At 71.5% G+C, this 101,601-nt stretch carries 97 protein-coding genes; 57 read left to right on the top strand and 40 right to left on the bottom strand.

Translation table 11 applies throughout. The annotated features are described in order from the left end of the window. Positions 1-51: 51 nt before the first annotated feature. Complete coding sequence (locus ACFWGP_RS09400; RefSeq protein ID WP_376930748.1) at positions 52-969, bottom strand: DMT family transporter; 918 nt, start codon at positions 967-969, stop codon at positions 52-54. Between ACFWGP_RS09400 and ACFWGP_RS09395 the strand changes: the two genes are divergently transcribed. After that, a complete protein-coding gene (locus tag ACFWGP_RS09395; RefSeq protein WP_376930747.1) occupies positions 968-2,383 on the top strand; it encodes a PLP-dependent aminotransferase family protein in 1,416 nt (471 codons plus the stop codon). The two genes, ACFWGP_RS09400 and ACFWGP_RS09395, sit on opposite strands and share 2 nt — an antisense overlap. Before the next feature lie 50 nt (positions 2,384-2,433). Here ACFWGP_RS09395 and ACFWGP_RS09390 read toward each other — a convergent pair whose 3' ends face one another. Next, entirely contained in the window at positions 2,434-3,141 is a 708-nt protein-coding gene (locus ACFWGP_RS09390; protein ID WP_376930746.1) for a YceI family protein, read from the bottom strand. A 118-nt stretch (positions 3,142-3,259) separates the two neighbouring features. Between ACFWGP_RS09390 and ACFWGP_RS09385 the strand changes: the two genes are divergently transcribed. Next, complete coding sequence (locus ACFWGP_RS09385; protein ID WP_231429509.1) at positions 3,260-3,793, top strand: hypothetical protein; 534 nt, start codon at positions 3,260-3,262, stop codon at positions 3,791-3,793. 2 nt (positions 3,794-3,795) lie between these two features. Here ACFWGP_RS09385 and ACFWGP_RS09380 read toward each other — a convergent pair whose 3' ends face one another. Then, positions 3,796-4,839, bottom strand: a complete 1,044-nt coding sequence (locus ACFWGP_RS09380; RefSeq protein ID WP_376930745.1) for an LLM class flavin-dependent oxidoreductase — start codon at positions 4,837-4,839, stop codon at positions 3,796-3,798. A gap of 161 nt (positions 4,840-5,000) precedes the next feature. Here ACFWGP_RS09380 and ACFWGP_RS09375 point away from each other — a divergent pair, with 161 nt between their 5' ends. The 5 genes from ACFWGP_RS09375 to ACFWGP_RS09355 all read left to right on the top strand — a co-directional run bounded on the left by ACFWGP_RS09375 (position 5,001) and on the right by ACFWGP_RS09355 (position 14,388). Beyond that, complete coding sequence (locus tag ACFWGP_RS09375; protein WP_231429511.1) at positions 5,001-7,127, top strand: M64 family metallopeptidase; 2,127 nt, start codon at positions 5,001-5,003, stop codon at positions 7,125-7,127. Positions 7,128-7,152: 25 nt separating this feature from the next. Beyond that, positions 7,153-7,878: a hypothetical protein gene (locus tag ACFWGP_RS09370; RefSeq protein ID WP_231429513.1), complete on the top strand. Its 726-nt coding sequence runs from the start codon at positions 7,153-7,155 to the stop codon at positions 7,876-7,878. A gap of 176 nt (positions 7,879-8,054) precedes the next feature. Beyond that, a complete protein-coding gene (locus ACFWGP_RS09365) occupies positions 8,055-10,271 on the top strand; it encodes an ATP-dependent Clp protease ATP-binding subunit (RefSeq protein WP_275505561.1) in 2,217 nt (738 codons plus the stop codon). Positions 10,272-10,560: 289 nt separating this feature from the next. Next, positions 10,561-13,806: a M36 family metallopeptidase gene (locus ACFWGP_RS09360; RefSeq protein ID WP_376930744.1), complete on the top strand. Its 3,246-nt coding sequence runs from the start codon at positions 10,561-10,563 to the stop codon at positions 13,804-13,806. Positions 13,807-13,923: 117 nt separating this feature from the next. Then, the gene (locus ACFWGP_RS09355) at positions 13,924-14,388 is read left to right on the top strand and encodes an aromatic ring-opening dioxygenase LigA (protein ID WP_231429519.1); all 465 of its coding nucleotides are present in this window, start codon (positions 13,924-13,926) and stop codon (positions 14,386-14,388) included. A gap of 60 nt (positions 14,389-14,448) precedes the next feature. On the opposite strand, the gene ACFWGP_RS09350 is transcribed toward ACFWGP_RS09355, so the two are convergent. Continuing rightward, on the bottom strand, positions 14,449-15,741 hold the full coding sequence (locus tag ACFWGP_RS09350; protein WP_231432234.1) for an MFS transporter: 1,293 nt from the start codon (positions 15,739-15,741) through the stop codon (positions 14,449-14,451). Positions 15,742-15,863: 122 nt separating this feature from the next. On the opposite strand from ACFWGP_RS09350, the gene ACFWGP_RS09345 reads away from it, so the two are divergent. Then, entirely contained in the window at positions 15,864-16,337 is a 474-nt protein-coding gene (locus tag ACFWGP_RS09345) for a heme-degrading domain-containing protein (protein WP_231429520.1), read from the top strand. A gap of 43 nt (positions 16,338-16,380) precedes the next feature. Here the strand turns inward: ACFWGP_RS09345 and ACFWGP_RS09340 are convergent, their stop codons facing one another. Next, a complete protein-coding gene (locus tag ACFWGP_RS09340; protein WP_376930743.1) occupies positions 16,381-20,100 on the bottom strand; it encodes a discoidin domain-containing protein in 3,720 nt (1,239 codons plus the stop codon). Positions 20,101-20,350: 250 nt separating this feature from the next. On the opposite strand from ACFWGP_RS09340, the gene ACFWGP_RS09335 reads away from it, so the two are divergent. Together ACFWGP_RS09335 and ACFWGP_RS09330 are read left to right on the top strand one after the other, a co-directional pair. Further along, positions 20,351-21,400 (top strand): zinc-dependent alcohol dehydrogenase family protein, encoded by a 1,050-nt coding sequence (locus tag ACFWGP_RS09335; protein WP_376930742.1) that lies wholly within the window; start codon positions 20,351-20,353, stop codon positions 21,398-21,400. A 53-nt stretch (positions 21,401-21,453) separates the two neighbouring features. Beyond that, entirely contained in the window at positions 21,454-21,864 is a 411-nt protein-coding gene (locus tag ACFWGP_RS09330) for a TIGR03667 family PPOX class F420-dependent oxidoreductase (RefSeq protein ID WP_275505139.1), read from the top strand. Between the two features lie 39 nt (positions 21,865-21,903). Here ACFWGP_RS09330 and ACFWGP_RS09325 read toward each other — a convergent pair whose 3' ends face one another. Beyond that, complete coding sequence (locus ACFWGP_RS09325) at positions 21,904-22,410, bottom strand: MarR family winged helix-turn-helix transcriptional regulator (RefSeq protein ID WP_231429524.1); 507 nt, start codon at positions 22,408-22,410, stop codon at positions 21,904-21,906. Between the two features lie 142 nt (positions 22,411-22,552). Between ACFWGP_RS09325 and ACFWGP_RS09320 the strand changes: the two genes are divergently transcribed. Further along, complete coding sequence (locus tag ACFWGP_RS09320; protein WP_275505140.1) at positions 22,553-23,911, top strand: MFS transporter; 1,359 nt, start codon at positions 22,553-22,555, stop codon at positions 23,909-23,911. Between the two features lie 91 nt (positions 23,912-24,002). On the opposite strand, the gene ACFWGP_RS09315 is transcribed toward ACFWGP_RS09320, so the two are convergent. Beyond that, positions 24,003-24,596: a nitroreductase family protein gene (locus ACFWGP_RS09315; RefSeq protein WP_231429526.1), complete on the bottom strand. Its 594-nt coding sequence runs from the start codon at positions 24,594-24,596 to the stop codon at positions 24,003-24,005. 188 nt (positions 24,597-24,784) lie between these two features. Between ACFWGP_RS09315 and ACFWGP_RS09310 the strand changes: the two genes are divergently transcribed. The 4 genes from ACFWGP_RS09310 to ACFWGP_RS09295 all read left to right on the top strand — a co-directional run bounded on the left by ACFWGP_RS09310 (position 24,785) and on the right by ACFWGP_RS09295 (position 30,322). Next, complete coding sequence (locus ACFWGP_RS09310; RefSeq protein WP_231429527.1) at positions 24,785-26,512, top strand: S8 family serine peptidase; 1,728 nt, start codon at positions 24,785-24,787, stop codon at positions 26,510-26,512. Between the two features lie 98 nt (positions 26,513-26,610). Further along, positions 26,611-27,156 carry a TetR/AcrR family transcriptional regulator gene (locus ACFWGP_RS09305; protein ID WP_231429528.1) on the top strand — a complete coding sequence of 182 codons (546 nt, stop codon included), beginning with the start codon at positions 26,611-26,613 and terminating at the stop codon, positions 27,154-27,156. A 210-nt stretch (positions 27,157-27,366) separates the two neighbouring features. Next, positions 27,367-28,866, top strand: a complete 1,500-nt coding sequence (locus tag ACFWGP_RS09300) for an APC family permease (protein WP_231432235.1) — start codon at positions 27,367-27,369, stop codon at positions 28,864-28,866. Positions 28,867-28,999: 133 nt separating this feature from the next. After that, positions 29,000-30,322, top strand: a complete 1,323-nt coding sequence (locus ACFWGP_RS09295; protein ID WP_376930741.1) for a flavin monoamine oxidase family protein — start codon at positions 29,000-29,002, stop codon at positions 30,320-30,322. A gap of 68 nt (positions 30,323-30,390) precedes the next feature. Here the strand turns inward: ACFWGP_RS09295 and ACFWGP_RS09290 are convergent, their stop codons facing one another. From ACFWGP_RS09290 to ACFWGP_RS09280, 3 genes are all read right to left on the bottom strand, one after another. Further along, a complete protein-coding gene (locus ACFWGP_RS09290) occupies positions 30,391-31,467 on the bottom strand; it encodes a low specificity L-threonine aldolase (protein ID WP_231429529.1) in 1,077 nt (358 codons plus the stop codon). A 180-nt stretch (positions 31,468-31,647) separates the two neighbouring features. Then, positions 31,648-32,769 carry an ABC transporter permease gene (locus tag ACFWGP_RS09285; protein ID WP_275505142.1) on the bottom strand — a complete coding sequence of 374 codons (1,122 nt, stop codon included), beginning with the start codon at positions 32,767-32,769 and terminating at the stop codon, positions 31,648-31,650. Then, a complete protein-coding gene (locus ACFWGP_RS09280; RefSeq protein WP_376930740.1) occupies positions 32,766-33,650 on the bottom strand; it encodes an ABC transporter ATP-binding protein in 885 nt (294 codons plus the stop codon). Before ACFWGP_RS09280 ends, ACFWGP_RS09285 begins: the two co-directional genes overlap by 4 nt. A gap of 270 nt (positions 33,651-33,920) precedes the next feature. On the opposite strand from ACFWGP_RS09280, the gene ACFWGP_RS09275 reads away from it, so the two are divergent. The 3 genes from ACFWGP_RS09275 to ACFWGP_RS09265 all read left to right on the top strand — a co-directional run bounded on the left by ACFWGP_RS09275 (position 33,921) and on the right by ACFWGP_RS09265 (position 38,880). Beyond that, entirely contained in the window at positions 33,921-35,249 is a 1,329-nt protein-coding gene (locus ACFWGP_RS09275; RefSeq protein WP_231432236.1) for an MFS transporter, read from the top strand. A gap of 4 nt (positions 35,250-35,253) precedes the next feature. Then, positions 35,254-35,886 (top strand): M23 family metallopeptidase, encoded by a 633-nt coding sequence (locus ACFWGP_RS09270; RefSeq protein WP_376930739.1) that lies wholly within the window; start codon positions 35,254-35,256, stop codon positions 35,884-35,886. A gap of 288 nt (positions 35,887-36,174) precedes the next feature. Further along, positions 36,175-38,880 (top strand): CocE/NonD family hydrolase, encoded by a 2,706-nt coding sequence (locus tag ACFWGP_RS09265; RefSeq protein WP_376930738.1) that lies wholly within the window; start codon positions 36,175-36,177, stop codon positions 38,878-38,880. 71 nt (positions 38,881-38,951) lie between these two features. On the opposite strand, the gene ACFWGP_RS09260 is transcribed toward ACFWGP_RS09265, so the two are convergent. From ACFWGP_RS09260 to ACFWGP_RS09235, 6 genes are all read right to left on the bottom strand, one after another. Beyond that, positions 38,952-39,530: a dihydrofolate reductase family protein gene (locus tag ACFWGP_RS09260; RefSeq protein WP_376930737.1), complete on the bottom strand. Its 579-nt coding sequence runs from the start codon at positions 39,528-39,530 to the stop codon at positions 38,952-38,954. After that, entirely contained in the window at positions 39,530-40,042 is a 513-nt protein-coding gene (locus ACFWGP_RS09255; RefSeq protein WP_275505145.1) for an SRPBCC domain-containing protein, read from the bottom strand. Before ACFWGP_RS09255 ends, ACFWGP_RS09260 begins: the two co-directional genes overlap by 1 nt. Further along, a complete protein-coding gene (locus ACFWGP_RS09250; protein ID WP_231429536.1) occupies positions 40,039-40,377 on the bottom strand; it encodes a helix-turn-helix transcriptional regulator in 339 nt (112 codons plus the stop codon). Before ACFWGP_RS09250 ends, ACFWGP_RS09255 begins: the two co-directional genes overlap by 4 nt. A gap of 74 nt (positions 40,378-40,451) precedes the next feature. Further along, positions 40,452-41,192, bottom strand: coding sequence for a response regulator (locus tag ACFWGP_RS09245; protein WP_376930736.1), 741 nt, complete (start codon positions 41,190-41,192; stop codon positions 40,452-40,454). Beyond that, complete coding sequence (locus tag ACFWGP_RS09240; RefSeq protein ID WP_376930735.1) at positions 41,189-42,574, bottom strand: sensor histidine kinase; 1,386 nt, start codon at positions 42,572-42,574, stop codon at positions 41,189-41,191. The genes ACFWGP_RS09245 and ACFWGP_RS09240 overlap by 4 nt, the downstream gene beginning before the upstream one ends. Positions 42,575-42,753: 179 nt before the next feature. Next, positions 42,754-43,410: an HAD-IA family hydrolase gene (locus ACFWGP_RS09235; protein WP_231429539.1), complete on the bottom strand. Its 657-nt coding sequence runs from the start codon at positions 43,408-43,410 to the stop codon at positions 42,754-42,756. 242 nt (positions 43,411-43,652) lie between these two features. Between ACFWGP_RS09235 and ACFWGP_RS09230 the strand changes: the two genes are divergently transcribed. From ACFWGP_RS09230 to ACFWGP_RS09215, 4 genes are all read left to right on the top strand, one after another. Next, on the top strand, positions 43,653-44,168 hold the full coding sequence (locus ACFWGP_RS09230) for an emopamil-binding family protein (protein WP_231429540.1): 516 nt from the start codon (positions 43,653-43,655) through the stop codon (positions 44,166-44,168). Positions 44,169-44,297: 129 nt separating this feature from the next. Next, positions 44,298-44,654: a PadR family transcriptional regulator gene (locus ACFWGP_RS09225; protein ID WP_231429541.1), complete on the top strand. Its 357-nt coding sequence runs from the start codon at positions 44,298-44,300 to the stop codon at positions 44,652-44,654. Continuing rightward, positions 44,651-45,442: a hypothetical protein gene (locus tag ACFWGP_RS09220; RefSeq protein WP_231429542.1), complete on the top strand. Its 792-nt coding sequence runs from the start codon at positions 44,651-44,653 to the stop codon at positions 45,440-45,442. The genes ACFWGP_RS09225 and ACFWGP_RS09220 overlap by 4 nt, the downstream gene beginning before the upstream one ends. Further along, positions 45,439-46,344 carry a hypothetical protein gene (locus ACFWGP_RS09215; RefSeq protein ID WP_376930734.1) on the top strand — a complete coding sequence of 302 codons (906 nt, stop codon included), beginning with the start codon at positions 45,439-45,441 and terminating at the stop codon, positions 46,342-46,344. The genes ACFWGP_RS09220 and ACFWGP_RS09215 overlap by 4 nt, the downstream gene beginning before the upstream one ends. A 63-nt stretch (positions 46,345-46,407) precedes the next feature. On the opposite strand, the gene ACFWGP_RS09210 is transcribed toward ACFWGP_RS09215, so the two are convergent. Beyond that, positions 46,408-46,794 (bottom strand): phage holin family protein, encoded by a 387-nt coding sequence (locus tag ACFWGP_RS09210; RefSeq protein WP_376930733.1) that lies wholly within the window; start codon positions 46,792-46,794, stop codon positions 46,408-46,410. A gap of 51 nt (positions 46,795-46,845) precedes the next feature. Between ACFWGP_RS09210 and ACFWGP_RS09205 the strand changes: the two genes are divergently transcribed. From ACFWGP_RS09205 to ACFWGP_RS09195, 3 genes are all read left to right on the top strand, one after another. After that, complete coding sequence (locus ACFWGP_RS09205) at positions 46,846-48,162, top strand: MFS transporter (protein WP_374201077.1); 1,317 nt, start codon at positions 46,846-46,848, stop codon at positions 48,160-48,162. A 107-nt stretch (positions 48,163-48,269) separates the two neighbouring features. Further along, entirely contained in the window at positions 48,270-48,932 is a 663-nt protein-coding gene (locus ACFWGP_RS09200; protein WP_376930732.1) for a DUF4232 domain-containing protein, read from the top strand. 147 nt (positions 48,933-49,079) lie between these two features. Then, entirely contained in the window at positions 49,080-49,835 is a 756-nt protein-coding gene (locus tag ACFWGP_RS09195; protein WP_376930731.1) for a hypothetical protein, read from the top strand. 7 nt (positions 49,836-49,842) lie between these two features. On the opposite strand, the gene ACFWGP_RS09190 is transcribed toward ACFWGP_RS09195, so the two are convergent. Further along, positions 49,843-50,505 (bottom strand): SDR family NAD(P)-dependent oxidoreductase, encoded by a 663-nt coding sequence (locus ACFWGP_RS09190; RefSeq protein WP_376930730.1) that lies wholly within the window; start codon positions 50,503-50,505, stop codon positions 49,843-49,845. A 112-nt stretch (positions 50,506-50,617) separates the two neighbouring features. Then, on the bottom strand, positions 50,618-52,069 hold the full coding sequence (locus tag ACFWGP_RS09185; protein ID WP_231429548.1) for a DUF6421 family protein: 1,452 nt from the start codon (positions 52,067-52,069) through the stop codon (positions 50,618-50,620). A 365-nt stretch (positions 52,070-52,434) separates the two neighbouring features. On the opposite strand from ACFWGP_RS09185, the gene ACFWGP_RS09180 reads away from it, so the two are divergent. Both ACFWGP_RS09180 and ACFWGP_RS09175 read left to right on the top strand, forming a co-directional pair. Further along, the gene (locus tag ACFWGP_RS09180; RefSeq protein WP_376930729.1) at positions 52,435-52,998 is read left to right on the top strand and encodes a hypothetical protein; all 564 of its coding nucleotides are present in this window, start codon (positions 52,435-52,437) and stop codon (positions 52,996-52,998) included. Between the two features lie 214 nt (positions 52,999-53,212). Then, positions 53,213-53,710 (top strand): hypothetical protein, encoded by a 498-nt coding sequence (locus tag ACFWGP_RS09175; protein ID WP_376930728.1) that lies wholly within the window; start codon positions 53,213-53,215, stop codon positions 53,708-53,710. A gap of 55 nt (positions 53,711-53,765) precedes the next feature. On the opposite strand, the gene ACFWGP_RS09170 is transcribed toward ACFWGP_RS09175, so the two are convergent. Beyond that, positions 53,766-54,272 (bottom strand): N-acetyltransferase, encoded by a 507-nt coding sequence (locus ACFWGP_RS09170; protein ID WP_231429551.1) that lies wholly within the window; start codon positions 54,270-54,272, stop codon positions 53,766-53,768. A gap of 56 nt (positions 54,273-54,328) precedes the next feature. Here ACFWGP_RS09170 and ACFWGP_RS09165 point away from each other — a divergent pair, with 56 nt between their 5' ends. Both ACFWGP_RS09165 and ACFWGP_RS09160 read left to right on the top strand, forming a co-directional pair. Further along, complete coding sequence (locus tag ACFWGP_RS09165; RefSeq protein ID WP_275505149.1) at positions 54,329-55,099, top strand: DNA alkylation repair protein; 771 nt, start codon at positions 54,329-54,331, stop codon at positions 55,097-55,099. A gap of 86 nt (positions 55,100-55,185) precedes the next feature. Further along, entirely contained in the window at positions 55,186-55,782 is a 597-nt protein-coding gene (locus ACFWGP_RS09160) for an NADPH-dependent FMN reductase (protein WP_376930727.1), read from the top strand. A 36-nt stretch (positions 55,783-55,818) separates the two neighbouring features. On the opposite strand, the gene ACFWGP_RS09155 is transcribed toward ACFWGP_RS09160, so the two are convergent. From ACFWGP_RS09155 to ACFWGP_RS09140, 4 genes are all read right to left on the bottom strand, one after another. After that, positions 55,819-56,637 (bottom strand): alpha/beta fold hydrolase, encoded by an 819-nt coding sequence (locus ACFWGP_RS09155; RefSeq protein ID WP_275505151.1) that lies wholly within the window; start codon positions 56,635-56,637, stop codon positions 55,819-55,821. Positions 56,638-56,707: 70 nt separating this feature from the next. After that, entirely contained in the window at positions 56,708-58,006 is a 1,299-nt protein-coding gene (locus ACFWGP_RS09150; protein ID WP_376930726.1) for a serine/threonine-protein kinase, read from the bottom strand. Positions 58,007-58,063: 57 nt separating this feature from the next. Further along, a complete protein-coding gene (locus ACFWGP_RS09145; protein ID WP_275505153.1) occupies positions 58,064-58,906 on the bottom strand; it encodes an exodeoxyribonuclease III in 843 nt (280 codons plus the stop codon). Between the two features lie 41 nt (positions 58,907-58,947). Further along, positions 58,948-59,421 carry a DUF6328 family protein gene (locus tag ACFWGP_RS09140; protein WP_231429557.1) on the bottom strand — a complete coding sequence of 158 codons (474 nt, stop codon included), beginning with the start codon at positions 59,419-59,421 and terminating at the stop codon, positions 58,948-58,950. Between the two features lie 134 nt (positions 59,422-59,555). On the opposite strand from ACFWGP_RS09140, the gene cofE reads away from it, so the two are divergent. The 5 genes from cofE to fgd all read left to right on the top strand — a co-directional run bounded on the left by cofE (position 59,556) and on the right by fgd (position 64,158). Then, positions 59,556-60,353: a coenzyme F420-0:L-glutamate ligase gene (gene cofE / locus ACFWGP_RS09135; RefSeq protein WP_376930725.1), complete on the top strand. Its 798-nt coding sequence runs from the start codon at positions 59,556-59,558 to the stop codon at positions 60,351-60,353. An 85-nt stretch (positions 60,354-60,438) separates the two neighbouring features. Further along, complete coding sequence (locus tag ACFWGP_RS09130; RefSeq protein WP_376930724.1) at positions 60,439-61,179, top strand: GntR family transcriptional regulator; 741 nt, start codon at positions 60,439-60,441, stop codon at positions 61,177-61,179. Between the two features lie 134 nt (positions 61,180-61,313). Continuing rightward, positions 61,314-62,312, top strand: coding sequence for a TIGR03557 family F420-dependent LLM class oxidoreductase (locus ACFWGP_RS09125; protein ID WP_376930723.1), 999 nt, complete (start codon positions 61,314-61,316; stop codon positions 62,310-62,312). After that, positions 62,309-63,133 carry a 2-phospho-L-lactate guanylyltransferase gene (cofC, locus tag ACFWGP_RS09120; RefSeq protein WP_376930722.1) on the top strand — a complete coding sequence of 275 codons (825 nt, stop codon included), beginning with the start codon at positions 62,309-62,311 and terminating at the stop codon, positions 63,131-63,133. Before ACFWGP_RS09125 ends, cofC begins: the two co-directional genes overlap by 4 nt. After that, a complete protein-coding gene (gene fgd, locus ACFWGP_RS09115; protein ID WP_376930721.1) occupies positions 63,130-64,158 on the top strand; it encodes a glucose-6-phosphate dehydrogenase (coenzyme-F420) in 1,029 nt (342 codons plus the stop codon). The genes cofC and fgd overlap by 4 nt, the downstream gene beginning before the upstream one ends. Before the next feature lie 108 nt (positions 64,159-64,266). Here fgd and ACFWGP_RS09110 read toward each other — a convergent pair whose 3' ends face one another. From ACFWGP_RS09110 to ACFWGP_RS09085, 6 genes are all read right to left on the bottom strand, one after another. After that, the gene (locus ACFWGP_RS09110; RefSeq protein WP_376930720.1) at positions 64,267-65,085 is read right to left on the bottom strand and encodes a hypothetical protein; all 819 of its coding nucleotides are present in this window, start codon (positions 65,083-65,085) and stop codon (positions 64,267-64,269) included. A 183-nt stretch (positions 65,086-65,268) separates the two neighbouring features. Beyond that, positions 65,269-67,104, bottom strand: a complete 1,836-nt coding sequence (ggt, locus tag ACFWGP_RS09105) for a gamma-glutamyltransferase (RefSeq protein ID WP_376930719.1) — start codon at positions 67,102-67,104, stop codon at positions 65,269-65,271. Positions 67,105-67,195: 91 nt separating this feature from the next. Next, positions 67,196-67,726: a hypothetical protein gene (locus tag ACFWGP_RS09100; RefSeq protein WP_231429566.1), complete on the bottom strand. Its 531-nt coding sequence runs from the start codon at positions 67,724-67,726 to the stop codon at positions 67,196-67,198. A gap of 560 nt (positions 67,727-68,286) precedes the next feature. Then, positions 68,287-69,141, bottom strand: coding sequence for an ABC transporter ATP-binding protein (locus ACFWGP_RS09095; protein ID WP_376930718.1), 855 nt, complete (start codon positions 69,139-69,141; stop codon positions 68,287-68,289). Continuing rightward, complete coding sequence (locus ACFWGP_RS09090) at positions 69,138-70,274, bottom strand: putative F420-0 ABC transporter permease subunit (RefSeq protein ID WP_231429568.1); 1,137 nt, start codon at positions 70,272-70,274, stop codon at positions 69,138-69,140. The genes ACFWGP_RS09095 and ACFWGP_RS09090 overlap by 4 nt, the downstream gene beginning before the upstream one ends. Further along, positions 70,274-71,284: a putative F420-0 ABC transporter substrate-binding protein gene (locus ACFWGP_RS09085; protein ID WP_376930717.1), complete on the bottom strand. Its 1,011-nt coding sequence runs from the start codon at positions 71,282-71,284 to the stop codon at positions 70,274-70,276. The genes ACFWGP_RS09090 and ACFWGP_RS09085 overlap by 1 nt, the downstream gene beginning before the upstream one ends. A gap of 276 nt (positions 71,285-71,560) precedes the next feature. On the opposite strand from ACFWGP_RS09085, the gene ACFWGP_RS09080 reads away from it, so the two are divergent. The 7 genes from ACFWGP_RS09080 to ACFWGP_RS09050 all read left to right on the top strand — a co-directional run bounded on the left by ACFWGP_RS09080 (position 71,561) and on the right by ACFWGP_RS09050 (position 78,198). Continuing rightward, complete coding sequence (locus ACFWGP_RS09080) at positions 71,561-72,541, top strand: alpha/beta hydrolase (RefSeq protein ID WP_275505160.1); 981 nt, start codon at positions 71,561-71,563, stop codon at positions 72,539-72,541. Next, on the top strand, positions 72,538-73,968 hold the full coding sequence (locus tag ACFWGP_RS09075) for a dihydroorotase family protein (RefSeq protein WP_376930716.1): 1,431 nt from the start codon (positions 72,538-72,540) through the stop codon (positions 73,966-73,968). Before ACFWGP_RS09080 ends, ACFWGP_RS09075 begins: the two co-directional genes overlap by 4 nt. 1 nt (position 73,969) lies before the next feature. Then, the gene (locus ACFWGP_RS09070; protein ID WP_231429572.1) at positions 73,970-74,962 is read left to right on the top strand and encodes an LLM class flavin-dependent oxidoreductase; all 993 of its coding nucleotides are present in this window, start codon (positions 73,970-73,972) and stop codon (positions 74,960-74,962) included. A 126-nt stretch (positions 74,963-75,088) separates the two neighbouring features. Next, a complete protein-coding gene (locus ACFWGP_RS09065) occupies positions 75,089-75,925 on the top strand; it encodes an ABC transporter ATP-binding protein (protein WP_231429573.1) in 837 nt (278 codons plus the stop codon). Then, on the top strand, positions 75,922-76,758 hold the full coding sequence (locus ACFWGP_RS09060) for an ABC transporter permease (protein ID WP_376930715.1): 837 nt from the start codon (positions 75,922-75,924) through the stop codon (positions 76,756-76,758). Before ACFWGP_RS09065 ends, ACFWGP_RS09060 begins: the two co-directional genes overlap by 4 nt. Then, complete coding sequence (locus tag ACFWGP_RS09055) at positions 76,755-77,594, top strand: ABC transporter permease (protein WP_231429575.1); 840 nt, start codon at positions 76,755-76,757, stop codon at positions 77,592-77,594. The genes ACFWGP_RS09060 and ACFWGP_RS09055 overlap by 4 nt, the downstream gene beginning before the upstream one ends. Before the next feature lie 355 nt (positions 77,595-77,949). Next, complete coding sequence (locus ACFWGP_RS09050; RefSeq protein ID WP_376930714.1) at positions 77,950-78,198, top strand: hypothetical protein; 249 nt, start codon at positions 77,950-77,952, stop codon at positions 78,196-78,198. Here the strand turns inward: ACFWGP_RS09050 and ACFWGP_RS09045 are convergent. Further along, complete coding sequence (locus ACFWGP_RS09045; protein WP_376930713.1) at positions 78,195-79,037, bottom strand: MerR family transcriptional regulator; 843 nt, start codon at positions 79,035-79,037, stop codon at positions 78,195-78,197. The two genes, ACFWGP_RS09050 and ACFWGP_RS09045, sit on opposite strands and share 4 nt — an antisense overlap. Before the next feature lie 390 nt (positions 79,038-79,427). Here ACFWGP_RS09045 and ACFWGP_RS09040 point away from each other — a divergent pair, with 390 nt between their 5' ends. Further along, positions 79,428-80,165: a response regulator transcription factor gene (locus ACFWGP_RS09040; protein ID WP_376930712.1), complete on the top strand. Its 738-nt coding sequence runs from the start codon at positions 79,428-79,430 to the stop codon at positions 80,163-80,165. A gap of 21 nt (positions 80,166-80,186) precedes the next feature. Here the strand turns inward: ACFWGP_RS09040 and ACFWGP_RS09035 are convergent, their stop codons facing one another. Both ACFWGP_RS09035 and ACFWGP_RS09030 read right to left on the bottom strand, forming a co-directional pair. Beyond that, complete coding sequence (locus ACFWGP_RS09035; protein WP_275505165.1) at positions 80,187-80,807, bottom strand: GNAT family N-acetyltransferase; 621 nt, start codon at positions 80,805-80,807, stop codon at positions 80,187-80,189. A 147-nt stretch (positions 80,808-80,954) separates the two neighbouring features. Further along, complete coding sequence (locus tag ACFWGP_RS09030; protein WP_376930711.1) at positions 80,955-82,049, bottom strand: ABC transporter substrate-binding protein; 1,095 nt, start codon at positions 82,047-82,049, stop codon at positions 80,955-80,957. Between the two features lie 212 nt (positions 82,050-82,261). On the opposite strand from ACFWGP_RS09030, the gene ACFWGP_RS09025 reads away from it, so the two are divergent. The 6 genes from ACFWGP_RS09025 (at position 82,262) to ACFWGP_RS09000 (ending at position 86,886) form a co-directional block, all read left to right on the top strand. Further along, the gene (locus tag ACFWGP_RS09025; protein ID WP_231429581.1) at positions 82,262-82,402 is read left to right on the top strand and encodes a hypothetical protein; all 141 of its coding nucleotides are present in this window, start codon (positions 82,262-82,264) and stop codon (positions 82,400-82,402) included. A 203-nt stretch (positions 82,403-82,605) separates the two neighbouring features. Continuing rightward, complete coding sequence (locus tag ACFWGP_RS09020) at positions 82,606-83,619, top strand: alcohol dehydrogenase catalytic domain-containing protein (protein WP_376930710.1); 1,014 nt, start codon at positions 82,606-82,608, stop codon at positions 83,617-83,619. Further along, positions 83,609-84,829, top strand: coding sequence for a CaiB/BaiF CoA transferase family protein (locus tag ACFWGP_RS09015; RefSeq protein ID WP_376930709.1), 1,221 nt, complete (start codon positions 83,609-83,611; stop codon positions 84,827-84,829). The genes ACFWGP_RS09020 and ACFWGP_RS09015 overlap by 11 nt, the downstream gene beginning before the upstream one ends. After that, complete coding sequence (locus tag ACFWGP_RS09010; RefSeq protein WP_231429584.1) at positions 84,826-85,689, top strand: amidohydrolase family protein; 864 nt, start codon at positions 84,826-84,828, stop codon at positions 85,687-85,689. Before ACFWGP_RS09015 ends, ACFWGP_RS09010 begins: the two co-directional genes overlap by 4 nt. A 10-nt stretch (positions 85,690-85,699) precedes the next feature. Next, a complete protein-coding gene (locus ACFWGP_RS09005) occupies positions 85,700-86,539 on the top strand; it encodes a hypothetical protein (protein ID WP_231429585.1) in 840 nt (279 codons plus the stop codon). Beyond that, positions 86,539-86,886, top strand: coding sequence for a hypothetical protein (locus tag ACFWGP_RS09000; protein ID WP_275505168.1), 348 nt, complete (start codon positions 86,539-86,541; stop codon positions 86,884-86,886). Before ACFWGP_RS09005 ends, ACFWGP_RS09000 begins: the two co-directional genes overlap by 1 nt. A 10-nt stretch (positions 86,887-86,896) precedes the next feature. Here the strand turns inward: ACFWGP_RS09000 and ACFWGP_RS08995 are convergent, their stop codons facing one another. From ACFWGP_RS08995 to ACFWGP_RS08985, 3 genes are all read right to left on the bottom strand, one after another. After that, entirely contained in the window at positions 86,897-87,097 is a 201-nt protein-coding gene (locus ACFWGP_RS08995; RefSeq protein ID WP_231429587.1) for a hypothetical protein, read from the bottom strand. Positions 87,098-87,177: 80 nt separating this feature from the next. Then, positions 87,178-88,152: an EamA family transporter gene (locus ACFWGP_RS08990; protein WP_376930708.1), complete on the bottom strand. Its 975-nt coding sequence runs from the start codon at positions 88,150-88,152 to the stop codon at positions 87,178-87,180. Between the two features lie 113 nt (positions 88,153-88,265). After that, the gene (locus ACFWGP_RS08985; protein ID WP_376930707.1) at positions 88,266-89,354 is read right to left on the bottom strand and encodes a 2-phospho-L-lactate transferase CofD family protein; all 1,089 of its coding nucleotides are present in this window, start codon (positions 89,352-89,354) and stop codon (positions 88,266-88,268) included. Positions 89,355-89,407: 53 nt separating this feature from the next. Here ACFWGP_RS08985 and ACFWGP_RS08980 point away from each other — a divergent pair, with 53 nt between their 5' ends. From ACFWGP_RS08980 to ACFWGP_RS08950, 7 genes are all read left to right on the top strand, one after another. After that, positions 89,408-90,349, top strand: coding sequence for a helix-turn-helix transcriptional regulator (locus tag ACFWGP_RS08980; protein WP_376930706.1), 942 nt, complete (start codon positions 89,408-89,410; stop codon positions 90,347-90,349). A gap of 86 nt (positions 90,350-90,435) precedes the next feature. After that, complete coding sequence (locus ACFWGP_RS08975; RefSeq protein ID WP_231429591.1) at positions 90,436-90,771, top strand: hypothetical protein; 336 nt, start codon at positions 90,436-90,438, stop codon at positions 90,769-90,771. A gap of 120 nt (positions 90,772-90,891) precedes the next feature. Continuing rightward, positions 90,892-91,740, top strand: a complete 849-nt coding sequence (locus tag ACFWGP_RS08970) for a nitrilase-related carbon-nitrogen hydrolase (protein ID WP_275505171.1) — start codon at positions 90,892-90,894, stop codon at positions 91,738-91,740. A 90-nt stretch (positions 91,741-91,830) separates the two neighbouring features. After that, entirely contained in the window at positions 91,831-93,273 is a 1,443-nt protein-coding gene (hydA, locus tag ACFWGP_RS08965; RefSeq protein ID WP_376930705.1) for a dihydropyrimidinase, read from the top strand. A gap of 58 nt (positions 93,274-93,331) precedes the next feature. Further along, the gene (locus ACFWGP_RS08960; protein ID WP_231429594.1) at positions 93,332-94,363 is read left to right on the top strand and encodes a TIGR03842 family LLM class F420-dependent oxidoreductase; all 1,032 of its coding nucleotides are present in this window, start codon (positions 93,332-93,334) and stop codon (positions 94,361-94,363) included. 22 nt (positions 94,364-94,385) lie between these two features. Further along, positions 94,386-95,711 carry an aspartate aminotransferase family protein gene (locus tag ACFWGP_RS08955; RefSeq protein ID WP_376930704.1) on the top strand — a complete coding sequence of 442 codons (1,326 nt, stop codon included), beginning with the start codon at positions 94,386-94,388 and terminating at the stop codon, positions 95,709-95,711. 111 nt (positions 95,712-95,822) lie between these two features. Further along, positions 95,823-97,316 (top strand): CoA-acylating methylmalonate-semialdehyde dehydrogenase, encoded by a 1,494-nt coding sequence (locus tag ACFWGP_RS08950; protein WP_376930703.1) that lies wholly within the window; start codon positions 95,823-95,825, stop codon positions 97,314-97,316. Positions 97,317-97,329: 13 nt separating this feature from the next. On the opposite strand, the gene ACFWGP_RS08945 is transcribed toward ACFWGP_RS08950, so the two are convergent. The 3 genes from ACFWGP_RS08945 to ACFWGP_RS08935 form a co-directional block, all read right to left on the bottom strand. After that, positions 97,330-97,812 (bottom strand): CinA family protein, encoded by a 483-nt coding sequence (locus ACFWGP_RS08945; protein WP_376930702.1) that lies wholly within the window; start codon positions 97,810-97,812, stop codon positions 97,330-97,332. A gap of 1 nt (position 97,813) precedes the next feature. After that, the gene (locus tag ACFWGP_RS08940) at positions 97,814-98,593 is read right to left on the bottom strand and encodes an enoyl-CoA hydratase/isomerase family protein (RefSeq protein WP_376930701.1); all 780 of its coding nucleotides are present in this window, start codon (positions 98,591-98,593) and stop codon (positions 97,814-97,816) included. Between the two features lie 181 nt (positions 98,594-98,774). Then, complete coding sequence (locus ACFWGP_RS08935) at positions 98,775-99,614, bottom strand: helix-turn-helix transcriptional regulator (RefSeq protein ID WP_376930700.1); 840 nt, start codon at positions 99,612-99,614, stop codon at positions 98,775-98,777. A gap of 69 nt (positions 99,615-99,683) precedes the next feature. On the opposite strand from ACFWGP_RS08935, the gene ACFWGP_RS08930 reads away from it, so the two are divergent. Next, positions 99,684-100,280, top strand: coding sequence for a dihydrofolate reductase family protein (locus ACFWGP_RS08930; RefSeq protein ID WP_376930699.1), 597 nt, complete (start codon positions 99,684-99,686; stop codon positions 100,278-100,280). A gap of 51 nt (positions 100,281-100,331) precedes the next feature. On the opposite strand, the gene ACFWGP_RS08925 is transcribed toward ACFWGP_RS08930, so the two are convergent. Then, positions 100,332-101,255 carry a LysR family transcriptional regulator gene (locus ACFWGP_RS08925; protein WP_376930698.1) on the bottom strand — a complete coding sequence of 308 codons (924 nt, stop codon included), beginning with the start codon at positions 101,253-101,255 and terminating at the stop codon, positions 100,332-100,334. A gap of 138 nt (positions 101,256-101,393) precedes the next feature. Between ACFWGP_RS08925 and ACFWGP_RS08920 the strand changes: the two genes are divergently transcribed. Then, entirely contained in the window at positions 101,394-101,516 is a 123-nt protein-coding gene (locus ACFWGP_RS08920) for a hypothetical protein (RefSeq protein ID WP_255679833.1), read from the top strand. The last annotated feature ends 85 nt before the right edge of the window (positions 101,517-101,601 follow it).

Genomic DNA, 101,601 nt, shown 5'->3' with positions numbered 1-101,601 from the left:
CGCCCCGACGGCCCCGAGCCCACTGCTCGATTCAGTTCGGAGTGCGTAGCGCTACCGCGGAAGCAGTCGCGGGCGCCCCGCCAGCGCTGCGCACGCCACGACCGCGAGCCCGCCGAAGAGGGTCGGCCAGCCGATCGGCTCGTTCAGGAGGAGTGCGGCCCACCCGATGTTCATGACCGGCTGTACGAGCTGCACCTGGCTGACCTGGGCCATCGGGCCGATCGCAAGGCCGCGGTACCAGGCGAAGAAGCCCAGGAACATGCTGACGACGGCGAGATAGGCGAAGGCCAGCCACTCGGCCGGTGTCGCCGCCGGCGGCTGCTGCGCGACCGAGACGCCGGTGAAGGCGAGCATGAGCGGCGCGGAGACCACGAGCGCCCACGAGACCGTCTGCCACGAGCCGAGCTCCCGCGCGAGCAGGCCGCCCTCGGCGTAGCCGATCGCCGCGGCGATGACGGCGCCGAACAGCAGCAGGTCGGACCACTGCAGCCCGCCGAGCCCGCCGTGCTGGAGTGAGGCGAACGCGATCGCCGCGATCGCCCCGAGGCCGGCGAAGAGCCAGAACGACTGCGCCGGCCGCTCCTTCGCCCGGATCACGGCTGTCACCGCGGTCGCCGCCGGCAGGAGGCCGACGACGACCGCGGCATGACTCGCAGGGGCCGTCGTGAGCGCGAACGAGCTCAGCAGCGGGAATCCGACGACGACGCCGCCCGCGACGACGGCGAGGCGAGCCCATTGCACGGCGGTCGGCCAGTGCTGACGCGTGAGCGCGAGGGCGGTCGCTGCCAGGGCGGCGGCGACGACCGCGCGCGCCGATCCGATGAAGAGCGGCGAGAGCCCGCCGACCGCGACGCGCGTGAACGGCAGCGTGAACGAGAAGGCGGTGACACCCAGGAGCCCCCACCAGAGTCCGGCGCGCCCTGAAAGCACTGTCGTCGAACGATGGATAACGCTACTCTGGCCTGTCATGAGTCAGAGTAGCACCGAGCGCATCGTCGCCGACCTGCGGGCATGGATCGCTGCGGCGCCGCCCGGGGCGCGGGTGCCGTCGAATCGGGCGCTCATGCACGAGTTCGGAGCGGGCCCGGTGACGGTGCAGAAGGCGATGCGGCAGCTCATCGCGCTGGGCCTCGTCGAGAGCCGGCCGGGCATCGGCACGTTCGTGCGTGCGACGCGCGCGGTTCGGCCCGCCGACTACGGATGGCAGACGGCGGCACTCGGCGCGCCGCCGTCGCGCACGGCCGCGCTGTCGGCGACGCACCGTCAGGTCGCACCCGACGCGATCGCGCTGCACTCGGGCTACCCGGCCCGCGAGCTGCTGCCCGAACGAGCCGTCCGCCAGGCGCTCGCCCGTGCGGCGAGGACCGACGCCGCCATGACCCGGTCGCCGGCTGCCGGCGTGCCGGAACTCAGGGCGTGGTTCGCGAACGAGCTCGCCGCCGCGGCTCCGGCCGGGGTCGCGCACGCGGCACCGCGCGATGCGCTGATCACTGCCGGTAGCCAGGGAGGTCTCAGCTCGATCTTCCGAGCGCTCGTGGGTGCGGGACGCCCGATGTTGATCGAGTCGCCGAGCTACTGGGGAGCGATGCTCGCAGCCGAACAGGCCGGCGTGGTGCTCGTGCCGGTGCCGGCCGGGCCGGCCGGGCCGGACCCCGCAGCGGTCGAGCGGGCGTTCGCGGAGACCGGAGCGCGGGCCTTCTACGCGCAGCCGAACTTCGCGAACCCCACCGGGGCGAGCTGGCCGGTCGAGACCGGACGCGCTGTGCTCGAGACCGTCCGACGTCACGGCGCCTTCCTCGTGGAGGACGACTGGGCCCACGATCTCGGTATCCACGCCGGAGTCCGGCCCCTCGCCGCCCTCGACGACGACGGGCACGTCATCTACCTGCGCTCCCTCACGAAGAGCGTGTCGCCGGCGCTGCGGGTCGCGGTCGTGATCGCGCGCGGGCCCGCGCGCGATCGGATCGTTGCAGACCGCGCGGCGGAGGCGATGTACGTCAGCGGCGTCGTGCAGGCCGCGGCGCTCGACGTCGTCACCCAGCCGGGGTGGGCCGCCCACCTCCGCAGCCTCGGCGGGCAGCTCCGGGCGCGTCGCGACCTGCTGGTGCAGAGCCTCCGCGAGCACGCGCCCGACGTCCACGTCGAGGCGGTGCCCGCCGGCGGGCTCAACCTTTGGGCACGCCTGCCCGACGGCACCGACGTCGACGGTCTCGTCCGCGACGCCGAAGCCCGGGGCCTCGCGATCGCCCCGGGGCGCGAATGGTTTCCCGCCGAGCCGTCGGGGCCCTTCGTGCGGTTGAACTACTCGGGCGCGGAGCCGGAGCGGTTCCCGGAGGCGGCGCGGATCCTGGCCCGGAGCCTCGCCGCCACGACGTCGGCCTGAGCACGTGCTCCGGCGCCGGCGCCGGCGCTCGGCTCAGATGGTTCGAGGACTCAGGCGCGCTCGAGCTCGAGCGAGAACTCGACGAAGCCGTCGGGTTCGACCGAGACGAATCCGAGGTTCGGCGCCTCGACCCCGTAGTCGGCGAAGGTGATCGGGATGCTGCCGGCGACCTGCCCGGTCGCGCCGTCGAGCACGGCCTCGAGCTCGACGGTCACCTGCCGCGTCTCGCCGGCGAGGGTGAGTTCACCCGTGGCGGCGACCTGCTGCACCTCGCCGACGGCCGGCGCCTCGGCGACCGAGATCGGCTCGGTGAGCACGAAGGTCGCCGTCGGGAACTCGTCGGTGCGCAGCGCCGTCGAGCGGAAGTAGTCGTCGCGGTTGGCCGAGTCGGTCGTGATCGAGGCGACGTCGACCGTGAACTCGGCCCCGGTCAGGCTGAGCCCGTCGACCGTGAGCGTGCCGTCGACCTCTGCGGTGCGGCCGGTCACGGTCACATCGGTGCCGTTCAGCACCTCGTCGACGCGATAGCCCGCATAGGAGCCGTCGGCCACGGTCCACGCGCCGCTGAGATCGGTCGTCGAAGCCGAGGCATCCGCGTCGCTCGAAGCGGTGGGCGCCGCGGTGACGCTGGGTGCTGCGTCGGCCTCGCCGACGATCAGGTCGCGGTAGACGATCGGGCCGGCGATCGCGGCGGTCGCGCCGAGGGCGAGTGCCCCGGCGACGATCGAGGCGATGATGATCTTCGTGCGCTTCTGCATGCGGCTCCTGCCGTGATGTCGTGCGTGCGGACTTCGAGCCTCGCGCATGAACGTATGAGAACGCATGGAATGGTCCGAGAAGGTTCCCAGATGACGGCGGATGTCGCAGACTTGCGCCATGAGCGATGACGCTGCCGTTGCGGGGCTCGCGAGCGACGACCCGACCGCCTCCGACCCGCACGTGCTCGGGCCGGGCCTCCTGCCGACGCCGTTCACGGCCGACGAGATCAGGGCGGCGAGCGGTGTCGGGAAGCTGATCCGACTGCTCGTCGAGCTTCCCGGCGGTGAGCGGTTCGAGCGCGTCAACCGGTTCAGCGGATGCGACCCGGAGGGCGCCACGCTCGAGCAGTGGCGCCTCGACGCCGCAGGCGACGTCGACGGGGCGGTGACGAACGAACGCGTGACGTGGCTCGAGCTGCAGGAGCATGCGGCGTTCCCGGCCGACCACACCGAGCGCACGACCGAGGTGATCGAGTCCCCGCTCGGCACGCTCGAGTGCCTTCGCTACGCCACGCGGCACGGCGACGCGGGATCGTCGGTGTCGGTCTTCTGGTTCGCGCCGGGCTATCCCGGCATGCCCGTCCGCTACGAGGTGCCGACGCCCTCCGGCGTCGTGCGCACGACGGTGGTGTCGGTCGAGGTCGAGCGCTGAGCTCAGCCGTCGGTCGTGGGCCGCCAGCCGAGGCTCGGGGCAACGTGCTCCGCGAACGCGGCGACGAGGCGCAGGTTGAACTCGACGCCGAGCTGGCTCGGGATCGTGAGCATGAGCGTGTCGGCCGACTGGATCGCGGCGTCGCGCTGCAACTGCTCGACGAGCTTGTCGGGCGTGCCGGCGTACGTCTTGCCGAACGTCGAGCGCAGGCCGTCGATGTAGCCGACGCCGTCGCCTTCCTCGCGGCCGCCGAAGTACAGCTCGTCCTCAGCGGTCGTGATCGGGAAGATCGAACGGCTCACCGATGTCCGCGGCTCGCCCGGGTGGCCCGCTTCGCGCCAGGCGGCGCGGAACGCCTCGAGCTGCTGCGCCTGCAGCTCGTCGAACGGGATGCCGCGGTCTTCGGTGAGCAGCGTCGACGACATGAGGTTGACCCCGACACGGCCCGCCCACTCCGCGGAGTCGCGGTTGCCGGCGCCCCACCAGATGCGCGAGCGCAGTCCGGGCGAGTACGGCTCGATCCGCTGCAGGCCGCCGGTGCCCGTGACGGGACCGGCGAACGGCGAGGAGCGGTCGGGCTCCGCGAGCCCCTCGCCCTCGATCGCCTGCAGGAACCGGGCGAAGTGGTCGCGTGCGATGTCCGCGCCGCGCGGGTCCTCCGAACCCGTGTACCCGAACGTCTCGTAACCGCGGACGACCGTCTCGGGTGATCCGCGGCTCACGCCGAGCGCGAGGCGGCCGCCGGAGATGAGGTCGACCGCTGCGGCGTCCTCGGCGAGGTGCAGCGGGTTCTCGTAGCGCATGTCGATGACGCCCGTGCCGACCTCGATGCGCGAGGTGCGCGCGGCGATGGCCGCGAGCAGCGGCATCGGCGACGCCTGCTGGCGGGCGAAGTGGTGCACGCGGAAGTAGGCGCCGTCGACCCCGAGCTCGTCCATGCCCTGCGCGAGGTCGATGGCCTGCAGCATCGAGTCGGCCGCCGACAGCTCGCGGCCGCCGCCGAGCGGGCCGTAGTGTCCGAACGAGAGGGTTCCGAAGCGTCGCATGTCAGAGCCAACGCGGTTCGGGGCGGGTGCATTCCGATGCATGGATGCCTCGGCTCAGGGCCATCCCCGATGCCGCGGTCCTGAATATCCCTCATGATCATCTCGTCAACTCAGGGAGCACGGCGGCGGAGTCCGCGGCTCAACGCGAAGGGCGGATGATCATGGCCGACAGCGTCACGGTCCTGCAGGACGTCGGATCGGGTGGGAAGACGCTCGCGATCCTCGGCGACGGGTTCGCCGCGGGCAACGATCAGACCGTCTACAACACGTACGTGCGCGACGTGGTGATGAAGCAGGTGTTCGGCAGCGGCTACTACAACGAGGATGCCGCGGCCTGGAACATCCGGCGGGTCAACCTCGAATCGGTGCACTCGGGCGCGAGCACGCGCACGTGGAACCTCAACGGCACCCCGTCGAACCTGGCCGACGACACCTCCACCGAGAGCATATTCGACACCGCGCTCGGCATCATCTCGAACGGCGAGTGGTGGCACAACTGGTTCGAGAACGGCGCGAACACGAAGAAGCGCATCGACGACGCCGTCGCGAAGTGGGCTCCTGGCGCCGCCTTCACCCTCATCATCGTCAACTCGACGCTGCCGGGCGGCCTGCGCACCGGCTCAGTGCTCAAGGTCACGACGCAGGAGGGCTGGGACACGATCGCGCATGAGATGGGACACGGCTTCGGCGACCTCGAGGACGAGTACAGTGCGACCGGCAAGGGGGCGTACGGATCGGGCGAGCCCGCTCGGGTCAACGTCACGATCGAGACCAGGCGCTCCCGCCTGAAGTGGAAGCAGTTCGTGGCGGGCACGACGCCGGTGCCGACCGGCACGGGCGCGGCAGCGGGCTGGACCGCGGGCACGAAGCCCGCCGGGTGGGACGACGCGTCGGACGCCGGGCTCTTCGAGGGCGGCGCGACGTTCGAGACCGCCATCTTCCGCCCCGTGATCGACTGCCGGATGAACAGCAACACGCCCGACTTCTGCCCGGTCTGCTACACCGAGCTGAAGGACACCTACCACGGCCCGGCGAAGCACAGCTTCACGCGAGCGGTGCCGGGGCGGTTCACGTCGAGCCTCGGTTCGGAGTTCATCGGCGTGGAGGACCGGGCCCTGACCGTGTACCGCGCCAACGGCACCCGCTGGGCGCACAAGCGAACGACCGCCGCGATCGTGCCCGGCTCTTGGGAGATCAGGCCGGGCGACCGCTACTTGGCCGGCGACTTCGACGGCGACGGGCGGGACGAGCTCGTCGTCTACAACTCGACCGACTGGGTGTTCCCCTACCTCGCGCTGATCAAGGTCGACGCCGACGGGCGCATGCGCGTGCTCGCGCGCTACGACGGCGACATCCCCGGGTGGGGCGGGTTCGCGCGGCACGACGCGTTCCTCGTCGGCGACTTCGACGGCGACGGACGCGATGACCTGCTCGTCTCCAACTTCGATGACTGGTCGATGCCGTACGTGGCCACGCTCATCTCGACGGGCTCGGGGTTCTCGCAGTCGCACCGGTACGACGGGGACATCCCCGGTTGGGGCGGCCTCGCCGACCACGACGAGATCATGGTGGCGAACGTCGGCGGCACGAGCCGGGACGACCTGCTGATCTGGAACTCGCGCGACTGGTCGAGCGAGTACCTCGGCCTGTTCCGCATGCAGCGCGGCCTGTTCCGGTGCATCCGGATGTGGGAGGACGACCTGCCCGGGTGGGGCGGTTTCGCCGAGCACGACCGGTTCTTCGTCGGCGACTTCAACGGCGACGGCAAGGACGACCTCTACGTCTTCAACGGCTCGGACTGGGCGAACCCCTACCTCGGCATGTTCCGTTCGACGGGCAGCGACTTCGCGTTCGTGCGGATGTTCGACGGCGACGTCCCCGGCTGGGGCGGCATGCGCAGTCACGACCGCTTCCTCCCCGCCGACCTCACGGGCGACGGCAAGGTCGACCTGTTCGCCTGGAACATGGACGACTGGTCGCACGAATACGCGGGCCGCATGATCTCCAGCGGGTCGAACCTGTCGGCGGACTTCCGTGAGGATCGGGTCGGCGAGTGGCGACTCGGTTCCGTCGACCGGTTCGATCGGGTACCCGAGCGCCACCGGATCCGGGTGACGACGGCGCTCTCGAAATCGATCGTGATCGGACCGTTCACGAGGAAGGGGCCGGACCGCATCCTGGCCCACAATGCCGACTGGACGTCGACCTTCAGCGGCACGGCGCCGCTGGCCATGGACTGCATCTACCACCGGTGGGTGCACGACTACCGCTTCGGCCGCAACTGGTGAGCCGGGCACGAGGAGGGGCGAGATCATGGACGAGACCAGCGAGCGACCGCGCAAGCGGCTCGATGAGGAACCCGGCGGTGCGCGGCGCAACGCCGCCCGCCGAGGGCGGCTCAAGGACGGCCGGCTGCTGTCGGCCGCCCTCAAGGAGCGGACCGGACGCCCGAAGCCCGGCGTCGAGGCATCCCTCGCGCTGTACGGTGAGAAGACGCGGCGCAGGGATTGGGGGCCGCAGGTGGCAGCGCGAATCGAACCGAGCCCGGAGGCGAGGAGCGTTCGGCTGCGACTGGAGGTGGAGCGGGGCGAGATCCGCGTGCTCGACAGCACCGTCGTCGATGTCGCGCCGCCCGAGCAGGGCACGGTGCGCGGCACCGCGTTCATCGAGGTGAGGGCGGGCAAGGCCGTCGTCGCCCTGCAGGCCGTCGTCGACCCCGGGCTGAGCATCGGGATCCCGGACCGCACCGATCCCGACGACGCGTTCCGCGGGCACCGCGTCGTCGAGGAGGAGACGTGGGAGGCCGCGGTGCTCGTGCCCCTCGAGGCCGTCGCCGACCGCGACGCAGAGCTCTCGGTCTCGATCTACCGGGCGTCCGAGCGGTTGATCCTCGAGACGGCGTCGGAGTCGCCGCTCGCCCGACGCTCGCGTCGGGTCGAGGAGCTCGCGGCGTCGAAGCCGATGCGCGCCGCCGACCTGCCGCACCTCAGGACCGATCGCGACGGCCGCAAGCCGGAGCCGCGGGCGAGCGCCGACTGAGCGCCCGCACGGCGGTGCGCCGCGCGACGGCCGCCCCTCGGGCTAGCCACCCCGAGGCATCCGGTCTAGCGTGAAGCGCGGGGGAGATTCCGCGCGATTCCGGAATACCGACCCCCTTCGCAAAGTTGAGTTCAGTAGACTCAAGTTTTGAACGAAGGGACCATTGAGTGGCAAACATGCAGGGCGCGCCGAACTCGCAGGAGGAGCAGAAGTCGGCGCTCGAACAGTTCGGCGTCAACCTCACCGACCTCGCGAAGGCCGGCAAGCTCGACCCGGTGATCGGCCGTGACGCCGAGATCCGGCGCGTGAGCCAGGTGCTGACCCGTCGTACCAAGAACAACCCCGTGCTCATCGGCGAGCCCGGCGTCGGCAAGACGGCCGTCGTCGAGGGTCTCGCCCAGCGCATCGTCGCGGGCGACGTCGCCGAGTCGCTGAAGGACAAGCAGCTCGTCTCGCTCGACATCTCCGCGCTCGTCGCGGGCGCGATGTACCGCGGCCAGTTCGAGGAGCGGCTGAAGGCCGTGCTCAAGGAGATCAACGAGGCCGAGGGCGGCATCATCACCTTCGTCGACGAGCTGCACCTGCTCATGGGCGCGGGCGGCGGCGAGGGGTCCGTCGCGGCCTCCAACATGCTGAAGCCCATGCTCGCCCGCGGCGAGCTGCACCTCATCGGCGCGACCACGCTCGACGAGTACCGCGAGTACATCGAGAAGGACGCCGCGCTCGAGCGCCGATTCCAGCAGGTGTACGTCGGCGAGCCGAGCGTGGAGGACACGATCGCGATCCTGCGCGGGCTCAAGGGCCGCTACGAGGCCCACCACGGGGTCACGATCTCCGACGCCGCGCTCGTCGCCGCGGCATCCCTGTCGAACCGGTACATCACGGCGCGCCAGCTGCCCGACAAGGCCATCGACCTCATCGACGAGGCCATGTCGCGACTCAAGATGGAGATCGACTCGTCGCCCGTCGAGATCGACCAGCTCAAGCGCCAGGTCGATCGCATGAAGCTCGAGGAGCTCGCCCTCAAGAAGGAGAAGGACGACGCCTCGAAGGAGCGGCTCGCGAAGCTGCGCGAGCAGCTCGTGTCGCTCGAGCGCGAGCTCGCCGAGCTCGAGGCACGGTGGGCGCGCGAGCGCCAGGGCCTCAACCGGGTCGGCGACCTCAAGAAGCAGCTCGACGAGGCGATCACCCAGCGCGACCTCGCACTGCGCGGCGGCGACTACCAGAAGGCCTCGCGGCTCGAGTACGAGACGATCAAGAACCTGCAGCGCGACCTCGAGGCGGCCGAGCAGGCGGATGCGTCCGGCAACGCCGGCGGCGAACCGCGCATGGTCAACGAGCAGGTCACCGACGAGGACATCGCCGCCGTGATCTCGGCGTGGACGGGCATCCCCGTCGGCCGGCTCATGCAGGGCGAGACCGAGAAGCTGCTGCACCTCGAGCAGGAGCTCGGCAAGCGCCTCATCGGCCAGAAGCGTGCCGTCGCGGCCGTCGCCGACGCGGTGCGCCGCTCGCGCGCCGGCATCAACGACCCGAACCGGCCGACCGGCTCGTTCCTGTTCCTCGGCCCGACCGGCGTCGGCAAGACCGAGCTCGCGAAGGCGCTCGCCGAGTTCCTCTTCGACGACGAGCGCGCCATGGTGCGCATCGACATGTCGGAGTACGGCGAGAAGTTCTCGGTGTCGCGCCTCGTCGGCGCCCCTCCCGGGTACGTCGGCTACGACCAGGGCGGACAGCTCACCGAGGCCGTACGCCGTCGTCCCTACTCGGTGATCCTCTTCGACGAGGTCGAGAAGGCGCACCCCGAGGTGTTCGACGTGCTGCTGCAGGTGCTCGACGACGGTCGCCTGACCGACGGCCAGGGCCGCACGGTCGACTTCCGCAACACGATCCTCATCCTCACCTCGAACCTCGGCTCGCAGTACCTCATCGACCCGGCGCTCAGCTGGAGCGAGAAGGAGCAGGCCGTGATGCAGACGGTGCGGCAGGCGTTCAAGCCCGAGTTCGTGAACCGCCTCGACGACCTCGTCGTCTTCTCGGCACTCAGCGAGCAGGACCTCGCAGAGATCGTCAACCTCTACATCGACCGGCTCGGCGCCCGCCTGCACGAGCGCCGGCTCGAGCTCGGGGTGACCCCCGACGCGAGGGCCTGGCTCGCCGAGCGCGGCTACGACCCGCTCTACGGGGCGCGTCCGCTGCGCCGGCTCATGCAGCGCGAGATCGACGACCGGCTCGCCCGCGCCCTGCTCGACGGCAGCGTGCGCGACGGCGACGCGGTCGTGGTCGCGCTCGCGAGCGACGGCGAGTCGCTCACGGTGACGAGGGGCGAGAGCGCACCCGTCGCCGGCGACGCCGACGACGAGGTCGTCGAAGCCGAACTGCTCGACGACTAGCGCCGGCCACGAGGCATCCGTTCACCCGGGCGGATGCCTCGTGCCGTACGCCGACGCCATGCGGAACCTTCCTCGCACGGTCGCGGAGCCGTGCGCGATGGCCGACGAAACCTACCCCCAGTCCGGGGGAGTCGCGTGCCATCTGTCCCCCATTGCCGGGCGGCGCGTGTCCCCCACGAGTAACGTGACGGCCGGCTCGACCGAGGGCCACGCCGCGGGGCGACCGGGGGGATCGCTCCGCGGATCCCCGGGCGTCCCTCCGGAGGTCATCGTGTACCGTCCGACCGCCGTGGCTGCCGTCATCGCCGCGACCGCGCTCGTCATCAGCCAACCCGTCGCCGCCTTCGCGGCACCCGGCGCAGAGGCGCCGCCCGATCTCGGCGAGGAGTTCGGCGCCGCGCTCGTCACGCGCGACGGCGCGGGCGATGTCCGCTCGGTGCTCAACCCGACCGGCGCGCTCACCGGGCCGTCGGACGCGGACCCGGCCGAGCTCGTGCTCGGCTACCTCGCCGAGCACCGCGACGCGTTCGGGCTCGACGGTGCAGGGCTCGAGTCGCTCGTCGTCGACGACGTGATCACCGACCCGAACGGGGTCGCTTACGTGCAGCTGCGACAGTCCGTCGTCGGAATCCCCGTGCACCACGCCGTCGTCACCGCGAGCGTCGACGCCGACGGGCGGCTCGTGCACGTCGGCGGCACGACCGCCGACGTCGCGCCCGTCACGCCGGCGGCCCCCGAGGTGACCGCGGCGGAGGCGATCGCCGAGACGGCGGTCGTGGCCTCGGGCGCCGACGTCACCGCCGCCGACGTGCCGGCGGCCGCGCAGACCACCGAGCGCGAGGTCGTGGAGGTGCCGAACTCGATCGCCGTCGACGGGCTCGTCGAGCCGACCCCGCTGAAGGCGGAGCAGCGCTGGTTCATGGACGACGAGGGTCGCAGCCTGCGACTCGCGTGGGTCACCGACGTCGAGGTGTCGGGCGAAGTGTGGGTCGAGTCCGTCGTCGATGCGGCGACGGGCGAGGTGCTCGCCGAGACGAGCCGCTACGCCGAGGTCGGACCAGAGGGCGACGTCTTCGACGAGGAGCATCCCGAGGCGGCCGGCGCGTCGCGCGAGCTGCACCCGTTCTCGGGCATCAACGGCACCTGGGTCGACGACACCACGACGAGCGGCAACAACGTCGACGCGTACCGCGACCTCGACGACAACGACGCGAACGACGAGTACCAGCCGAACACGCCCGCATCGGGCGACCCCGGCTACCAGGTCTTCGACGCCGCGTTCACCGACGCGTGGGCGACGAACTCGGACGGCAGCCAGGCGAGCCTCGACGCCGACCTCGACGCCATCATCACGCAGCTCTTCTACTACACGAACGTGATGCACGACTACACGTACGAGCTCGGGTTCACCGAGGCATGGCGCAACTTCCAGGTCGACAACTTCGGCAACGGGGGCAGCGACGGCGACCCCGTGCTCGCCGAGGCGCAGGACGGCTGGGACTTCGGCTGCCAGGACAACGCGATGCCGCCCAACGACATCCGCTGCATGAACAACGCGAACTTCGGTACGCCCGGCGACGGGTCGAGCCCGCGCATGCAGATGTACATGTGGTCGCTGCCGTTCCGGGACGGCTCGCTCGACGGCGACGTGATCGCCCACGAGTTCGGCCACGGCGTCTCGACGCGCCTCGTCGGCGGCGGCAGCTTCGACTACGGCGACGACCAGACGGGCGCCCTCGGCGAGGGCTGGAGCGACGTGATCTCGTTCCTGAAGTGGAACGACGCGGTCGTCGGCGAGTACGTCACCGGCGACGCGACGACGGGGGTGCGCAACGTCGCCTACGACACGTCGCCCCTCGTCTACTCGGACTACAACCCGTACGTTCCGGGGCCGAACACGTCGCCGCACGGCAACGGCACGATCTGGGCGACGATGGTGTACGCCGTGCGCGCGTTGCTCGGCGTGCCCGTCACCGAGCAGCTCGTGATCGACGGCATGAAGAACACGGCGGGCGGCGCGAAGCCGACATTCGTCGACGCCCGCAACGGCCTGCTCGCAGCCGACATCGCGACGAACGGCGGCGACCACGTCTGCGCCATCTGGTCGGCGTTCGCGCAGCGCGGGCTCGGCGAGGGTGCCGTCGCGGCCGGGACGAACGGGCACGCCGCGCAGGTGAACGACGAGACCCTGCCCGCCGCGTGCGCGCCCACCGCCGACGCGGGCGGACCGTATGCGACCGACGAGGGCACGGATGTCGCGGTGACGGGTGCCGGCTCGAGTGCGGGCAGCGACCCGAGCGCGGGCGCGATCTCGGCCTGGGAGTGGGACTTCGACGGCGACGGCCAGTACGACGACGCCTTCGGGGTCAGCCCCTCGTTCGACCGGGTCGGCCAGGACGGCACGTTCACCATCGGGCTGCGGGTCACCGACCTCTACGGCAACACCGCGACCGACACGGCCGACGTCGGGGTGGCGAACGTCGCGCCGACGGTGTCGATCGACCCGGTCGCGCCGCTCGACGAGGCGACGCGCACCGCGACCATCACGGGCGTCATCACCGACCCGGGATGGCTCGACGACCTGTCGGCGACGATCGACTTCGACGACGGCGCCGGCCCGCATCCGCTGACGGGCGCCGAGGAGCACGCCCGGCCCGACGCGTCGCTCGCGTTCGAGACGAGCCACGACTACGGCGACAACGGGTCGTTCGAGGTGGAGGTCTGCGGCTCCGACGACGACACGACGACGTGCTGGTCGGTCGTCGTGGAGGTCGCCAACGTCGACCCGTCGATCGTGATCGACACCTCGGGCATGCAGACCTACGACGGCGTGCAGGCGTTCGTGCTCGATGCCGGGGGCAGCGCGACCGTACCCGTCACGACGACCGACCCGGGCAGCGACGACCTCACCGTCGTGTGGGACTGGGACGACGGCACCACGAGCGATGCGACGTCGCTCGTGAACCCGCCGGTGCTCGATCCGCCGAAGTCGCCCACCGTGCAGCCGCGCGATGTCGACCTGTCGGCCGATCACGTCTACGCCGAGGCCTGCCTCTACGACCTCGTCACCGAGGTGACCGACGACGACGGCGGCTCGGACGCCGACGACGCCGCGATCGTCGTGGTCGGCGACGGCGAGAAGTCCAAGCAGCACGGGTGGTGGCTGGGCCAGATGCGCGTGAAGAACGGCAACGACTTCACGACCGCCGAGCTCGAGTGCTACCTCGACATCGCCGTGTTCTTCAGCACCGTGCTCGACACCCCGCTCGACCGCGACGACGCCGCGGCGATCTTCCACTCGCCGCCGAAGAACGACGCGGCCGGCCAGTTCGATCAGTTCCTGCTCGCGGCGTGGCTCAACTTCGCGAACGGGTCGGTCGACCTCGCCACACCGGTCACGGTGCACGGCGTGGCGACGACGTGGGGTGAGGCGATGCTCGAGGTCGAGACGATCCGCACGAGCGTCTCGTCCACGCCGCAGGAGATCCGGCAGGCGAAGGGCGTGCTCGCATCGCTCGCGACGACGAGCGGCTGACTCGTCGGATCGTCGGCTGCGAGGCATCCGCACAGCGGAGCGGATGCCTCGCCGCCTCTGTCCACGCGGCCGGGGAGTCGCTAGCCTTGGCACCGAACGCGGTTCGAAGGGGGCGACGTGACCGAGGAGTTCGAGACGGGCGGAGCGGTGCTCAGCCGTACGCAGGTGAACGTGGTGCGACTGACCGGCCTCGCGGGGATCATCGGGGGGATCCTGCTGATCGTCGTGGCCGTCGTCGCGTGGGTGGGTGTCTCGTCGCAGTTGCGCGCCGAGAACATCGTCATCCCCGATGACGCGCCGATCTTCGCTGGCAAGGTGGTCGACGGACCGATCGACGCGTACGTGCAGGCGGGGGTCATCGACATGCACGCCCGCGACATGGCCGACGGCAAGACCTACTCGGAGCTCGATCAGGACGACCCGCTGCGCACCACCGTGATGAACGCCTCGTTCCTGCGCGCGTCGCTGTTCACCTCGGTCATCGCCTTCGGCATCGCGCTGTTCGCGGGCGGCGTCGGCGTGCTGTTCCTGTTGTTCGGCTGGTCGCTGCGGGTGCTCGTGCCGCCCCTGCCGAAGCGGTAGCGGGTTCGGCGGACCGCGCGATGACGGGCCGCGTGCGCGGGTTCGCGGACCCCGCCGGGTTCAGCCCGCCGCCGGGCCGGCCGGCGACGCGCTCGGGTCGGTCGCCGGCTCTGGCGACGGCTCGGCGACGCCGTTCGCCGACGCGGGTACCCGGCGCTCGAGCGCGAGCGCGAGCACCATGATCAGCACGCAGCCGGCGACCATGGCGGCGATGAACCACGCGCCCTGCCCGACGCCGAGCAGCACGCCGGCGACGACCGGCCCCGTGATCGCGCCGCCCTGGAACGCCGCGGCGTTGATCGCGTTGTAGCGGCCGCGGTTTCGGTCGTCGGCGAGGTCGTTGTAGATCGCCGGCACGGTCGGCTGCAGCATCGTCTCGCCGAAGGCGAAGATGCCCATGAACGCGAGCACGCCGATCGCGGCGGCGAGCGAGTCGGGCAGCAGCCCGGTCGCACCGAGCACGAGCCACGAGAGGGCCCAGACCGCGGCCATCACCTGCATCACCCGGGTGCGGCGGTGGCCCGCGATGAGCTTCAGGACGGTGAACTGCAGCAGCACGATGACGGCGGTGTTGACGGCGAACGAGAAGCCGACGACCTGCGTCGACACCTCGGAGACCTGGCGCGCGTACGCGGGGAACCCCGCCTCCATCTGGCCGTAGCCGATGAACACCGAGATGAAGGTGACGAGCGTCAGCCAGAGCACGGCCGGGCGCTTGAGGATCTCGCGGTAGCCGCCGACCGGAGCCGCGTGCTCGTCGGGCTCGGCGTGCGTGCGCACGTGCCGCAGCGGCCCGAGCAGCAGCGCCATGGGGATGAGGCTCGTCGCCGCGTCGACGAGGAAGATCGCGGTGAACGTGTCGGGGTTGTCGACGTCGACGAAGAAGCCGCCGATGATGCCGCCCACGCCGATGCCGAGGTTGACGAGCGCGAAGTTGACGCCGAAGTACTGCTGGCGCAGGTCGCCCTCGACCACGGTCGCGATGAGGGCGTTGAAGCCTGGCCACGAGACGCCGAAGTTGATGCCGATGAGCACGAGCGCGACCGCGGCGACCGCGGGCGTCGTCGCGAAGGCGAGCAGCGTGCAGCCCGCGATCATCGCGACGAGACCCACAATGAGCACGATCTTGGCGCCGAACCGGTCGATGAGCGTGCCGCCGGGCCCCGTGACGACGAGCCCGGTGATGGCGATGAGGCCCATGAGCGTGCCCGAGACGCCGAGGTCGAACCCGCGCACCTCGTGCAGGTAGATGATCGTGAACGGCAACGTCAGGCCGCGGCCGAGGGTCTGGATGGCGACGGTCGACAGCAGCCAACGCCCCTCGGTCGGCAGGGCGGCCCAGAACGATCTCATGCCGGTCACTCGGACATCTTGGCGGATGCCGCCGACATCCCGCGAACCCGGACTGCGGCAGGGCGGATGGTCGCGTCCCGCGTGCGGCTCCGGCACCGATCGGTCGGAGGTACGCTTCGAGCATGACTGCCCTGCTCGACCGCCTCGAGGCGGAGCACGACGAGTTGCGGTTCGCCGCGTTCACCCTCGACGACGCCTGGCGGCTCGGCTCCCGGCTGCGCACGATCGCGGCCGAGCGCGGCCTGCCGATCGCGATCGCGATCTGGTTCGGGCCGCAGCGCGTCTTCCACGCCGCGCTGCCCGGTGCGAGCGCCGACAACGACGGCTGGCTCGACCGCAAGCACCGCGTCGTGGAGCGCTACGGCAAGTCCTCGCTGCTGGTCGGCGAGGAGTTCCGCGCGAAGGGCGAGGACTTCGACACCCACGCCCGCCTCGACCCGCAGCTGTTCGCCGCCCACGGCGGCGTGCTGCCGCTGCGGCTCGTCTCGGGCGCGGTGATCGGCGCCGTCGGCGTCTCGGGGCTGCCGCAGCTCGACGACCACGAGCTCGTCGTCGCGCAGCTCCGCGCGATGCTCGGCGAGGCGCGCGAGCGGTGACGGCCCGGGCGGCGCACGTCGACGCAGCCCGAGCCGCCGACGGTCACCGACTCAGCTGCACGCCCCGAGGGTGGTCGACCGCCCCCGGAACGAGTGCGCGCAGTGCGATCAGACCGGGGTCGCCCTCGGCCCATTCGGTGGTCAGCGCGACGTACCGCGCGGTCGCATCGACCGCCACCGACCCGCGCGTCGCGCCGGCCTCGAGCGAACCGACCTCGCGGAACGTGATGCCGTCGTCGCTCACCGAGACGATCGCCGCCGGGGCCCCGTCGCCGTCCCACAGCGTGGTGACGGTGCCGATCTGGTGCGCCGAGCCGAGGTCGGCGACCATGCGGCCGTCCGCCCCCGGGGTCCACGCGGTGCCGGCGTCGCCGTCGACCGCGCCCTGCGGCGAGGTCATGCCCTCGGGCAGCACGGACGCCGGGAACGTGAGCGCCGCGAGCGCCAGGTCGGGCACCGGGAACGCGGTCGCGCCCGGGAACGACGCCGGCGCCGCGACCTTCGGCTTGCCGATCGGCAGCGTCCGCGTCTCGCCGGTCTCGACGTTCGTGACGTCGATCGTCTTCACGGCTCCCGCTCCGGCATCCCCGCCGTCGGGCCGCGCGACGCGCACCGTGCGGCCGTCGAGCACCGACACCGCGACACCGGCCGCCCGGACCGCGGCCGCGGTCTTCACCGCGGCTCGCGGAGCGAGCACGACCGCGTCGCCCGCGGGCACCGTGACGGTGAGGGTCGAGGCATCCGGCCCGAGCACCTGGTCGCCGGCGAACAGCGCCACGGTGTCGCCGACGTAGGGGACCGCGACGTCGGTCGTGACGTCGGCCCCGGTGAGGTTGAAGGCGGTGAGGTAGCCGCCGAGCGAGCTCACGAGCAGTCCGTCGGCGCTCGGCTGCGGCGCGGCATCCTGCGCGGCCGTCGCGGCGGCGTCGCCCGGCACCATCTCGACGAGCATCGGACGGTCGCCGCCGCCGAGCCGAAGGGTGTTGATCCCCTCCTTCTCGCTCGACACGGTGATCGGCGCCTGCCCGCCGCGCACGACGTAGCCGGCCGCGCCTTCGACGTTGATCCACGACCCCTCGGTCGTGGCGACCTGGTCGCCCGTGTAGCGGAAGCTCGCGGCATCCTGCCACGTCTCGCCGTCCGCCGACACCTGGATGCGGTACTCGCGACCGGCCGATGCCTCCCAGCCCAGCTGCACCTGCGCGATCGCGGTGGGAGCGCCGAGATCGACCTGGATCCACGAGTCGGCCCGGGTGCGGTCGGCACGCGACACGGCCCAGCGCGAGGCCGGGTCGCTGTCGGTCACGCTCGACGGGGCACGACCCGTGTCCGAGCTCGATGCCGTCGCCGGCTTGCCCGCCGCCGCGTCGACGCCGGTCGCCGTCAGTGCGCGCATCGTGAAGAGGGAGTAGCCGTAGGCGGGGTCGCCCTGCACCCCCTGCATGCGCACGAACCTCGCCTCGACCGGAGCCGGGGCGGTCGCGCCCGCCGGCGTCAGGTCGACGGTGTCGAGGCGTGCGACGTTGGCGTCGGCACTGCCGGTGTAGGCGGTCTGCGTGGTCCAGGTCCGGCCGTCCGACGAGGTCTGCATGAGATAGCGCTCACCGGCGCTCACCTCCCAGGCCAGTCGCACCGAACCGACGCTCTTCTCCGCACCCAGGTCGACCTGGATCCAGGAGTCCGCACGCGTGCGCTCGGCGACGGCGACGGCCCAGCGGGTGGCGGGGTCGGCATCGGTGACCGTCGAGGCCCGACGGGCGGGGTCCTCGCTCGAGGCGGTCGCGGGGCGTCCGGCGGCCAGGTCGGTCGCGGCCTCCGCGCCCGTCCCGTAGGCGTGCAGCGAGTACAGCGAGTAGCCGTAACGGGCGTTGCCCTGCTGGCCCTGGATGCGCACGAAACGCGCCGACACGGGATCGAACGACAGGTCGTCGATCCGGGCGGCGTTCGCGTCGGCCGGGTTCGGCGGCGTCACGACGGGCAGGGTGTCGGTGGCCGACCCCTCGGCCGTGTAGTAGGTGCGCGACCCGTCGAGGCCGTTGTAGCCGCCGAGGTCGAGGTTGCGCACCGAGACGGTGCCGTCCTGCCAGCCGGCGCCGGTCGAGGCGTACAGTGCCGCCCCGTTCGGCAGCGTCACCTGGCCCGCGTAGCCGCCGCCGATCCGGAAGACGGATGCCGTGCCCTCGAAGCCGTCGCGCGGCGCGGTGTAGGTGCTCGTCCGCCGCTCGTCGACGGTCGCCGCCGAGTTCGGGTACAGGTACGGCGTCGAGCCCGACAGCGCGAACAGCCACGAGTCGTGGCCCGGAACCCAGGGGAACTTGAGGAAGCCCTTCTTGCTGGATGCCGCCGCCCACGCGTTCGCGGACTGCTGCACCGAGAGACCGGGGCCGGCGCCGAAGTCGCGCACCCCGGCGAGTCGGGCGAAGAACTCGTCCTGCGGCGCGGGCCGGACGACGCCCTCCGCCGATTCGGCGGCCTCGACGTGCAGCAGGTACGAGATCGCGATCTCGGCGCGCGCCTCGGGTTCGTACTTGGGCTCTCCCGAGAACTTGGCCAGCCGGTCGACCGGCGGGTACGCCTGGTAGGCCTCGAGCGACGCGGCCATGTTCGCCTCGGCGCGCACGGCGTCGGGGTCGCGCAGCACCTGACCGAGGAACGCCATCGGGATCACGTCGCGGCCGTAGAGGTACTCGCGGTCGTTGACCATCGGCATGAACGGCTCACCCTGATTCGACATCACCATCTTGATCGACCGCCAGAGCTCGGCCGAGTTCGGCTGGTGCTTCAGGTACTCGGGGATGGGCTGGTCGTTCAGGATGAACTGGATCGCGTTGCGCCCGCCCGAGCGCCAGATGTCGGACTGGTAGTGCGGGCCGAACGACCCGTGGTTCTCGACGAGGTACGTGTCGTAGATCGTCTGCATCGTGTTCGTCGACACCGGCTTCCCGGCGACGACGGCCGGGTTGTTGAGGTCGGCGGTGGGCTGGCCGGCGGCGTTGCGCGCCCAGTCGCCGAGCTGCTCGTTCCAGCGCGAGGCGTCCGCATGGTCGGGTGCCCAGGCGAGACCCGGCGCGAGCGCCTGGGTGTACACGCCCGCCTCCTCCTGCGCGGTGTCGCCCGCGTGCTTGCCGGTGGGCCAGTCGGCCGTCCACGAGCCCGACAGCGGGTCGTCGCCGTAGTCGAGGTCGGCGGTGTAGGCCGACTGCCCGACGGCGATCGTCTCGAGGTTCTTCTGCGTCGTGGCGTCGAGCCGATCCCACAGCACGCGGCCCGCGTCGAGGAAGTACGACTGGAACGTGGAGTCCCAGAACATCCGCTTGCCCCAGGTGCCGTTCGGGTCGACGAAGCGGTTCTTGGCGGCGTAGTAGCGGATCGTGTCGATCGTGCGCTGGGTGAGCTGGTCCTTCGAGATGCCGGCGATCTCGGCGTCGTAGTCTCCGTGCGTGACGATCACGGCGTTGCCGAGCACGACCGCGAAGTTGAAGTCCTTGGACTGGTACGCGTTGATCGCCGGATCCCACACCGAGTTCACCCAGCGCGTGTGGCGCAGCAGTGCGGCGTAGTAGTCGGCCGCGATCTCATCGGGGGCGCCGAAGGCGGCGGCGTTCGCGACGGGGGCGGCGGATGCCCGGGCTGCGGGCGCGAGGGCGGCGGGCGCGAGGGCGGCGAGCGGTGCGGCGAGGGTCGCCGCGACGGCGAGGGCGACGGTGCGGCGCCATCGGAGCGTCTTCGCGCGAAGAGCGGGTGCGGGGCCGGAGGGGGCCATGGGTGTCTCCTGGATTCAGCGGGCCTTCGGGGTGCCACATGCGGATTCGACAGGAGTCGCATCGTGAGAGATCTCGATATGACAACGCTGTCAGAGTGGGTTCGCTCAGAGTAGCCCGGGGTCGGCGGGGCGTCAAGACGTGCCGCTGTCTCGGTCGGGCGCCCCCCCGCGGATCGCCGGGCGGCGCTTCGTGCCGACGGGGCGGCCGGCCAGGGGTGCCCGGGCTCGAACCGGGAATAGGCTCGAGGGCATGCTCGCCACCGTCATCCACGCTCCCCGGGACATCCGCGTCGAGACCGTGCCCGACCCCGTCATCACGACCGGCGACGACGCGATCGTGAAGGTCGTCGCCGCGTGCGTCTGCGGCTCGGACCTCTGGCCGTACCGCGGCATCACGCCGACGAACGAGCCGCGCCGCATCGGCCACGAGTTCATCGGCGTCGTCGAGGCCGTCGGCGACGACGTCGTGGGCGTGCAGGTCGGCGACTTCGTGATCGCGCCGTTCTACGTGTGCGACAACACCTGCGTGAACTGCCGCAACGGGGTGTCGACCTCGTGCCTGGGCGGCGGCTGGTGGGGCGGCGACGACCGCAAGGGCGCCTTCGCCGACGCCGGCCAGGGCGAGCGCGTGCGCGTGCCGCTCGCCGACGGCACCCTCGTCGTCGTGCCGGGGCCGGTGCGCGACGAGCAGGTGCCCGGCCTCCTCACCCTCTCGGACGTCATGGGCACCGGACACCACGCGGCCGTCTCGGCGGGCGTCGGGCCGGGCGACTCGGTCGCCGTCGTCGGCGACGGGGCGGTGGGCCTCTGCGCGATCATCGCAGCGAAGCGGCTCGGTGCCGGCACGATCATCGCCATGAGCCGCCACCCCGAGCGGCAGGCGCTCGCCCGCCGGTTCGGCGCGACCCACATCGTCGCCGAGCGCGGCGCCGAGGGCATCGCCGCGGTGCGCGAGCTCACGGGCGGCATCGGCGCCGACCGCGTGCTCGAGTGCGTGGGCACCGAGGAGTCGATGGACCAGGCGCTCCGCTCGGCCCGGCCCGGCGGCATGGTCGGCTACGTCGGGGTGCCGAACGGAGGCCCCGAGCTGCCGGTGCGCCAGCTCTTCAACACGAACGTCGGCGTGAACGGCGGCGTCGCACCCGTGCGCGGCTACATCGAGGAGCTGCTGCCCGACGTCCTGTCGGGCGCCATCGAGCCGGGCCTCGTGTTCGACGTCGAGCTCCCCCTCGCCGAGGCCGCAGAGGCGTACGCCGCGATGGACGAGCGGCGCGCGATCAAGGTGCTGCTGCGCCCGTAGGGCGCGGCGAGCAGATCGAGACCGGCCGCGAACGAGCCCGAGGAGAGGCATCCATGTCGAAAGAACTGAAGCTGAGCGACCGCGTCATCGAGCGCCTCGAGACGGAGGAGACCATCTGGCTCACGACCGTGAACCAGCATGGCACCCCCGTGCCGACGCCCGTGTGGTTCGTGTGGAACGAGGGTGAGCTGATGCTGCTCTCGAAGCCCGACACGCCCAAGCTCGCGAACCTCGCCCGCAACCCGCGCACCGCCCTGCACTTCAACACCGATGAGGTCGGCGACGACGTCGCGGTGTTCACGGGGTCGGCCGAGATCGGCGAGATCGGCGATCGGCCCGAGTGGCCGCGGTACGCCGAGAAGTACGCCGAGGCGATCGAGCGGATCGAGTACACGCCCGAGCGCTACATCGCCGAGTACTCGGTGCCCGTGCGGGTGACGGTCGAGCGCGTGCGCTCCTGGTAGCGGGTCTCGGGACGGCTCGCCGCCCGACCGCCGGTCGGGCTACGCCTCGACGTCGTCGAGGCGGGCGATCACGACCTCGAGCAGGCGGGCGAGCTCGATGCGCTCGTCGTCGCTCAGGTCTTGCAGCACGTCGGTCTCGACGACCGACGAGCCGCGGATCGCGAGGCTGAACAGCTCCCACCCCTCGTCGGTGAGGCTGATGTAGGTGCGGGTGCGGTTCTCGGGGTCGGGCGTGCGCTCGACGAGCCCGCGCTCGGCGAGCTTGTCGAGCCGGTGCGTCATCGACGAGGGCGCGACGTTCGTGAGGTCGGCGAGCTGGCTCGGCGTGAGCGCCTCGCCGGCCTTCGCGAGCGAGGTGACGACCGCCCACTCGCCGGCGGCGATGTCGAGGTCGGCGAGCTGGCGCACGTACCACTGGTCGAGCTTCTTGGTGAGGCTCTGCACGGCGGTGATGACGCGCTGCACCGACTCCTCTCCGCCCGCGGCGACGTACGTCGCGACCGCGCGACGGTGCAGTTCGGGGGCGCTCGGGGTTCGTCGGGGCATACGGGAATTCTCTCACGCATATTTCGGTTGCTAATATTTCGATATCGAATACTTCGCATTCGAAGGGTGAGGGATGCTTCGCCGCCGGCGTCGGCGCGAGGCATCCCTCTGCTCGTCGAGACCTCGGGAGGAGGACACCACCATGCGCGCGCGACTGCTCATTCTGGCCAGCGCCATCGGATCGCTCGGTTGGGGAGCGGTGCTGCCCTACCAGTACGCCTATGCGGCCGACACCCGCGGCTGGGGTGCCCTCGTCGCCGCCGGCGCCTCGTCGCTGTTCTCGATCGGCGCGCTCGTGGCGGCCCCGCTCGCCGGGCGGCTCGCCGACCGCTTCGACCCCGTGAAGGTCGCCGTCATCGCGCAGCTGATCGGCGCCGCGGGCGTCGCCTCGCTCGTCTGGGTCGACGTGCCCGCGCTCTTCCTCGCCGGCATGCTCGTGTTCGGCCTCGGACTCTCGGCCGCCGTGCCCGCCAAGCAGGTGCTCGCCCTGCAGTGGTCCTCGGGCGACGACCGGCGCAAGGTGTTCGCCTACAAGTTCACCGGCGAATCGCTCGGCATGGCCGCAGGCGCGTTCCTCGCGGGGCTCGTCGTCGACCTCGACCGGGCCGACGGGCTCGACGTCGGCTTCGCCATGGCGGCCGGCGGGTTCGTGCTGTCGTCGGCGATCATCGCGCTCGCCGGGCGGGTGCGGCAGGCGGGGCTCGTCGGTGCCGGCGTCGGCACCGCGACCGGTCGCGTGGCCGCGCACACGGGCGCGTTCTCGGCGCTCGACGCGGCGACCGGGGCGATCGCCGCGGTCGACCTCGACGGCGACGGGCACCCCGACGGCGCGGCGCGCTCCCGCGGGGCGCTGCGCAGGATCTTCGCCGAGCCCGCCATGCGCTGGACGGCCGTCGTCACGGTCGCCCTCGCGCTCGGCTTCTACGCCCAGTTCGAGTCGGGGCTGCCCGCCTACGGCATCACCGTGCTCGACGTCGACCCCGCCGCGATCGGCATGGCGGCGGCGGTCAACTGCCTCGTCATCGTCGCGCTGCAGGTGATCGTCGTGAAGCTCACGGCGAAGCGCAGCGCGCCGGTGCTGCTCATGGCCGTGGGCTCGATCTGGGTCGTGTCGTGGCTCATCCTCTCTGCGGCGCAGTTCGCACCCGGCATCGCCTCGGCGCTGTTCGTCATGACCTACGGCATCTTCGCCGTCGGCGAGACGATCTACAGCCCCGTGCTCAACCCGCTGACGGCGCAGCTCGCGCCCAAGGGCATGGTCGGCCAGACGCTCGGCACCATCGGCGCGATGCAGACCGCGTTCTCGGCGGCCGGGCCGCTCGTCGCGGGCGTGCTGCTCGGCGCCGGGCTCACCGACGTCTTCCTCGGCATGCACGTGGTCGTGAGCGTCGTCGCGGTGTTCGCGGCGTGGCGCATCAAGAAGGCGCTCGACCGCAAGCGCGAGCCCGCGGCACGGCGCGACCCGTCGCCGACCACCCCGGTCGACCTCGTCGGGGCCTGACGCGTCGGGGGGCGGCCGTACGCCATGAGGGGCGCAGACGACGGATGCCTCGGGGTCGATCGACCCCGAGGCATCCGTCTCGCTGCGGCGGTTACTCGCCGACCGTGACGAACTCCGCCAGCTGCATGCGGCGGCGCGGCGCGACCTCGCGCTCCCGGAGCACCTCGCCCAGCTGGTCGACGTCGCCGAGGGCGCCGATCGTGGTGATCGAGACGACCTCCTGGTTCTCGGGCAGGCCGAAGGCCTCGTGGATCGCGGCCGCGTCGAAGCCGCCCATCTGGTGGGTGTGCAGGCCCTCGTGCTGCGCCTGCACGGTGAGGTGGGCGACGGCCTGGCCGAGGTCGTAACGCGCCCACGGGCGCTGGCGGCCCTCGGCGTCGACGGTCTCGGCGATGTTCACGATGAGCACGGCGGCCGAGTCGGCCCACTCCTGGTTGAAGCCCGCCATCCGGTCGTGCAGGGTCGTGAAGGCGGCGGTGCCGCGCCGGGCGACGATGAAACGCCACGGCTGCGAGTTGTTCGCCGACGGCGCCCAGCGGGCGGCCTCGAGGATGGTCCGCAGGGTCTCGGTCTCGACGACGGCCTCGGGGTCGAAGGCGCGGGGGCTCCAGCGCTCGACGAGCGGGTCGATGAGGGGTGCGGCCGTGTCGGCCCTGCGGGACGTGAGATCGGTGACGAGCGTCATGGTGCTGCTTCCTGGTTCGTTGCGTTGAGCGGTGGTGCGGGTCGCCGTCGTCCCGATCGATTCGAACGCATGGAACCGCCGAGGTATTCCGGGAGCGTCGTCGAACACTTCGTGGACCCCCTATCGGCCTGGCTCGACCGTGTGCGAGCATGGCCGGGCAAGATCCCGTCAATGAGGAAGGATGCTTCATGCTGAAGATGCGATCCATCGCAGCAGCTTCTGCCATCGCCATCGGCCTGACCGCGCTCGCCGCAACACCTGCCGGAGCCGTCGGAGCCGATGCGGGAGCCGATCACGAGTACGTCGTGGTCTTCGCCCAGGGGGTGTCGAGCGCCGACGCGCTCGCCGCGGTCGAGGCCGCGGGCGGCACCGTCGTCTCGCAGAACGACGCCATCGGCGTCGCCACCGTCCGTGCGGGCGCCGGCTTCGCCGACGCCGCGGCCGACCAGTCGGTCATCGAGGGCACCGCCCAGAACCGCATCATCGGCGATGTGCCGGGCTCCGGCCACGCCGACGCGAAGAAGAGCGACGGCGTCGAGGACGAGGGGCACGCCGCCCCAGGCAAGGCGAAGTCGCACGCGCCGAGCTCGGCCGACGCCGAGCCGCTCGCCGACCTGCAGTGGGACATGCAGCAGATCGACGCGACGGTCGACGGCTCGTACGCCTGGCAGCAGGGCTCGAAGGGCGTTCGGGTCGGCATCATCGACACCGGCGTCGACGGCAGCCACCCCGACATCGCACCGAACTTCGACGCCGACCTCAGCCGCAACTTCACGGTCGACGTGCCCGTCGACGCGAACGGCGACGTGATCGACGGCGACTGCGCCGACGAGCCCGACGGCTCCTGCGAGGATGCCGCCGACGTCGACGAGAACGGCCACGGCACCCACGTCGCCTCGACGATCGGCTCGCCGATCAACGGCCTCGGCATCGCGGGCGTCGCGCCGAACGTGTCGCTCGTGAACCTCCGCGCCGGCCAGGACTCGGGCTACTTCTTCCTGCAGCCCTCGGTCGACGCGCTCACCTACGCCGGTGACCACGGCATCGACGTGGTCAACATGAGCTACTACGTCGACCCGTGGCTCTTCAACTGCTCGAGCCACCCGGCCGACTCTGCGGAGGACCAGGCCGAGCAGCGCACCATCGTCGAGGCGATGCAGCGCGCGCTCGACTACGCGCGCGGCCACGGCGTGACGCTCGTCGCGGCCGCCGGCAACGAGGCGATCGACTACACCAAGGCGGTCACCGACGGGGGCAGCCCCGACTTCGCGAGCGTGCCCGGCGAGGCCGCCTACGTGCGCGACCTGCTCGACCCCGAGTCGTGCATCTCGATGCCGGCCGAGGGCGACGGCGTGATCTCGGTCTCGAGCACCGGCATCTCGGAGCGCAAGGCGTACTACTCGAGCTACGGCAACGGCTACATCGACGTGGCGGCGCCCGGCGGCGACGTGTACGACACCCCTGCGAACACCCGCGACATCACGAAGGGCATCCTCGCCGCCTACCCGGCCTCGCTCGCCGAGGCCGAGGGCGCGATCGACGAGAACGGCGACGTGGTCGTCGACTGGGCGGTCGAGAGCTGCGACGACGAGGGCACCTGCGCGTACTACCAGTACCTGCAGGGCACGTCGATGGCGTCGCCGCACGCGGCCGGCGTCGCCGCGCTCGTCGTGAGCCAGTACGGCGCGGCCGACCCGCTGCGCGGCGGCATCCGGATGAACGCCAACGCGGTCGAGAAGAAGCTGCTGAAGTCGGCGGTCGACGAGGCCTGCCCGGTGCCGGCGGACTTCACCTACACCCGTCACACCCCGGCGGGTGCGACGCTCACCGCGACGCACACCTGCGAGAGCGCCAAGAAGACCAACGGCTTCTTCGGCGACGGCATCGTGAACGCGCTGCGGGCCGTCGGGCACTGACCGGCACGCAACACCTCGGGCGCGGCATCCGTTCATCGCGAACGGGTGCCGCGCCTTCGTGCGCCCGTCGTGTGCGTCCGTGCTCGTACGATGGCGTGGTGATCACCGTCGATGGCCAGGCCGCCCGAGTCCTCACCGCGTACACCGACCTCGTCGTCGAGCGGGGCCTGCGGGGGGCCACGCTCGAGGCGGTGGCGGGCCGGGCCGGGCTCTCGAAGTCGGGAGCGTTGCACCACTTCTCGTCGGTGAGCGCGCTGCGTGCGGCGCTGTTCGTCGAGCTGCGCGCCCAGGCGCGGCGCGACACCGAGCAGATGCGCACCTCGCCGGAGGGGGCCGTGCGGTTCTACCTCGTCTCGTCGCTCGATCGCGACAGCGAGCTCGAGCGACTGATCGAGGCGGCCTACCGCATCGCGCAGACCGGCGACGAGGCGGCGCTCGAGGTCCTGCGCGAGTGCCGGGCCGACTGGCTCGACGCGCTCGAGACCGCGACCGGCGAGGCGACGCTCGCCCGCCTGGTGCTCTTCGCCGGCGACGGCATCAACCACAACGCGCTCATGAACCTCGACGCCGGCGAGGACGTCGTCACGCGCGAGCGGGTCGAGGCGATCATCGCCGCGCTCGAGAGCCTCCGCGCCGGCGGCTGAGGCCGCCCGGCGACCCGGCCGCCCGGCGGGCCGGCAGCGCGGGGCGCGGCCGCGGTCGCGCGGTGGCGAACGCCGTGACCCACGCACAGACCGACTAGTCGGTCGGTCAGGTACACTGTTCGAGCCCCACCCACCCCTCGACGACGAGCAGGTACCACGTTGACGAAGCAGACCGCAGCCCCGGCCGCCTCCGCGCCCGGCGCATCCGCCATTCCCGCCCCCGGCGCTCCGGCACCCGGCACCCCCACGAAGGGCCTCGCCATCGGCAAGCTCGGGCTCTGGGGCTCGACGGTCATCGGCATCGCCTCGACCGCGCCGCTCTTCTCGCTCGCCGCGACCCTCGGCTACGTCGTCATCGCGGTCGGCGCGCAGGCGCCGATCGCCTTCGTGCTCGCGTTCGTGCCGATGCTCTTCACCGCCTATGCGTACCGCGAGCTCAACAACGACGTGCCCGACTGCGGCACCGTGTTCACCTGGGCGGCGAAGGCGTTCGGCCCGCGCACCGGCTGGATGGCCGGCTGGAGCATCGCCGTCGCCGGCGTGCTCGTCATGGCGAACCTCGCCGAGATCGCCTCGGCCTACCTGCTGAGCCTCATCGGCGACGGCTCGCTCGTCGAGAACCGCTTCATCGTCACCGCCTTCGGCTGCGTCATCATCGCCGTCATGACCTGGGTGTCGCTGCGGGGCGTCGAGATCGGCGAGCGCATGCAGCAGGTGCTGCTCGCGATCCAGTACCTCGCGATGGCCGCGTTCGTCGTCGGCTGCCTCATCGGCTACTTCACCGGTACCGCACCCGACCCCACCCCGGTCTCGCTCGACTGGTTCAACCCGTTCCTGGCCGACGGCACCGGCATGGTGCAGGCGATCCTGCTCGCGCTCTTCATCTACTGGGGCTGGGACACGTGCCTCGCCCTCACCGAGGAGACGAAGGACCCGCGTCGCACGCCGGGCCGCGCCGCGACCCTCACGACGGTCATCCTGCTGATCACCTATGTCGGCATCACCGTCGTCGCGATGATGTACGCCGGCCTCGGCGACACCGGCACGGGCCTCGCGAACGAGACCAACGCCGACGACGTGTTCTCCGTGCTCGCGGGCATGGCGATGGGCCCGTTGGGCTGGTTCCTCGTGGTCGCCGTCGCGATCTCGGCGCTGTCCTCCTCGCAGACCACCATCCTGCCGACCGCGCGCGGCACCTTCGCCATGGGCGTCTACAAGGCCCTCCCGGCTCGCTTCGCGAAGGTGCACGAGGCGTCGAAGACGCCGACGTTCTCGACGATGCTCGTCGGCGTGATCGCGATCGTCTACTACGCCGGCATGAACCTCGTCTCGACCGACGTGCTCGCCGACTCGCTGCTCTCGATGGGCCTCGCGATCGCCTTCTTCTACGCCATCGCGAGCTTCGCGTGCGTCTGGTACTTCCGCCGCACGCTCTTCGCCAGCCGTCGCAACTTCTTCTACCGCCTCGTCTTCCCGCTGCTCGGCGGGGTCTTCATGGCGTGGGCGTTCGTGCAGTCGGCGATCGACATGCTGAACCCCGACTACGGCTACTCGCAGGTCGCCGGTGTCGGCGGCGCCTTCATCGTGGGCATCGGGTCGCTCCTGCTCGGCGTCGTGCTGATGTTCGTCTGGGCGATGTTCCCCGGCTCCCGCGACTACTTCCAGAAGCGCTCGCTCAACCGCGACACCGAGGTGCTCGCCCCCGAGTGACCGATGCGGCGGATGCCTCGGCGCCGCGCCGTTCGCACGCCGGGTGCACGCGCCGCCCGTCATCCGCTCGCCGCTTGTCATCCGCTCGCCGCCTTCCGCTCACCCGCCTCCCTCTCGAATGGACCAGTAGCCCATGTTCGACACCGTCATCGTCGGAGCCGGCGTCGCCGGACTGACCGCCGCCCGGCTCCTGCACGCCGCAGGCCGCCAGGTCGTCGTGCTCGAAGCGCGCGACCGCATCGGCGGACGCACCTGGACCGACCGGTCGCCGGGCTTCTCCGTCGACCGGGGCGCCTCCTGGATCCACGGGCTCGACGGCAACCCCCTCACGGAGCTCGTCGCAGCGTTCGGCATGGAGACCGCCGAGTTCACGGTCGGCAGCTTCCAGGCCGGCGGGCGCCCGATCGCGAACTACGACGAGGAGCACCGCGAGCTCGACGCCGCGGCGACCGACGCGTGGCTCGACGACGTCGCGGCGGCCGACGAGCGCCTCGCCGCCGCGGTCGAAGCCTCGGAGCACGGCGAGAGCTACGCCGACGTCGTCGAGCGGGCGCTCGCCGGACTCGGCTGGGATCCGGAGCGCACCGAGCGGGTGCGCGCGTTCCACCGCCATCGCACCGAGGAGCAGTGCGGCGCCGACGGCGCCGAGGTCGACGCCCACGGGCTCGACGAAGACGCGATCGACGGCGACGAGGTCGTGTTCCCCGGCGGCTACGACGCGCTCGCGACGGCGCTCGCGGATGGCCTCGACATCCGACTCGGGCAGCCGGTCACGGCGGTGGAGTGGTCGGCGGCGGGCGTGCGCGTCACCACCGCGTCCGAGTCGTTCGAGGCCGGTCGGGTCGTCGTGACGGTGCCGCTCGGCGTGCTCAAGGCCGGGACGATCGACTTCGAGCCCGCCCTGCCCGAGGCGGTGTCCGGCGCGATCGACCGGGTCGGCATGGGCACGTTCGACAAGGTCTTCCTGCAGTTCCCCGAGCGCTTCTGGCAGGACGGCGCGTACGCGATCCGCCAGCTCGGCGCCGAGAGCGCGCCCTGGCACTCGTGGTACGACGTGTCGGTCGTCAGCGGCACCCCGATGCTGCTCACCTTCGCGGGCGGCGAGTGGGCCCGCCGCATCGAGCAGATGGCCGACGACGAGATCGTCGCCTCGGTGCTCGAGGGCCTCCGGCGCAACTACGACGACGCGGTGCCCGAGCCGACCGGCCACTGGATCACCCGATGGGGCTCCGACCCGTACGCACTCGGCTCGTACTCCTACGTCGCCCGCGGCGCCTCGTACGACGACCACGACGTGATCGCCACGCCCGTCGGCGACGTGCTGCACCTCGCCGGCGAGGCGACATGGGGCGACTGCCCGGCGACGGTCAACGGGGCGCTGCTCTCGGGCCACCGCGCGGCCGAGCGCATCCTCGGCACGACGATCCCGATCGAGCGCCTCGCCGACGGCCGCTGAACCGGTCGGCACGACGACGAGGGCGCGGCATCCGCAGGGGATGCCGCGCCCTCGTGGCGTCGACGGGCCTACGCAGCCGCGAGCTCCTCGCGGATGCCGGCGACGAACGCGTCGATGTCGGCCTCGCTCGTGTCGAACCCGCACATCCAGCGCACCTCGCCGCGTGCGGCGTCCCAGTCGTAGAAGCGGAACCCGCGGTCGCGCAGCTTGTCGGCGACACCCTGCGGCAGCGTCGCGAACACGCCGTTCGACTGCGTCGCCTGGCTGAAGCCGAGGCCCGGCAGCTCGCCCGCCGCGATGCCCGCGTCGAGCGCGTCGCGCAGGCGCGAGGCCATCGCGTTCGCGTGCGTCGCGTTGCGCAGCCACAGGTCGCCCTCGTAGAGCGCGATGAGCTGCGCCGAGACGAAGCGCATCTTCGACGCGAGCTGCATGTTGAGCTTGCGCAGGTACTTCAGGCCCTCGGATGCCTCGGGGTTCAGCACCACGATCGCCTCGGCGCCGAGGCATCCGTTCTTGGTGCCGCCCACGCTCAGCACGTCGACGCCCGCGTCGCGGGTGAACGCGCGCAGCGGAACGCCGAGCGTCGCGCCCGCGTTCGACAGGCGCGCGCCGTCCATGTGCACCTTCATGCCGAGCGAGTGGGCGTGCTCGGTGATCGCGCGCACCTCGTCGACGGTGTACGCGGTGCCGAGCTCGCTGGTCTGCGTGATCGACACGACGAGCGGCTGCGCCCGGTGCTCGTCGCCCCAGCCCCACGCCTCCTCGTCGATGAGCTCGGGCGTGAGCTTGCCGTCGGGCGCGGCGACCGTGAGCAGCTTGATGCCGCCGACGCGCTCGGGCGCTCCGCCCTCGTCGGAGTTGATGTGCGCCGTCTTCGCCGAGACGACCGCGCCCCAGCGGGGGAGCATCGACTGCAGGCCGGTGACGTTCGCACCGGTGCCGTTGAACACCGGGAACGCCTCGACGCCCTCGCCGAAGTGGTGCGCGAACACCTGCTGCAGGCGCTCGGTGTAGACGTCCTCGCCGTAGGCCACCTGGTGGCCGTCGTTGGCCGTCTGGATGGCGGCGAGCACCTCGGGGTGCACGCCCGAGTAGTTGTCGGAGGCGAAGCCGCGGAAGGTCGTGTCGTGGAGCGGAGAGTTCACCGAACCATCCTCGCATCCGCGGGCGGGCAGGCATCGTGACGCCGGGCGCACGGAATCGGCGCATTCGCGCCGACGACGCACGGATGCCTCGCGCCGGCGCACGACGTGAAGCGGGCGGATGCCTCGTGTCCCCCGACTCCGGGGCATCCGCCCGCGGCCTGTGCTGCGCAAGCGGGCCGGCTACCCGCGCAGGGCCTCGGCGAGCGGCACGCGGGCGCCCGTCTTGAGGAGGGAGTTGCGGTAGATGCGCTCGCCGATCGCGACCGCGAGCGCCGTCGTCGCGACGAGGATCACGAGCGACACGATGGGCTCCCACCACTCCGCCTGGCCGAGGAAGATGCGCACCGGCATGCCGACGGGCGCCGAGAACGGCACGTAGCTCATGATGCCGAGCACCGTCGGGTCGTCGAAGAAGAACACGACGAGGAAGTAGGGGATCATCACGAGCATCGTGACGGGGGTCGTCACCGACCCGATGTCCTCCGAGCGCGACACCATCGCCGCCGTCGCGGCGAAGAGGGCGGCGAGCATCACGAAGCCGATCGCGAAGAACACGACGAACCAGGTCACCGAACCGCCGAGCCCGCCGAGCAGCACCTTCTGGCCCGTGAGCATGAGCCCGAGGATCGCGAGCACCGCGATCGCGAGGATCTGCCCGAACGCGAGCACGCTGTTGCCGATCACCTTGCCGGTGAGCAGGGCACGCGCCGACACGGTCGACAGCAGGATCTCGACGACACGGGTCTGCTTCTCCTCGACGACCGACTGCGCGATCGTCGTGCCGAACGTGAGCGCCGACATGAAGAACACGATGCCGAAGCCGAAGGCGACGAGATAGGCGAGGCCGGGGTCGACGGCGGCCGGGTCGAGCAGCTCGACGCTCGGGTGCACCGAGAGCGCCTGGACCACGCCCGTCGGCGTCTGGTCGAGCCCGATGACGGTGATGCCGAGGGGGTCGACCGTCTGACCCTGATGAGCGCCTGGCTCGGGCACGACGATCGCGTCGACCTCGCCGTCGCGCAGCAGCTGCTCGCCGGCGGCCTCGTCGTCGACGGGCACGGCCTCGAGCGCGTCGCTGCCGGCCACGGCATCGGCGGCGGTGCCCACCACGGCGACCTTCGTCGGCTCGGACTGCCCGCCGAAGAGGCTGCCGAGCACGACCGAGGCGAGTACGGCGAGCATGAGCACGCCCGTCGAGATGAGGAAGGCCTTGCTGCGCAGGCGCATCGTGATCTCGCGACCCGCGATGAGCGAGACGCTGTCGACGAAGCTCGGCGCCGTCGGCCGGTTCGCGCCGCTCATCGCACGACCTCCTTGAAGATCTGGGCGAGCGTGGTGTGCTCGCGGCTGAAGCTCACGACCTCGCCGCGGGAGACGGCCTCGGCGAGCACGGACTGGCGCGAGGCATCCGAATCGGCCTCGAACACGGCCCAGCCGCCGTCGAAGTCGGCGACCTCGATGCCCGGCCGTTCGCGCAGCCAGCCGAGGTCGCCGCTCGTCAGCAGCTCCCAGCGCTCCGACCCGTGCGCGGTGCGGAGCTCGTCGCGCGTGCCCGACGCGGCGATGCGTCCGTTCGCGATGATCACGAGGTCGTCGCAGAGCCGCTCGACGATGTCGAGCTGGTGCGAGGAGAAGAGCACGGGCACGCCGGTCGCCGCGACGTCGGCCAGCACGGCCTGCACGGTCTCGACGGCCATCGGGTCGAGCCCCGAGAACGGCTCGTCGAGCACGAGCACCTCGGGGCGGTGCACGAGCGCGGCGGCGATCTGCGCACGCTGCTGGTTGCCGAGCGAGAGCGACTCGATCGTGTCGCCCTGCCGTTCGCCGAGGCCGAGGCGCTCGAGCAGCTCGACCGCGTTGCGGGTCGCCGCCTCGGTGCTCCAGCCGTGCAGGCGCGCGAGGTAGACGGTCTGCTCGAGCACGCGCATCTTCGGGTACAGGCCGCGCTCTTCGGGCATGTACCCGAATCGGCGGCGGTCGGTCGCGGTGACGGGCTCGCCGTCGAGCGTCACCGTGCCCCCGTCGGAGGCGAGCACGCCGAGGACGATGCGCATGGTCGTCGTCTTGCCGGCGCCGTTGCCGCCGACGAAGCCCGTGAGGCGGCCGTCGCCGACGGAGGACGAGACGGCGTCGAGCGCGAGGCGCTCGCCGTAGCGCTTGGTCACGTCGTGGAGTTCGAGCATGCCCTCACGGTACGGATGTCCCGGGGCCGGCGGCATCCGCCGGCCGACGGGTTTCCCGGCTCCGTCGCGTGGGGGAGGTCGTGCCGCGAGGGGGTTATGGATGTCGGCGGCCGCGGTTACCCTCGCAGGGTGGGCGAACGGCTCGACGGAACCGAGACGGACCGGCAGGCGACGGCGGCGTCGCCGGCCGGCGAGATCACGCCTGCGGGGGTTCCGCCGCAGGCCGAGGCGCCGACGTCCGCGTCGCAGCCCGAGCCGCCGGCGAACGGCATGCGCACCTTCCTGCACGTGCTCGCCAACACGATGATCGCGAACGTGACGACGAGCTTCCTCTGGTTCGCGCTCACGTTCTGGGTCTACCTCGAGACGAAGTCGGTGCTCGCCACCGGCATCATCGGCGGCGCGTACATGCTGCTCATCGCCGTCTTCGCGATGTTCTTCGGCACGATCGTCGACCGGCACCGCAAGCACCGGGTCATGGTGTTCTCCAGCCTCGTCACGCTCGGCTCGTTCGGCATCGCCGGCGTGCTGTACCTGCTGCAGCCCGAGTCGGCGCTCGTCGACCTCGGCGGCCCGTGGTTCTGGGCGTTCTCCGGCATCATCCTGTTCGGGTCGGTGGTCGAGAACATGCGCAACATCGCCCTCTCGACGACGGTGACCCTCCTCGTGCCCGTCGAGCGCCACGCCAACGCGAACGGCATGGTCGGCACCGTGCAGGGGCTCTCGTTCATCGTCACGAGCGTGTTCAGCGGGCTCGCGATCGGCCTGCTCGGCATGGGGTGGACCCTCGCGATCGCGATCGCGATGACGCTCGTCGCGCTCGTGCACCTGATGTTCGTCCGCATCCCCGAAGAACGTCCGGTCGCCGAGGACGGCCGGGCCCCCGCGGTCGACCTGCGCGGCAGCATCACCGCGATCCGGGCGGCGCCCGGACTCTTCGCACTGATCATCTTCTCGACGTTCAACAACCTCATCGGCGGCGTGTACATGGCGCTGATGGACCCGTACGGCCTGACGCTCTTCCCGGTCGAGGCGTGGGGCGTCGTGCTCGGCGTCACTGCGACGGGATTCATCATCGGCGGGCTCGTGATCGCCAAGTGGGGACTCGGGCAGAACCCCATCCGCACGATGCTGCTCGTCGTGATCGGCATGGGCCTGCTCGGCGCCCTGTTCACGATCCGAGAGTGGTGGGTGCTCTACGGGCTCGGCATCTGGGCGTACATGTGCCTCATCCCGGTGGTCGAGGCGGCCGAGCAGACGGTGATCCAGAAGGTCGTGCCCTTCCGCAGGCAGGGGCGGGTGTTCGGCTTCGCGCAGGCCTTCGAGGCCGCGGCCGCGCCGATCACGGCGTTCCTCATCGCGCCGATCGCCCAGTTCTGGATCATCCCGTACATGGACTCGCCCGACGGACAGGCGACCTGGGGCTGGCTGCTCGGCGACGGCGAAGCCCGCGGCATCGCGCTCGTGTTCTTCTTCGCGGGGCTCGTCATGGTCGCACTCGCGCTCGTGGCGTTCACGACCCGCTCGTACCGCATGCTCTCGGCCGAGTACCAGACCGGCCTGCCCGACGCGGCGACCGTGCCGCCCGAGCGGCGGTGACGCGGTGCCGCCCGTCGACCTGCGATATCCGTTCGAAGGGCGCTGGCTCACGCAGCACAGCCCCGCCGACCGGGTGCCGAGCCATGGCACCGCCGAGTTCGCCACGTCGTACGCGATCGACTTCGTGCCCGTCGGTGCCGACGGGCGATCGGGGGCGATCACGCTCGCCTCGCTCGTGCGGCCCGAACCGGCCGAACGCTTCCCGGGCTTCGCACGTCCGATCCTCTCGCCCGTCGCAGGCGTGGTCGTCGCCACCCACGACGCCGAACCCGATCACGACGCGTATCGCGGGGTGCCGTCGATCCGCTATGCACTTGGGCAACGCCGTCGTGCGAGCCTCGGGTGGCTCGCCCTGGCCGGCAATCACGTCATGATCCGGGCCGAGGGCGGCATCGTGGTGCTGTGCCACCTGCAGCGAGCGAGCGTGAGCGTACGAATCGGGCAGGCCGTGCGGCCCGGTGAGCAGGTGGGCCGGTGCGGCAACTCCGGCAACAGCACCGAGCCGCATGTGCACCTGCAGGTCGTCGACCGGCTCGACGTCGTGCATGCCCGCGCAGTGCCGATCACGTTCGGCGGCTGGTTGCCGCGCAACGGCGAGGTCGTCGACGCGGACCAGAGCGTTCGGTCCAGCCGATAGCGCAGGCTGACGACCCCACCGGGGTGACGAGCCGCCGTTCCACGTGCCGGTGTTCGTGCTCACGCGCGCACCGCGTCCGTCGATCGAGATGGCGGGCGGCACCACCCTCCGCTTCCGCGACGCGTCACCCGCGGAGGCGCTCGCCGAGGCGACCCGCGCCGCGGGCGGTGCCGACGTGCCCATCGGAGAGGCCGGGCACGCGTGCCGCGCCCGGCCTGCTGCAAGTTTGTTGAACATTCTCGGCCGAATTCCTAGCGCCGGCGTCCACCGCGACGGTAGACAGAGGGCATGTCACCGCTCACTACGGTTCAACTGCCGCCCGCGCGTCGTCGACGCCGGGCCGCCGGCATCGTCGCCGGACTCGCCGTCGCACTCGTCGGCACCCTCATGTTCCCCACCACGGCCGTCGCCGACGACGTGCCCGAATTGAGCATCGTCGACGGCGTCACCGCGCCGGTCTTCGACTACACGCAGGCGATCAGGGAGCGCGTGCTCATCCCGGTCGCCGGCGTCGACCAGGACCTCGACGGCGTCGACGACGTCACCGCGATCGAGATCATCCGTCCCGCCGAGAGCGACGCCGGCCTCAAGGTGCCCGCCATCATCGACACGAGCCCGTACTACACGACGCTCGGCCGCGGCAACGAGTCCCAGCTCATCGCCGACGTCGACGGCGACGGCCTCAACGACCAGTGGCCGCTCTTCTACGACAACTACTTCGTGCCCCGCGGGTACGCGATGATCCTCGCCGAGATGGACGGCACCGCGAACTCCACCGGGTGCCCGATGCACGGCGGGCCGGGCGACATCGAGAGCATGAAGGTCGTCATCGACTGGCTGAACGGCCGCGTCGCCGGCCACTACGCCGACGGCACCGCCGCCGTCGCCGACTGGGACAACGGCAAGGCCGCGATGATGGGCAAGTCGTACGACGGCACCCTCGCCAACGGCGTCGCGGCGACCGGCGTCGAGGGCCTCACGACCATCGTGCCGATCTCGGCGATCTCGTACTGGTACGGCTACTCGCGCACGGGCGGCATCGCGCACAACACCAACTACCCGGCGAGCCTGTCGAACACGGTCACGAACCCCGATCGCCGCCCGCTGTGCGCCCCGGTGCGCGCGAACCTCAGCGCGATCGACGGCGATGAGACCGGCGACGTCAACCCGTTCTGGGCGGAGCGCGACTACCGGCTCGACATCGACGATGTCCGGGCGTCGGTGTTCCTCGCGCACGGCCTCAACGACGACAACGTGCGCATGAGCCAGGTGGGCGAGTACTGGGAGGCGCTCGGCGAGCACGACGTGCCGCGCAAGATCTGGCTCGCGAAGGTCGGCCACACCGACCCGTTCGACTACAACCGCGCCGAGTGGGTGTCGACGATCCACCGGTGGTACGACTACTGGCTGCAGGGCATCGACAACGGCATCATGGACGAGCCGGTGGCCACGGTCGAAACCGACCCCGAGGTCTACGAGGAGGTCGCGAGCTGGCCGGTTCCCGGGACGACCGGGGTCGAGGTGCTGCTCGGCGGGACGACCCCCGGGGCAGCCGGCGACCTCCGACTGCAGCCCGGTGACGGCGCCGCGACCGCGACCTTCACGGGGCCGTCCGGATCCATCTCGGAGGGCAACGCGATCAACGCGCCGGAGGGGTCGCAGGCGAACCGTCTCGTCTTCCTGTCCGAGCCGCTCACGAGCGACCTGCGGATCTCGGGCACGGCGCGGGTCGAACTGACCGCTTCGCTCGGCCAGTCGCAGGCGAACCTCAGCGCGCTCCTCGTCGACTACGGCACCTCGACCCGCACCTCCCGGAGCGGCGAGGGCGTCGTGAACACGACCGAGCGCACCTGCTGGGGCGCCGAGAGCGCGAGTGACGACGCGTGCTACCTCGAGGTCGACCGTCGTTCGCAGACGACCGACGTGTGGCGCGCCGCACGCGGGGCGCTCGACTCGTCGAACCGCTTCTCGCTGGCCGACGGCGAGGCCGTGCCCGTGACGCCGGGCGAGGCGACGGCGTTCGACTTCCCGCTCGAACCGTACGACACGACGTTCGCCGCCGGTCACCGCATCGGCGTGGTCGTCACGACGAACTTGTCGGGCTACAGCATCGGGGGGACGGCCAACGCGAGCGTGACGGTCGACACGGCCGTGAGCCGCATCGTGCTGCCGGTCGTCGGCGGGCCCGCCGCAGCGGCCGCGTCGGGCGCCTTCGGCGTCGTCGACCCGGTGTCGCTCGCGTTCGACCTCGGCGGCCACGGCGAGGCGATGCCGCCGCAGGCGGTCGCGTACGGCTCGGCGCCCGTCGAGCCGGCTGCGCCGAGCGAGCACGGGTGGGTGTTCCAGGGCTGGTTCGCGGATGCCGCGCTCACGACGCCGTTCGACTTCGACGCGGTGCTCGTGGACGACGCCGTGGCGTATGCGAAATGGGCGGACGTGGCATCCGTCGCCGTCTCGCTCGAGGTGACCCCGAGTGAGACCTCGGTCGACAAGGGCGACTCGGTCGAGCTGGCCGTCGAGGCGCTCGATGCCGACGGTGCGCCGATCGGCGACGTCTCCGACCTCGTCGCCGTGACGAGTTCGGTGGCGACCGACGTGGTCGACGGAGCCTCGGTCGAGCTGCCGGCCTATGCGGGCGAGCACGTGCTGACCGCGACGCTCGGAGCCGCCTCGGGGTCGGCGACGGTGACGGTGCGCCCCGGTGCGCCGGTCGCCGTCGAGGCGCCGTCGTTCACCGGGACTCCCATCCCGGGGGCGACGCTCACGGCCGATCCCGGCGTATGGGACGTCGACGGCGCCCGGTTCAGCTACCGGTGGACCGCCGACGGCCGGACCATCCCGTGGGCCGACGGCGCCGCCCTCAAGGTGAACCCGTCGATCTCGGGCAAGGAGCTCGTGCTCACGGTCACGGCACGCGCGCCCGGCCTGCCGGCCGGGACGGCGTCGTCCGAACCCGTGACGGTGCTGCCGAAGCCGCACGGCTTCCAGCCCTGAGCACCTTCCGCCCCTGAGTGCCCGGAGGCCGGGAGGCCCATGGCTTCCCGGCCTCCGTGGCGCGACGGCGCTCAGCGCACGCGATAGCGCAGGCTCACGACCCCACCGGGGCGTTCGGCGACGCGGTCGAGCGTCAGGCCCCGGTCGGTCATCGCGGTCGGCGTGAACGATCGACCGTCGCCGAGCAGCACCGGCACGATGCGCAGGTGGAGCTCGTCGACGAGACCGGCCGCGAAGAGGGCGTCGGTGAGGACGAGACTGCCCCACACGATGGTCGTGTCGAATCGCTGCTTCACCTCGGCGGTGCGCTCGGAGCCGTCGCCCGAGAGGATCTCGATCCGGCCGTCGCCCCACGGCGCCTCGGCCAGCGTGTTCGAGACGACGAGCTTCGGCAGCCGATCGATGAGCCCGGCGACGTGCTCGACGGCGGGGTCGGCCTTCGGCCAGTAGTCGGCGAACATGCGGTACGTCGTCGCGCCGAACAGGATCGCGTCGGCCTGCGAGACGTAGGCGAGCTGCTCGGCGTCGTTGAGCTGGGGCTCGCCGTCGTCCCCGGTCGGGATCAGCGCCTCGAAGAACCCGATGCCGCCGTCGGGGTCGGCGGCGTACCCGTCGGCCGTCACGACCTGTTCGACGATGAGGCGGCCCATCAGCTCGCCTCGCTTCCCGACGACGGGCCGGCCCCGTCGAGGTGTTCGGTGAGCACGTCGAACGCCGAGTCCCACCCGTCGTAGACGTTGTCGTCGCCTGCAGCGCCGGCGATCCCCATGAGGTGGAACAGCATCTCGGTGCGCTCGCCGGGGAGTTCGCGGAGGGTCACCGTGATGACCGGCGCGCCGTCGTCGGGATCGCCGGGGGAGCCCCAGGTCATGACGAGGCGCTTCGGGGCGTCGAGCTCGCGGTAGACACCGGCGGTGGGGTACTCGGTTCCGTCGGGCGCGACCATCGTGTACCGGTAGCGACCGCCGACACGTGCGTCGAGGTCGATGCTGCCCGGCTTGATCGTGACGTCGCGCGGGTGCCACCACTCGGCGGCGTCGGCGCGCTCGGTCCATGCTCGCCAGACGAGTTCGCGGGGTGCGTCGAACACGCGGGTGATCGTGAACTGCGGGCGTTCGGCGGAGCCGGAGGCATCCGTCGTCGTGGTCTGGTACTCGGTCATTCCGAATTCTCCTTCATGGTGCGGAGGTGCTCGGCGAGCAGGTCGAAGCGGTCGTTCCACTCGCCGCGGTGTCGTTCGACCCACGCGGACGCCTCGTCGAGGGGCTCGGTTCGGAGGGTGCACGTGCGCCACTGGGCCGTCGCGGTGCGCTCGATGAGGCCGGCGCGTTCGAGCACTTTGAGGTGCTGCGAGATCGCGGGGCGGCTCATCGTGAAGGGCTCGGCGAGCTCGCCGACGGTCGCCGGGCCGACGCGCAGGCGCGAGAGCATCGCGCGGCGGGTCGGGTCGGCGAGTGCCTGGAACACCGCGCTCAGCTCGTCGTTCGCCTCGACCAATGTAAGCAACTCCTTAATTAATGAATTGCTTAACCATAGGTCGGTCGTGGGCGTGCGTCAACCCCGATCCGGATTCAGCCGCGCGGGCGCACCACGCCGTGCTCGTACGCGTAGACGACGGCGTGCACCCGGTCGCGGATGCCGAGCTTCATGAGCACCTTCGACACATGCGTCTTCACGGTCGCCTCGCCGACCCACAGCCGTTCGGCGATCTCGGCGTTCGAGATGCCCTCGGCGAGCAGTTCGAGCACCTCGCGTTCGCGGTCGGTGAGCGTGAGCAGGGCGGGGGATGTCGCGGTCGAGGTGCCGGGGTCTGCGAACGTCTCGATTCCGGGGCCCGGTTCCCTCTGAGCCGGTCGAGCGGTCGAAGGGTCGCCGCTCCTCGGCCGGCCGGGTCGTGCCGCCTCGATCACCCGCCGTGTGACGTCGGGCGAGAGCAGCGCGTCGCCCCGGGCGACGACCTGCACGGCCTCGATGAGCTGCTCGGGGCTCGAGTTCTTCAGCAGGAACCCGCTCGCGCCCGCATCGAGTGCGGCGAACAGGTAGTCCTCGCGGTTGAACGTCGTGAGCACGAGCACGGCCGCGGTCGTCGCCGCGTCGGCCGTGATGCGCCGCGTCGCCTCGAGGCCGTCCATGCCGGGCATCTGCACGTCCATGCAGACGACGTCGGGGGCGAGTTCCGCGACCCGGTCGAGTGCGGCCCGGCCGTCGGCGGCCTCGCCGACCACCTCGATGCCGTCCTCCGAGTCGAGGATCGTGCGGAACCCCGCCCGCACGAGGCTCTGGTCGTCGACGACGAGCACGCGGATGCTCACGCGCCCACCTCCTCGACCCGCCGGAGCGGGAGACTCGCGCGCACGAGATAGCCGCCGCGGGCGCGCGGTCCGAGCTCGAGCGTGCCGCCGACGGCGGCGACCCGCTCGCGCATGCCCAGCTGGCCGAGGCCGGCCCCGGTCGAGGCATCCCCGCGTCGTGCATTGCCGGCGAGCGTGGTCGCCGTGCCCGTGTTCGTGACCTCGACCTCGAGCGCCGCGTCGGTCCAGCGCACCCGGACCTCGGCGGTCGCGGCGGCGCCCGCGTGCTTGCGCACGTTCGTGAGGGCCTCCTGCGCGATGCGGTAGGCGCTGAGGTCGACCATCTGCGAGATCGGTCGCGGCTCGCCGACGATCGACAGCGTCACCGACAGCCCGCCGTCGGACGACTCGGCGACGAGCTCGTCGAGGCGGGCGAGTCCGCGGGTGGAGGTGCTCGTGGCGGCCGCCTCGCCGGCGCCGCCGCGGTCGTCGACCCCGCCGGTGTCGCCGAGGTCGACCGGACCCGTGTCGTCGTCGCTGCGGAGCGTGCCGAGCAGCGCGTGCAACTCGTCGACGGCCTCGCGCGCGCTCGATTCGATCGTCGAGAGCGACGCGGCGGCCGCGGCCGGGTCCTTCGCGAGGACCCGGCGGGCGGCGCCCGCCTGCACGCCGATGACCGAGACGTGGTGCGCGACGACGTCGTGCAGTTCGCGTGCGATGCGCAGGCGTTCGAGCGCGACGGCCTGCGTGCGGGTGCGTTCGCGTTCGGCGGCGAGCTCGCCCGTGCGCTGCTCGAGCTCGGCCCGGGCGCGCGCCGACCGGTAGGCGTTGTCGCCGAAGTACCAGGCGCCACCGAAGAAGAGCAGGTTGGTCAGCACGTTGATGAGGCCGTACGCGACGTACGGCGAGAGCAGGCCGCCCTCGCGGGAGAGTTCGGGCAGGTGGTCCTGCATGGCCGAGTAGAAGATGAGCCCCCAGAACAGCCAGCCGAACATCACGACGACGATGACCGCGCGCACGATCGTCGCGATGCGGCGGCTGCGGCTCCAGGCACCGACCGAATAGATCGCGACGAAGAGTGCGATGTTCGAGAAGAGCGCCTCGCCGACGCCGGTCTGCCCGCCCGCGATGAAGACCGCGGATGCCACGAGCGCGACCGCCTCGGGCCACCGGCGCCGCGCGGCCAGGGGGAGGTTCATGCCGACCACCCAGAGCGCAGAGGCCCACCACGGCGTTCCCTCGCCCCAGCCGGTGGCCCGGTAGAGCACGACGCTGGCGGCGGTGCCGACGGCGAGCACGAGCGCCAGGACGAGGTCGTTGCGGTACCCGCGTCGGTCGGGGCGCGGCCGCACCCATTCCGCGCCCGGCGCGACCGGTTGCGCGTTGATCAGGGATTCGGGCATCCCTCCACGCTAGCGAGCCGTGGTCGCGGCGAGATCCGTCGTGCGGCGGAGATCGGGCGGTCCGGTGGTCCGGTGGTGCGGTGCTGCGGTGCTGCGGTGCTGCGGTGCTGCGGTGGTGCGACAGTGGGCGCGGGGTGCGCCCCGTCGCGGTCATCCGCAGCGCGGCTCGTCGCGGTGTCTCAGCGCTGCGTCAGCGTGATGGTGAACGTCGGCCCGTCGACGGTGACCCGCACGGTCGAGAGGTCGGCGACGAGATGATCGGCCCCATGCCGTTCGGCGAGCTGGCCGACGCCGACGACGCGCATGCCGGCCCGGTGGGCGGCGGTGATCCCGGCTCCGGAGTCTTCGAACACCACGCAGTCGTGCGGTGCGACGCCGAGCGCGGCGGCCGCCGCGAGGAATCCCTCGGGATCGGGCTTGCTCTCGGTCACGTTCTCGGCGGTGACCGCGATCGCGGGCATCGGGAGCGCGGCGGCCGCCATGCGAGCGGTCGCGAGTGCGAGCGTGGCCGACGTGACGAGCGCATGCGGCACCCCGGCGAGTGCACGCAGGAGGCCGGCGGCGCCGGCGACGGCGACGACGCCCTCGGTCTCGGTGGTCTCGCGCTCGAGCATCGCGCGGTTGTCGGCGAGGTTCTCGTCGACGGCTCGCGCCGGCAGCAGGATCGCCATGCTCGCGTGCGCCTGCCTGCCGTGGATCACCGGCAGGACGTCGGCCGGATCGAGTCCGTGCTCGACCGCCCAGTCGGTCCACACCCGCTCGACCACGGCGGTCGAGTCGACGAGCGTGCCGTCCATGTCGAGCAGTACGGCGGAGGCGCGGATCACGGTGGTCACGTGGGGAGGCTACACGCGGCGGTCGAGCGCTCGCCGCGGCGCCGATGCCGAGGTATCGACTCCGACCGCCGCCGACAGCGCCGCTGCCGCTGCCGCTGCCGCCGTCGTCGTCGCCCTGCACAGGCAAGTGCTGCCGCGAGTCCTCCACAGGTGCTCGCTGCCGTCGCCGCACTTCGCCCGCGACCGGGCCCCGTGACGACACGCGTGCGCCACGAGGCATCCTCGTTGTACGCTCTCGACCCATGACGGCTGCCCCGACGTCCGCCCCGAACCTGCGCCTGCGCGAGCGCCCCTTCGACTGGTTCTTCATCGTGATCTTCTCGATCTTCACGATCACGAGCCTCATCAGCGACATGCTGCCGACCCTCGGCGTCGACATCTCGCAGCCGTCGTCGAACTTCTTCGTCAACTCGAACTACTGGTACGCGCACGACACCGATCCGCTGTTCGCCGAGCCGCCGACGTGGATGCGCATCGTCACGGGGCTCTCGGCGTTCGTGTACATGCCGTTCTACATCCTGCTCGTGACCTCGCTCATCAAGGGCTGGAACTGGATCCAGCTGCCGAGCGTCATCTACGCGACCATGATCTCGACGATCACGGGCATCATCGTGTTCGGCGTCGAGTTCTTCGGCGAGCCCGAGTGGCAGACGACGAACCCGGTCAAGTTCCTGGCGTTCAACCTGCCGTACGTGCTCGTGCCGATCGTGCTGCTGGTGCGCATGCGCAAGCCGCTGCCGTTCACGAGAAGGTTCTGACGGGGATGCCGCGGCGAGGTGCCCGAGGACGGCGAGGAGTGGGTCGACCTCGCCGCCCGAGGAGCGGGCGGTGGCCGTCGGCGCGACGGAACCCTTGACTATAGGAAGATATCTTCCTATTCTTTCCGCATGGCACGCAGACGTGAAGGGCGACTGTTCGACCTCGAGGTCGACATCCTCGCCGCAGGCATCGACCTGCAGCACGACGACGGCGACTTCTACGGCTTCGCCCTGGCGAAGCGCATCGCCGAACGCAACGAGGCGGCCGCGCTCACGGCGCACGGCACGCTCTACAAGGCCCTCGCCCGCATGACCGAGGCGGGGCTGCTCGAGTCGACCTGGGAGGAGGCCGTGCTCGCCGAGGCCGAGGGTCGCCCGCGCCGCCGCCTCTACCGCGTCACCGGCGCCGGTGAGCTCGCCCACCGCGCCGAGCTCGCCGCGCGCGAGCCCGCACCGGCCGCTCGACCGAAGGCGGCGTTCGCATGAGCGGCGACGGGCTCGACCTGGGCGACGCGTTCGTCGAACGCACGGTCGAGCCGCGCACGGGGGCCGATCGCGTCGACGCCGTCGTGCTCGGCTGGTGCCGCTGGTACACGCGCGACCTCGCGGAGCCGGTCGCGACCGCCCGTCGCGCCGAGCTCGCCTCAGACCTGTACGAAGAGCGCGCCGTCGCCGCCGAGACCGGAGAACGGGGGGTGTCGCGGTCGATCGTGGGGCGTCTGATCCGCGGCATCCCCGCCGACCTCAGCTGGCGGCAGGCGCAACTGCGACGGCTCGCGCTGACCGCGCCGCGCGGCACCTTCCCGCTCGCGATGCCCGCGCTGGCCCACCTCGCGACGGCGCTGCTCCTCGCGTGGGGCGTGCTCGTCGTCTGGCGGACGGTCGCGAGCATGGCCTCGGGCGACTGGGCCGGCGCGTGGGATCTCGTCGCGGCCGGTGTCTTCGGCCTGGCGATGGCAGTGCTCGGGGCGGTGCTGACGGCCGCGCCGCGGTTCCGGTGGCTCGGCGCGCTCTGGCTCGCCGCGGCGAGCTACGTGCTCATCAGGTTCGGCATGTACGCCCTCATCGCGTCGAGCACGACGCTCGGCGCGTTCTATGCGGCCGCGATCGAACAGGCGATGCTCGTGAACCGCGCCATGTCGGCGGCCGGGGTGCTCTTCTTCGTCGCCATGGCGGCGTGGTGGCTGCCGAGTGCCGGAGGCATGTGGGCGCGCCGTCGGCGAAGCGACCCTACCGTCGACGTCGCGCCCACCGGAGAGGAGGCGCGGGCATGAACCTGCAGCGCATCGCCGCGGTCGTCGCGATCTCGGGGGCCGTGATCGGCGGGGCGTCGATCGTCGCCCTGGGTGCGGCCGCCTACGCGGCGAACCAGCCGCAGCCCGAGCGGGTCGCCGAGCCGGGCGCCGGACCGGTCGCCGTGGGCGACGACGGCGAACCGTTGGACGCGACCGAGTCGTACCTCGCGTCGCTGCCCAAGGTCGAGCCGGGCGTGCCGACGCCGCCCCCGCAGGAGCCGAAGGCCCCGCCGAAGCCCGGCACCGGCACCATGGCGGCGAGCTACAACCCGTACCTCGAGCCGAGCGACCCCGACTACGTGACGATGGAGGAGCGGTCGGAGTACCTGGGCGTGCAAGAGCTCATCCGACAGTGCATGGCGGAGCGCGGGTACGAGTACCGCATCGCCCGGTGGTGGCTCGAAGAGAACTCCCAGCCGGTCGGACTCGATTTCGAGACATCCGTGCTGTGGGGTCAGGCCCTGCTGGGGCCCGACCACCCGTACAGTCTCGAAGGCGGGTGTGGCACCGAGGCCGAGGCGGCGGCCGAGGCCGCCCGGGCCGCCGGCACGCCGCTGTCGGCACCGGTGCCGCCCGACGACCCCGACCTGCCGACACCGCGCGAGAAGTGGCTCGGTTTCCAAGACGACGTCCGTCGGTGCATGGCCGACAAGGGCTTCGAGTACCTCTACTTCGAGTGGTGGAATCCCGCCTACCTCACGCCCGACCCGATGGATGTCGATCCCCAGGACGCGATGCCCGACGACCTCACCCCCGAGCAGGAGGCGGAATGGGCGCTCGCGGAGGGCGGCGACGCCGGAACCGGCTCCGCCTACCGCTGGGAGGACGCGGGCTGCTACGGCTACGCCGTGCACGTCAACGGCCGCGACGCCATGCACTGATGCACGACGAGACGGATGCCTCGGGGTCGACGCCGGACCCGAGGCATCCGCCTGCTCAGCGGTTCAGGCCCGCTTCTTCTCGGGCGCGATGCGCGGCAGCAGGTACTTGCCCGAGAGCCAGGCGGCGAGCGCGGTGATGATCCAGACGATGACGGCGGCGAGCACCAACGGCGCGACGCCGTCGAACGTGATGCCGTCGCCGAGGGAGGCGACGAAGAGGGCGACCGCGGTCGAGATGAGTCCGGCGACACCCGCCACCGCGGGGGCGCCGCGGTGGAAGAGGGTCTCGACGAGCCACTCGAGGAGCGCCTGCACGGCGGCGAACACGATGATCGCGACGAGGAACCCCGACCAGTGCAGGTGCATGCCCGGAACGAGCAGCGATGCGATGAAGAGGGCGAGGGCGGCGAGCAGGAGCGAGACGCCGAGCCGGATGAGGAAGCGCACCATGGCGTGAGCGTACCGCTTCCGTGCGGGGCCGGTCGGGAGGATGATGGGCGGGTGAGCGAGCCGACGGCGGTGACCCAGACGGCGCGACGGGTGCAGTCCGTCTACTTCACCCTGCTCATCGGCAACACGCTCGCGGCGTCGTTCATCTGGGGCGTGAACACGCTGTTCCTGCTCGACGCGGGCCTCTCGAATCTCGAGGCCTTCGCGGCGAACGCGTTCTTCTCGGTCGGCATGGTCATCTTCGAGGTGCCGACGGGGGTCGTCGCCGACACCCTCGGGCGACGCATGTCGTACCTGCTCGGCACCATCACCCTCGCCGCCACGACGGCCATGTACTACTGGCTCTGGGTGATCGAGGCGCCGTTCTGGGCGTGGGCCGTGGTCTCGGTACTGCTCGGCCTCGGCTTCACGTTCTTCTCGGGTGCGACCGAGGCGTGGCTCGTCGACGCCCTCACGGCGACCGGGTACACGGGCAGCCTCGAACGGGTGTTCGGCCGCGGCACGGCGCTCTCGGGCGCGGCGATGTTCATCGGCTCGATCACGGGCGGCGCTGTGGCGCAGGCGACCGACCTGGGCGTGCCGTTCATCATGCGCGCGGGCGTGCTCGTCATCATGTTCGTCGTCGCCGCGCTGCTCATGCACGACCTCGGTTTCACACCCGCGGGCCGTGCGCACCCGCTGCAGGCGACGAAGACGGTCTTCAAGGCGTCGCTGACCTACGGGCTCGGCCGCCCGCCGGTGCGATACCTCATGCTCGCGTCGTTCTTCACGACCGGCGTCGGCTTCTACGTCTTCTACGCGTTGCAGCCGTATCTCGTCGAGCTGTGGGGCGACGAGGAGGCGTACTCGATCGCCGGGCTCGCGGCGGCCATCCTGTCGGGAGCTCAAGTGATCGGCGGCTACCTCGCACCGTGGGTGCGGCGTCGTTTCCGCCGGCGCACGACGACCGTCCTGCTGAGCCTCGTCGTGAGCACGGGCGTGCTCGTGGCACTCGGCCTCAACCGGAGCTTCTGGCTCGCGCTCCTGCTGCTCGTGCTCTGGGGCCTCGTCGACGCGGCCGCGGGCCCGGTGCGGCGGGCGTACCTCAACGACATGATCCCGTCGGCCCAGCGCGCGACCGTGCTCTCGTTCGACTCGCTGCTCGGCAGCGCCGGCGGTGCGGTCATCCAGCCCGTGCTCGGCCGGTCCGCCGACCTGTGGGGGTACCCGGGGTCGCTGCTCGTGAGCAGTGCGTTCCAGGTGCTCGCCGTGCCGTTCATCTGGCTCAGCCGCCGCCAGCAGTCGCCGGCCGACGTCGCGACGGGCGTCCCCGACGAGGCGACGGCCGCCGATGCGGCCGAGCCCAAGGGCGGGCCGCAGGCCGACTGACCGGGACGCGTAACGGTTGGGGCGCATCAGGGCCATCCCTCTTCCCGGTGGATGCCTCGGGGGTTAGCCTGTGGCGTCGGCGACGTCGCCGCGGTGAGGAGTGGGACATGTCGGTCAGGGTCACACGCATCGTCGTCGCCCTCGGCGTGCTGCTGGCGGGTGCGATCGCCCTGAGCGGTTGCGCGGGTGCGACGTCCTCGGGCGACTCGAGGGGCGAGCCGACCGCCTCGAGCACGCCGGCCGCATCCGACTCGGCGACGACGGCTCCCGGCGCCGACGCCGACGCCACCGGTTCCGCCGGCGACCCCGGCGTCGCCGAACGCGACCAGGAGCCGTTCTCAGGCGACGCGTTCGCACTCCGTTGCCTCGACGGGCAGTTCGCGCTCGCGGTCGAACCGTTGCCCGACGAGTCGGGCGCCGGCTCCTTCGGGTTCAGCCTCGTCTTCACGAACATGTCCGACGACGCGTGCAGCTTCGACGGCTGGCCCGGCCTCATCGCGATCGCCGCCGACGGCGCCGAGGTGGGCATGCCCGCAGTCGCCGACGCCGGAACGTCGTCACTCGTCGTCGTGCCGGCCGGCGGCGTCGCGACCGCGCACGTCCGGGCGTCGCAGGCCGGCGCGTACGACTGCACGCCCGTCGACGCGTCTGGTGTCCGCGCCCGCCTCAGCCCCGACGGCGCCGACGCCGGGATCGACGCCGCGTACGCCATCACCGTGTGCGACGGCGACGTCTCGACGATGACGATCTCGCCGCTCGTCGTCGGCTGACGTCGCCGGTCTCGCCGCGCCCGCATCGGCGCCCTGCGGAGGCGCATGAAACCGCCTGAGGGGGGTTGTACCCCGTTCGGGGGTCACGTAGCATGGCCGGACGCCTGAGCGCCGACCGGTTGCCGCGGCGCGACGAGGAGGTGCCGAGTGCGCAAGGTCCTCCTGCTGTGCGCCGCGATGGCCGTGCTGCTCGTCGGCTCGGTGTCGCTCGGCGTGGCCGTCGCGCGCACCGGCGCACCCGTGCTCTACGACGCCCGCGTGCAACCGAGGGCGGTCGACGAGCTCGACCCCGAGACGGGCACCGGTCCGCGCGTCCCCGGGGCGGACGCCGGCGACACGAGCGGGGCCGGCGAGGCGACCGCGGGCGACGACGATGCAGGTGCGCGCGGCACCGATGCGCCGGGCGGCCCGGGCGATCCCGGCAGTGGTCGAGGCCCGACCGAGCCGGTGCCGCGCCACTCGACGACGCCCGAGCCGAACGACCCGGCGCCCTCGCCCGGAACCTCGCCCGATGAACCCGGCGACGAGACGCCGCCACCCGCCGACCCCGTGCCCACGGCCGAAGAACAGGCGGCATGGCTGTCGTTCCAGCAGCTCGTGCGCGACTGCATGACGAGTGCCGGCTTCGAGTACCGCCACTGGAAGTGGTGGGAGGCCGAGTCGCCCGACCCCGAATCGCTCGCGCCGGCGATGCCCGACGACCTCACCGAGCCCGGGCAGGCCGCCTGGCGAGAGGCGCTCTACGGCACCGAGGGCGGCGAGGGATGCCTCGTGGTCGCCGTCGAGCACGACCAGGAGGAGTCGGCGACGCCCCCGCCGAGCGATGCCCCCGACGCCGGCGCGTCCGACGGCGAATCGTCCGGCGTCGAGGCGCCCCAGGGCGCCGAGGGCGTCAAGGGCTGAGCAGCAGTCAGGCGAGCGTCTCGATGCGCCCGTTCAGCTCCGAGGCATCCTTCGACCAGAGGGCGACGACCTCGTCGGCGAGCCGTTCCTCGAGGCCGGCGAGCCCCTTCACCCGGAAGGTGACGGCAGCACCTGCGGGCGCCTCCTTGGCGAGGCCGTGCGCGAGCGACTGCATCCACGACTCGCTCGCGGCCTTGACGGCCGTGTAGTTCGCACCGCCCGCGGTGGGGCGCTCGACGGTCGTCGAAGAGACGATGGCGATGCGGCCGGCGGGGGAGGCGATGAGGTCGTCCCAGAGCGCCCGGCTCACATGGCGCAGCGCCGAGAAGGAGCGCTCGAGCACGCGGTAGTCCTCTTCGGTCTGCCCCGGAATGCCTCCGCCGCCGCGCCATCCGCCGACGAGGTGGACGATGCCGTCGACGTCGCCCACGCGACCGTGCACGCGCATCGCGAGCGGCCAGACCTGCATCTGGTCGGTGAGGTCGGCGACCTCGGTCACGATGCCGGGCAGCTCCGCCGCCATCTCGTCGAGCCGGCCGCGGTCGCTGCCGACGGCGACGACGCGGGCACCCGCCTCGAGGAGCGCGCGGGCGACGGCCCGGCCCGAGGCGCTCGTGGCACCCGCGATGAGCACGGTGCGCCCTGCGGCGCCGGTGGGGTGGTCGGTCATGTGGGGCTCCTCGTCGAGCTGAGTGGAAGCGTGATCCAGGAGAAAGGAAGCTGCTCAGGACGAAACCGCAGATTCCGTCCTGAGCAGCGTACGTCTTCCTGAAACGGTGGGGTCAGACCTCGGTCTTGGCCGTGATGCCGACGGTCGACTCGATGACGGGCTTCATCTTCTTGTCGAGCGCCTCGAAGAACATCGAGAGCGGGAACTCGTCGTCCATCACGAGGTCGGTGTAGCCCTTGGGCGGGCCGGCGAGCACCTCGCGCGGCAGGCCCTCGGCCCAGACCGACGCCGGGTTCGGCGTGACGACCGACGAGACGAGCTCGTAGGCCTTGAGCCAGTGCACCGTCTTCGGGCGGTCGATCGACTCCCAGTAGAGCAGGTCGATCGCGTCGCCGAGCTCGACGACCGCGTCGGCGACCTTGTCCCAGTCGAAGCTGAGCTCGACGTCGCGCCATTCGAGCACGTGCTTCTTGTGCAGCCAGGCGAACAGCAGCTGGCCGCCGAGGCCGTCGTAGTTGCGCACGCGCGAACCGGTGATCGCGAAGCGGAAGATGCGGTCGAAGATGACCGCGTACTGCACGAGCTTGCCGGTCGAGCGCATCTGCTCCTCGACGTCGGTGAGCTCCTCGCCCTTGGCCAGGCGGGCGTCGAGCCCGCGCTGGATCTTCACCGACTCGCGGAAGGCGGTCAGGTCGCAGCGCAGCTCTTCCAGCGAGTAGAGGAAGAACGGCATGCGCTGCTTGATCATGAACGGGTCGAACGGCAGGTCGCCGCGCATGTGGGTGCGGTCGTGGATGATGTCCCACATCACGAAGGTGCGCTCGGTGAGCTCCTGGTCGGTGAGCATCTCGGCCGCGTCGGCGGGCAGTTCGAGCTTCGTGATGTCGCTCGCGGCGCGCACGACCTTGCGGTAGCGGGCGGCCTCGCGGTCCTGGAAGATGGCGCCCCACGTGAACGGCGGGATCTCGCGCATCGCGACGGTCTCGGGGAAGAGCACCGCCGAGTTGGTGTCGTAGCCGGGCGTGAAGTCGACGAGGCGCAGCGACACGAAGAGCTTGTTGCCGTAGTCGCCGGCTTCGAGGGCCGCGATGAACTCGGGCCAGATCGTCTCGACGACGAGCGCCTCGACGTGGCGGTCGAGCGAGCCGTTCTGCGTGTACATCGGGAAGACGACGAGGTGGCGGATGCCGTCGATGCGGTGACGCTGCGGCTGGAACTCGACGAGCGAGTCGAGGAAGTCGGGGACCTCGAGGCCCGCGGCCTGCCACTTGCGGAAGTCTGCCTGGAGCGCGGTGAGGTACGCGGCCTCGTGCGGGAAGCGCGGCGCGAGCGCGGCGACCGACTCGACGATGGCGTCGACGAGGGCGGATGCCTCGGCCTTGTCGGCCTCGACGGGGACGGAGCCGTCCTTCACCTGGAGTGACTGGAGCTTCGTCGCGGACTCCTTGAGGCGGAGCCAGGACGGGTCGTTCTCGACGCCGTCGGCGAGGGCGATCTGCTCGGGCGTGACGTCCTCGAGGACCTCGGGTTCGCCGACGATGGGGTCGATCGTGATGTTCGACATTGTGAACCTCCGTTCCTCGTTGAGGGATCCGAGACTGCTGATGGGTGATGGCGCGCGGCATGAATCGCCGCACAACTCAAGGCTACGAGGCATCCGCTCGCGATTGATTGCGTCCCGACGCGGGAATGCTGCGTTCGGGCTCGATCCGGCGATCGAGATCGCCAAGTCGGCGCAACGGCCGCAGCCGAGCAATCATGAGAATACCTCAGCGCCTGCCCCGACCGCCCTCGGTGCCTGCACGCCTCCGGACCCGCGCCGGAACCGACCGCAGGTCCGGTGGGCGTCCTGATGTCGAGGGTCCCGCCGATCCGTAATTTGAGGATCGTTCAGATCCCCGTCAACCCCCGACAGAACAGGAGAGGACCATGAACATCAAGAAGGGCGGAGCCGCTGCGATCGGCGCCGCCGTGATCATCATCTCGATCAGCGGGTGCGCCGGAGTGCGTTCGCAGGTCGAGCAGGGCTCGGGCGCCGCGAGCATCACCTCGCTGCAGACCCAGCAGGACAGCGCCCGTCGCGAGGCCGCCCTGCAGCGGACCGCCGCCCACGGCGGCGTGCAGCAGCGCGCGACCACCTCGCTCAAGGCGCAGCAGGACGCCGCTCGTGCGGAATCCGCACAGCAGCGGGCCGCTCGTACCGAGAAGGGCGAACAGGCCGTGCAGCAGTCGTTCGACTCGCGCGCCTTCGACGCGGTGAGCCTGCAGCAGCAGGCGATCCGCGAACGCCTCGGAGAGCGTCGCGTCACGGTCTCGATCCCCGAACTCATGCGTCAGCAGAAGCAGGCCGAATCGGTCGGCGAGGCCGGCACGAACGCCGCCGACCAGCAGGGGCAGCGCCTCGCGCAGTACGCCGAGCAGTTCACCGCCCACGAGAACGCGACCCCGGTGCCCACCCCGTCGCCGCGACCGAACTCACCGCGCAATCGATGAGCCGCGACCGAGAGCGGGGCTCGTGCCTGACCGGCCGACCCCGCTCTCGTGCTGCGCTGAGGCAGCGGTGCTGATCGCACGATGCGTTCGTGGAGACGGGGCATAGCCGACCCATAGCCTTCACCCGTATCGTCGAGGCTCGGGTCGCATGCCGTCGGCCCGCGGGGCTCGCTCCCGAGCACCCGTCGTGAACGATCCGAATCGAGTCGCCCGCATGACCACTGCCCGTCCGTCCGCCCCCATTGCGCTGATCCTGCCCACGATCGCGCTCGCCGGCTCGGTGGTCGTCACCGTGATCGGCGCCCTCTCCACGAACTCGGCGACCGCGACCCTGAACGCCGCGCTCACGAGCCAGACCGGCACCGCGGCCGACGTCTACGGCAGCCAGTCGGCGATCGTCGCCTCGAGCGGCCTCGTCACCGCCGGAATCGTCGGAATCGTCGTGTCGCTCGCCCTCTTCGGTGCGCTGATCGGCTTCGGCGCCCTCTCCAAGCCCGCGGCCGAAGCGCCGGCCGACGAGGTCGAGTCGATCGACGACGACGAGTTCGACGCCGAGCCGGTCGCGGCGCCGGTGCTCGACGAGGCGACGGCCGCCGAGCCGGTCGCCGCCGAGCCCGCCACCGACGATGACGCCGCCGCCGAGCCGGTCGCCGCCGGGGCATCCGCACCGGCCGAGGCGCGCGACGCTGGAGACGAGCCCGCGCGAGCCTGACCGCTCCCTCCGTCGAAGGGCCCCCGCACGCCGCGCGTGCCGGGGCCCTTCGCGTTCAGAGGCTCTTCGCCATGTGCAGCGACGCCGCCTCGAAGCCGAGGCTCTCGTACAGCTCGATCGCGGGCAGGTTGTAGGCGAAGACGTTGAGGCCGAGCGTCGGCGAGCCGTGCTCGCGCGCCACCTCTTCGGCGTGCTGCATGGCGGCACGCCCCAGGCCGCGCCGGCGGAAGGGCTCGCGCACGTGCACGTCCCACACCCACCAGGCGTCGCCGCCCTCGGCCCACGGGCCGAGCCAGAGCCAGCCGGCATCCTCGCCGTCGACGAAGATCGCGAGCAGCACATGACCTGGCTTCATCTCGCCGTCGGCGAAGAAGCGATTCGTCGACGCCTCGACGGCCGCCTTCGCCTCCGACGGGGTGTCGCCGGCGCGCAGCCGCGCCGCCTCGTAGTAGGCCATCGACTCGGGCAGCCACATGCGCAGGTCGTCGCCCGTGATCGGGCGGAATTCGACGACCTGGTCGCCGTCTGCTGCTGGCTCGGTCTCGGTGATCGCTTCGCTCATCGCTCCATCGTGGCCGATGCCCCGCCGAGAGGGAAGGGCCGCGGTAGCGTACCGGCATGACGGATGCCTCGCCCGCGGCCCAGGGCGCCGACGCCGTGCGCGCCGCGCTCGCAGAGGCGGCCGACCCCGACCGGGTACCGCAGCTCGCACGGTTCTTCAAGACCGGCCCCGGAGGCTACGCCGAAGGCGATCGCTTCATCGGGGTGACGGTGCCCGAGACCCGCGCGGTCGTGCGCCGCTTCACCGAGCTGCCCCCCGCCGAGGTCGATGAGCTCCTCGACAGCCCCATCCACGAGCACCGCCTCGCGGCACTGCTCGTCATGGTCGCGCAGTTCGGCCGCGCGAGCCGCACGCGCACGCGCGACGAGGCGGCTCGGCTGCGACTGCACGACGCCTACCTCGCGGCGGTGCGACGCGGTCGCGTCGACAACTGGGATCTCGTCGACAGCTCGGCCGAGGTGCTCGTCGGCGAGGTGCTCTTCACGAGCGCCCCCGTCGAGCAGGTCGAACCTGCGCTCGTCGTCGAGCTCGCGGCATCCCCTTCGGTGTGGCCGCGCCGCGTCGCGGTGCTCGCGACGTTCGCGGCGACGAAGGCGGGCGATGCCCGCCCGGCGCTCGCGATCTCCGAGCGGCTGCTCGACGATCGCCACGACCTCATCCACAAGGCGGTCGGCTGGATGCTGCGCGAGGCGGGCAAACGGGTGGACCGGGCCGAACTCACCCGGTTCCTCGACGAGCACGCGGCCCGGATGCCGCGCACGATGCTCTCGTACGCGACCGAGCACCTGACGCCCGACGAGCGGACGGCCTACCGCGCGATGCGCTGACCTCGCGGATCCCTGCCGGGTCGTGCCTCTGGCGGGTCGCCGCGAGCGGGTGCAGTCTGGAACCCACGAGACGAGGGGGTTCTCACATGCAGGTCGACATCATCCACCACGAGCCGCCCTATCGGGTCGGGGTCTTCATCGGCAGCCTCGCGAGCGACTCGATCAACCGCACGCTCGCGAAGGCGCTCATGCGAATCGCGCCCGAGGAGTTCGCGTTCGACGAGATCGTCTACCGCGACCTCCCGCTCTACAGTCGCGACTACGACCCCGACTACCCGCAGGTCGCGCGCGACTACAAGGCCGCGATCCAGGCGTCGGATGCGCTGCTGTTCGTCACGCCCGAGTACAACCGCTCGGTGCCGGGCCCGCTTAAGAACGCGATCGACTGGGCGAGCCGCCCCTGGGGCGAGAACGCGCTGACCGGGCGTCCGTCGGCCGTCATCGGCGCCTCGCCGGGGGCGCTCGGCACGGCGGTCGCCCAGCAGAGCCTGCGCAGCATCCTGAGCTTCTGCAACGCGCCGCAGATGAACGCGCCGGAGGCGTACATCCACGTGACGCCCGGGCTCATCACCCCCGACGGCGAGGTGACGGTCGAGAGCACCGAGGAGTTCCTGCGGGTGTTCATGCGGCGCTTCCTCGAGTTCACGACGCGCGTGCTCACGGTGCTGCCGCGGCCCGACTGACGCGACGGGCGGGTCGGGCCGCGCGGGCGGAGTCGGCTAGAGCCCGTGCTCGTCGAGCCAGCGGCGGAGGGCTGCGCCGACCTCGTCGGCCCGTTCGACGCTCGGCAGGTGCGCGGTGCCCGCGACGCGGATCCCGGTCGCGTGCGGCACGGACTCGACGATCGCCTCGTACTGCACGGCGAAGGGCGTGAGGTCGTGCTCGCCCACGATCGCGAGGGTCGGCACGGCGATCTCGCCGAGGCGCTCGGCAGCGGGTGGGTCGAGCGGCACCTGCTCGCCGTCGTCGGCCACGTGCGCGATGTTCGGCTCGGCGAGCTCGTGCGCCCGGGCGAGGAACGCCGGGTCGAGGTCCGACTCGCCTCGCCCGGTGCCGACGGCGAACAGTGCCGTCTCGAGCCGGATGTACCCGGCCGGGTCGGCCAGCGGGTCGATCGCATCGACCGCGTCCATGCGATGCTGCTCGTCGGGCGTCGGCGCCACGTCGGGGTGGCCGCCGATGCGCGCGCCGATCGTGACGAGGCCGGCGACGCGGTCGGGAGCCGCGAGCGCGACGTCGATCGCGAGCGCCCCTCCGCGACTCGCACCGACGACGGTCGCCCGCTCGATGCCGAGGTGGTCGAGCAGCGCGATCGCGTCGTCGTGGTTGGCGAACGGCACCGAGAAGTCGTGGCTCGTGCCGCCGAACCCGCGCGGGTCGTAGCGCACCACGAAGTGCTGCGCGGCGAGGGCCTCGGCCTGCTCGTCCCACATGCGCAGGGTCGCGATGCCGGCCGGGATCAGCAGCAGGGCGGGGTCGGAGACGGCGCCGGCCGTCTCGTAGCGGAGTCCGGCGCCGGGGAGTTCGAGAACGGGCATCCCATGATGCTAGGGCTCAGGGCGTCGCCCCGGCGAACGGGCGCCGGGGGCGCAACGGCGTCGACCCCGCTCAGTCGTCCTTCTTCCCCTTGCCCTTGTCGTCCTTGTCGCCGTCGTTGCGGTTGCCGCCGCTGTTGCCGGGCCCGCTGTTGTCGTCGTCGGCCTCGGTCGGCGTCGGCGTCGGCGTCGCGGTCTCGCTCGGCGTGCTCGAGTCGGCCGGCGTCGTCGGCGTCGGACCGATGTCGGCTTCGCCGCCCGTGGTCACCGCACCGATGACCGCGTGCGTGATCAGCACGATCGCGACGGCGGCGATCGCGAGGGCGGCCACGACGAGGGCCGGTCGACGCCGACGCGAGCGACGATCGCCCTCGGGGGCATCGCGTTCGTCGGCCGGCATGGCCACGGTGGCCCCGGTGGCTCCGTACGCGCCGGACATGCCGGCAGCCGTCGCGCCGGCCGCAGCCGAGCCGGCCGCGACCGGCAGCACCCGCGTCGGACCCGTCGCCGTGCTGCCGGCGCCGTACGTGTCGAGGCGTCCGGCGGCGACGGCGACCTCGAGCGCCGAGGGTCGCGCCTCGGGCTCGCGCGCGGTCATCGCGCTGAGCAGCGCGACCCAGTCGGCGCCGAGCGCCTCGGGGATCTCGGGGTCGCGGACGAGCCTGGCGCCCGCCGCCTCGGCCGCGGGGCCGGGGAACGCGGTGCGGCCCGTGCGCGCCTCGAGCGCGAGCAGCCCGAGCGAGTACACGTCGGAGGCCGGGCCGGCCGGCGTGCCCCCGACCTGCTCGGGGCTGACGTATCCGGGGGTCCCGACGAGTAGCCCGGTGCGGGTGAGCCGGGCGTCGTCGATGAGCCGGGCGATGCCGAAGTCCGCGAGCTTCGCGTTCCACGTGCGCGCGGGCAGGTGAGCCGGTTCGAGCAGCACGTTCGCGGGCTTCACGTCGCGGTGCACGATGCCGCGGTCGTGGATGACGTGCAGGGCTTCGCCGAGGTCGGCGAGCATCCCGGCCGCGTCGGCCGCGTCGAGCGGCCCGTGCCGAAGCGCCTCGCGGAGGTCCCGTCCCTCGACGAGCTCCATCACGAGGTATTCGCGCCCGGTCGCGGGGTCGCGGGCGGCGTCGTACAGGCGGACGAGCGCTCGGTGCTGGAGGCTCGCCAGCAGCGCGACCTCCGAACGCCGTCTCGCGGCGTCGTCGATGCCCTCCGCGGCCTCGGCGAACAGCTTGACCGCGACGGCGCGGCCGAGCGACTCGTCGTGGGCGCGGTAGACGCTCGCCATGCCGCCTCGGCCGATGAGCGCCTCGAGCCGGTAGCGCCCGCCGAGCACCGCCCCGATGAACGGGTCGGCGCCGGGATGGTGCGTGCTCGTCACGTCTTCGAGCGTATCCCGCTCGCCTGCGTCATGACTGGGGGTTGCGGTCGGGGCGAGTCAGCCGAAGATCATCGGCAGGTCGCCGTCGTCGTCGCCGAGTTCGAGGTCGACGAGCACCGGCACGTGGTCGCTCGGGGCGTCGCCCTTGCGCTCGTTGCGGTGGATCGACGCGCCGGTCACGGCGTCGGCGAACGCCTTCGAGCCGAGGATGAAGTCGATGCGCATGCCCTCGTTGCGCGGGAACCGCAGCTGCTTGTAGTCCCAGTAGGTGAAGAGCCCCTCGGGCACGTGCGGCCGCACCACGTCGGAGAGCCCCGCGCCCTCGAGCGCGAAGAACGCGGACCGCTCTTCGGGCGACACGTGGGTGGTCTGGCCGACGACGACGGTCGGGTCGCCGTTGTCGACGTCGAACGGCGCCACATTGAAGTCGCCCATGAGCGCGAACGGACGCTCGGGGTGGGCCGTCGTCTCGGCGCGGGTGTACTCGGTGAGCGCGGCGTACCAGTCGAGCTTGTAGGTGAGGTGCGGGTCGCCGAGCGCGCGGCCGTTCGGCACGTAGAGGCTCCAGAGCCGCACATCGTCGACGGTGGCGCCGATCGCCCGTGCCTCTTTCGGCAGGTCGGGCCCGTCGTGGCCCTTCAGGAAGCCCGGCATGCCGGGGAACTCGATCTCGACGTCGCGGATCGGCGTGCGACTCGCGATCGCGACCCCGTTCCACTGGTTGAGCCCGTGCAGCGCGAGCTCGTAGCCGGCCTGCTCGAACGCCTCGTGCGGGAACTGCTCGGGCTTGCACTTGATCTCCTGCATGGCCAGCACGTCGACGTCTTCGCGCACCATCCAGTCGACGACACGGCCGACGCGGGTGCGGATCGAGTTGACGTTCCAGGTGGCGATGCGCATGGGTTCCAGCGTAGGTCAGGCCGGCGACACCACGAGCCGCGTCAGTCGCCGCTGCGCGCGAGCACCGGCACCACGATCCAAACCGCCGCGACGGCGATGAGCGCGACGGCGATCGCGATGAAGCCGGCCTCGCGGCTGACCGCGACGTCGAAGATGAGCCCGGCGACGCCGACCGCGAGCAGCGACACGACGCCGAGCAGCACGAACAGGATCCGGTTTCCCGTGCGCACGAGGCGATCCTTCTGGCGGCGCCCGTAGAGCATGCGGTGCAGGATCACGGGTGCGAGCCCGAGCACTGTGGCGAGGCCGGCGAGCCCGACGAGCGTCAGGTAGAGCACGAGCTCGTACTCGTCGAGGTCGGCGAAGCGGGGCTGGAAGGCGGCCGCCAGCAGGAAGCCCGAGATGAGCTGCGTGCCCGTCAGCACGGAGCGCAGCTCCTGCAGGATGTCCGCCCAGTTGCGGTCGAGGCGCTCGGTCGGCGTCTCGTTCCGCGCGGCGGAGGTGTCGGTGGCCATACGCGATCGTATCGCCGCGGCATCCGGTCGGTTCAGGCCCTTGCCTGTGACCCGCCCGCTATGGCAGGGCCGGTGAACTGCCAGAATGGTTGCGCCGCCACCCGGCGGCAGCGGAGTCCGATGGGGGAGCGTCCATGGCTGCAGGTTTCAGCGTCGAGGGCGTCGACGGGCTGCCCGAGATCTCGAAGGGCGACGACCTCGCCGCGCTCATCGCGGGGGCGACCGACCTCGCCGACGGCGACATCCTCGTCGTGACGTCGAAGATCGTCTCGAAGGCCGAGGGGCGCGTCGTCGAGGCATCCGACCGCGAAGCCGCGATCACCGCCGAGACCGTGCGCGTCGTCGCGACGCGCGAGTACGACGGCGGCATCACCCGCATCGTCGAGAACCGGCAGGGCATCGTGGGTGCCGCCGCCGGGGTCGACGCCTCGAACGCGCCCGACGGCACCGTGCTGCTGCTGCCCGTCGATCCCGACGCCTCCGCACGCGATCTCGCGACCGGCCTGCGCGCGCTCACCGGGCACCGCGTGGGCGTCATCCTCTCCGACACGCTCGGCCGGCCCTGGCGCGAGGGGCAGACCGACCTCGCGATCGGCGCGGCCGGCGTGCACGTCTTCGACGACCTGCGGGGCGGCACGGATGCCTCGGGCAAGCCCCTCTCCGTGACGATGCCGTGCGTGGCCGACGAGATCGCCGGCGCCGCTGAGCTCGTGAAGGGCAAGTCGTCGGGGGTGCCGGTCGCCATCGTCCGAGGGCTCGACCGCTACGTCGGCGACCTCGACCTGCCCGGTGCGCGCTCGATCCAGCGGCCGAGCGAGCGCGACCTGTTCCGGCAGGGCGCCGACGAGGCGTACGACGAGGGGTACCGGGCCGGGTTCGACGAGGCCCAGGCCGAGGGGTCGCTCCGCTCCACCTCGGAGGACTTCGGGTAGGCCGCCGCCCCACCGGCGCACTGGCTTCGGCTTTTGGATCCAAACCCTGTGCCCGCTGCCGGTTCTTCCGATACATTCGGTTGCCATGAGCGAACTCACCGCCCCGACGGGCCGGACCCCGGGCTCCGGGCTCGACGCCGACGCCCTGCAGCAGCTCGCCGGCAAGCACCAGACGGGCTATCGCTCGGTCGGCGTGATGGTCTACGACATCCTGCGCGATGCGATCCTCAACGGCACGCTGCCGCCGGGGCAGAAGCTGCGGCAGGAGACGCTGGCCGAGTCGATCGGCGTCTCGCGACTGCCGGTGCGCTCGGCGCTCATCCAGCTCGAGGCCGACGGGCTCGTCGAGTTCCACGAGCGGCGGGGCGCCGTGGTGAAGTCGCTCTCGGCCGACGTCGCGCGCGAGGTGTACGACATCCGCACGCTCCTCGAGGTCGAGGCGCTGCGTCGCTCGATGGCCGAGATGACCCCTGAGCGCCTCGAGCGGCTGCGTGCGCTCGGACGCACCGCCGACGCCGAGGAGGAGGGCGCCGACTTCGTCGACGCGCGCACCGAGTTCTACGCCGAGCTCTACGACGCCGCCCGCCGGCCCGTGCACTGGGAGATGATCGAGCAGCTGCGCCTCAAGGTCGGCCGGTACGTGCTCGGCTGGCGTCTCGTCGACGGCGCGGAGCACGGGCACTCGCATGAGGAGCTCATCGCGGCCGTCGAGGGCGGCGACGTCGAGCACGCCGTCGGCGTGCTGCGCTCGCACCTCGAGCACGTGCGCGACGCGGTGCTCGAGCTGCTCGACCGCGAATCGGCCCCGGCGCCCGCGCGCCGCTGACGCGGACGGCGCGAGTGCGAGGCATCCGCGTGTTCTTGCCTTTTGGATCCAGTATCCGAAAGAATGACTCACGACGCACACGAGGAAATGCCTCGGCGTGACGCCGCCCGGTCGACCCGCGAGAGGATGGAGGAGTGTCAGTGCACATCGGCTACGCCGCCATGCTCGAGCAGTTCCCTCCCGCCGAGGCGGTCGCGCTCGCCGCGCTCGCCGAGCAGCACGGGTTCACCGGGGTCATGGCGACCGACCACTTCCAGCCCTGGACGCCTCGCCTGGGGCAGGCCTCGCACGTCTGGAGCGTGCTCGGCGCGCTCGGCGAACGCACCCGCGGCGACTTCGGTCCGGGCGTGACGACGCCGACCTTCCGCACCCACCCCGCGGTCGTCGCCCAGGCCAGCGCGACGCTCGCCTCGATGTACCCCGGCCGGCACTGGCTCGGCATCGGCTCGGGCGAGGCGCTCAACGAGCACGTCGTCGGCCAGTACTGGCCCGAGGCGCCCGACCGCATCAACCGCATGTTCGAGGCCGTCGAGCTCATCAGGAAGCTGTTCACCGCCTCGATCGCCGGCCGCGACGTGCGCCACGCCGGCCCGAGCTTCAAGCTCGAGACGACCCGGCTCTGGACGATGCCGCCGGTCGCCCCCGAGATCTACGTCGCGACCGCCGGGCCTGTCACCGCGCGCCGTGCCGGCCGCGTCGCCGACGGGCTCATCACGACGACCGGGCCGATGGACCGGCTCGAGGCGCTGCTCGCGCGCTTCGCCGACGGTGCGCGCGACGGCGGCCGCGACGTGCGGCGCATGCCGAAGATCCTGCAGCTGCACCTGTCGTGGGCCTCGACCGATGGCGACGCGATGCGCAACGCGCTCACCGAATGGCCGATCGCGGGCATGCGGTTCGGGCGCAGCGACATCCGTTCGCCGTTCGAGTTCGAGCAGCTCGCGCGCACGGTGCGCCCCGAGGACTTCGAGGGCCGTATGGTCGTGTCGGCCGACCCCGACCGGCACCGGGCCGAGATCCAGCGGTACCTCGACCTCGGCTTCGATCGCATCTACCTGCACAACGTCGGGCGAAACCAGGCCGAATGGCTCGAGGTCTTCGGCAGCGAGGTGCTTCCGAGGCTGCGCGCATGAGCGGCGCCGGCATGGATGCCTCGGCCGAGTCGCTCCCGCCGGCCGGGCCGACCGCGCAGGCACGATCGGCCGACTGGACCGTCGTCGTCCCCGTCAAGGCGTTCGCCGCGGCGAAGACCCGGCTCGGGCCCGTCGTACCCGCCGAGGCGCGTGCCGCCCTCGCCAGGGCGTTCGCGCTCGACACGATCGCGGCGGCACGCGCCGCTCGCAACGTCGGTCGCATCGTCGTCGTCACCGGCGAGGTCGACCTCGGGTCGCCGCTGCCCGACGGCGTCGAACTCGTGCGCGAACCGCAACCGGCACCGGCCGAAGGCCACGCCCCACCGGACGGCGCCCAGGCGGGCTCGCCCGCCCGCCCCGCCCCGACCGGGCTGACCGCCGCGATCGACGCGGGGGTCGACCACGCCCGCACCCACGGGCTCGCACCGGTCGCGGTGCTGCTCGGCGACCTGCCCTCCCTCCGCACGAGCGAGCTCGAGTTCGCGCTCGAGGCCGCCGCCAGGCATCCACTCGCCTTCGTCGCCGACGCCGACGGAACCGGCACGACCCTCGCGACCGCCGCGGAGGGCGTGCTCATGCGCCCCGCGTTCGGCGAGCAGTCGGCGGCACGGCATCGCGAGGCCGGCTTCGCCGACCTCGCGGGCAGCGCCCCCTTCGCGAGCCTCCGCCGCGACGTCGACACCGTCGAGGCGCTCGAGCGCGCCCTGCAGCTCGGCGTCGGCGGGCGCACGGCCGAAGCGGTCGCCGTGCTCGCCGAGGGATCGCTGCCGCACACCGGGTTTCGACCGGCTCAACCAGCAGAAAGAAGGAGCACGACATGACCCTCACCCTCGGATACAAGGCCAGCGCCGAGCAGTTCGACCCGCGCGAGCTCGTCGAGATCGCCGTCGCCGCCGAAGGGCACGGCATGGAGTCGGTGTTCACGAGCGACCACTTCCAGCCGTGGCGCCACACCGGCGGGCACGCGCCGTTCTCGCTCGCGTGGATGGCCGCGGTCGGCGAGCGCACCTCGACCGTGAAGATCGGCACGAGCGTGATGACGCCGACGTTCCGCTACAACCCGGCGGTGCTCGCCCAGGCGTTCGCGTCGCTCGGCGTGCTCTACCCCGACCGCATCATCGCGGGCTTCGGCTCGGGCGAGGCGCTCAACGAGATCGCGACCGGCTTCCGCGGCGCGGGCGAGCAGGACTGGCCCGAGTTCCGCGAGCGCTACGCCCGGCTCCGCGAGTCGGTGCGCCTCATGCGCGCGCTCTGGAAGGACGAGGGGCAGGTCAGCTTCGAGGGCGAGTACTACTCGACGCACGACGCCTCCATCTACGACCGGCCGGATGTCGCGGTGCCGGTCTACATCGCGGCAGGCGGACCGCAGGTCGCGAAGTACGCCGGGCGTGCCGGCGACGGCTTCATCTGCACGTCGGGCAAGGGCGCCGAGCTCTATGTCGACCAGCTCATGCCGGCGGTTCGCGAGGGCCTCGCGGCGCGCGACGACGGTCGCACCTTCGACGAGTACGACCGCATGATCGAGATCAAGCTCTCGTACGAGGAGGACCTCGACACCGCGCTCGACAACACCCGGTTCTGGTCGCCGCTGTCGCTCTCGAAGGAGCAGAAGCACGACATCACCGACCCGGTCGAGATGGAGCGCGCCGCCGATGCGCTGCCGATCGACGTGATCGCCAAGCGCTGGATCGTGGGCACCGACCCCGACCGGGTGGCCGAGCAGATCGGGCAGTACATCGACTGGGGCTTCAACCACCTCGTGTTCCACGCGCCCGGGCACGACCAGCGCCGCTTCCTCGAGCTGTTCGAGCGCGACCTGGCGCCGCGGCTGCGGGCGCGCGGCTGAGGCGGGCTGCGCGGGCCCGCCCGCCGGTCGACATGTCGGAGGATTCGCTCGTTCAGCGCTGAGTTGAGCGGTTCGCGGCAGATTCTCCGACATTTCGGTCGGGCGAGCTCAGCTGATCGGCAGACGCTTCGGTGTGAAGGTGGGCTCAGTCGGCTGGGCGCCGCGCCGGGGCAGCCTGGCGGCGGAGTTGAGATAGAGGAACGCGAGCACGCCGAACTCGACCAGGCTGAAGACGCTGACGACCAGGGCGGTCCTGGGGGCGGTCGGGCCTGAGAGTTCGAACACGAGACCCAGCAGGGAGGAGACGGTGACCACGGCGAACAACACGCCGAGGTTTCGCGAGAGTGTCCGTCGCGCGGTCATTTGCCACCACTGTCGAGGGGGCGCGATGGGCTCGCCGCGGCCACGGAAGATGCGGGCGCCGTAGAGCACGGCGACGATCGTCCAGACGGTACTGATCGTCATGAACCAGGCATCGCTCATTCCGATCGCTGTCGCGGCCGGTGCCGGAATCGGCAGCAGGTACGCGGCGACGACATACACGAGCTTCCAGCCCCAGTGGGTGATCCTGAGATCGAGGATTCGGCGCAACGGTGCTCCCTGCAGTGCGGTGGAGCAACGATAGCGTGCCTTCGGCTGAACGACGTGCAGGAATCCCTCGCGTGAGCAGCCACCCACCGCCGCCCGACTCCGTTCAGCCGGGTTGGCATGCGGACCCCATCGCGGGCGACATGCTGCGTTGGTGGGATGGGGCCGGAGTGGTCGGAAACCGAGTTCAAGCTCGCTCGCCCGGTGATCCCGGCCCTGACGACACACGTTCGACGGGATCTCCGGCTCGGCCCATTCGGCCGGATCGGTTCGCTGTTCGACATCGCCGTGTGCGGAGTGCTCGTCGTCGGCGGACTCGTGATCGCCCTGACGGCGCACCCGTTCGGATGGGGTCTGATGGCCGCCGGCATCGGGCTCGAGCTCGTCTTCATCGCCGTGGCGATCGTGGTTCGTCGGGTCACGTGCCTTAGCGCCTCACGAGGGCGATCTGGGGTCGACGAGTCCGAGCGGCGCTGAATCAGCGCGAACCGCAGCGATGAGTCCGCTGACGAGCCCCCGCACTCACCCCGCCGGCTCGACCACCAGCCCCGTGCCGCCGCCGCGGCGCACGGGTTCGGCTGCCGCCGTCATGAGCCCGTCGGCGTCGACCTCGATCGCCGCGACGGCGCCGATCTCGGCCGAGGTCGAGAACGTGTGCCCGTACTCGGCGAGCGCCGCCTCGTAGGCCGCCCGGAACGCCGGCTCCGCCGCGACCGCCGCGGTGTTGCGCTGCGAGGCGCGCGGGGCTGCGACCGCCTCGGGCAGGGTCATGCCGAGGTCGATGCGGTTCACGAGCACCTGCGCGACGGTCGTGATGATCGTCGACCCGCCGGGCGAACCGACGACGTAGCGCACCTCCCCGCCGTCGAGCACGATCGTCGGCGACATCGACGAACGCGGGCGCTTGCCCGGTTCGACGATGTTCGGGTCGGCCGGATTCGGCACGAAGCTGAAGTCGGTGAGCTCGTTGTTGAGCAGGAACCCGCGCCCGGGCACCGTCATGCCCGAGCCACCGGTCTGCTCGATCGTGAGCGTGTACGCCACCGCGTTGCCCCACTGGTCGACGACCGAGAGGTGCGTGGTCGAGATGTTCTCGGTGTCGAGCGGCTCGTCGAGCGCGGCCGTCGCGCAACCGGCCGCATCGAGCGGTGCAGGGGGAACGGGCTTCACCGACGCGGCATCCGGGTCGATTACGCAGGCCCGCGCGTCGGCGAACGACTGGCTCAGCAGCGTCTCGGTCGGCACGTCGACGAAGGCGGGGTCGCCGACGTAGGCGTTGCGGTCGGCGAAGGCGTGCGCCGTGGCCTCGAGGTACAGGTGCAGCGCCTGCACGGGGTCGGCGCCCGCGAGATCGAAGTTCTCGAGGATGTTCAGCGACTCGCCGACGGTCGTGCCGCCCGACGACGAGGGCGCCATGCCGTAGACGTCGAGACCCCGGTACTCGACGTGCGTCGGCGCCTGCTCGAGCACCTCGTACTCGGCGAGGTCATCGGCGGTCAGATATCCCGGGTAGACCGGCAGGGTCGCATCGGGGGTGGTGATCGGCGCCTGCGCGACGGCGGCCATCTCGTCGGCGAGTGCACCCTCGTAGAACACGTCGGTACCGCCGAGCGCGATCTGGCGCATGGTGCGTGCGAGGTCGAGGTTCTTGAAGACGCTGCCGACCTTCGGTGCGTCGCCACCCGGCAGGAAGAGCTCGGCCGTGGCGGGGAAGGCCGCGAACCTCGCCTGGTTGGCGAGCGTCTGGTCGCGGAACGTCTGGTCGACGACGAACCCCTTCGTCGCGAGCAGGATGGCCGGCTGGAGTGCGTCGCGCAGCGACGTCGTGCCGAACTCGTCGAGCGCGGCCTCCCAGGTCGCGAGGGTGCCCGGCGTGCCGACGGAGAGCCCCGAAGAGACCGCGTCGGCGAACGCGTAGGGCGCGCCCGTCGCCGGGTCGATGAAGGCGTCGCTCGGCATCGCGGCGGGTGCGGTCTCGCGACCGTCGATCGTCGACACCGCGCCGGTCTCGGCGTCGAAGTAGACGAGGTACCCGCCGCCGCCGATGCCGGCGCTGTACGGCTCGGTCACCCCGAGCGCGGCAGCGGTGGCCACTGCCGCGTCGACCGCGTTGCCTCCGTCGCGCAGCACCTCGAGGCCGACGGCGCTCGCCGAGGCATCCACCGACGAGACCGCACCGCCGAACCCGGTCGAGGTCGCCGGGGCCGGTGGTGCCGGCCGCCCGGTGACGGCGGTCCCCGCTGCGGCGGTGTCGGCCGTCGCACCGGTCGGTGCGGCGAACGCCGCGAGCGAGAGCGCCGCGGCGATGGCGATGATGCTGCGGCCGGCCGCGAAGCGGCCGCGATCGACGTTGACCATGGGGACCCCCCGAAGTGGTGACATCTGCGCGTTCGCCCTCACGCTAGACCCGGGGCGCGGGGGCGGCAAGCCCCTTTGTGCCTTCGCGGGGTCAGTGCAGGCCGGGCCGGTTCACGCTCGGCGGGATCGCGCAGTAGTCGTAGTAGTACCGGGTCGGCACGGCCGGATCGCTCACGTCGACGATGACGGACGCACCGGAGTGCGGCAGCTCGTCGCCCGCGAGCGTCCACACCGAGAAGTGCCAGACGCCGCGCACCGTGTCGTCGAGCAGGTGTCGGCCGTCGACGACGAGCACTACGTCGTCGCCCTCGGCGCCTACCAGCGTGCGGGCACGGAAGGGGTCGACGAGTTCGGCCCGCAGGGTCGCCTCGTCGACCGTGCCGACACTGCTGCGCACGACGGTCGTGCCGTGCCGGTGGCCCGCCGTGCTCGCGTCGGTCGGGCCGGGTGCGAGGGCGAGGCGGGCGGCGACCGCCGCCGCCAGCTCATCCGCCAGGCGAGCGGATGCCTCGGGGTCGGCGCCGTCGACCGCGATGAGGCGGCGCCCGCGGCGGGCGTTGTGCAGGAACTCGTCGGCGATCCACTCGATCGTCGGCAGCGGGCCGACCTGCATCGGGCTCATGCGCCAAGGCTACGCCGGTCGTTCGCCGCAATGCTTGCCGTGCCGTGCTCCTGCACGTGCAGCGGGGCCTCGCTCGACCCGGGCTGATGGTCGCCGAATTCGTGCGGTCGGAGGTTCGGTAGCGGCGATGCAGCGGTCTCCGCCTCGGCGTGCTGAGGCGCGGTCGCTCCGCGCGCGGTGTGGATGTGTGGATGTGTGGACGTACGCGGTGTGGATTTGTGGACTTGTGGACGTGCGCGGTGTGGATTTGTGGATGTGTGGACGTGCGCGGTGTGGATTTGTGGACTTGTCGACATGCGCGGTGTGGATTTGTGGACTTGTCGACATGCACTGCGGGAGGTGAGGCCCCGCCCTCGGCAGGTCCGGGTTCTGGGCTCGAGGCTTGAGGCTCCGTGCTCGACGCTCCGTGCTCCGTGCTCTGTGCTCGACGCTCCGTGCTCCGTGCTCTGTGCTCTGTGCTCTGTGCTCTGTGCTCGACGCTCCGTGCTCCGTGCTCTGTGCTCCGTGACCTGGGCTCCGGGAGCGTGGTCCGAACGCGTGTGCAGCGCGAGCTCGTGGGTTCAGCCGAGACCGGCGTGCGCGCCCGAGCCGGCAGCGACAGGCGTCGCAGCATGCGACGACCCCGGCGCCGCAGCATGCGACCCCGGCGCCGCGACGGCGATGAGCGGGCGGCCCGTGATCGGGTGCTCGACGACCTGCGCGCGCACCCCGTACACCCGCTCGACGAGCTCGGCGGTGAGCACCTCGCCCGGCGCGCCCGCCGCGACGACGCGACCGTCGGCGAGCACGATCACGTGGTCGGCGTACGCGGCGGCGTGCGAGAGGTCGTGCAGCGCCGCGACGACCGTGAGTCCCTCACGGGCGAGCCCGGCGAGCAGCTCGAGGGCGGTGAGCTGCGCCGAGAGGTCGAGGTGGTTCGTCGGCTCGTCGACGAGCAGCAGCTCGGGCTGCTGCGCGAGCGCGCGCGCGAGCACGACCCGCTGACGCTCGCCGCCCGAGAGCTCGGCGACGGAGCGCCGCGCGAACGCGGTCGCGCCGACCGCGTCGAGGGCCCGCGCCGCGATCTCCCGGTCGCCGGCGCCGACGGCGGCGAACGCACCGAGGTGCGGCGTTCGTCCGAGCAGCACGGATGCCTCGACGTCGAGCTGCGCGTCGACCTCGCCCTGCTGCTCGGCGAGGGCGACGAGCCGCGCCCGCTCGCGGCGGCGCATGCCGGGCAGCGAACGGCCGTCGAGGGCGAGGTCGCCCGCTGCCGCGCGTTCGACCGCGGCGACGAGGTGCAGGAGCGTCGACTTACCCGCGCCGTTCGGCCCGACGAGCGCCGTGAGCGCGCCGCCCGGGAGCGTCGCGTCGATGCCGTCGATGATGGTGCGCCCGGCGCGGTCGAAGTGCACGCGGGACAGGTCGAGGCTCATGTCGTGCTCCTTCTGCGCAGCAGCAGCCAGGCGAACACCGGGCCGCCGATCAGGGCGGTGAGGATGCCGACCGGCAGCTCCCGCGGGTCGAACATGGTGCGGGCCGCGGTGTCGGCCCACACGAGGAAGATCGCGCCGGCCAGCATCGACAGCGGCAGCAGCGCCCGGTGGCCCGGGCCGACGACGAGGCGCACGGCGTGCGGCAGCACGAGCCCGACGAAGCCGATCGAGCCGCTCACCGCGACGAGCGCACCCGTGAGCATGGCGGTGCCGCCGAGCAGCAGCACCCGGCTGCGTGCGACGTTCACGCCGAGCGCGGCCGCGCCCGTCTCGCCGACCGCGAAGGCGTCGAGCGTGCGCGCGCTCGCGACGAGCGGCACGCCGACGACGACGAGGGCGACGCCCGAGATCGCGACCGACGTCCAGTCGGTGCCCGCGAGCGAGCCGAGCAGCCAGTTCAGGATCTCGCGGTAGCTGTCGTTCGTCGCGCTCCAGAAGATGACGAGGCTCGTGATCGCGCCGAACACGCTCGTCACCGCGACGCCGGCGAGCACGGTCGCCGTCGGCGAGAGCCGGGCGCCCGCCGAGCCGCCGGCGCGGCCGGCCCGGCCGGCCCCGAGCGCGAGTCCGAGGGTCGCGAGCAGTGCGACGATCGCGCCGGCGAAGGCGGCGAGCGGCAGCATGAGCGACCAGCCGAGCACGAGCACGACGACCGCGCCGACCGAGGCGCCCGACGAGAGGCCGAGCAGGTACGGGTCGGCGAGCGGGTTGCGGGTGAGCGCCTGCATGACGGCGCCGCAGAGGGCGAGGCCCGCGCCCACCGCGGCGGCGGTGAGCACGCGAGGCATGCGCAGCTGCCAGACGATGCCGTCGCGCAGCGGTGACAGCGTCGACTCGCCGAACCCGAGGTGGGCGCCGACGCTCGCGAGCACGTCAGCCGGCGACAGCGCCGCCGGGCCGATCGTGACCGCGACCACGATCGACACCACCAGCAGCGCCGCGAGCCCGGCGCCCCAGAGGAGGGTGCGAGACGCGCCGCCCCATCGAGTTGCCGAGTTCTGCGCTTCCCGAGCGGGGGAAGGACGGCTTTCGGCGACTCGACGATCGGTGCCGCGGGTGGCAGGCGCGGACATCAGCCCTCCAAAGCGTCCAGCTGGTCGACGATCGAGGCGACGGCGTCGACGTTGCGCACGCCCGCCTCGGTCGCGGGGAAGCCGACGACGACGTACCGCTCGCCCTGCACCGCAGGAAGCGACGCGGTCGCCGGGTTCTGCTCGAGCGCGGCGATCTTCGCGTCGGCGGTGTTCCACGGCGCGTCGACGAGCACGATCACGTCGGGGTTCGCCTCGACCACGGCCTCCCACGACATGGCCGTCCACGTGTCGTGCACGTCGGCCGCGACGTTCTCGAGCCCGGAGGCATCCATGATCATCTGCGGTGCGCCGATGCCGGCGCCCACGAACGGCTGGTCGTCGCCCGACGAGTACCAGAGCGCGCTCAGCCCGTCCTGCGAGGGGGTGATCGCCTCGAGCGCCTCGCGCTGCGACGCGACGAGGTCGGCCGCGCGGTCGGGCACGCCGAAGATCGCCCCGGCCTCCTCGAACTCGCGGAACACCTCGTCGAAGGTGAGCGGGTCGGGCATGTAACCCTCGCCCTTGCAGGCGGCTGGGGCGACGTACGTCGCGACGCCGAGCGCGCCGAGGGCGTCGCGCTCGCCGGCGCCCTCGGCCGAGAGGTTCGACTCCCAGCCGGCGTAGACGAGGTCGGGCTCGACGGCGAGGGTCGCCTCCTGCGAGGGCACCTTGTCGCTCAGCACCTCGAGGCCGTCGGCCTGCGACGCGGATGCCTCGGGCACGGGCCCGTCGCTGAAGGCGGTGCCGACGATCTTGTCTTCGAGGCCGAGCGCGAGCATGAGCTCGAGCGTCGACGACTTGACGGTGACGACCCGCTCGGGGGCGGCGTCGAACGTGACCTCGGTGCCGCAGTTGTCGAGCGTGAGCGGGTAGGCGGATGCCTCGCCGCCGGCGCCGTTCGCGGCGTCGGCGGTGCTCTGCGAGGGGCCGGCGGGGCTCGCGCAACCGGCGAGCAGGGCGACGGCGGCGACGGCGGTGAGGGCGAGGGGCAGGCGGGCGTGGCGGTGCATGGGCAGAGTTCCTCCGGGATGGCGTGCAGGCGTGTCCGACGACGGTCGGCGACTCGCGGCCCAATCCCGGGCCACCACGACCGGGCAAGTCAGCCCGGTGGTCGCTTCGAAGCCTAACGCCGTGAGGACTTCGGAATCAATACTGGATTCTGGATCCAAAATGGGTCATGATGTCCTCGCGGGCCTCGATCGAGCATTCGATCAGGGCCGGGGCGACGGTTCGCCCGCCGTGTCCGGGTCCCGCGCAACGCCGCGTCGAGATCCGGGAGGACCCGCATGAAGAGCACCGAGGTCGAGTTCTACAGCGAAGGCGATCGCATCGCCGCGATCTGGCGGACGCCCGACGAGGTCGACGGCCCGCTGCGTGCGATCGTGCAGGGCCCCGGCTGGCTCGGCCTGAAAGACGCGAAGCTCTACGTGCGCTACCACGAGGCGCTCACCGCCGCCGGCTTCGGCGTGCTCGTCTTCGACTACCGCGGCTTCGGCGACTCGGCCGGCGACCGCGGCATCCTCTCGCCCGCCCGCCAGCTGCAGGACCTCGTGAACGCCGTCACCTACCTGACCACGCGCGACGATGTGGACGCCGACGCGATCGGTGCGTTCGGCACCGGCGGCACGGGCGGCGGCAACGCCGTGCTGCTCGCCGACGCCGACCCGCGCGTGAAGGCGGCCGTCAGCCAGGTCCCCGTCGCCGACGGCACCGACTGGCTGCACCGCATGCGGCAGGAGCACGAATGGCTGGCCTTCCTCGCCGGCCTCGAGGAGGACCGTCGGCTGCGCGTCGCGACCGGCGCCGGACGCCTCGTGCACCCCCGCGAGGAGATCATGGTGCCGACCCCCGAGCGCCGCGCCACGACCATCAAGGCCGACGTCGACGACAGGATCCCGAGCGCGATCCCGCTCTCGTGCGCCGACGAGATCCTCGCCTACCGGCCCATCGACGCGGCATCCCGCCTCGAGACCCCGCTCCTCGTGATCGGCGTCGAGGGCGACGCGACCACCCCGACCGATCACGCCGAGCGCCTCTACGCCGCGGCGAAGGGGCCGAAGCAGCTCATCATGCAGCGGCACACCACCCACTACGCGGCGTACGACCGCTACTGGACCGAGACCACCCCGCTGATCGTCGACTGGCTCGACCGCTACGTGCGGCCGAGCGACGTCGAGGTCCGCACCACCCGCTCGCCCGGCCAGGGCGAGACCGCAGAACGACTGGAGGCGCCCGTGGAGGCAACGCGTTCGGAGGCCGTGCGATGAGCATCGACCTGAGAATCTCCGGCGGCATCGTCGTCACCCCGTCGGGGCCCGTCGCCGCCGACCTGCTCATCGACGACGGCCGCGTGGCCGGCATCGTCGGCGCCGGCGTCGCGGCCCCGGCCGACCGCACGATCGACGCGACCGGCCGGCTCGTGCTGCCCGGCATGGTCGACGTGCACGTGCACACCCGCGAGCCCGGCTACGAGCACAAGGACGACATCCTCACGACCTCGCAGCAGGCCGCGGCCGGCGGTGTCACGACGATGTTCGGCATGCCGAACCTCAACCCGCCGACCGTCGACGTGACGACCCTGCGCGACGTGTTCGACCGCTACACGGCGAGCTCGATCGTCGACTGGAACCACAACCCGGCGCCGACGAAGTTCGACGACATCGTGCCGATGGCCGAGATGGGCATCTGCGCCTACAAGATCTACATGGTCGTCGACACGGGCCGCACCTACCCGCACCCGGCCGGCACCGGCATCCACGACCACGGCCACCTGCTGCAGATCATGGACCGCATCGCCACGACCGGCAAGCGCTTCATCGTGCACCCGCACGACCAGGCGCTCATGGACTACATCGAGGGCGAGGTGCTCGCCCGCGGCGAGAACACGCCGCAGGGCTACGCCTCGGCGTACGCGGCCCGCGAGGGCGTCATCTGGGACACGGCGATCGACGTCGTGCTGCGCCTCGCCGAGGCATCCGGCTGCCCCGTGCACATCGCGCACATCCAGACGCGCCGCTCGATCGAGGCGGTGCGCCGCGCGAAGGCCGCCGGCGTCGACGTGACGTGCGAGGTGAACCACTGGGCGCCGTTCCTCTCCACCTGGCACGACGTCGAGACCCTCGGGCCGTACGCGCTGTCGTACTGGGTGCCCGACGACAACCGCGCCGCCGTGTGGGAGGGCATGCGCGACGGCACGATCGACATCGCGAGCTCCGACCACGCGCCGCACACGCGCGAGGAGAAGGAGATCGGCTGGACCGAGATGTGGAGCGCGCACACCGGCACGCCCGGCATCCAGTACTACTACGAGCTCATGCTCGACGCCGTCAACCGGGGCGAGCTCACCCTCGAGCGCGCGGTCGACATGGTCGCCCGCATCCCCGCCGAGAAGTTCGGCCTCGCCGGCGTCAAGGGCTCGCTCGAGGTCGGCGCCGACGCCGACATCGTGATCGCCGACCCGGCCCACGAGTGGACCATCACGAACGACGACGTGCTGTCGAAGATCGGCTGGACCCCGTACGACGGCCGCACCATCTCCGCCCGGATCGAGCGCACCCTCGTGCGCGGCCGGGAGGTCTACGCCGACGGCGTCGTCGTCGGCAAGCCCGGCGACGGGAAGCTCGCGGCCGCACGGGCCGAAGGACCAGCGGCGCACGCCGCCGTGGCGGCCGGCTCGGCCGCAGAAGGGAACTGACATGAAATTCGGACTGCTGCTGCCGCACTTCGGCGAGGAGGCGAGCCGCGAGAAGCTGCTCGAGGGCTCGAAGCTCGCCGAGGAGAAGGGCTTCGACTCGGTCTGGGTGCGCGACCACCTCGTGTTCGAGCCGCACGGCGAGATGGAGAAGCCGAACCGCACCTTCTACGACGCGCTCACGACGCTCACCGCGATCGGCGCCGTGACCGAGAAGCTCGAGCTCGGCACGGGCTCGCTCATCCCGTTCCGCCACCCGCTCGTGACGGCGCTCATGGCCGGCACGATCACCCAGCTCGTCGGGCCGCGGCTCATCCTCGGGTTCGGCGCCGGCACCTTCGACCACGAGTTCGAGGCCGTCGGCTGGGGCGACCTCAACCGCGTCGAGATGGTGCGCTCGAACGCCGAGATCCTGAAGCGGGTGTTCACCGAGAACGACGTCACCTACGACGACGGCATCTTCTCGTTCGAGAACGTGACGATCGAGCCGAAGCCCGTCGGCGGGCCGGTGCCGTTCTGGTACTGCGGCGCGACGCCCGCGTCGGCCCGACTTGCGGCCGAGTACGCCGACGGCTGGATGCCGGGACGCATCTCGCTGCGCACGATGGAGAAGCGCATCGAGGTCATGAAGAGCATGACGGATGCCTCGGGGCGGCCGATGCCGACCGTCGCCGTGATCCCGCCGACGTCGATCGAGGACACCCGCGAGGAGGCGCTCAAGCACGTGAACATCCCGGGCCTGCTCGCGTGGGCGAACAAGGCGCGGTTCACGGTGAAGCCGGAGTCGGGCAGCTTCCAGACCGTCGAGGACCTCGAGGGCCAGCTCATCGTGGGCGACCCCGACCAGGCCGTCGAGGAGATCCGGAAGTTCGAGGCGCTCGGCGTCGAGCACCTCGTGTTCGACTTCCGGTTCAAGTTCGACCGCTTCTTCGAGCAGATCGAGCTGCTCGGCACGGAGGTGCTGCCGAAGTTCCGCCAGGGGCAGGCTGCGGCGTGACCCTGCCTCTGCCGGTCGAGTAGCGAGCGAAGCGAGCGTATCGAGACCATCACACGGGTCTCGATACGCTTCGCTCCTCGACCGGCGATGAAGCCATCGACACGAAACCTCAACGAGGAGGAGCGAATGACGACGACGACCGAACCACGCGTGCCGGAGGCATCCCCGTCTGCACCGTTGATCTCAGTGCGGGACCTCTCGGTCGCGTACGACGTGGCCCGCACCGGAAAGCGCCTCATCGCGATCGAGGGCGTCGACCTCGACGTGCACGAGGGCGAGTTCGTGACGGTGCTCGGGCCGTCGGGCTGCGGCAAGACGACGTTCATGAACGTCGTCGCCGGGCTCGTGAAGCCGTCGACGGGCACCGTGCTCGTCGACGGCTCGCCCGTCACCGGGCCCGGGCCCGATCGCGCCGTCGTGTTCCAGGACTACGCGCTGCTGCCCTGGCGCACCGTCTTCGACAATGTGAAGTTCGGGCTCGAGATGCAGAAGGAGCTGCGCGGCGACGGCTGGCGCGACCGGGTGCAGGAGGCGATCGAGCTGGTCGGCCTCGCCGGCTTCGAGTCGTCGTACCCGCGCGAGCTGTCGGGCGGCATGCAGCAGCGCGTCGGGCTTGCCCGCGCGTTCGTCGCCGAGCCCCGCATCCTGCTCATGGACGAGCCGCTCGGCGCCGTCGACGCCCTCACCCGCGAGGTGATGCGCGACGAGATCGACAAGCTCATCCAGAAGACCGGCAAGACCGTGCTCTTCATCACGCACTCGATCGAGGAGGCGATCCTGCTCGGCGATCGCATCGTGGTGTTCAAGAGCCATCCGGGTGCGATCAAGGAGGTCATCGAGACCGGGCTCGAGCGGCCGCGCTCGGAGCGCAGCGTGCAGCACGACCCGCGCTTCCTCGAACTGCGCGACCATCTCTGGGACGCCCTGCAGGGCGAGGCGACGGCGGCGGCGGTCTCGAAATGAGCGCCTTCCTCGCGAGCGGGCCGAACCTCGGCCGCGGTGGCGGCGTCGCGGCCTGGCTGGCGGGGCTGAGCCCGGCCGGCAAGGCGGGCGTGCTCGCGGCCGAGGTGGTCGTCATGCTGCTCGTCTGGCAGGTCGTCGTCGGCGTGCTCGGGTGGATCAACCCGGTCTTCCTGCCGCCGCCGACCGCGATCTGGCAGGGCTTCGTGCAGCTCGTCGCGTCGGGCGTGCTGTGGCCGAACCTGCTCATCTCGTTGCAGGCGTGGCTCATCGGCTTCGTCATCGCCGCCGTGATCGCGATTCCGCTCGGCCTGCTCATGGGCACCTCGCTGCCGGTCGACCGGGTCGTCGGCCCGATCGCGTGGACGATCTACGCGACTCCGTCGATCGCCTACCAGCCGCTCGCGAAGGCGTGGTTCGGGTTCGGTATCGGGCCGGTCGTCTTCCTCGTGGCGATCAGCGCCTTGTTCCCGATCCTGCTGAACGTGGCGGCGGGCATGCGCACGACGAATGCCTCGATCATCAGGGCGGGGCGCGTCTACGGCGCGACCCGGATGCAGGTCTACCGGTCGGTGTACCTGCCGTCGACCGTGCCGTTCCTCTTCGCCGGCCTCCGGCAGGCGGTCGTGCTCGCGACGATCGGCATGGTCGTCGCCGAGCTGTCGGGCTCGGCGATCGGCATGGGAGCCCTCATCATCAAGTCGGTCAACACCTACCAGACCGGCCAGGCGTACGCGGCGATCGCCATCGTCATGCTGTGGAGCGTCGGGATGGCGCAGCTCGTGACCCTCGTCGAGCGATGGGTCGCCCCGTGGACGAGGAAGGGCCGGCGATGAGCGTCACGAGTGCGACCGGAACCATGCGCATCGTGCGGCCCCGCCGGGTCGTGCGCCGAGACGAGGCGAAGTGGACGTGGCTCCTCATCGGCGTGGTCGCGGCGATCCTGCTCGTCTGGGAGGCCGCGGTCAGCTGGCTGCACCTCGTGCCCGAGGCCTTCCTGCCGCCGCCCACCGCGGTCGCGGCATCCTTCGCGCAGCTGATGGTCGACCCCGCGTTCTGGCAGGCGTTCGCCTACAGTCTGACGAACGTCGTGATCGGGCTCGTGCTGGCGATCGTGGTCGGCGTGGTGGTCGGTCTCGCGGTCGGCTGGTCGGCGGCGCTGCGGTTCACGGTCGCGCCGTTCCTGTGGCTGCTGTACTCGACACCGAAGGTGGCGCTCGCGCCGCTGTTCATCCTCGCGCTCGGGCTCGGCAGCGCGTCGAAGATCGCGCTCGTGTTCCTGCTGGCGGTGTTCCCGATCATCCTCAACACGATGGAGGGCGCCGTCACGGTCGGCGGCTCGCTCGTGAACGCCGGCCGCGTGTACGGGGTCAACGGCCTCGCGCTCGGCTGGAAGGTCATCTTCCCGGCGACCCTGCCGTACAGCCTGTCGGGCATCCAGCGCGGCGCGGCGCTCGCCTTCACTGGCGAGGTGCTGGGCGAGTTTCTCGGCGGTACCGGCGGACTCGGCCATATGCTCGAGTTCGCGGCGTACCAGTTCGAGATGGCCGAGGCGATCGCGCTCGTCATCGTGATGGTGATCATCGCGAACCTGACGCTGCTGCTCATCTCGACGCTGCGCCGCAGGCTCGCGCCCTGGTACGACGATCGCAAGATCGCGGGGGCGTCGTGACGCTGTCGCCGCCGGTCGAGTAGGCGTCTTCCGCCGATCGAGCAGCGAAGGGGAGCGCATCGAGACCGCTCCACCCGCAGGCCGCCGGCCCCCGCCTCATGCGCGACGACGGGGGCCGGCTCTCGCGCGTCGGCCGCGGTGGCGGGCGGTGCAGATGCGGAGTGCAGAGCTTCGGGGGTGTGCGCGGCGTGCCGCCGCATGACACGCCGCCGGCGCAGCAGGACTTCCTGCGGTGGGCCCAGCACCTGCCGCGAACGCCGAGTTTGCGGTTTCGGCAAGCTTCGTTGCGCCGGCGGAGGGGAACTCGACACTGTGGACTCTCGTCCCCACGTTCCACTCGCTCCGAGAGGCACCCTTGAGCATCAAGACTCCTGCGTCCACCCCGAAGCCGCCCAGCCAGCACGAGCTCGCGCTCATGATCTGGCTCGCGGTGACCCCCACCTTGCTCGTCATCAATCTCGCGCTGGGCCCAGTGCTCGCGGTGCTGCCGGTCGTGCCGCGAACGATCGTCGTCGTCACGATCGCCGTTCCGATCGTGATCTACGCGGTCATGCCCACCCTCCACAGGCTCCGTCGGAGGCTCCTCGCACGCCGCACCGCCTAGGCCGCGCGGCCGGCGGTTCGCTCGCCCGCGCCGCCGGCCGGCGGTTCGGCGAGCGAGACGGGGACGGCGATGCTCATCACCTCGCCCGTCGCGCCGGTGGCGAAGGACGGCAGGTAGACCTCGCGGTTCGGGCCCTCGCGAAGCGGCCCGCAATGAGCGGTCAGGAAGTCGTGCACGCCGACCAGGAGCGCCTGATCGTCCGCGTGCACCTGGTCGAGGCTCACGAACACCTCGTCGTGCGCGGGCTCGAGCGTGATCTCCATCCCCTCCGGCGGTCGGATGGCTCCCTCGAACGGCGCGCACACTCGGAGGTCCGCGGGGTACGTCTCGGTGGCGCGAGACCGGAACTCGACGTACACCGGGCCGCCGAGCGGTGCGTCGGCCGCGGTGAGCGCAGCGAACACGCGGCCCGTCAGATCGCGGAGCACCGCACCCGTGTCGGCCAGCGAGGCCTCGCCCCGCACGCCGAGCACGGCCCGTTCGGGGATCGTGCGCCGTCGCACCTCGAGGCCGGCCGGGAGCGCGACCTCTCCCCGCAGCAGAGTCCGCACGTAGTCGAGCGCCTCGTCCGAACCGACCGCGTGTCGCCGATGCCGGTCGCGCATCGCGTCGAAGGCGGCGGCGGAATCGTCGGCATCGAGGACGGTCGCGACCTCGGCGAGCGACACGTCGAGGCTGCGAAGCAGCACCACCCGCCGCGCTCGCTCGACCTGATCCTCGGCGAAGATCCGTCGGTCGGCATCGTCGCGCCGTGAGACCAGCAGGCCGCGGTCCGCGTACAAGCGGATCGCCTTCTGCGATACCGAAGTGAGCCGTGCGATCTGGCCGGTCGTGAACATGGCTCCCACCGTACGAGCTGCCCCAGGGGAAGGCGCAACACCATCCGCGCGAAGCCCCGCCGCATGTGCGCGACGATGTTGCCGGCTTCTGGGCGCCGGACAGGGTCGCCTGGCCGAGCACCATGGTGCCGACCCGGCCACCCGCCAGGCTCCCGATCGACCTCTGCCAGTTCCGCCTCACGCTGAGGCGGAACTGACATTGCTCCTGTGGGCAATCGTCCTCCTCCTTCGGGAGGAAGGGCAGTCAACCGGCGCCTGAACGTCCAGCGAGCAGCGTAGCTTTGCGGCATGCGTGCAATGGGTCGGGGCAGGTTCCTTCTGGAGATCGCGGTCGGGGGAGTCCTCGTCGCATGGTGGTTGCAGGTCGAGTGGCACAGTCTCAGCACGTCCGTGCCGCTCCGCTCCGACACGTTCACCGGATCGCCGTACGCGACGATCACCGTGATCGGTCTGGGGCTGGTGTTCGCGTCGGCCCGATCGCGGCCCTGGGTCGCCGTTGCCATGCTCGGCGTCATCCTCGTCTGCCAGTTGCTGTTCTGGCCGGCACGGTTCAGTCAGACGGGATGGGTCGCGTATCTGATCCTGCTTCCCGTGCCCTACCTGCTCGCCGAGTCATCGCCGGTCCGTCATCGACGCTGGCTCCTGGCGTCGGTGATCGCCGGAGCGCTCGCGGTGGCGGCGCTCCTCACACTCCCGAGCCTCTCGATGTCGGGGGTGTGGGGAACGATCAACGGACAGCCGTGGGATGCACCGCCGCTCTGGCCCGATATCGCCACCTGGACGGTCGTCTGCGTCGCCGCGGCGCTCGGGATGTGGGCGCTCGGATCGCGCAGCGCACGTGCGCGCCGGGAAGATTCGACGTCGGCATCGCCGCTCGTGAAGACGGCTCCAGCAGCGCCGTCGATCGCCCCGCCGGAAGGCCTCGATCTGCTCTCGCCTCGCGAGCGGGAGATCTTCGTCCTCGTCGCGGCCGGCATGACCAATGCGGAGATCGCACGGCGCGCCTTCATCGCCGAGACCACCGTGAAGAGTCATGTGAGCAGCATCCTCGGCAAGATGGACGCGTCATCGCGGAGCGAGCTCATCGCTCAGGCGCACGCCGGCGGGCTCATCGGCACCGGTCGATAGTGTGGGCGACCGGCGCCGATCTCAGCCCTGCGACCACGTGCTCGCGATCCGCTGCACCAAGCCGGCCTTCACAGCCGGCCACTCGTCGGCGAGTACCGAGTACACAGCGGTATCCCTCCACGTGCCGTCGGCCCGCCTCTGATCCCGACGGAGTACGCCCTCGAATCGAGCGCCCAACCGTTCGATCGCGCCCCTGGAGCGGGCGTTCGCGCTGTCGGCCTGAATCCTCACTCGGCCGAAGCCTTGGTCGAACGCGAACCCCAGCACGAGCAGCTTCGTCGCAGCGTTGACCGCGGTGCCCCAGACCTCGGGGTCGAACGCGGTGGCGCCGACGTGCGTCGACTCATTGCGGAGGTCGAACTCTCCCAGCCACGTTGCGCCGACGACCCGACCGGCTGGGTCTCCGGCCCCTCGTACGGTCCACGCGACCGACGGCTGATCCTCGAGGTAGTACGACTCGATGAATCGCTCGAACGACGGCAGATCCTGCGGCAGCGCGGCGATCCCGCCGCCATATCCGTTCGTGAAGACCTCCTTGCGCCCGATGGCATGGAACAGCTCGGGGATGTCGGCGTGCGTCATCGGCGCGAGGGAGACGACCGGTCCTTCGAGTGAGACGGGGCGAGGCAGGACTGCGGTCATCCGACCAGTGTCGCATCGCGGTCCGCGCCCCCGGTCGACGTCGACGGCCCACCCGCGCGCGAGAGCCCCCGCCGTCATGCGCTGCGGCGGGGGCTCTCGGTGGAAGGTGCGAGTTGCGAGGTGGCGCGAGGCGCCGCGAGCATCAGCTCATTTCGACGCGTCTCCCGGGTACACCAGGTCGGCCGGCCCCTCGTTGGTGAGGCCGAGCAGCTCCTGCGCCTTCAGCAGGTACACGAGCTGCGACTCGTCGAACTCGAGGGGCTGCAGGTCCTGCGTCTCGATCGTCGTGTCCCACGCCTCGGTGTCGAAGGAGAGGTTCGGGCACGCGAGGTGGCCGTCGAGCACCCAGGGGCTCTCCGAGTCGCGCAGGTCGGCGACGTCGAAGTCGTTGGCCTCGTAGATGTCGAGCACGGAGTCGACGTTCTCGGGGAACTCGCCGGGCGCCGGCGCGGTCATGTAGTCGGTCGCCTTGATCGTCGCCCGCAGGAACCGCACGAGCGAGTTCGGGTTCTCGGCGGCCCAGCCAGTGCCCGCGACCTGCACGTCGTTTGCCCAGTTGCGCAGCGACTCGACGATGATGTTCGCGCCGTGCTCCTCGAGCGCGGGACGGTCGTCGGCGTAGAACGGCTGCATCGAGATCTTGTCGTTCACGAAGAACTCGGTCCACGACTCGGAGCCGGGGCCGGGGTAGACCACCTCGGTCTGCACCGTGTCGAGGTCCCAGCCCTCCTCCTTCAGCACGCGCTTGCGCTGGAACTCGGCGGGGTCGCCGGGGGTGCCCGCGAGCACGATCGACGTACCGTCGAGGTCGTCGACCTTCGTCACGCCCTGCTGGGCGGCGAAGTCGAAGTTCTGCCGGCAGTAGTGGCCTCCGACGAGGTCGACGCCGACCCCGCCGCGGATCGCCTCGATGACGGTGCCGGTCGACTCGACGCCGATGTCGGCGCTGCCCGACGCGACGGCCGCGGTGACGTTGTCGGCGGTGATGACCTCGACGTCGAGGCCCTCCTCCTCGTAGTAGCCGAGGTCGTTCGCGAGCACGTACATCGAGTACATCGTGATGTCGGGGAAGGGGATGGCCACCGTGATCTCGGTGTCCTCGGCGGCACCGGGCTCGCCGTCGGCGAGTTCGACCGGGTCGGATGACGCGCCGGGGCCGGCGGCGGCGCAGCCCGCGAGCAGCGCCAGTGCTGCCAGGGCGGCGATCGCGGCGCGGCCGGATCGGGGGATGGATGTGCGCATGACTCTCCATTTCTCAGTGGGATGCCTCGCAGCCGGCCCGGCGAGAAACGGAGGCCGCTCGCGAAGTTGTGGATACGGTATCCAAAAATGAGGGAACTGTCCATGGTCATCGCGAGACCACCGTTCGTCCGGTCCGAGCGAGGGGCGCACAGGTCGACCGCGTAGGGTTGCGCGCACGGGGCCGTTCGAGCTCCCGATCAAAGGTCGTCACCATGTCCGGCAAGTCCCCCAAGAATTCGTCATCGAAGACCGCAGCCACCCGCACGCTCAAGGAGAAGCGGGCCGACAAGAAGTCGAAGGCCGCCAGCCGTGCCGGAAGCGACATCAGCGACGTGACCTCGCGGAAGAAGTGAGGTAACGGCGGGGTCAGGGCGGCGCGCCGGCGCGCGCCCTCGACCCCCGCCGACGAACTCCGAGTCATCCGTGACTTCGGAGCCTGCTTCGGCGAGCATGGATCGATGCCGATCCTGTCGATCGCTGGACGGCGGTGGCCAGTTTGGATACCGTATCCAGAAATGGGCTGAACGGCCCTCGAGCGCTCGACGAGGAGGCGACGGTGCGCGCAGCGGTGCTCTCGGCCCACGGCCTCGACGGTCTCGCCGTCGCCGAGCGCGGGGCGCCGGGACTCGCGGCCGGCGAGGTGCTCGTGCGCGTCGAGACCGTGGGCGTCAACCAGCTCGACCTCAACGTCATCGCGGGCGTCGGCCCCGGTGTCGCGGCGAAGCTGCCCCGCGTGCTCGGCATCGACCCAGCCGGCGAGATCGTCGCAGTCGGCGACGGCGTCGACCCGGCCCGCCTCGGCGAGGCCGTCGTCGTGAAACCCAACATCGCCTGCGGCGGGTGCCCGGCCTGCGCGCGGGGGCGCGAGGCCGACTGCCCCGCGCAGGTCGTCGTCGGCGTGCATCGCGACGGCGGAGCCGCCGACCTCGTCGCCGTGCCGGCGCGCAACGCGTTCCCGCGCGGCGCGCTGCCGTCCGCTGTCGCGACGGCGGCCGTGCACAGCGTGCCGATCGTGCTCAACGCCATCGAGACGGCGGGGGTCGCCGAGGGCGAGCGCGTGCTCGTCACGGGCGCGGGCGGCACGCTCGGCAGGGCTGCGACCGCGCTCGCCGCGCACCTCGGCGCCGACGTCGTCGCAGCCTCGCGAGGCTCGCTCGACGAGGCACCGCCCGGCGTGCGCACGATCCGCGCCGACGGGACCGCCCGACTGCGCGCCGCGCTCGCCGCAGAACAGCCCGGCGGCTTCGACGTCGTCATCGACGTCAGCGGCCACGGGCCGACGCTCGGTGCGGGCGTCGCGGCGCTCTCGTGGGCGGGGCGAGCGGTGTTCTGCGCCGCCTCGGTCGACCCGGGCATCGAGCTCGACTCCCGCGACTTCTACCTCAGGCGCAAGCGACTCATCGGCGTCGCGAGCGCCGACTACGCCCAGGTGCGCCGTGCGCTCGACCTCGTGGCCGCGGGTGCGGTGACTCCCGCGATCGGCGCACGCTACGACCTCGGCGACGTGCGCGGGGCCTACCGCGACTTCTCCGACTCGCCGCCAGGAAAGGTGATCATCGATGTCAGCTGAACGTGAGGGTTTCGAGTCGGCTCCCTCGTCGCCTCCTCGAGCGGCGGGCCCGCTCGCCGGCATCCGCGTGGTCGAGCTCGGCCAGTACATCTCGGGCCCGTACGCGGCGAAGCTGCTCGCCGACCTCGGCGCCGACGTGATCAAGGTCGAGTCGCCCGACGGCGACCCGATGCGCCGCTGGGAGGGCCACGGCGCCATGAGCCCGCAGTTCGCCGCCTACAACCGCGGCAAGCGCGCGGTCGTGCTCGACCTCAAGGGCGAGCGCGGACTCGCCGAGCTGCTGCGGCTCGCGGGTGACGCCGACGTGCTCATCGAGAACTTCCGCCCCGGGGTCGCCGAGCGGCTCGGCTTCGGGCCCGACGTCCTGCGCGCGCGCAACCCGCGCCTCGTCAGCTGCTCGATCACGGGCTTCGGGGCCGAGGGCCCGTACGCGAAGCGCCCCGCCTACGACACCGTGATCTCGGCGGTCGGGGGCATGTACAGCCAGGTGGTGCCCGAGCACATCCTGCGGCCGATGGGGCCGGCGTTCTCCGACCTGCTCTCGGGCATGCAGGCCGCCCAGGCGGTGCTCGCGGCGCTGCACGCCCGCAACGCGAGCGGTGAGGGCGAGCACATCGAGGTGTCGATGGTCGGCTCGCTCATCGACTTCCTCACCGAGGCGGCGTCGACCTACCTCGAGACCGGCCAGGTCGCGGGGCCCGACTCTCGCCCGCGGCGGGCGCAGGCCTACGCGTGCCGCGGCTCCGACGGCCGGGCGTTCGTGATCCACATGTCGGTGCCCGAGAAGTTCTGGACCGGCCTCGTCGACGTGCTCGAGCACCCCGAGCTCGCCGAGGACCCGCGTTTCGCGACGCGCGAGGCTCGCGTGCGCAACTACGACGATCTCGACGTCGAGCTCAAGAAGATCACGGCGCGGATGCCTCGGCAGTACTGGCTCGATCGCCTGGTCGAGCACGACATCCCCCATGGGCCGCTCAACACCGTCGCCGATCTCTTCGACGACCCGCAGATCGCGTCGATGGGCCTCGTCGAGGAGATCGCCGGGCACGAGGGGCCGCTGCGGGTGCCGGTGCCGAGCACCCGGTTCCACCGCAGCGGTCGCCCGGCGCTGCGCGCCGCCCCGAGGCTCGGCGAGCATGACGGGCGACTGCTCGGCGAGGCGTCCATGATCATCGACGACGTCGCCGTCGCAGAAGGGACCCGCGCATGACCCGCACCGACGAGCTCGTCGCGATCGACGTGCACACCCACCCGCAGACCGAGGAGTTCCTCGCCGCCATGGGCAAGCGCCACCAGCAGATGGCGAAGCACTTCGGGCGCGAGCGCCCGGTCGTCTCGTTCGCCGAGCAGGCCGACCAGTACCGCGACCGCAGGATGATGGCGGTCATCGTGAACTCCGACTCGGAGACGACCTCGGGCATCCCGGGCGCGCCGAACGACCTGCTCGGCAGGGCGCAGGTCGACCACCCCGACGCGTTCATCGCGTTCGCGGGCATCGACCCATGGAAGGGCGAGGCCGCGATCGCCGAGATCCGTCGCATGCATGGCGAGTACGGCATCAAGGGCGTGGGCGAGCTCAACGCCTCGCGGCAGAAGTTCCTGCCGAACGACCGCCGCTTCTTCCCGATCTGGGAGGCGTGCGCCGAGCTCGGGCTCGTGGTGATGTTCCACTCGGGCTTCCCCGGGGCGGGCGCCGGCACACCCGGCGGGGGCGGGTACCGGCTCGAGAACGCGCGCCCGATCCCGTACCTCGACGACGTCGCGGCGGAGTTCCCCGAGCTCAAGGTCATCAGCGCCCACCCGGCCTGGCCGTGGCACCTCGAGAACCTCGCGATGGTGTGGCACAAGTCGAACGTCTACCTCGACCTCTCGGGCTGGGCGCCGAAGTACCTGCCGCCCGAGGTCGTGCGCTACGCCGACTCGCTCATCACCGACCGGGTGCTGTTCGGCTCGGACTGGCCGGTGATGACCGTCGACCGGTGGTTGACCGAGTTCGACGACCTGCCGTTCAAGCCCGAGTCGCGGCGGAAGATCCTGCTCGACAACGCCCGCAAGCTGTTCGGAATCTGAGAGGCGAGACATGGCCGAACTCGTGCTCGCGGCGGCGACGCCGCACAACCCGCTGCTCTGGCGCGCGATGCGCGACCCGATGCCCGACGACCTCGCGGGGGTCGCGGCGAACTTCGCGCGCTTCCGGCGCGCGTTCGCCGAGCACGACGTCGACGTCGTCGTCGTCATCGGCACCGACCACCTGCGGCAGTTCTTCTACGACACGTCGCCGGCGTTCGTCGTCGGCAAGGCCGACTCGTACCACGGCACGTGGGAGAACGAGGTGCGCACGTTCGGCATGGACGCCGTGGAGGTCTCAGGCCACCGGGAGCTCGCCGACGAGATCTCGGGACGCACCGTGCTGCCCGAGGCGATCGACTTCGCGGTGAGCCTCGAGTGGCGGCTCGACCACAGCTTCGTCATCCCGCTGCAGTACGTCAGGCCCGAGCTCGACCTGCCGGTCGTGCCGATCCACACGAACGCCTCGATGCCGCCGGTGCCGAGCGTGCGACGCTTCATCGCGCTCGGCGAGCACCTGAGCCGGGCGATCTCGTCGTGGGAGTCGGACGCGCGCGTCGCGATCCTCACCTCGGGGCACATGGCGAACGACGTCGGCGGTCCGCGCACGTTCGCGGGCTCGCCCGACCCCGCCTTCGACGAGGCGGCCGCCGCGTGGATGCGCGACGGCGACCTCGACGGGGCGATCCGGGTGTGCAGCGACTTCGAGCGCATCACCGAGGCCGGATGCATGACCTACCAGTACCTCAACGCGATCACCGCGCTCGCGGCGATGGGCCGCCCCGCCGACTTCGTCGACGTCGCCGAGTCGCGCTTCGCGTCGAGCCCGTTCTTCCTGTGGGGGAGCCGCTGATGACGAAGTACATGGTCGACAAGTTCATGCGGTACGTCGAACTGAGCGACGCGCGCGTGGCGGCCTACGCCGCCGATCCGGCGGCCTACGTCGAGGGATGGCTCGGCGCCGGCGCCGGCGCGGAGGGCGCGACCGACGACCGCGTGCTGACCGAGGCGGAGCGCGCGGCCTTCGCCGCCCGCGACTACGCGGCGCTCTACGCGCTCGGCGCCCACCCCTACCTGCTGTGGCACTTCACCGAGGCGGTGCATGCTCACGAGTTCACTCCCGAGCAGGGATGGCGCGAGCTCGTCGAGCGGTATCGTGCCGGCGTGGCGCCGCAGGGGGTCGTCGACTACATTCCGTAGGCCGGTCGGTTCACTCCTCCACGCCGGGGTCGCCGCCGTCGAGCCCGCCGTCGGTCGAGTCGGTCATCGGCTCGGCGTCGTCGGTCGTTCCTCGCTCGTCGGAGGCGCGCTCGCGGTCCTCGACGTCGCGGGCCAGGCGCTCCGCCCGCTGGTCGCCCGCGCGCCGGGCCTCGGTGTCGGCGGTGGTCTCGGGATCGTTCATCGAGGTCATGTCGCCCTCCAGGGTCGCTCGTCGGGGTACGCGACCACGCTCGCAGCAGGCGGTCCGTCGGGCAACGGGCTTGACAGGGCTCAGGCGACGCCGAGCAGCACCGAGGCCGCGAGTGCGAGCAGCGCGCCGACGAGCTGCACGCGTGAGAGGTGCTCGCGCAGCACGATCCAGGCGAGCGCCATCGTCGCGAGCGGGTAGAGGTTCGTGAGCACGGCGACGACGGCGACGTTGCCCGCGTGCAGCCCGAGCATGAGCAGCACGTTCGCGATGCCCGTGAGCAGGCCGGCCGCTGCCGCGGACAGCATCGCGGTCGAGGCCAGACCGTGCGTCCCGGCCTCTGCAGGAGATTCGTCGCCATCCTCGGTGCGGGCGGGGGAGCGGTCGGATTCTCGAGCAGGAGCTGCGGACTCGAGCGACGCGGCGGGCGGGTCGAGCAGCGCGAGCAGGCGGCGGATCGGTGCGCTCACCGGCGCGAGCAGTGCGACGGCGAGCAGCACGACCGCGCCCGTGACCGAGTCGAGCAGCACCGGGACGAGCCCCGAGTCGTCGGGCACCCGGTCGAGGGCGACCGTCGCGAAGCCGAAGCCGAGGCCGGCCGCGAGCGTGAACACGACCGTGCGGGTGCTGAGGCCGCTGACGCTCAGTCGATGCTCCATGCCGATCAGCACCGAGCCGACGACGGCGGCGACGACGGCCACCCAGACCAGCGGACCGAGCGGATCGCCGATGATGAGTGCTGCCGCGACCGGCACCGCCGAGCTCAGCAGGGCGATGACGGGCGTCACGAGCGAGATCGGCCCGGCGGCCAGTGCCGCGAAGAACGCGAGGAAGCCGATGAGCGCGAGCACCCCGGCGATGAGCCCGCTCGTCACCGCCGGCAGCGACCAGACCCCACCGGTCGCCGACACCACGACGACGAGCACGAGCGCGGCGACCGCGTAGTTGACCGTCGTCGACGCGAACACGGTCGCGCGCCGCGCCGCGACGCCGCCGAGGAAGTCGGCGACGCCGTAGGCGAGCGCCGCACCGAGCGCGAGCGCCACGACTGCGATCATCGCCCAATCCTCCCGCGGCCGACCGACACCCTGCCATCGCACGACTGCCTGCCGTCGAGCACATCCGGTCGGTCGACCGGGTCGACCGGGTCGCCCGACCGCTCGCCCACGCGCTACTCGACGGTCGGCAGGGCGCCCGCGAGCTCGAGCGCGGCCTCGGCGAGCGCCGCCGAGGTGTCGACGTCGCGCATCCACAGCGGCACCGCGGCCGCGACCAGCCCGGCCTCGGCGAGCGGGCCCAGCGCCGAGGCATCCGTCTCGTCGACGAGCCAGCCGTCGATGATGCCGCCACCGGATCGCGCGCCGTAGTGCCGGCCGACCGCCTCCGCGCTCGTCTCGACGCCGATGACCGGCAGGCACGCATCGGCCATGCCGCGCACGACGCGGCCGCCGATGATCGGCGAGACGCCGACGACCGGTGCGGATGTCGCGGCGAGTGCCTCGCGGATGCCGGGCACCGCGACGATCGTGCCGATCGACACGACGGGGTTCGACGGGGCGACGAGCACCACGTCGGCGCCCTCGATCGCCTCGACGACGCCGGGGGCCGGCCGAGCCGAGGCGAGGTTCCGCTGCGTGAAGGCGAGCGCGGGGACGGCGGCGCGGTGCCTGGTCCACCACTCCTGGAAGTGCATCGCCGCCCTCGTCGGCGCGCCGTCAGGCGGCGGTGCGTCGGCCGGCGCCCCGGCGACCGAATCGCCCAGTGCGGCGGCATCCACCGTGACCCAGGTGTCGACCTCGGTGTCGGTCGCGGGGACGAGTCGCGCCCCGAGCGGCCAGCGCCGCTGCAGGCGGTCGCCGACCTGCGACGGGGTGAGGCCCTCGCGCAGCCACGCGGTGCGGGCGAGGTGCGTGCCGAGGTCGAGGTCGCCGAGGGTGAACCACGGCCAGCCGACGCCCCACTCGCGCAGCTCCGCGGCGACGCGTTCGGTCTCGCCGGCGCGACCCCAGCCGCGTTCGGTGTCGTTGACGCCGGCGAGGGCGTAGAGCAGCGAGTCGAAGTCGGGCATGAGCCGCACGCCCGCGAGCCACACGTCGTCGCCGGTGTTCACGACGACGGTGATCTCGTCGGGGGAGGCGCCGCCGGGCCACTCGCCGACCGCCGCACCCGCCTGCGCGTCGGCACGACGCCGCACGGCCTCTCGCAGCCCGAGCACGAAACGGGAACCGCCGACGCCGCCGGCCAGCACGGTGATCTTCACCCTGACATCGTCCCATCGGCCGCGGCCTCTCGAAAACGAGGCAGGATGGTCCGATGGGCGAGGTGATGAGGCTCCGATCCGGAGACGTCGGCGTGGTCGAGCCGATCTGGCAGCAGTTCGCCCCGAGCGCGCGCATCAAGCGGGTCGAGCCCGCACGATTCCGGTTCGAGTGGGATTCGGCCTCGCTCGACGGCTTCTCGGTCGTCGAGTACCGGCTCGACGCCGACGTGGACTCCGTGGTCGACGCCGCCGACCAGCTCTTCGTCTGCCAGTTGACGACCCCCGGCGGCGGCGTGGGCACCGCACGCACCGCGTTCGACGCGGCGATGCCGTGGGCCTGCAGCCGCAGGCCGGTGGAGGCGAGCTGGCGGGGCGAGGCGCAGGTGCGGGCGTTCATCTTCGACCTCGCCGGCGCCGAGCGCCTGGCGCGGCGCATGAGCGGCGACGACGCGCTGCGGCTGCGGGTGCTCGACCCGCAGCCGAGATCGGCGGCCGCCGGACGCGCCTGGCTCAGCGCGTTCGACCACGTCCGTCGTTCGCTCGTCGACGACGGCGGGCACGACGAGCCGCTCATCGCGGCCGAGCTCGCCGCCCACGCGCTGCGGATCACGCTCGCCGCGATCCCGACGACCTACCTCGACACGATCGAGCGGTCGCCGCAGCGCGGCCCGGCCGACGCCACCGTGCGCCGTGCGATGACCTACATCGACCAGCATGCGCGCGAGCCGATCACGGTCGACGAGGTCGCCGAAGCCGTGCACATCTCGACGCGCGGGCTGCAGTACGCGTTCCTGCGGTCGACGGGCGAGTCGCCGATGCAGTACCTGCGACGCGTGCGCCTCGCCGGCGCCCACGACGAGCTCGTCCTCGGCGTCGAGGCGGTCGCGGTCGTCGCCCGGCGCTGGGGGTTCGGGCACTCGTCGCGCTTCGCGCGCTACTACCGCGAGCAGTACGGCTGCACGCCGAGCGAGCAGCTCCGCCGCGCGCGTTCCTGACGTCGTTCGTCATCTGCAGCGAGTCGTTCGCATACCGGCTGCTTCCGCAGCGCCCCGGGGGCGACCGCGCTCCTACGCTCGATCGCATGGGCACCATCTACTACGGCAGCGGCTTGAGCACCCGCATCGAGGACCGCGCGCTCGCGCACCTCAAGGTCGCGATCATCGCGAAGCTGCGCCGCAACGAGAGCTTCACGCTGTCGTGGGCGCATCCCGAGGACCACCCCGAGGGTCGGAGCACTCTCTGGCTGCACCCCGCGATCCCGCTGCGCTTCGTCTTCGACGAGCCGGAGGCGCCCGAGCTCAACCGCGAGTGGCTCGAGCAGCTCATGCGTTCGGCGAACAGCACCGGCGGCATCCAGCTCGTGCCCGAGCACCTCGAGCCGCTGCAGCAGTCGCAGCCGCAGCGAGAGGTGGCCTGACCCGACCCTCCCTCGCGTGCTCATCCGAGCAGCCCATTGCCCCATCCGCGCCCCGGCGAGAGTATGGGTCGACAGGCACCATGAGCCACGAGAGCACCTCGAAGTGCGGCAGGAGGCAGCATGACCACCGTCCGAGCGGCCATCACCCAGACGACCTGGACCGGCGACAAGGCATCGATGCTCGACAAGCACGAGCAGTTCGCCCGAGACGCCGCAGCGCAGGGCGCGCAGGTCGTCTGCTTCCAAGAGCTGTTCTACGGCCCGTACTTCGGCATCACGCAGGATCAGAAGTACTACCGCTTCGCCGAGGCGGCCGACGGGCCGATCGTGCAGCGCTTCGCCGCGGTCGCGAAGGAACTCGGCACCGTCATGGTGCTGCCGATCTACGAAGAGGCCGAGACCGGGGTCTACTACAACACCTCGGTGCTGGTCGACGCCGACGGCGAGATCCTCGGCAAGTACCGCAAGCACCACCTGCCGCACCTCGACCGGTTCTGGGAGAAGTTCTACTTCCGCCCCGGCAACCTCGGCTACCCCGTCTTCGACACCGCGGTCGGCCGGGTCGGCATGTACATCTGCTACGACCGGCACTTCCCCGAAGGGTGGCGCGAGCTCGGCCTGAACGATGCGCACATGGTGTTCAACCCGAACGCGACGAAGCCCGGCCTCTCGAACCGCCTGTGGGAGGTCGAGGGCCCGTGCGCCGCGGTCGCCAACGGCTACTTCGTGCTGCAGCCGAACCGCGTCGGCCGCGAGGACAACGAGTACGGCGAGCTCGCCGTCGACTTCTACGGCACGAGCCAGGTCATCGACCCGCGCGGAAACTTCGTCGGCGAGCGCGGCTCGAGCGAGCACGAGGAGCTGCTCGTGCGCGACCTCGACCTCGACATGGTGCGGCAGATGCGCGACGACTGGCAGTTCTACCGCGACCGCCGGCCCGACTCCTACACGAAGATCGCGAAGCCGTGAAGTCGTCGATCGAGTAGCGAAGCGGATCGAGATCACGCAGGTTCTCGATACGGCCACCGGCCTACTCGACCGGCGGAGATTGGAGCATCAATGACCACGACCCTCATCACCGGCGGCACGGTCGTCAGCGCGACCGGTCGCGCCGCGGCCGACGTGCTCATCGACGGCGAGCGCATCGTCGCCCTCCTCGAACCGGGTTCCGAACTGCTCGGCACGGATGTCGCGGCGAGCGCCGATCGCGTCATCGACGCCACCGGCAAGTACGTGATCCCCGGCGGCATCGACGCGCACACGCACATGCAGCTGCCGTTCGGCGGCACCGAGGCGAGCGACACGTTCGAGACGGGAACGCGTGCCGCCGCGCACGGCGGCACGACGTCGATCATCGACTTCGCCGTGCAGCGCTACGGCGAGCGCGTGCAAGACGGCCTCGCCGCCTGGCACGAGAAGGCCGCGGGCAACTGCGCGATCGACTACGGCTTCCACCAGATCGTCGGCGGCGTCGACGACGACGCCCTCGCCGCGATGCGCGCGCTGCCCGACGAGGGCATCTCGAGCTTCAAGCTCTTCATGGCCTATCCGGGCGTCTTCTACTCCGACGACGCCCAGGTGCTGAAGGCGATGCAGGTCTCGCGCGACACCGGCATGCTCACGATGATGCACGCCGAGAACGGGCCGGCGATCGACGTGCTCGCCGAGCAGCTCGTCGCAGCGGGCAAGACCGACCCGTACTTCCACGGCATCGCCCGAGCCTGGGAGATGGAGGAGGAGGCGACCCACCGCGCGATCATGCTCGCGAAGCTCACGGGCGCCCCGCTCTACGTGGTGCACGTGTCGGCGAAGCAGGCGGTCGAGCAGCTCGCGTGGGCGCGCGACAAGGGGCAGAACGTGTTCGGCGAGACCTGTCCCCAGTACCTCTACCTCTCGCTCGAAGACCAGCTCGCCGCATCCAGCGACCAATGGGGTGCCTTCGAAGGCGCCAAGTGGGTGTGCTCGACCCCGCTGCGCTCGCGAGAAGAGGGGCACCAGCAGGCGATGTGGCAGGCGCTGCGCACGAACGACCTGCAGATGGTCTCGACCGACCACTGTCCCTTCTGCATGAAAGACCAGAAAGAGCTCGGGCTCGGCGACTTCCGCAAGATCCCGAACGGCATCGGCGGCGTCGAGCACCGCATGGACCTCATGTACCAGGGCGTCGTGACCGGCGAGATCACCCTCGAACGCTGGGTCGAGCTCACGTCGACGACGCCGGCGCGCATGTTCGGGCTGTACGGCCGCAAGGGCGTCATCCAGCCCGGCGCCGATGCCGACGTCGTGGTCTACGACCCGAACGGGCGCACCTCGATCGGCTACGGCGAGGGACGCACGCACCACATGAACATGGACCACTCCGCGTGGGAGGGCTTCGAGATCGACGGGCACGTCGACACGGTGCTCTCGCGGGGCAAGGTCGTCGTCGACGGCGGCGAGTACCTCGGCGCCAAGGGCGACGGCCGGTTCCTGAAGCGCGGCCTGAGCCAGTACTTGAGCTGACGTCGTCGGTCGAGGAGCGCGAAGCGCGTATCGAGACCACGGCATGGAAGGAGACGAAATGGACTTCGGCGCAGTGCTGCAGACCAACCCGCCGTCGGCGCGGGCGATCCAGCTCGCCAAGCTCGCGGAGGACCACGGCTTCAGCCATGTGTGGACGTTCGACTCGCACCTGCTCTGGCAGGAGCCGTACGTGATCCACTCCCAGATCCTCGCCGAGACGCGCAAGATCACGGTCGGCCCGTTCGTGACGAACCCCGCCACCCGCGACTGGACGGTCACCGCGAGCGTGTTCGCCACGCTCAACGAGATGTACGGCAACCGCACGATCTGCGGGATCGGTCGCGGCGACTCGGCGGTGCGCGTGACGAACGGCAAGCCGACCACGATCGCCGAGCTGCGGGAGTCGATCCACGTCATCCGCGAACTCGCGAACTCGCGGCCGGTCGAGTACCACGGCTCGACCCTGCAGTTCCCGTGGAGCGAGGGGTCGAAGCTCGAGGTGTGGGTCGCCGCGTACGGTCCGCTCGCGCTCAAGGCCGCCGGCGAGGTCGGCGACGGCTTCATCCTGCAGCTGGCCGACGTCGACATCGCGGCGTGGATGATCCGGCACGTGCGCGAGGCCGCCGAGGCCGCGGGCCGCGACCCCATGTCGGTGAAGATCTGCGTGGCCGCCCCCTTCTACATCGGCGACGACCGCGCGCACATGCGCGACCAGTGCCGCTGGTTCGGCGGGATGGTCGGCAACCACATCGCCGACATCGTGGAGAAGTACGGCTCGAAGTCGGAGGCCGCGGGCGGGGCCGTCCCCGAGGCGCTGTCGTCGTACATCGCCGGTCGCAAGGGCTACGACTACAACGAGCACGGCCGCGCCGGCAACACGCACACCGACTTCGTGCCCGACGAGATCATCGACCGCTTCTGCCTGCTCGGCAACGCCGACGAGCACATCGAGAAGCTCGAGCAGCTGAAGGCGCTCGGCGTCGACCAGTTCGCCGGCTACCTGCAGCACGACAACAAGGAGGAGACGCTTCGCGTCTACGGCGAGACCGTCATCCCGGCGCTCGCCGACCACGTCACCGCGAAGCGCTGATCCGTTCGACGAAGGGCACCCCATGACCGACAGCCTCACCGACGGGCTCGACGAACTCGCGCGAGAGCTCGACCAGGCGCACGTGTTCCACTCCTGGTCGGCGCAGGCGGCGCCGCCGGGACTCGTCGTCGCGAGCGGTCGCGGCTCGCGGGTGTGGGACCACGCCGGACGCGAGTACCTCGACTTCTCGAGCCAGCTCGTGAACGTCAACATCGGGCACGAGCACCCGGCCGTCGTCGCCGCCATCCGCGAGCAGGCCGAGCTGCTCACGACGATCGCACCGTCGACCGTCAACCTCGCCCGCGGCGAGGCGGCCAAGCGTATCGTCGACCGAGCGCCCGACGGCTTCTCGAAGGTGTTCTTCACGAACGGCGGCGCCGACGCGAACGAGAACGCGGTGCGTATGGCACGCCTGCACACCGGCCGCGACAAGGTGCTCTCGACGTACCGCTCCTACCACGGCAACACCGGTGCGGCGATCGTCGCGACGGGCGACTGGCGGCGCATGCCGAACGAGTTCGCCCGCGGCCACGTGCACTTCTTCGGTCCCTACCTGTACCGCTCGGAGTTCTGGGCGTCGACGCCCGAAGAGGAGTCGGAGCGCGCCCTGCGTCACCTCTCCCGGGTGATCGAGTCGGAGGGGCCGCAGACGATCGCGGCGGTGCTCCTCGAGACGATCCCCGGCACCGCAGGCGTCCTCGTGCCGCCGCCCGGCTACCTCGCCGGGGTGCGTGCGCTGTGCGACGCGCACGGCATCCTGCTCATCCTCGACGAGGTGATGGCGGGGTTCGGTCGCACCGGCCGCTGGTTCGCGTTCGACGGCTACGACGTGCGCCCCGACCTCATCACCTTCGCGAAGGGCGTGAACTCGGGCTACGTGCCCGCCGGCGGCGTCGTGATCTCCGACCCGATCGCGGCGACCTTCGACGACCGGGTGTTCCCGGGCGGGCTCACCTACTCGGGCCATCCGCTCGCGATGGCGTCGATCGTCGCAACCCTCGACGCCATGTCGTCGGAGCGCATCGTGGAGCACGCCCGCGAGATCGGCGCCGAGGCGATCGCCCCGGCCCTCGCAGACCTCGCCGACCGGCACGACGTCATCGGCGAGGTGCGCGGCGAGGGCGTGTTCTGGGCCGTCGAGCTGGTCGCCGACCGCAAGACCCGCGAGCCGCTGCCGGCCGCGGCCATGGGCCGCATCAAGTCCGCGCTCATCGGGCGCGGGCTGCTGCCATTCATCCAGGACAACCGCATCCACGTCGTGCCGCCCTGCGTCGTCACGGCCGACGAGGTCGCCGAGGCGGCCGCGATCTACGACGACGTGCTGGCGACCGCACTGGTCGCCGACTAGCGGAGAAGGAGGTCGGTCGAGGAGGCGCGCAGCGCCGTATCGAGGCCACACCGGCATGCTGGTCTCGATGCGCTCCTTCGTCACCACTCGACCGGCGAGAGGAGAACGATCATGACCGACACCATCCAGCACTGGATCGGCGGGGCGCCTGCGGGCGGCGACGCCGCCCGCACCGGACCCGTCTACAACCCCGCGCTCGGCGTCGAGCAGAAGCGGGTGGCGTTCGCCGAGGCATCCGACGTCGATGCCGCGGTGGAAGCCGCGGCCGGCGCCTTCCCCGCCTGGCGCGACACCTCGATGGCGAAGCGCCAGCAGGTGATGTTCCGGTTCCGCGAACTGCTGAACGAGCGGTCGGGCGAGCTCGCCGAGATCCTCACGAGCGAGCACGGCAAGGTGCTCGGCGACGCGCAGGGCGAGATCTCGCGCGGCCTCGAGGTCGTCGAGCTCGCCTGCGCGATGCCGTTCGCGACGAAGGGCGAGTACTCCGAGAACGTGTCGACCGGCGTCGACGTGTACACGCTGCGCCAGCCCGTCGGCGTGGTCGGCATCATCTCGCCGTTCAACTTCCCGGCGATGGTGCCGCTGTGGTTCTTCCCGCTCGCGATCGCGACCGGCAACACGGTCGTGCTGAAGCCCTCCGAGAAGGACCCGTCGGCTGCGGTCTGGCTCGCCCGGCTCATGCAGGAGGCGGGGCTGCCCGACGGCGTGCTCAACGTCGTGCACGGCGACAAGGTCGCCGTCGACGCCTTGCTCGAGCACCCGACCGTGCGCTCGATCTCGTTCGTCGGCTCGACGCCGATCGCACGGTACATCTACGCGACGGCCACCGCGAACGGCAAGCGGGTGCAGGCCCTCGGCGGCGCGAAGAACCACATGCTCGTGCTGCCCGACGCCGACCTCGACCTCGCGGCCGACGCCGCGGTGAACGCCGGCTTCGGCTCCGCGGGCGAGCGGTGCATGGCGATCTCCGCGGTGCTCGCGGTCGAGCAGGTCGCCGACGAGTTCGTGGCGAAGGTCGCCGAGCGGATGTCGCGGCTCACGACCGGCGACGGTCGGCGCGGCTGCGACATGGGCCCGCTGATCACCCGCGAGCACCGCGACAAGGTCGCCGGCTACCTCGACGTGGCGGCGACCGACGGCGCGAGCGTCGTCGTCGACGGGCGCGACCCGCAGGTCGACGGCGACCCGAACGGCTTCTGGATGGGCCCGACCCTCGTCGACCGGGTGCCGACATCGTCGGCGGTGTACCGCGACGAGATCTTCGGCCCCGTGCTCTCGGTCGTGCGGGTCTCGGGCTACGAGGAGGGGCTCGGGATCATCAACGCGTCGCCCTACGGCAACGGCACCGCGATCTTCACGAACGACGGCGGGGCCGCCCGCCGGTTCCAGCGCGAGGTGACGGTCGGCATGGTCGGCATCAACGTGCCGATCCCCGTGCCGGTGGCGTACCACTCGTTCGGCGGCTGGAAGGACTCGTTCTTCGGCGACGCGAAGGCCTACGGCGCCCGCGGCTTCGACTTCTTCACGCAGGAGAAGGCGATCACCTCCCGCTGGCTCGACCCGAGCCACGGCGGGATCAACCTGGGCTTCCCGCAGCACGAGTAGCCGCGGGCGCGCCTCAGGCGATCGGAGGCAGGGCGTCGCGCAGCAGGCGCAGCGCGGCGCCCACCGTCTGGTGCACGACCTCGGACGGGTCGCCTTCGAACTGGAAGTGCACGTCGTGGATCTCGCCGCGCACGGCGACCGCCGCGAAGACGCTCCCCGCCGGTTCGCCGTCGGCCGGGTCGGGGCCGCCCACTCCCGTCACCGCGATCGCGGCGTCGGCGTCGAGGAGCAGGGCGGCACCCGTCGCGAGTTCACGTGCGCACTGCGCCGATGCGACCGATTCGGCGGTGACGCCGAGCACCTCGCGCTTGACGCCCTCGGCGTAGGCGATGATCCCGCCGCGGAACCAGTCGGATGCCTCGTGCCCCGCGCCCAGCGCGTTCGAGAGCGCGCCGCTCGTGAGCGATTCGGCGGCGACCACGGTGAGACCCGCCGCCTGTGCGCGGTCGGCGACCTCCTCGGCGATGCGCATGAACTTCTCGGCCGGATCCTTCATGTCAGCCCCTTCGTGCGGTGAACGCCGCGATGCGTGCCTGCGCCTCGGGCGTCGCGAACGCGGCGCCGATCGTGCTCGCCTCGTCGTCGAGCGCGTCGGCGAACGGGCGGACGAGCCCCGATCGCACGAGCCGTTTCGCCTGCCCGAACGCGGCGGTCGCCCCGTCGAGCCAGGACCGCGCGACGTCGAGCGCACGCGGCGCGACCTCATCGGGCGCGACGACCTCGGTGACGAGACCCCAGTCGAGCGCCTCGGCGGCGGTGATCGTGCGCGGGGTGAGGGTGAGCTCGAGCGCGCGACGCGTGCCGATCGCCTCGGGCAGCAGCGTGCTCACCCCGCAGTCGGGCGTCAGCCCGACGTCGCTGTACCGGCTCGCGAACGTCGCCTGCTCGCTCGCGACGATGAGGTCGGCGACGAGCATGAAGCCGAGCCCGCCGCCGGCGACCGGCCCCTGCACGGCCGCGACGATCGGCTTCGCGCTCTCGCGCAGCGTCAGGTGGCCGTCGTGGATGCGGTCGGCGAGGCCCGTGATCACGCTCGCGGCGTCGCCGCCCGCGGCGGCGAGCTCCGACATCGCGACGACGTCGCCGCCCGCGCAGAACGCCCGGCCCGAGGCATCCAGCAGCACCGCGCCGACGTCGTCGCGCTCCGCGATCTCGTGCGCGATCTCCTGCCAGCGCGCGATCGCGCCGGGGTCGACGGCGTTGAGCCTGGCGGGGCGGTTGAGGGTGACGCGGGCGAGCCCGTCGGTCACGTCGAGGAGGATCGCGTCATCGGCCATGACGCCGGAGCCTACTCGTCTCGTCGGCTGCGCGCGCGGGCGTTGGCGACCTCCTGACGCGAGCACCCCGACCGGGCCGCACGGGCAGTGGCGGATCGCCAACCCGGGGGCAGCCGACCGGTGTCAGACGCCGAAGTCCGGAGCCGGTGCGTTGAGGCGGGCGATCTCGCCCGTGTCACCGTCACCCGATGGCGGCCTGCGCGGTCGTCGGGTCGCTGCCGACGAGCGCGGTCGGGGTCCACCCCGCGTACCTCCGGACTTCGCGCACCAAGTGGCTCTGGTCGGAGAATCCGAGACGGGCCGCCACGTCGGCGGCGGGCAGCGACCGGAGGGCGACCGCAGCGCGCTCGAATCGCACGAGACTCGCGGCGGCCTTCGGCCCGATGCCGACCTGCTCGGTGAAGCGCGAGGTCACGTGGCGCTGGCTCCACCCCGTCTGCTCGACCAGGTCGCCGATCCTGACCCGCCCGCCGGAACGGCCGATCTGCCGCCACATCCAGCCGACGAAGGGCTCGACCGGCCGGCCGCGTCTGAGCAGGTCGAGCAACACGCGGTCGATGAGCGCGAATCGGCGCGGCCAGGTCCGAGCGGCCCACAGCTGCTCGACCAGCCGGTCGTCGAAGACCGGGACCGCGTCGGCGAGTTCCACCACGCGGGCCGCGAGCTCGCGGCCCGGCAGGCCGAGCAGTCGGGTGACGCCGAGCGGGGTCAGGTAGACCTGCAGGCAGTGCTGCTCCGCCTCGAACTTCGTCGTCGCGTGGCCGGGCATGATGCCGGCGACGAACGACATGTGGCGACCCGTGCCCTCGCCGGCCGAGAGGTCGACCACGTCGAGGGGCCGTCCGAACGACAGCACCAGCGGAATCAGGGTTCCCGCCACCTGGCGGCGTACGACGGGACGGTCGACGCGTTCGTGATGGCCCACGATGCCGGCCACGAGTCCGGCGAACTCGGGGCGCACGCGATGTCGCACCAGGACCGGGCCCGGTGCGGTCGTCTCGATCACCACGTCGTTCTTCATCGTCGGTCGATTTTCTTCAAGCCGTCGGCGGCTGCTGCCGCGCAGCATGGGTCATGGAAGGAGAACATGATGCGCAGACTGATCGCGATCGAATTCCTCTCGGTCGATGGAGTCATGCAAGGACTCGGGTCGCCCGACGAAGACCGCGAGGGCGGCTTCGAGCACGGCGGATGGGGAGCACCCTACGCCGAAGCGATCCATGCCTCCAGCGCCTCAGGCGGGCTCGAGGGCACGACCGCCTACCTCTTCGGGCGGAAGACCTACGAGAAGATGGCGGCCTTCTGGCCGTCGGTCCCCGACGGCAACCCGATCGCCGCCCACATGAACGCCACCGAGAAGCACGTCGCGACGGGCACCATGACCGAGTTCGGCTGGCACAACACGAGGGCACTGAGCGGCGACCTCGTCGACGGCGTCGAAGCGCTGAAGCGAGCCGGCGACGGTGCCATCGCGATCCTCGGCAGCGGCGTGCTCGTGCGCGCGCTGCTCGAGGCCGGGCTGATCGACGGGCTGCGACTGTTCGTGCACCCGCTGATCCTCGGGTCGGGCAAGCGGCTCTTCGGCGACCTCGAGAGCCCGCGCGCGCTCGCGCTGACCGGCTGCGACACCACCCCCATGGGAAGCCTCGTGCTCGAATACGACGTCGAGCACGACGACGAGCCCTGAACGGCGAGCGGATGCCTCGTGGCGCGTCGCGACCGCGACGGGCGCCCGCGGCTACCGGTCGTTCTCGAGGTGCTGTCGCTCGAGCCGTGCCGACTGGGAGACGAGCACGTCGAGCACGGTGCGCACCGCGAGCCGCTCGGCGACGTCGGGTCGCACGAGCGCGACGATCTGCCGGGCGCTCGCGACACCGCGAAGCGGCTTCAGCACGATCGAGTCGGGCACGGCACCGGAGGTGTACCTCGGAACGAAGGCGATGCCGAGGCCGGCCTCGATGAACGCCTCCATGATGCGCATGTCGCTGAACCGCTGGCTCACGACGGCACGACGGCCGGCCTGCTGCTCGATCGCGTGCAGGATGCGTTCGAACGGGAACCCCGGCGGCACGCCGAGCCAGTTCTCGTCGACGAGGTCGGCCGGGGTGACCTGGGCGCGGGCGGCGAGCCGGTGATCCGCGGGCAGGCCGATGTCGAGCGGCTCGGTGAGGAGCGGCACGACGGTGAGGCCGCGGCCGCCCCACGGCAGCATGCCCGGCATCGTGTGCGCGAGCACGATGTCGTGGTCGGCCGTGAGGTCGCCGAACTCGGCGAGCTCGGGATCGAGGTCGGTGGCGTGGACGACGAGCCCCGCCACCTCGGAGAGCTCGATGAGCACCGAGGGCAGCAGGGTCGCACCGATCGTCGGGAACGTCATCAGCGTGACCTCGCCCGAGGGGTCGTTGCGGAACTCGTCCCACAGGGCGGTCGCGTGCTCGATCGCGATCGCGACATCGGCCGCGCTGCGCGCGAGTGCGTGCCCGGCGCTCGTGAGCACGACGCCGCGGCCGCTGCGCGCGGTGAGCGGCATGCCGGCTTCGCGTTCGAGCACCTTGAGCTGCTGCGAGACCGCCGAGGGGGTGCGGCCGGTCGCCTCGGCCACGGCCGTGACGCTGCCGCGTTCGGCGAGTTCGCGGAGCAGGTCGAGGCGTCGCACATCCATGAAGCAATACTACAACGTTGATGTAGCACTGTGAGCTTGTGCTGAATAGTTCGAGGCGAGAGAATTGTGACGTCGAACGGATGCAACGGTGCACGGTCGCTCGACTCAACCGCATCGTTCCACCCGAAGGGATCCATCGTGATCAGCGTCATCGTTCTGCTCAGCGTCGTCTCGGTCGCCGCCATCGCCGGCTCGATCGTCGTCACCGCGCGCGACGGCTACCGCCGCCAGCCGCGAGAGACGTTCGCGCGCACCGTCTGAGTGCCGCGAATCCCCGGAGGTCAGTTCTCCGGGGCATGCAGGGCCGCCGCGCGGGGGAGGGACACCCCCTGTGAAGCGAGTGCGG

Origin of the sequence: Agromyces sp. NPDC127015, assembly GCF_042725165.1 — a bacterium.
Classification (GTDB): Bacteria; Actinomycetota; Actinomycetes; order Actinomycetales; family Microbacteriaceae; genus Agromyces; species Agromyces chromiiresistens.
The sequence above is the reverse complement of the archived record's forward strand: the minus strand, read 5'-3'. Positions and strand labels throughout refer to the sequence as shown.

Excerpts from the sequence above, each read along its gene's own strand:
- ACFWGP_RS08975 (WP_231429591.1), top strand. The coding sequence starts at position 90,436 with ATGGGCACCATCTACTACGGCAGCGGCTTGAGCACCCGCATCGAGGAC.
- ACFWGP_RS09075 (WP_376930716.1), top strand. The coding sequence starts at position 72,538 with ATGAGCATCGACCTGAGAATCTCCGGCGGCATCGTCGTCACCCCGTCG.
- ACFWGP_RS09155 (WP_275505151.1), bottom strand. The coding sequence starts at position 56,637 with ATGCCCGTTCTCGAACTCCCCGGCGCCGGACTCCGCTACGAGACGGCC.
- ACFWGP_RS09065 (WP_231429573.1), top strand. The coding sequence starts at position 75,089 with ATGACGACGACGACCGAACCACGCGTGCCGGAGGCATCCCCGTCTGCA.
- ACFWGP_RS09350 (WP_231432234.1), bottom strand. The coding sequence starts at position 15,741 with ATGAGATCGTTCTGGGCCGCCCTGCCGACCGAGGGGCGTTGGCTGCTG.
- ACFWGP_RS09340 (WP_376930743.1), bottom strand. The coding sequence starts at position 20,100 with ATGGCCCCCTCCGGCCCCGCACCCGCTCTTCGCGCGAAGACGCTCCGA.
- ACFWGP_RS09345 (WP_231429520.1), top strand. The coding sequence starts at position 15,864 with ATGACTGCCCTGCTCGACCGCCTCGAGGCGGAGCACGACGAGTTGCGG.
- ACFWGP_RS09070 (WP_231429572.1), top strand. The coding sequence starts at position 73,970 with ATGAAATTCGGACTGCTGCTGCCGCACTTCGGCGAGGAGGCGAGCCGC.
- ACFWGP_RS08935 (WP_376930700.1), bottom strand. The coding sequence starts at position 99,614 with ATGAAGAACGACGTGGTGATCGAGACGACCGCACCGGGCCCGGTCCTG.
- ACFWGP_RS08955 (WP_376930704.1), top strand. The coding sequence starts at position 94,386 with ATGACCGACAGCCTCACCGACGGGCTCGACGAACTCGCGCGAGAGCTC.
- ACFWGP_RS09380 (WP_376930745.1), bottom strand. The coding sequence starts at position 4,839 with ATGCGACGCTTCGGAACCCTCTCGTTCGGACACTACGGCCCGCTCGGC.
- ACFWGP_RS09225 (WP_231429541.1), top strand. The coding sequence starts at position 44,298 with ATGGCACGCAGACGTGAAGGGCGACTGTTCGACCTCGAGGTCGACATC.
- ACFWGP_RS08950 (WP_376930703.1), top strand. The coding sequence starts at position 95,823 with ATGACCGACACCATCCAGCACTGGATCGGCGGGGCGCCTGCGGGCGGC.
- ACFWGP_RS09025 (WP_231429581.1), top strand. The coding sequence starts at position 82,262 with ATGTCCGGCAAGTCCCCCAAGAATTCGTCATCGAAGACCGCAGCCACC.
- ACFWGP_RS09295 (WP_376930741.1), top strand. The coding sequence starts at position 29,000 with ATGTTCGACACCGTCATCGTCGGAGCCGGCGTCGCCGGACTGACCGCC.
- ACFWGP_RS09140 (WP_231429557.1), bottom strand. The coding sequence starts at position 59,421 with ATGGCCACCGACACCTCCGCCGCGCGGAACGAGACGCCGACCGAGCGC.
- ACFWGP_RS08930 (WP_376930699.1), top strand. The coding sequence starts at position 99,684 with ATGCGCAGACTGATCGCGATCGAATTCCTCTCGGTCGATGGAGTCATG.
- fgd (WP_376930721.1), top strand. The coding sequence starts at position 63,130 with ATGACCCTCACCCTCGGATACAAGGCCAGCGCCGAGCAGTTCGACCCG.
- ACFWGP_RS09190 (WP_376930730.1), bottom strand. The coding sequence starts at position 50,505 with ATGACCGACCACCCCACCGGCGCCGCAGGGCGCACCGTGCTCATCGCG.
- ACFWGP_RS09060 (WP_376930715.1), top strand. The coding sequence starts at position 75,922 with ATGAGCGCCTTCCTCGCGAGCGGGCCGAACCTCGGCCGCGGTGGCGGC.
- ACFWGP_RS09390 (WP_376930746.1), bottom strand. The coding sequence starts at position 3,141 with ATGCAGAAGCGCACGAAGATCATCATCGCCTCGATCGTCGCCGGGGCA.
- ACFWGP_RS08940 (WP_376930701.1), bottom strand. The coding sequence starts at position 98,593 with ATGGCCGATGACGCGATCCTCCTCGACGTGACCGACGGGCTCGCCCGC.
- ACFWGP_RS09185 (WP_231429548.1), bottom strand. The coding sequence starts at position 52,069 with ATGTCGAACATCACGATCGACCCCATCGTCGGCGAACCCGAGGTCCTC.
- ACFWGP_RS09160 (WP_376930727.1), top strand. The coding sequence starts at position 55,186 with ATGCAGGTCGACATCATCCACCACGAGCCGCCCTATCGGGTCGGGGTC.
- ACFWGP_RS09165 (WP_275505149.1), top strand. The coding sequence starts at position 54,329 with ATGACGGATGCCTCGCCCGCGGCCCAGGGCGCCGACGCCGTGCGCGCC.
- ACFWGP_RS09045 (WP_376930713.1), bottom strand. The coding sequence starts at position 79,037 with ATGTTCACGACCGGCCAGATCGCACGGCTCACTTCGGTATCGCAGAAG.
- ACFWGP_RS08970 (WP_275505171.1), top strand. The coding sequence starts at position 90,892 with ATGACCACCGTCCGAGCGGCCATCACCCAGACGACCTGGACCGGCGAC.
- ACFWGP_RS09370 (WP_231429513.1), top strand. The coding sequence starts at position 7,153 with ATGGACGAGACCAGCGAGCGACCGCGCAAGCGGCTCGATGAGGAACCC.
- ACFWGP_RS09310 (WP_231429527.1), top strand. The coding sequence starts at position 24,785 with ATGCTGAAGATGCGATCCATCGCAGCAGCTTCTGCCATCGCCATCGGC.
- ACFWGP_RS08945 (WP_376930702.1), bottom strand. The coding sequence starts at position 97,812 with ATGAAGGATCCGGCCGAGAAGTTCATGCGCATCGCCGAGGAGGTCGCC.
- ACFWGP_RS09085 (WP_376930717.1), bottom strand. The coding sequence starts at position 71,284 with ATGCACCGCCACGCCCGCCTGCCCCTCGCCCTCACCGCCGTCGCCGCC.
- ACFWGP_RS09375 (WP_231429511.1), top strand. The coding sequence starts at position 5,001 with ATGGCCGACAGCGTCACGGTCCTGCAGGACGTCGGATCGGGTGGGAAG.
- ACFWGP_RS09055 (WP_231429575.1), top strand. The coding sequence starts at position 76,755 with ATGAGCGTCACGAGTGCGACCGGAACCATGCGCATCGTGCGGCCCCGC.
- ACFWGP_RS09230 (WP_231429540.1), top strand. The coding sequence starts at position 43,653 with ATGACGGCTGCCCCGACGTCCGCCCCGAACCTGCGCCTGCGCGAGCGC.
- ACFWGP_RS09030 (WP_376930711.1), bottom strand. The coding sequence starts at position 82,049 with ATGCGCACATCCATCCCCCGATCCGGCCGCGCCGCGATCGCCGCCCTG.
- ACFWGP_RS08960 (WP_231429594.1), top strand. The coding sequence starts at position 93,332 with ATGGACTTCGGCGCAGTGCTGCAGACCAACCCGCCGTCGGCGCGGGCG.
- ACFWGP_RS09100 (WP_231429566.1), bottom strand. The coding sequence starts at position 67,726 with ATGAGCCCGATGCAGGTCGGCCCGCTGCCGACGATCGAGTGGATCGCC.
- ACFWGP_RS09035 (WP_275505165.1), bottom strand. The coding sequence starts at position 80,807 with ATGACCGCAGTCCTGCCTCGCCCCGTCTCACTCGAAGGACCGGTCGTC.
- ggt (WP_376930719.1), bottom strand. The coding sequence starts at position 67,104 with ATGGTCAACGTCGATCGCGGCCGCTTCGCGGCCGGCCGCAGCATCATC.
- ACFWGP_RS09130 (WP_376930724.1), top strand. The coding sequence starts at position 60,439 with ATGAGCGAACTCACCGCCCCGACGGGCCGGACCCCGGGCTCCGGGCTC.
- ACFWGP_RS09215 (WP_376930734.1), top strand. The coding sequence starts at position 45,439 with ATGAACCTGCAGCGCATCGCCGCGGTCGTCGCGATCTCGGGGGCCGTG.
- ACFWGP_RS09240 (WP_376930735.1), bottom strand. The coding sequence starts at position 42,574 with ATGCCCGAATCCCTGATCAACGCGCAACCGGTCGCGCCGGGCGCGGAA.
- ACFWGP_RS09015 (WP_376930709.1), top strand. The coding sequence starts at position 83,609 with ATGTCAGCTGAACGTGAGGGTTTCGAGTCGGCTCCCTCGTCGCCTCCT.
- ACFWGP_RS09265 (WP_376930738.1), top strand. The coding sequence starts at position 36,175 with ATGTCACCGCTCACTACGGTTCAACTGCCGCCCGCGCGTCGTCGACGC.
- ACFWGP_RS09365 (WP_275505561.1), top strand. The coding sequence starts at position 8,055 with ATGCAGGGCGCGCCGAACTCGCAGGAGGAGCAGAAGTCGGCGCTCGAA.
- ACFWGP_RS09260 (WP_376930737.1), bottom strand. The coding sequence starts at position 39,530 with ATGGGCCGCCTCATCGTCGAACAGGTCGTGACGGCCGACGGGTACGCC.
- ACFWGP_RS09255 (WP_275505145.1), bottom strand. The coding sequence starts at position 40,042 with ATGACCGAGTACCAGACCACGACGACGGATGCCTCCGGCTCCGCCGAA.
- ACFWGP_RS09180 (WP_376930729.1), top strand. The coding sequence starts at position 52,435 with ATGAACATCAAGAAGGGCGGAGCCGCTGCGATCGGCGCCGCCGTGATC.
- hydA (WP_376930705.1), top strand. The coding sequence starts at position 91,831 with ATGACCACGACCCTCATCACCGGCGGCACGGTCGTCAGCGCGACCGGT.
- ACFWGP_RS09320 (WP_275505140.1), top strand. The coding sequence starts at position 22,553 with ATGCGCGCGCGACTGCTCATTCTGGCCAGCGCCATCGGATCGCTCGGT.
- ACFWGP_RS09400 (WP_376930748.1), bottom strand. The coding sequence starts at position 969 with ATGACAGGCCAGAGTAGCGTTATCCATCGTTCGACGACAGTGCTTTCA.
- ACFWGP_RS09010 (WP_231429584.1), top strand. The coding sequence starts at position 84,826 with ATGACCCGCACCGACGAGCTCGTCGCGATCGACGTGCACACCCACCCG.
- ACFWGP_RS09175 (WP_376930728.1), top strand. The coding sequence starts at position 53,213 with ATGACCACTGCCCGTCCGTCCGCCCCCATTGCGCTGATCCTGCCCACG.
- ACFWGP_RS09385 (WP_231429509.1), top strand. The coding sequence starts at position 3,260 with ATGAGCGATGACGCTGCCGTTGCGGGGCTCGCGAGCGACGACCCGACC.
- ACFWGP_RS09395 (WP_376930747.1), top strand. The coding sequence starts at position 968 with ATGAGTCAGAGTAGCACCGAGCGCATCGTCGCCGACCTGCGGGCATGG.
- ACFWGP_RS09005 (WP_231429585.1), top strand. The coding sequence starts at position 85,700 with ATGGCCGAACTCGTGCTCGCGGCGGCGACGCCGCACAACCCGCTGCTC.
- ACFWGP_RS09145 (WP_275505153.1), bottom strand. The coding sequence starts at position 58,906 with ATGCGCATCGCCACCTGGAACGTCAACTCGATCCGCACCCGCGTCGGC.
- ACFWGP_RS08980 (WP_376930706.1), top strand. The coding sequence starts at position 89,408 with ATGGGCGAGGTGATGAGGCTCCGATCCGGAGACGTCGGCGTGGTCGAG.
- ACFWGP_RS09170 (WP_231429551.1), bottom strand. The coding sequence starts at position 54,272 with ATGAGCGAAGCGATCACCGAGACCGAGCCAGCAGCAGACGGCGACCAG.
- ACFWGP_RS09090 (WP_231429568.1), bottom strand. The coding sequence starts at position 70,274 with ATGTCCGCGCCTGCCACCCGCGGCACCGATCGTCGAGTCGCCGAAAGC.
- ACFWGP_RS09080 (WP_275505160.1), top strand. The coding sequence starts at position 71,561 with ATGAAGAGCACCGAGGTCGAGTTCTACAGCGAAGGCGATCGCATCGCC.
- ACFWGP_RS08995 (WP_231429587.1), bottom strand. The coding sequence starts at position 87,097 with ATGACCTCGATGAACGATCCCGAGACCACCGCCGACACCGAGGCCCGG.
- ACFWGP_RS09200 (WP_376930732.1), top strand. The coding sequence starts at position 48,270 with ATGTCGGTCAGGGTCACACGCATCGTCGTCGCCCTCGGCGTGCTGCTG.
- ACFWGP_RS08925 (WP_376930698.1), bottom strand. The coding sequence starts at position 101,255 with ATGGATGTGCGACGCCTCGACCTGCTCCGCGAACTCGCCGAACGCGGC.
- cofC (WP_376930722.1), top strand. The coding sequence starts at position 62,309 with ATGAGCGGCGCCGGCATGGATGCCTCGGCCGAGTCGCTCCCGCCGGCC.
- ACFWGP_RS09330 (WP_275505139.1), top strand. The coding sequence starts at position 21,454 with ATGTCGAAAGAACTGAAGCTGAGCGACCGCGTCATCGAGCGCCTCGAG.
- ACFWGP_RS09285 (WP_275505142.1), bottom strand. The coding sequence starts at position 32,769 with ATGAGCGGCGCGAACCGGCCGACGGCGCCGAGCTTCGTCGACAGCGTC.
- ACFWGP_RS09335 (WP_376930742.1), top strand. The coding sequence starts at position 20,351 with ATGCTCGCCACCGTCATCCACGCTCCCCGGGACATCCGCGTCGAGACC.
- ACFWGP_RS09220 (WP_231429542.1), top strand. The coding sequence starts at position 44,651 with ATGAGCGGCGACGGGCTCGACCTGGGCGACGCGTTCGTCGAACGCACG.
- cofE (WP_376930725.1), top strand. The coding sequence starts at position 59,556 with ATGGCTGCAGGTTTCAGCGTCGAGGGCGTCGACGGGCTGCCCGAGATC.
- ACFWGP_RS09280 (WP_376930740.1), bottom strand. The coding sequence starts at position 33,650 with ATGCTCGAACTCCACGACGTGACCAAGCGCTACGGCGAGCGCCTCGCG.
- ACFWGP_RS09000 (WP_275505168.1), top strand. The coding sequence starts at position 86,539 with ATGACGAAGTACATGGTCGACAAGTTCATGCGGTACGTCGAACTGAGC.
- ACFWGP_RS09275 (WP_231432236.1), top strand. The coding sequence starts at position 33,921 with ATGCGCACCTTCCTGCACGTGCTCGCCAACACGATGATCGCGAACGTG.
- ACFWGP_RS09210 (WP_376930733.1), bottom strand. The coding sequence starts at position 46,794 with ATGGTGCGCTTCCTCATCCGGCTCGGCGTCTCGCTCCTGCTCGCCGCC.
- ACFWGP_RS09315 (WP_231429526.1), bottom strand. The coding sequence starts at position 24,596 with ATGACGCTCGTCACCGATCTCACGTCCCGCAGGGCCGACACGGCCGCA.
- ACFWGP_RS09325 (WP_231429524.1), bottom strand. The coding sequence starts at position 22,410 with ATGCCCCGACGAACCCCGAGCGCCCCCGAACTGCACCGTCGCGCGGTC.
- ACFWGP_RS09095 (WP_376930718.1), bottom strand. The coding sequence starts at position 69,141 with ATGAGCCTCGACCTGTCCCGCGTGCACTTCGACCGCGCCGGGCGCACC.
- ACFWGP_RS08990 (WP_376930708.1), bottom strand. The coding sequence starts at position 88,152 with ATGATCGCAGTCGTGGCGCTCGCGCTCGGTGCGGCGCTCGCCTACGGC.